This is a genomic window from Azospira sp. MPR-LB4 (genome assembly GCF_058809525.1).
The window spans coordinates 1,347,154-1,459,268 of record NZ_CM179521.1 but is presented as its reverse complement, the minus strand read 5'-3'; the positions used below and the strand labels follow the sequence as shown (position 1 = coordinate 1,459,268).

General features: G+C 66.7%; 98 protein-coding genes and 3 pseudogenes (2 of these 101 only partly in view). 50 read left to right on the top strand and 51 right to left on the bottom strand.

The window, feature by feature from the left end; translation table 11 throughout:
- The 5 genes from ilvB to pssA all read left to right on the top strand — a co-directional run.
- Window positions 1-1,504: the 3' portion of a biosynthetic-type acetolactate synthase large subunit gene (gene ilvB / locus AC3QLZ_RS06635; protein WP_014238537.1), read on the top strand. It extends 197 nt beyond the left edge of the window; only the last 1,504 of its 1,701 coding nucleotides appear in the window; its start codon lies beyond the left edge, outside the window; the stop codon is at window positions 1,502-1,504.
- Between the two features lie 17 nt (window positions 1,505-1,521).
- Complete coding sequence (gene ilvN, locus AC3QLZ_RS06630; protein ID WP_014238536.1) at window positions 1,522-2,013, top strand: acetolactate synthase small subunit; 492 nt, start codon at window positions 1,522-1,524, stop codon at window positions 2,011-2,013.
- 29 nt (window positions 2,014-2,042) lie between these two features.
- Entirely contained in the window at window positions 2,043-3,059 is a 1,017-nt protein-coding gene (ilvC, locus tag AC3QLZ_RS06625) for a ketol-acid reductoisomerase (protein WP_014238535.1), read from the top strand.
- Window positions 3,060-3,197: 138 nt separating this feature from the next.
- Complete coding sequence (locus tag AC3QLZ_RS06620) at window positions 3,198-3,842, top strand: phosphatidylserine decarboxylase (protein ID WP_014238534.1); 645 nt, start codon at window positions 3,198-3,200, stop codon at window positions 3,840-3,842.
- 12 nt (window positions 3,843-3,854) lie between these two features.
- On the top strand, window positions 3,855-4,619 hold the full coding sequence (gene pssA, locus AC3QLZ_RS06615; RefSeq protein ID WP_014238533.1) for a CDP-diacylglycerol--serine O-phosphatidyltransferase: 765 nt from the start codon (window positions 3,855-3,857) through the stop codon (window positions 4,617-4,619).
- Window position 4,620: 1 nt separating this feature from the next.
- On the opposite strand, the gene AC3QLZ_RS06610 is transcribed toward pssA, so the two are convergent.
- Window positions 4,621-6,009 (bottom strand): sensor histidine kinase, encoded by a 1,389-nt coding sequence (locus tag AC3QLZ_RS06610; RefSeq protein WP_014238532.1) that lies wholly within the window; start codon window positions 6,007-6,009, stop codon window positions 4,621-4,623.
- Window positions 5,993-6,703: a response regulator gene (locus AC3QLZ_RS06605; protein WP_014238531.1), complete on the bottom strand. Its 711-nt coding sequence runs from the start codon at window positions 6,701-6,703 to the stop codon at window positions 5,993-5,995. The genes AC3QLZ_RS06610 and AC3QLZ_RS06605 overlap by 17 nt, the downstream gene beginning before the upstream one ends.
- Window positions 6,704-6,780: 77 nt before the next feature.
- Between AC3QLZ_RS06605 and AC3QLZ_RS06600 the strand changes: the two genes are divergently transcribed.
- The 4 genes from AC3QLZ_RS06600 (at window position 6,781) to AC3QLZ_RS06585 (ending at window position 14,043) form a co-directional block, all read left to right on the top strand.
- Window positions 6,781-8,037: a TolC family protein gene (locus tag AC3QLZ_RS06600; protein WP_014238530.1), complete on the top strand. Its 1,257-nt coding sequence runs from the start codon at window positions 6,781-6,783 to the stop codon at window positions 8,035-8,037.
- 16 nt (window positions 8,038-8,053) lie between these two features.
- Window positions 8,054-9,223, top strand: coding sequence for an efflux RND transporter periplasmic adaptor subunit (locus AC3QLZ_RS06595; protein ID WP_492783545.1), 1,170 nt, complete (start codon window positions 8,054-8,056; stop codon window positions 9,221-9,223).
- Between the two features lie 4 nt (window positions 9,224-9,227).
- Window positions 9,228-12,335 (top strand): efflux RND transporter permease subunit, encoded by a 3,108-nt coding sequence (locus AC3QLZ_RS06590; protein ID WP_492783544.1) that lies wholly within the window; start codon window positions 9,228-9,230, stop codon window positions 12,333-12,335.
- 166 nt (window positions 12,336-12,501) lie between these two features.
- Window positions 12,502-14,043 carry a 2-isopropylmalate synthase gene (locus AC3QLZ_RS06585; protein ID WP_492783543.1) on the top strand — a complete coding sequence of 514 codons (1,542 nt, stop codon included), beginning with the start codon at window positions 12,502-12,504 and terminating at the stop codon, window positions 14,041-14,043.
- 63 nt (window positions 14,044-14,106) lie between these two features.
- On the opposite strand, the gene AC3QLZ_RS06580 is transcribed toward AC3QLZ_RS06585, so the two are convergent.
- Complete coding sequence (locus AC3QLZ_RS06580; protein ID WP_014238526.1) at window positions 14,107-14,469, bottom strand: DUF2069 domain-containing protein; 363 nt, start codon at window positions 14,467-14,469, stop codon at window positions 14,107-14,109.
- A 129-nt stretch (window positions 14,470-14,598) separates the two neighbouring features.
- On the opposite strand from AC3QLZ_RS06580, the gene AC3QLZ_RS06575 reads away from it, so the two are divergent.
- Window positions 14,599-15,384 (top strand): YihY family inner membrane protein, encoded by a 786-nt coding sequence (locus AC3QLZ_RS06575; RefSeq protein WP_157870673.1) that lies wholly within the window; start codon window positions 14,599-14,601, stop codon window positions 15,382-15,384.
- On the opposite strand, the gene AC3QLZ_RS06570 is transcribed toward AC3QLZ_RS06575, so the two are convergent.
- Window positions 15,381-16,907, bottom strand: a complete 1,527-nt coding sequence (locus AC3QLZ_RS06570; protein WP_287873944.1) for a cyclic-di-GMP receptor FimW-related protein — start codon at window positions 16,905-16,907, stop codon at window positions 15,381-15,383. The genes AC3QLZ_RS06575 and AC3QLZ_RS06570 overlap by 4 nt on opposite strands.
- A 269-nt stretch (window positions 16,908-17,176) precedes the next feature.
- On the opposite strand from AC3QLZ_RS06570, the gene rpsP reads away from it, so the two are divergent.
- Genes rpsP through rplS form a run of 4 tightly spaced genes read left to right on the top strand, consistent with a single transcriptional unit; the run spans window position 17,177 to window position 19,218 of the window.
- Window positions 17,177-17,428: a 30S ribosomal protein S16 gene (gene rpsP, locus AC3QLZ_RS06565; RefSeq protein ID WP_014238523.1), complete on the top strand. Its 252-nt coding sequence runs from the start codon at window positions 17,177-17,179 to the stop codon at window positions 17,426-17,428.
- Between the two features lie 6 nt (window positions 17,429-17,434).
- Window positions 17,435-17,983 carry a ribosome maturation factor RimM gene (rimM, locus tag AC3QLZ_RS06560; protein ID WP_014238522.1) on the top strand — a complete coding sequence of 183 codons (549 nt, stop codon included), beginning with the start codon at window positions 17,435-17,437 and terminating at the stop codon, window positions 17,981-17,983.
- 37 nt (window positions 17,984-18,020) lie between these two features.
- Window positions 18,021-18,830: a tRNA (guanosine(37)-N1)-methyltransferase TrmD gene (gene trmD, locus AC3QLZ_RS06555; protein WP_130459058.1), complete on the top strand. Its 810-nt coding sequence runs from the start codon at window positions 18,021-18,023 to the stop codon at window positions 18,828-18,830.
- A 16-nt stretch (window positions 18,831-18,846) separates the two neighbouring features.
- A complete protein-coding gene (rplS, locus tag AC3QLZ_RS06550; RefSeq protein ID WP_014238520.1) occupies window positions 18,847-19,218 on the top strand; it encodes a 50S ribosomal protein L19 in 372 nt (123 codons plus the stop codon).
- Between the two features lie 215 nt (window positions 19,219-19,433).
- On the opposite strand, the gene folE2 is transcribed toward rplS, so the two are convergent.
- From folE2 to AC3QLZ_RS06530, 4 genes are all read right to left on the bottom strand, one after another.
- Window positions 19,434-20,231: a GTP cyclohydrolase FolE2 gene (folE2, locus tag AC3QLZ_RS06545; protein ID WP_130459057.1), complete on the bottom strand. Its 798-nt coding sequence runs from the start codon at window positions 20,229-20,231 to the stop codon at window positions 19,434-19,436.
- A 93-nt stretch (window positions 20,232-20,324) separates the two neighbouring features.
- Window positions 20,325-22,178: a 1-deoxy-D-xylulose-5-phosphate synthase gene (gene dxs, locus AC3QLZ_RS06540; protein ID WP_043798429.1), complete on the bottom strand. Its 1,854-nt coding sequence runs from the start codon at window positions 22,176-22,178 to the stop codon at window positions 20,325-20,327.
- 43 nt (window positions 22,179-22,221) lie between these two features.
- On the bottom strand, window positions 22,222-23,130 hold the full coding sequence (locus AC3QLZ_RS06535) for a polyprenyl synthetase family protein (protein ID WP_492783542.1): 909 nt from the start codon (window positions 23,128-23,130) through the stop codon (window positions 22,222-22,224).
- A gap of 47 nt (window positions 23,131-23,177) precedes the next feature.
- Window positions 23,178-23,444, bottom strand: a complete 267-nt coding sequence (locus AC3QLZ_RS06530; protein WP_014238516.1) for an exodeoxyribonuclease VII small subunit — start codon at window positions 23,442-23,444, stop codon at window positions 23,178-23,180.
- Between the two features lie 146 nt (window positions 23,445-23,590).
- Here AC3QLZ_RS06530 and AC3QLZ_RS06525 point away from each other — a divergent pair, with 146 nt between their 5' ends.
- The 5 genes from AC3QLZ_RS06525 to AC3QLZ_RS06505 all read left to right on the top strand — a co-directional run bounded on the left by AC3QLZ_RS06525 (window position 23,591) and on the right by AC3QLZ_RS06505 (window position 27,404).
- Window positions 23,591-24,700: an aromatic ring-hydroxylating oxygenase subunit alpha gene (locus AC3QLZ_RS06525; protein WP_130459056.1), complete on the top strand. Its 1,110-nt coding sequence runs from the start codon at window positions 23,591-23,593 to the stop codon at window positions 24,698-24,700.
- 110 nt (window positions 24,701-24,810) lie between these two features.
- Window positions 24,811-25,668 carry a DMT family transporter gene (locus AC3QLZ_RS06520; protein WP_130459055.1) on the top strand — a complete coding sequence of 286 codons (858 nt, stop codon included), beginning with the start codon at window positions 24,811-24,813 and terminating at the stop codon, window positions 25,666-25,668.
- 93 nt (window positions 25,669-25,761) lie between these two features.
- A complete protein-coding gene (locus AC3QLZ_RS06515; protein WP_014238513.1) occupies window positions 25,762-26,118 on the top strand; it encodes a SpoIIAA family protein in 357 nt (118 codons plus the stop codon).
- Entirely contained in the window at window positions 26,118-26,966 is an 849-nt protein-coding gene (locus tag AC3QLZ_RS06510) for a sulfurtransferase (protein WP_492783541.1), read from the top strand. Before AC3QLZ_RS06515 ends, AC3QLZ_RS06510 begins: the two co-directional genes overlap by 1 nt.
- A gap of 12 nt (window positions 26,967-26,978) precedes the next feature.
- On the top strand, window positions 26,979-27,404 hold the full coding sequence (locus tag AC3QLZ_RS06505; protein ID WP_492783540.1) for a DnaJ family domain-containing protein: 426 nt from the start codon (window positions 26,979-26,981) through the stop codon (window positions 27,402-27,404).
- A 4-nt stretch (window positions 27,405-27,408) separates the two neighbouring features.
- Here AC3QLZ_RS06505 and queG read toward each other — a convergent pair whose 3' ends face one another.
- Entirely contained in the window at window positions 27,409-28,524 is a 1,116-nt protein-coding gene (gene queG, locus AC3QLZ_RS06500) for a tRNA epoxyqueuosine(34) reductase QueG (RefSeq protein WP_492783539.1), read from the bottom strand.
- 18 nt (window positions 28,525-28,542) lie between these two features.
- On the opposite strand from queG, the gene tsaE reads away from it, so the two are divergent.
- The 8 genes from tsaE to ispH all read left to right on the top strand — a co-directional run bounded on the left by tsaE (window position 28,543) and on the right by ispH (window position 36,879).
- On the top strand, window positions 28,543-29,070 hold the full coding sequence (gene tsaE / locus AC3QLZ_RS06495; protein ID WP_287874007.1) for a tRNA (adenosine(37)-N6)-threonylcarbamoyltransferase complex ATPase subunit type 1 TsaE: 528 nt from the start codon (window positions 28,543-28,545) through the stop codon (window positions 29,068-29,070).
- Complete coding sequence (locus tag AC3QLZ_RS06490) at window positions 29,019-30,386, top strand: N-acetylmuramoyl-L-alanine amidase (protein ID WP_152089701.1); 1,368 nt, start codon at window positions 29,019-29,021, stop codon at window positions 30,384-30,386. Before tsaE ends, AC3QLZ_RS06490 begins: the two co-directional genes overlap by 52 nt.
- Window positions 30,387-30,611: 225 nt before the next feature.
- Window positions 30,612-31,535 carry a bifunctional riboflavin kinase/FAD synthetase gene (locus tag AC3QLZ_RS06485; RefSeq protein WP_287873941.1) on the top strand — a complete coding sequence of 308 codons (924 nt, stop codon included), beginning with the start codon at window positions 30,612-30,614 and terminating at the stop codon, window positions 31,533-31,535.
- A 26-nt stretch (window positions 31,536-31,561) separates the two neighbouring features.
- Window positions 31,562-34,354, top strand: coding sequence for an isoleucine--tRNA ligase (gene ileS / locus AC3QLZ_RS06480; protein WP_287873940.1), 2,793 nt, complete (start codon window positions 31,562-31,564; stop codon window positions 34,352-34,354).
- Window positions 34,347-34,847 carry a signal peptidase II gene (gene lspA, locus AC3QLZ_RS06475; protein WP_014238505.1) on the top strand — a complete coding sequence of 167 codons (501 nt, stop codon included), beginning with the start codon at window positions 34,347-34,349 and terminating at the stop codon, window positions 34,845-34,847. Before ileS ends, lspA begins: the two co-directional genes overlap by 8 nt.
- Before the next feature lie 15 nt (window positions 34,848-34,862).
- Entirely contained in the window at window positions 34,863-35,423 is a 561-nt protein-coding gene (locus tag AC3QLZ_RS06470; protein ID WP_014238504.1) for a sulfite oxidase-like oxidoreductase, read from the top strand.
- Window positions 35,423-35,866, top strand: coding sequence for an FKBP-type peptidyl-prolyl cis-trans isomerase (locus tag AC3QLZ_RS06465; RefSeq protein ID WP_014238503.1), 444 nt, complete (start codon window positions 35,423-35,425; stop codon window positions 35,864-35,866). The genes AC3QLZ_RS06470 and AC3QLZ_RS06465 overlap by 1 nt, the downstream gene beginning before the upstream one ends.
- A gap of 83 nt (window positions 35,867-35,949) precedes the next feature.
- Complete coding sequence (gene ispH, locus AC3QLZ_RS06460) at window positions 35,950-36,879, top strand: 4-hydroxy-3-methylbut-2-enyl diphosphate reductase (RefSeq protein WP_014238502.1); 930 nt, start codon at window positions 35,950-35,952, stop codon at window positions 36,877-36,879.
- Window position 36,880: 1 nt separating this feature from the next.
- Here ispH and AC3QLZ_RS06455 read toward each other — a convergent pair whose 3' ends face one another.
- From AC3QLZ_RS06455 to aspA, 13 genes are all read right to left on the bottom strand, one after another.
- The gene (locus tag AC3QLZ_RS06455; RefSeq protein ID WP_492783538.1) at window positions 36,881-37,549 is read right to left on the bottom strand and encodes an energy transducer TonB; all 669 of its coding nucleotides are present in this window, start codon (window positions 37,547-37,549) and stop codon (window positions 36,881-36,883) included.
- 53 nt (window positions 37,550-37,602) lie between these two features.
- Entirely contained in the window at window positions 37,603-41,106 is a 3,504-nt protein-coding gene (locus AC3QLZ_RS06450) for a pilus assembly protein (RefSeq protein WP_492783537.1), read from the bottom strand.
- A gap of 35 nt (window positions 41,107-41,141) precedes the next feature.
- Window positions 41,142-41,774, bottom strand: coding sequence for a pilus assembly PilX family protein (locus tag AC3QLZ_RS06445; RefSeq protein WP_050804331.1), 633 nt, complete (start codon window positions 41,772-41,774; stop codon window positions 41,142-41,144).
- Between the two features lie 4 nt (window positions 41,775-41,778).
- Entirely contained in the window at window positions 41,779-42,900 is a 1,122-nt protein-coding gene (locus AC3QLZ_RS06440; RefSeq protein WP_130459304.1) for a PilW family protein, read from the bottom strand.
- Between the two features lie 18 nt (window positions 42,901-42,918).
- Window positions 42,919-43,296, bottom strand: a complete 378-nt coding sequence (locus AC3QLZ_RS06435) for a type IV pilus modification PilV family protein (RefSeq protein ID WP_014238497.1) — start codon at window positions 43,294-43,296, stop codon at window positions 42,919-42,921.
- A complete protein-coding gene (locus AC3QLZ_RS06430) occupies window positions 43,290-43,904 on the bottom strand; it encodes a GspH/FimT family pseudopilin (RefSeq protein ID WP_235832416.1) in 615 nt (204 codons plus the stop codon). Before AC3QLZ_RS06430 ends, AC3QLZ_RS06435 begins: the two co-directional genes overlap by 7 nt.
- Window positions 43,853-44,314, bottom strand: a complete 462-nt coding sequence (locus AC3QLZ_RS06425; RefSeq protein ID WP_014238495.1) for a type IV pilin protein — start codon at window positions 44,312-44,314, stop codon at window positions 43,853-43,855. Before AC3QLZ_RS06425 ends, AC3QLZ_RS06430 begins: the two co-directional genes overlap by 52 nt.
- 127 nt (window positions 44,315-44,441) lie before the next feature.
- Window positions 44,442-45,791 (bottom strand): sigma-54-dependent transcriptional regulator, encoded by a 1,350-nt coding sequence (locus AC3QLZ_RS06420; protein WP_492783536.1) that lies wholly within the window; start codon window positions 45,789-45,791, stop codon window positions 44,442-44,444.
- Entirely contained in the window at window positions 45,788-47,671 is a 1,884-nt protein-coding gene (locus tag AC3QLZ_RS06415) for a sensor histidine kinase (protein WP_492783535.1), read from the bottom strand. The genes AC3QLZ_RS06420 and AC3QLZ_RS06415 overlap by 4 nt, the downstream gene beginning before the upstream one ends.
- A 74-nt stretch (window positions 47,672-47,745) precedes the next feature.
- On the bottom strand, window positions 47,746-48,513 hold the full coding sequence (locus AC3QLZ_RS06410) for a sulfite exporter TauE/SafE family protein (RefSeq protein ID WP_014238492.1): 768 nt from the start codon (window positions 48,511-48,513) through the stop codon (window positions 47,746-47,748).
- 112 nt (window positions 48,514-48,625) lie between these two features.
- Window positions 48,626-48,976 (bottom strand): GlpM family protein, encoded by a 351-nt coding sequence (locus tag AC3QLZ_RS06405; RefSeq protein WP_492783534.1) that lies wholly within the window; start codon window positions 48,974-48,976, stop codon window positions 48,626-48,628.
- Between the two features lie 20 nt (window positions 48,977-48,996).
- Complete coding sequence (locus AC3QLZ_RS06400) at window positions 48,997-50,310, bottom strand: dicarboxylate/amino acid:cation symporter (protein ID WP_492783533.1); 1,314 nt, start codon at window positions 50,308-50,310, stop codon at window positions 48,997-48,999.
- Window positions 50,311-50,400: 90 nt separating this feature from the next.
- A complete protein-coding gene (aspA, locus tag AC3QLZ_RS06395; RefSeq protein ID WP_492783532.1) occupies window positions 50,401-51,819 on the bottom strand; it encodes an aspartate ammonia-lyase in 1,419 nt (472 codons plus the stop codon).
- Between the two features lie 336 nt (window positions 51,820-52,155).
- Between aspA and AC3QLZ_RS06390 the strand changes: the two genes are divergently transcribed.
- On the top strand, window positions 52,156-53,334 hold the full coding sequence (locus AC3QLZ_RS06390) for an MFS transporter (protein ID WP_492783635.1): 1,179 nt from the start codon (window positions 52,156-52,158) through the stop codon (window positions 53,332-53,334).
- Window positions 53,335-53,365: 31 nt separating this feature from the next.
- Window positions 53,366-53,860, top strand: a complete 495-nt coding sequence (ssb, locus tag AC3QLZ_RS06385; protein WP_014238487.1) for a single-stranded DNA-binding protein — start codon at window positions 53,366-53,368, stop codon at window positions 53,858-53,860.
- Between the two features lie 105 nt (window positions 53,861-53,965).
- Here the strand turns inward: ssb and AC3QLZ_RS06380 are convergent.
- From AC3QLZ_RS06380 to AC3QLZ_RS06295, 18 genes and pseudogenes are all read right to left on the bottom strand, one after another.
- Window positions 53,966-54,103 (bottom strand): annotated as a pseudogene (locus AC3QLZ_RS06380) (DUF8189 domain-containing protein); the annotation flags it as partial.
- A gap of 285 nt (window positions 54,104-54,388) precedes the next feature.
- Window positions 54,389-54,475, bottom strand: a pseudogene (locus tag AC3QLZ_RS06375) (hypothetical protein); the annotation flags it as partial.
- A 246-nt stretch (window positions 54,476-54,721) separates the two neighbouring features.
- Window positions 54,722-55,981, bottom strand: a complete 1,260-nt coding sequence (locus tag AC3QLZ_RS06370) for a two-component system sensor histidine kinase NtrB (RefSeq protein WP_492783531.1) — start codon at window positions 55,979-55,981, stop codon at window positions 54,722-54,724.
- A gap of 15 nt (window positions 55,982-55,996) precedes the next feature.
- Window positions 55,997-56,515: a chemotaxis protein CheW gene (locus AC3QLZ_RS06365; protein WP_152089687.1), complete on the bottom strand. Its 519-nt coding sequence runs from the start codon at window positions 56,513-56,515 to the stop codon at window positions 55,997-55,999.
- Window positions 56,516-56,526: 11 nt separating this feature from the next.
- Window positions 56,527-58,698: a HAMP domain-containing methyl-accepting chemotaxis protein gene (locus AC3QLZ_RS06360; RefSeq protein ID WP_492783530.1), complete on the bottom strand. Its 2,172-nt coding sequence runs from the start codon at window positions 58,696-58,698 to the stop codon at window positions 56,527-56,529.
- Window positions 58,699-58,756: 58 nt separating this feature from the next.
- Entirely contained in the window at window positions 58,757-60,976 is a 2,220-nt protein-coding gene (locus AC3QLZ_RS06355; RefSeq protein ID WP_492783529.1) for a chemotaxis protein CheA, read from the bottom strand.
- Window positions 60,973-61,287, bottom strand: a complete 315-nt coding sequence (locus tag AC3QLZ_RS06350) for an STAS domain-containing protein (RefSeq protein WP_014238481.1) — start codon at window positions 61,285-61,287, stop codon at window positions 60,973-60,975. Before AC3QLZ_RS06350 ends, AC3QLZ_RS06355 begins: the two co-directional genes overlap by 4 nt.
- A gap of 10 nt (window positions 61,288-61,297) precedes the next feature.
- Complete coding sequence (locus AC3QLZ_RS06345; RefSeq protein ID WP_014238480.1) at window positions 61,298-61,666, bottom strand: response regulator; 369 nt, start codon at window positions 61,664-61,666, stop codon at window positions 61,298-61,300.
- 295 nt (window positions 61,667-61,961) lie between these two features.
- Window positions 61,962-62,261 (bottom strand): annotated as a pseudogene (locus AC3QLZ_RS06340) (methyl-accepting chemotaxis protein); the annotation flags it as partial.
- Window positions 62,262-62,818: 557 nt separating this feature from the next.
- Entirely contained in the window at window positions 62,819-63,178 is a 360-nt protein-coding gene (locus AC3QLZ_RS06335) for a response regulator (RefSeq protein WP_130459035.1), read from the bottom strand.
- A gap of 239 nt (window positions 63,179-63,417) precedes the next feature.
- Entirely contained in the window at window positions 63,418-64,047 is a 630-nt protein-coding gene (locus tag AC3QLZ_RS06330; RefSeq protein WP_014238477.1) for a response regulator, read from the bottom strand.
- Complete coding sequence (locus AC3QLZ_RS06325) at window positions 64,044-65,213, bottom strand: ATP-binding response regulator (RefSeq protein WP_492783528.1); 1,170 nt, start codon at window positions 65,211-65,213, stop codon at window positions 64,044-64,046. Before AC3QLZ_RS06325 ends, AC3QLZ_RS06330 begins: the two co-directional genes overlap by 4 nt.
- Window positions 65,214-65,309: 96 nt before the next feature.
- Window positions 65,310-66,656 carry a sigma-54-dependent transcriptional regulator gene (locus tag AC3QLZ_RS06320; protein ID WP_492783527.1) on the bottom strand — a complete coding sequence of 449 codons (1,347 nt, stop codon included), beginning with the start codon at window positions 66,654-66,656 and terminating at the stop codon, window positions 65,310-65,312.
- Window positions 66,649-67,008 carry a 5-carboxymethyl-2-hydroxymuconate Delta-isomerase gene (locus AC3QLZ_RS06315; RefSeq protein WP_492783526.1) on the bottom strand — a complete coding sequence of 120 codons (360 nt, stop codon included), beginning with the start codon at window positions 67,006-67,008 and terminating at the stop codon, window positions 66,649-66,651. Before AC3QLZ_RS06315 ends, AC3QLZ_RS06320 begins: the two co-directional genes overlap by 8 nt.
- A 19-nt stretch (window positions 67,009-67,027) precedes the next feature.
- Window positions 67,028-68,860 (bottom strand): sensor histidine kinase, encoded by a 1,833-nt coding sequence (locus tag AC3QLZ_RS06310; RefSeq protein WP_492783525.1) that lies wholly within the window; start codon window positions 68,858-68,860, stop codon window positions 67,028-67,030.
- Between the two features lie 142 nt (window positions 68,861-69,002).
- Window positions 69,003-69,794, bottom strand: coding sequence for an ABC transporter ATP-binding protein (locus tag AC3QLZ_RS06305; RefSeq protein WP_205231443.1), 792 nt, complete (start codon window positions 69,792-69,794; stop codon window positions 69,003-69,005).
- Window positions 69,795-69,926: 132 nt separating this feature from the next.
- A complete protein-coding gene (locus AC3QLZ_RS06300; RefSeq protein WP_416243948.1) occupies window positions 69,927-70,745 on the bottom strand; it encodes an ABC transporter permease in 819 nt (272 codons plus the stop codon).
- Between the two features lie 4 nt (window positions 70,746-70,749).
- Complete coding sequence (locus AC3QLZ_RS06295; RefSeq protein ID WP_492783524.1) at window positions 70,750-71,736, bottom strand: ABC transporter substrate-binding protein; 987 nt, start codon at window positions 71,734-71,736, stop codon at window positions 70,750-70,752.
- A gap of 335 nt (window positions 71,737-72,071) precedes the next feature.
- Between AC3QLZ_RS06295 and AC3QLZ_RS06290 the strand changes: the two genes are divergently transcribed.
- Both AC3QLZ_RS06290 and AC3QLZ_RS06285 read left to right on the top strand, forming a co-directional pair.
- The gene (locus tag AC3QLZ_RS06290; protein WP_492783523.1) at window positions 72,072-73,622 is read left to right on the top strand and encodes a tetratricopeptide repeat protein; all 1,551 of its coding nucleotides are present in this window, start codon (window positions 72,072-72,074) and stop codon (window positions 73,620-73,622) included.
- 85 nt (window positions 73,623-73,707) lie between these two features.
- Window positions 73,708-74,565 carry a transporter gene (locus AC3QLZ_RS06285; protein ID WP_492783522.1) on the top strand — a complete coding sequence of 286 codons (858 nt, stop codon included), beginning with the start codon at window positions 73,708-73,710 and terminating at the stop codon, window positions 74,563-74,565.
- Window positions 74,566-74,659: 94 nt separating this feature from the next.
- On the opposite strand, the gene minE is transcribed toward AC3QLZ_RS06285, so the two are convergent.
- From minE to minC, 3 genes are read right to left on the bottom strand one after another with little or no spacing between them, the layout of a single operon-like run.
- Window positions 74,660-74,926 (bottom strand): cell division topological specificity factor MinE, encoded by a 267-nt coding sequence (gene minE / locus AC3QLZ_RS06280; protein WP_152089675.1) that lies wholly within the window; start codon window positions 74,924-74,926, stop codon window positions 74,660-74,662.
- Between the two features lies 1 nt (window position 74,927).
- A complete protein-coding gene (gene minD / locus AC3QLZ_RS06275; protein WP_014238467.1) occupies window positions 74,928-75,740 on the bottom strand; it encodes a septum site-determining protein MinD in 813 nt (270 codons plus the stop codon).
- 46 nt (window positions 75,741-75,786) lie between these two features.
- Window positions 75,787-76,623, bottom strand: a complete 837-nt coding sequence (minC, locus tag AC3QLZ_RS06270; RefSeq protein ID WP_014238466.1) for a septum site-determining protein MinC — start codon at window positions 76,621-76,623, stop codon at window positions 75,787-75,789.
- Window positions 76,624-76,931: 308 nt separating this feature from the next.
- Here minC and AC3QLZ_RS06265 point away from each other — a divergent pair, with 308 nt between their 5' ends.
- Complete coding sequence (locus AC3QLZ_RS06265) at window positions 76,932-78,815, top strand: potassium transporter Kup (protein WP_014238465.1); 1,884 nt, start codon at window positions 76,932-76,934, stop codon at window positions 78,813-78,815.
- 73 nt (window positions 78,816-78,888) lie between these two features.
- On the opposite strand, the gene AC3QLZ_RS06260 is transcribed toward AC3QLZ_RS06265, so the two are convergent.
- Window positions 78,889-79,266 (bottom strand): oxidoreductase, encoded by a 378-nt coding sequence (locus AC3QLZ_RS06260; RefSeq protein WP_014238464.1) that lies wholly within the window; start codon window positions 79,264-79,266, stop codon window positions 78,889-78,891.
- Window positions 79,267-79,454: 188 nt separating this feature from the next.
- On the opposite strand from AC3QLZ_RS06260, the gene AC3QLZ_RS06255 reads away from it, so the two are divergent.
- Both AC3QLZ_RS06255 and AC3QLZ_RS06250 read left to right on the top strand, forming a co-directional pair.
- On the top strand, window positions 79,455-82,430 hold the full coding sequence (locus tag AC3QLZ_RS06255; protein WP_492783521.1) for an HD domain-containing phosphohydrolase: 2,976 nt from the start codon (window positions 79,455-79,457) through the stop codon (window positions 82,428-82,430).
- 77 nt (window positions 82,431-82,507) lie between these two features.
- A complete protein-coding gene (locus tag AC3QLZ_RS06250; protein WP_492783520.1) occupies window positions 82,508-82,924 on the top strand; it encodes a hypothetical protein in 417 nt (138 codons plus the stop codon).
- Window positions 82,925-83,009: 85 nt separating this feature from the next.
- On the opposite strand, the gene AC3QLZ_RS06245 is transcribed toward AC3QLZ_RS06250, so the two are convergent.
- Together AC3QLZ_RS06245 and rfaE2 are read right to left on the bottom strand one after the other, a co-directional pair.
- Window positions 83,010-83,918 (bottom strand): cation diffusion facilitator family transporter, encoded by a 909-nt coding sequence (locus AC3QLZ_RS06245; RefSeq protein ID WP_492783519.1) that lies wholly within the window; start codon window positions 83,916-83,918, stop codon window positions 83,010-83,012.
- A gap of 9 nt (window positions 83,919-83,927) precedes the next feature.
- Window positions 83,928-84,419 (bottom strand): D-glycero-beta-D-manno-heptose 1-phosphate adenylyltransferase, encoded by a 492-nt coding sequence (gene rfaE2, locus AC3QLZ_RS06240; protein WP_492783518.1) that lies wholly within the window; start codon window positions 84,417-84,419, stop codon window positions 83,928-83,930.
- 172 nt (window positions 84,420-84,591) lie between these two features.
- Between rfaE2 and AC3QLZ_RS06235 the strand changes: the two genes are divergently transcribed.
- Window positions 84,592-85,875, top strand: a complete 1,284-nt coding sequence (locus AC3QLZ_RS06235) for an MFS transporter (protein ID WP_492783517.1) — start codon at window positions 84,592-84,594, stop codon at window positions 85,873-85,875.
- A 73-nt stretch (window positions 85,876-85,948) separates the two neighbouring features.
- Here the strand turns inward: AC3QLZ_RS06235 and AC3QLZ_RS06230 are convergent, their stop codons facing one another.
- Together AC3QLZ_RS06230 and AC3QLZ_RS06225 are read right to left on the bottom strand one after the other, a co-directional pair.
- A complete protein-coding gene (locus AC3QLZ_RS06230; RefSeq protein ID WP_492783516.1) occupies window positions 85,949-87,244 on the bottom strand; it encodes an acetyl-CoA hydrolase/transferase family protein in 1,296 nt (431 codons plus the stop codon).
- A 139-nt stretch (window positions 87,245-87,383) separates the two neighbouring features.
- On the bottom strand, window positions 87,384-89,507 hold the full coding sequence (locus AC3QLZ_RS06225) for a putative bifunctional diguanylate cyclase/phosphodiesterase (RefSeq protein ID WP_130459021.1): 2,124 nt from the start codon (window positions 89,505-89,507) through the stop codon (window positions 87,384-87,386).
- 86 nt (window positions 89,508-89,593) lie between these two features.
- Between AC3QLZ_RS06225 and AC3QLZ_RS06220 the strand changes: the two genes are divergently transcribed.
- Both AC3QLZ_RS06220 and AC3QLZ_RS06215 read left to right on the top strand, forming a co-directional pair.
- Window positions 89,594-90,292: a winged helix-turn-helix domain-containing protein gene (locus tag AC3QLZ_RS06220; protein WP_287873902.1), complete on the top strand. Its 699-nt coding sequence runs from the start codon at window positions 89,594-89,596 to the stop codon at window positions 90,290-90,292.
- Entirely contained in the window at window positions 90,292-91,662 is a 1,371-nt protein-coding gene (locus tag AC3QLZ_RS06215; RefSeq protein ID WP_492783515.1) for an ATP-binding protein, read from the top strand. Before AC3QLZ_RS06220 ends, AC3QLZ_RS06215 begins: the two co-directional genes overlap by 1 nt.
- A gap of 229 nt (window positions 91,663-91,891) precedes the next feature.
- On the opposite strand, the gene AC3QLZ_RS06210 is transcribed toward AC3QLZ_RS06215, so the two are convergent.
- From AC3QLZ_RS06210 to aroG, 3 genes are read right to left on the bottom strand one after another with little or no spacing between them, the layout of a single operon-like run.
- Window positions 91,892-92,800, bottom strand: coding sequence for a decaprenyl-phosphate phosphoribosyltransferase (locus AC3QLZ_RS06210; RefSeq protein ID WP_014238454.1), 909 nt, complete (start codon window positions 92,798-92,800; stop codon window positions 91,892-91,894).
- Entirely contained in the window at window positions 92,800-94,446 is a 1,647-nt protein-coding gene (locus AC3QLZ_RS06205; protein WP_492783514.1) for an ArnT family glycosyltransferase, read from the bottom strand. The genes AC3QLZ_RS06210 and AC3QLZ_RS06205 overlap by 1 nt, the downstream gene beginning before the upstream one ends.
- Window positions 94,447-94,457: 11 nt before the next feature.
- Window positions 94,458-95,555 (bottom strand): 3-deoxy-7-phosphoheptulonate synthase AroG, encoded by a 1,098-nt coding sequence (aroG, locus tag AC3QLZ_RS06200; RefSeq protein ID WP_014238452.1) that lies wholly within the window; start codon window positions 95,553-95,555, stop codon window positions 94,458-94,460.
- A gap of 328 nt (window positions 95,556-95,883) precedes the next feature.
- On the opposite strand from aroG, the gene AC3QLZ_RS06195 reads away from it, so the two are divergent.
- The 13 genes from AC3QLZ_RS06195 to AC3QLZ_RS06135 all read left to right on the top strand — a co-directional run.
- On the top strand, window positions 95,884-96,918 hold the full coding sequence (locus AC3QLZ_RS06195; protein ID WP_492783513.1) for an efflux RND transporter periplasmic adaptor subunit: 1,035 nt from the start codon (window positions 95,884-95,886) through the stop codon (window positions 96,916-96,918).
- A gap of 82 nt (window positions 96,919-97,000) precedes the next feature.
- The gene (locus AC3QLZ_RS06190) at window positions 97,001-98,275 is read left to right on the top strand and encodes an NAD(P)/FAD-dependent oxidoreductase (protein ID WP_130459016.1); all 1,275 of its coding nucleotides are present in this window, start codon (window positions 97,001-97,003) and stop codon (window positions 98,273-98,275) included.
- Between the two features lie 26 nt (window positions 98,276-98,301).
- Entirely contained in the window at window positions 98,302-101,553 is a 3,252-nt protein-coding gene (locus AC3QLZ_RS06185) for an efflux RND transporter permease subunit (RefSeq protein ID WP_492783512.1), read from the top strand.
- Complete coding sequence (locus AC3QLZ_RS06180; RefSeq protein ID WP_014238448.1) at window positions 101,550-101,759, top strand: YgaP family membrane protein; 210 nt, start codon at window positions 101,550-101,552, stop codon at window positions 101,757-101,759. Before AC3QLZ_RS06185 ends, AC3QLZ_RS06180 begins: the two co-directional genes overlap by 4 nt.
- Window positions 101,760-101,886: 127 nt before the next feature.
- Window positions 101,887-103,536, top strand: a complete 1,650-nt coding sequence (locus AC3QLZ_RS06175) for a methyl-accepting chemotaxis protein (protein ID WP_492783511.1) — start codon at window positions 101,887-101,889, stop codon at window positions 103,534-103,536.
- A 145-nt stretch (window positions 103,537-103,681) separates the two neighbouring features.
- The gene (locus AC3QLZ_RS06170) at window positions 103,682-104,581 is read left to right on the top strand and encodes an NAD(P)-dependent oxidoreductase (RefSeq protein ID WP_492783510.1); all 900 of its coding nucleotides are present in this window, start codon (window positions 103,682-103,684) and stop codon (window positions 104,579-104,581) included.
- A 13-nt stretch (window positions 104,582-104,594) separates the two neighbouring features.
- A complete protein-coding gene (locus tag AC3QLZ_RS06165) occupies window positions 104,595-107,627 on the top strand; it encodes a sensor domain-containing diguanylate cyclase (RefSeq protein ID WP_492783509.1) in 3,033 nt (1,010 codons plus the stop codon).
- Window positions 107,624-108,514 carry an NAD(P)-dependent oxidoreductase gene (locus AC3QLZ_RS06160; protein WP_492783508.1) on the top strand — a complete coding sequence of 297 codons (891 nt, stop codon included), beginning with the start codon at window positions 107,624-107,626 and terminating at the stop codon, window positions 108,512-108,514. The genes AC3QLZ_RS06165 and AC3QLZ_RS06160 overlap by 4 nt, the downstream gene beginning before the upstream one ends.
- A 650-nt stretch (window positions 108,515-109,164) precedes the next feature.
- The gene (locus AC3QLZ_RS06155) at window positions 109,165-109,863 is read left to right on the top strand and encodes a S1 family peptidase (protein ID WP_287873893.1); all 699 of its coding nucleotides are present in this window, start codon (window positions 109,165-109,167) and stop codon (window positions 109,861-109,863) included.
- A 110-nt stretch (window positions 109,864-109,973) separates the two neighbouring features.
- Window positions 109,974-110,249 carry a WG repeat-containing protein gene (locus AC3QLZ_RS06150; protein ID WP_287873892.1) on the top strand — a complete coding sequence of 92 codons (276 nt, stop codon included), beginning with the start codon at window positions 109,974-109,976 and terminating at the stop codon, window positions 110,247-110,249.
- Window positions 110,250-110,440: 191 nt separating this feature from the next.
- A complete protein-coding gene (locus AC3QLZ_RS06145) occupies window positions 110,441-110,974 on the top strand; it encodes a dihydrofolate reductase family protein (protein ID WP_492783507.1) in 534 nt (177 codons plus the stop codon).
- An 85-nt stretch (window positions 110,975-111,059) separates the two neighbouring features.
- Complete coding sequence (locus tag AC3QLZ_RS06140; protein WP_492783506.1) at window positions 111,060-111,443, top strand: nuclear transport factor 2 family protein; 384 nt, start codon at window positions 111,060-111,062, stop codon at window positions 111,441-111,443.
- A gap of 668 nt (window positions 111,444-112,111) precedes the next feature.
- Window positions 112,112-112,115, top strand: the beginning of a protein-coding gene (locus tag AC3QLZ_RS06135; protein ID WP_014238442.1) for a YjhX family toxin. It continues 254 nt past the right edge of the window; only the first 4 of its 258 coding nucleotides appear in the window; the start codon lies at window positions 112,112-112,114; its stop codon lies off the right edge, out of view.

Genomic DNA, 112,115 nt, shown 5'->3' with positions numbered 1-112,115 from the left:
GGTCGGCGTGGCCCTGGTGACCTCCGGTCCCGGCGTCACCAATGCCGTCACCGGCATTGCCACGGCCTATATGGACTCCATCCCGATGGTGGTGCTGTGCGGCCAGGTGCCGACCTACTACATCGGCCAGGATGCCTTCCAGGAATGCGACACCGTGGGCATCACCCGCCCCTGCGTCAAGCACAACTTCCTGGTGAAGGACGTCAAGGATCTGGCCTCCACCATGAAGAAGGCCTTCCACATCGCCAAGACCGGCCGTCCCGGCCCGGTGGTGGTGGATATCCCCAAGGACATCACCGCCAACAAGTGCGAGTTCGAATATCCGGCCTCCGTGCAGATGCGCTCCTACAACCCGGTGGTCAAGGGCCACCTGGGGCAGATCAAGAAGGCCGTGCAGATGCTGCTGGAAGCCAAGCAGCCCATCATCTACACCGGTGGCGGCGTGGTCCTCTCCGACGCCTCCGAGAAGCTGGTGAAGCTGGCCAAGCGTCTCAACTTCCCGGTCACCAACACCCTCATGGGCCTGGGCGGCTACCCGGCCACCGACAAGCAGTTCGTCGGCATGTTGGGCATGCACGGCACTTACGAAGCCAACATGACCATGCAGCACGCCGACGTGGTGCTGGCCATCGGTGCCCGCTTCGACGACCGGGTGATCGGCAATCCCGAGCATTTCGGCGGCGTGCCGCGCAAGATCATCCATGTGGACATCGATCCTTCCTCCATTTCCAAGCGGGTCAAGGTGGATGTGCCCATCGTCGGCAACGTGCCCGATGTGCTGGACGAGCTGCTCAAGCTGCTGGACGACGGCGCCAAGGCGGCTCCTGACGTCTCCGACTGGTGGCAGCAGATCGACGGCTGGCGCGCCAAGAACAGCCTGGGCTACAAGCAGGGCGACCTGATCGAGCCCCAGTACGTGGTGGAGAAGCTCTACGAGGTGACCCAGGGCGAAGCCTTCATCACCTCCGACGTGGGCCAGCACCAGATGTTCGCCGCCCAGTACTACAAGTTCGACAAGCCCCGCCGCTGGATCAACTCCGGCGGTCTGGGCACCATGGGTGTGGGCCTGCCCTACGCCATGGGCGTGCTTTTCGCCAATCCGGGCGCCCAGGTGGCCTGTATCACCGGCGAAGGCTCCATCCAGATGTGCATCCAGGAGCTGTCCACCTGCAAGCAGTTCGAACTGCCGGTGAAGATCATCAACCTCAACAACGGCATGCTGGGCATGGTGCGGCAGTGGCAGGAGATGTTCTACTCCAAGCGCTACTCCCAGTCCTACGTCACTTCCCTGCCCGATTTCGTCAAGCTGGCCGAATCCTACGGCCACGTCGGCATGCGCATCGAGAAGCCCGAGGACGTGGTGCCGGCCCTGAAGAAGGCCTTCACCGAATACAAGGACCGCCTGGTGTTCATGGACTTCATCATCGACCCCGAAGCCAACGTCTACCCCATGGTGGCGGCCGGCAAGGGCCTGTCCGAAATGATCCTGTCCGAAGACCTGTGAGCCCGGAGTAGAGAACCATGCGACACATCATTTCCATCCTGCTGGAAAACGAAGCCGGCGCCCTGTCCCGGGTGGCGGGCCTGTTCTCCGCCCGCGGCTACAACATCGAATCCCTCACCGTGGCTCCTACCGAGGATGCCTCCCTGTCCCGCATGACCATCGTTACCACGGGGTCAGAAGATGTGCTGGAACAGATCACCAAACAGCTCAACAAGCTGGTGGACGTGGTCAAGGTGGTGGATCTTTCCGAAGCCGCTCATTCCGAGCGGGAACTCATGCTCATCAAGGTCCGCGCCACCGGCAAGGACCGCGAAGAGATGAAGCGTATGGCCGATATCTTCCGCGGCCGTATCATTGACGTCACCGATTCGACCTACGTCATCGAGCTGACCGGCACCGGCGCCAAGCTGGACTCCTTCATTGCCGCCCTCGATGCCGGTCTGATTCTCGAAACCGTGCGTACCGGCGTCTGCGGCATCGGCCGCGGCGACCGCATTCTCAAAGTTTGAAGCAAGCCCTTGAACCCGAAAGGAAAAAAATGAAAGTTTATTACGACAAGGACGCCGACCTCTCCCTCATCAAGGGCAAGAAAGTCACCATCGTCGGCTACGGCTCCCAGGGCCACGCCCACGCCCAGAACCTGAAGGATTCCGGCTGCAAGGTCACCGTCGGCCTGCGCAAGGGCGGTGCCTCCTGGGCCAAGGCCGAAAAGGCCGGTCTGAAGGTGGAAGAGATCGCCAAGGCCGTCAAGGGCGCCGACGTGGTCATGATCCTGCTGCCCGACGAGAACATCCCCGCCGTGTACTACGCCGACGTGGAACCCAACCTGAAGAAGGGCGCCGCCCTGGCCTTCGCCCACGGTTTCAACGTGCATTACAACCAGGTGGTGCCCCGCGAAGACGTGGACGTCATCATGGTCGCCCCCAAGGGCCCCGGCCACACCGTGCGCTCCGAGTACCTGAAGGGCGGCGGCGTGCCTTCCCTGATCGCCGTGTACCAGGACAAGACCGGCAAGGCCAAGGACATCGCCCTGTCCTACGCCGCTGCCAACGGCGGCACCAAGGGTGGCGTCATCGAAACCAACTTCCGTGAAGAGACCGAAACCGACCTCTTCGGCGAACAGGCCGTGCTCTGTGGTGGCGCCGTGGAACTGGTGAAGATGGGCTTCGAGACCCTGGTGGAAGCCGGCTACGCTCCCGAAATGGCCTACTTCGAGTGCCTGCACGAACTGAAGCTGATCGTGGACCTGATGTACGAAGGCGGCATCGCCAACATGAACTACTCCATCTCCAACAACGCGGAGTATGGCGAGTACGTGACCGGCCCCGAAGTCATCAACGAAGAATCCCGCTACGCCATGCGCAACGCCCTGAAGCGCATCCAGACCGGCGAATACGCCAAGATGTTCATCCTGGAAGGCAAGACCGGCTACCCCAGCATGACCGCCCGCCGCCGCCTGACCGCCGATCATCCCATCGAGCAGGTCGGTTCCAAGCTGCGCGACATGATGCCCTGGATCAAGAAGAACAAGCTGGTGGACCAGTCCAAGAACTAAGACTGGCGCGGGGCGGAGCTAACCGGAGGCGCAGGCTGCACGCGCTTTCCGGGGCTCCGCCCCGGTTTCGTTGCAACTCCCGTCTTCACGCTGCGGCCCCGGCCGGAGCGTCCGCAAAACAGCCCTGAGAGCGCGTCCTTGAACAACTATCCCCATCCCATCATCGCCCGCGAAGGCTGGCCCTTCCTGACCATCGCCGTGGTGGCGGCCCTTGCCGGCAGCGCCTTTGCCCCGGTTTACGTGGCCGTGCCCCTGTGGATCATCGCCCTCTTCGTGCTGCAGTTTTTCCGCGACCCGGCGCGCAAGATCGCCGGCGGCGCCAAGACCATCGTGGCCCCCGCCGACGGCCGCATCGTTGCCGTGGAAAAGGCCCTGGACCCCTACCTCAACCGTGAGGCGGTAAAGGTCAGCGTCTTCATGAACGTCTTCAACGTGCACTCCAACCGCAGCCCGGTGGACGGCACCGTGCAACAGAAGTGGTACAACCCGGGCGCCTTCGTCAATGCCGCCCTGGACAAGGCCTCTGTCGAGAACGAGCGCTGCGCCCTGTGGATCAAGACCGCCGACGGCCAGGACGTGACCTCCGTGCAGGTGGCCGGCCTGGTGGCCCGGCGCATCCTCAACTACGTGGATGGCGGCGTGCAGCTGGCCCGGGGCCAGCGTTACGGCTTCATCCGCTTCGGCTCCCGCGTGGACGTGTACCTGCCCCTGGATGCCCGCATCAAGGCCAGCATCGGGGAGAAGGTGTATGCTTCCTCCACCGTTCTTGCCGAGTTGGCGTAATTCACAGAAAAAATGTCCGAACTGAAACCCCGCAAGGTCCTCTTCAACCCGGAATTGAAACGCCGGGGCATCTACGTCCTCCCCAACCTGTTCACCACCGCAGCCCTGTTCGCCGGCTTCTTCGCCATCGTCCAGGCCATGAACGGGTTCTATGAACAGTCCGCCGTGGCCATTTTCGTGGCCATGGTGCTGGACGGGCTGGACGGCCGGGTGGCGCGCCTGACCCACACCCAGAGCGCCTTCGGTGCCGAATACGATTCCCTGTCCGACATGGTTTCCTTCGGCGCCGCGCCCTCCCTGGTGATCTACGAGTGGGCCCTGCGCGGCATGGGCAAGCTGGGCTGGATCGCCGCCTTCATCTACTGCGCCGGCGCCGCCCTGCGCCTGGCCCGCTTCAACACCACCCTGGAAGTGATCGACAAGCGCTTCTTCCAGGGCCTGCCCAGCCCGGCTGCGGCCGCCCTGGTGGCGGGCTTCGTCTGGCTGATGCTGGACAACGACATCGTAGGCAGCGACGTGCGGGTCATCGCCTGCATCCTGACCATCTTTGCCGGCGTCTCCATGGTCACCAACTGCCGCTTCTACAGCTTCAAGGACATCAACCTGCGCAAGAGCGTGCCCTTCATCTTCGTCGGTGCCATCGTCCTCGCCTTCGCCCTGGTCTTCATGTATCCCCCGGGCGTGCTGTTCGGCCTGTTCGTGGTCTATGCCCTCTCCGGCTACGCCCTCTCCGGCCTGCGCCTGCTGCGGCGCAAGCCCGCTTCCACTCCCCTCTGATTCACCTTCCGGGTGGCGGCGGGAAGCTCACTTCCAGCCGCGCACCTCCCAGCACCGGGGCCTCGTCCAGCCAGACGTCGGCCCCGTGTTGTTTGGCGATCTCCCTGACGATGGCCAGGCCCAGGCCGCAGCCTTCCGGATTCTGCTCCCCGTTGATGCGGTGGAAGCGCTCGAACACCTTTTCCCGCTGCTCCGGCGCAATGCCCGGGCCGGTGTCGTCCACCTGCAGCACGGCCGCCCCGTCCCGGGCGAAGGTGCGCACCGTGACGCTGCCGCCGGCGGGCGTGTAATGGATGGCGTTGTCGATGAGGTTGCTCAGCAGCTCCTCCAGCAGCCGCGGGTGGCCGAGAAGGGGAGCCGGCGCCAGATCGAAACCCAGGTCGATGTTGCGTTCCAGGGCCCGGGGGTGCCAGGTCTCGGCGCACTGGTGCACCACTTCCACCAGGTCCAGGGGCTTCATCGCCTGTTCGCCGCCCGGCTCGGCCCGGGCCAGGGCCAGCAGCTGGTGGGCCAGGTGGGTGAGGCGCCGGGTGGCGGCCAGGATGCGTTCCAGCTCGGCCCGCAGTTCCCCGGTCTGGGCCGGGGCCGGGCCGTTGAGGCGGCGCAGGGCCAGTTCCGCCTGGGCCTGCAGGGCGGCCAGGGGCGTGCGCAGCTGGTGGGCCGCATCGGAGACGAAGTTGCGCTGGGCCGAGAGGGAGCCGTCGAGGCGGGACAGCAGATGATTCAGTTCTTCCACCAGGGGGCCGATTTCCCGGGGCACCCGGTCTGAGGAGACGGCGCTGAGGTCGTGGTGGGAGCGCTGGGAAAGCTGCTCCCGCAGGTCCTCTACCGGCTTCAGGCCGTGGCGGATGCCGAGCCAGCCCAGGCCCAGGGTGGCCGCCACCAGCAGCAGTTCCGGCAGCAGCATGGAGGTGAGGATTTCCCGCACCAGGTTGTCCCGCTTGGTCTGGGTCTCGGCCGCCAGGATCAGCAGGGGAATGCCTTCGCGCAGGACGAAGAGGGCGGCGACCCGCACCTCCCGGTCGTGGAACCAGCCGTCGTAGTAGATGCGGCCGTCTTCGGGCAGTTGCTGGGGCGGGCGCGGAATGCCCCGGTGGCCGGCGACGGATTCGCCCTGGGGGCCGATAACCTCGTAGAAGACGTTGTCGTAGCGGTCGGTGAGGAGGATTTCCTGGGCCTGGGACGGCAGGTTGAGCACCGGGTGGCCGCTGACGATGTGGATTTGGCCGGAGAGGGCCAGGGAGGTGTCGAGCAGGGCCCGGTCGTAGGCCCAGGTGGCGGAACGCAGGGCGATGCCGTAGGCCATCAGGCCGCCGGCCGCCACCAGGGCCAGCATGGCCGGCAGCAGCCAGATCAGCAGCAGGCGCCGCAGGCTAGGCTGGCGGATCATCGCTGGCCGCGTCCGCTCCGTCCTCGTCCTTCGGCTTTTCCAGGTAGTAGCCCAGGCCGCGCACGGTGCGGATGGAAATGCCCCCGGTCTCCAGCTTGACCCGCAGGCGGGAGATGAATTTCTCGATGGCGTTGGGGGTGATGTCCTCGTCCCAGCTGTAGAGGGACTGCATGATCTGTTCCTTGCTGACGATGCGGTTGGCCCGGCTGACCAGGAACTCCAGGGCCGCCCACTCCCGGGCGGTCAGGTCCAGGGGCTCCTCCCCCAGCCAGGCCCGCTTGCCCACCGTGTCCAGGCGCAGCTTGCCCAGGCGCAGCTCCGGGTCCGGCTGGGTGCGGCCGCGGCGGATCAGGGCCCGGGCCCTGGCTTCCAGTTCGGACAGGGCAACCGGCTTGACCAGATAGTCGTCGGCGCCCAGGTCCAGCAGGCGCACCCGCTCCTCCAGGGCCTCCCGGGCCGAGAGGATCAGCACCGGCGTCGCCAGCTTGCGTCCGCGCAGCCGTTGCAGCACCTCGCTGCCTTCCATTCCCGGCAGGCCCAGGTCCAGGATGGCCAGGTCATAGTTCTGGTCCGTCAGCCAGCTGTCGGCCTGCTTGCCGTCCCGGGTCCAGTCCGTGACGTAGCCCGATTGCCGCAAAGCCTTCACCAGCCCGTCGGCCAGCAACTCGTCGTCTTCCACCAGGAGAATGCGCATGAGGGCGTCAGTAGTTGGTCAGTAAGGGGCAATACGATACCAGCCTCCTAGGTATCGAGAAACTGCAGGCCGCTTCGATGTCACGTTCCCTCCTGATCTGTCTGGCGCTGCTCACGGCCGGTTCCGCATGCGTACATGCCGCCGAGCCGCTGCAGGAGCTTGGCCTGGCCCAGGCCGAGGCCCTGTGGCTGGCCCAAAACCGGGAAGTGCGGCTGGCCCGGGAGGGCGTGCAGGCGGCCCAGGCGGACAGCCTCACCGCGGCCCAGGCGCCCAATCCCCAGTTCAGCCTGTCCACCTCCTCCATCAACCCCCGCAGCGGCATTGGTGCCGGCAGCCTGGGGCAGAAGCGGGTGGATTCGGTGCTGCGACTGGATCAGGTGATCGAGCGGGGCGACAAGCGGGAGCTGCGCCAGCAGGTGGCCGGCGCCGCCCTCGAAGCCGCCGGCCAGGGCCTGGCGGAGGTGCAGCGGCAGAGCCGCTTCCAGCTGCGGGTCGCCTACTGGGACCTGCGTCTGGCCCAGGAGCGCCGCCAGGTGGCCGAAGAAAGCGGCGAACTCTACCGGCGCAGCGTCAAGGCGGCGGAGATGCGCCTCAAGGTCGGTGATGTGGCCGGCGCCGACGTTTCCCGCCTGCGCATCGAGGCCGGCCGCGCCGAGAACGAGGCCCGGGCTGCCCAGGCCGACCTGGAGCGGGCCCGCCAGAACCTGGCTTACCTGATCGGCAAGGAATCCGAGGCCGCCAGCCTGCGGGCGACGGAGCCCTGGCCCCGCAGCGAAGGCGAGGCGGTCACCGCCCGCCGTCCCGAGCTAGAGAGCCGGGCCGACGTTCTCGCCGCCCGGGCCCGGGTCAAGGCTGCCGAAGCCGCCCGGGAGCTGGCGCGGGCCGCCCGCAGCCGGGATGTGACGGTGGGCGTGCAGTTCGAACACTTTCCCCCGGGCGACGCATCGCCCAACAACACCTACGGGGTCAGCCTGAGCGTGCCCCTGTTCCTGCGCCATGCCTACGAGGGCGAGATCGCCCGGGCCGAGGCCGAACTGCTGGCCGCCCGCACCCAGGAGGAGCAGGTGCGGGCCCAGGCCCTGGGCGAGGTGGCCCAGGCCGAATCCCTGCTGGGCGCCGCCCGGGAGCGCCGTCAGCGGCTCGAGGACGGCCTGCTGGCCGAGGCCGAGCGGGTCGCCAGCGCCAGTGAATATGCCTACGGCCGCGGCGCCCTGGGCCTGCTCGACCTGCTCGACGCCCGCCGCACCCTGCGCGCCGTGCGCCTCGATGCCGCCATTCTCCGGGCCGAATACGCCAAAGCCCTGGCCGCCTGGCAGGCGGTCCTGGGCCAATAGAACAAAAGGAACGCCCATGAAGCCCCTGAAGCCCCTGAAGCCCCTGAAGCACTCCCCCCTGCTGCAGAAAAAAGTCCTGCTCCCCCTGGGCATCGCCGGGGCCCTGGCCGTGGCGGCCGTGCTGTTCCTGCGTCCGGCCGCGCCGCCGGCCGGACCGGCGCCCCTGGCCAAGCCGGCCCTCAATACCAACCACAGCATCAGCTTCCCGCCGGGGGCGCCCCAGCTGGCCTACCTGCGCATCGAAGCCGCGCCCGAGCTGCCGGTGCCCCTGCTGGAACCCCTGGCCGGACGGGTCAGTTACGACGAGAACCGTACCGCCCGCATTTTCGCCCCCACCAGCGGCCGGGTGCTGAAGGTGCTGGCCCAGGCCGGCGACACGGTCAAGGCCGGCGCCCCCCTGCTGACCCTGGACGTGCCGGACTACGCGGACCTGCGCAAGGCCGAGTCGGACCGGGAGACCAAGCGCTCCGCCCTGGAACGGAGCAAGGCCCTGTACGAACTGGAAGTGGTGGCACGCAAGGATCTGGAAGCCAGCCAGAACGATTACCGGGCGGCCGAAGCCGAAGTGGAGCGCAGCCGCGCCCGCCTGCGCAACCTCTCGCCCCTGGCGGGGGAGAGCGGCTTCGCCCTGCGCACGCCCCTGGCCGGCATCGTCACCGAGCGCCAGGCCAGCCCCGGCGTCGAGGTCCGCCCCGACGGCGCCGCGCCCCTGTTTGTGGTCAGCGATCCCCGTTCCCTGTGGGTCATGGCCGAACTGACGGAAAAGGACCTGGGCAAGCTGAAGGTGGGCCAGGCCGTCTCCATCGCCGTGGACGCCTATCCGGAACAGCGCTTCCCCGGCACGGTGGAGGCCATCGGCGACGTGCTCGATCCCCAGTCCCGCCGGGTGCCGGTGCGCTGTGCCGTGGCCAACCCGGAGCGCCGCCTGAAGCCGGAGATGTTCGCCCGCATCGTGCCGGAGAACCCGGACCGGCGCCTGCCCAAGGTGCCCAACACGGCCCTGGTGACCGAAGGCCTGCACACCTATCTCTTCGTCGAATCCGAGCCGGGGGTGGTGGCCCGGCGCGAAGTGGTGCTGGCCTTCCGTGGCCACGACAGCAGCTTCGTCGAAAGCGGGCTGAAGGCCGGGGAGCGGGTGGTCACCGCCGGCGCCCTGCTGCTCAACGCCGAACTGGCCGGGAACTGAGGCCATGCTGGAACGCCTGGTTACCTTCGCCCTGGCCCAGCGCCTGTTCGTCATCGTCGGCGTCCTGGTGCTGATCGCCGTGGGCGGCTACGCCGTGGTCAATCTGCCCATCGAGGCCTTCCCCGACGTGCAGGATGTGCAGGTCAATATCGTCACCCAGGCCCCGGGCCTGGCGCCGGAGGAAGTGGAACGGAGCATCTCCCTGCCCATCGAGCGGGAGATGAACGGGGTGCCGCGCATGACCCAGCTGCGCTCCGTCTCCATCACCGGCCTGTCCATCGTCACCCTGACCTTTGCCGACAATACGGACGACTATTTCGCCCGCCAGCAGGTGACGGAAAAGCTGCAGAACGTGGTCTTGCCGCCCGGTGCCCAGCCCGGGCTGGCGCCCCTGACCACGGCGGTGGGGGAAATCTACCGCTACGTCTTCGAGGCCCCGGCCGACATGCCCCTGCACGAGGTGCGGGCCCTGCAGGACTGGGTGGTGCGGCCGGCCCTGCGCCGGGTCACCGGGGTGGCCGACGTGGTCAGCTTCGGCGGCGCGGTGAAGGAATACCAGGTGCGCATCGACCCGGCCCGCCTGCGCAAGTTCGCGGTCAGCATCGACCAGGTCTCCCAGGCCCTGGCCAGCAACAACGCCAACGCCGGCGGCGGCATCATGCGCCGCGGCGACGAGGCCCTGGTGGTGCGTTCCATCGGCCTGCTGTCCAAGGTGGACGACATCGCCCGGGTCACCGTGGCGGTGCGGGACGGCAAGCCCATCCTGGTGGGCGACGTGGCCCGGGTCGAGATCGGCCCCCGCACCCGCTCCGGCATCGTCTCCTTCAACGAGCGGGACGACGTGGTGCAGGGCATCGTGCAGATGAGCAAGGGCCAGAATGCCATCAAGGTTTCCGCCGCCCTCAAGGAGGAAATGGCCCGGGTCGGCGAGCGCCTGCCCGCGGGCGTGCGCCTGGTGCCCATCTACGACCGTATCGAACTGGTCAAGCACACCGTGCACACCGTCAGCGAGAACCTGCTGGTGGGGGCGGTGCTGGTGGTGGGCATCCTGATCCTGTTCCTGCGCTCCTGGTTCGCCGCCGCCGTGGTGGCGGTGGTGATTCCCCTGTCCCTGCTCACCGCCTTCGTCATGATGCATACCAAGGGCGTGGCGGCCAATCTCATTTCCCTGGGGGCGGTGGACTTCGGCATCATCATCGACGGCGCCGTGGTGCTGGTGGAGGCCCTCATGGTGCGCCTGGCCATGGGCGAGCCGGAGAAGAACCCCCTGCACGGCACCCTGCAGTGGCGCATGCTGACCCTGAAGCACACCGCCATCGAGATGGGGCACCCGATCATCTTCTCCAAGGCCATCATCATCCTGGCCTTCCTGCCCATCTTCACCTTCGAGCGGGTGGAGGGGAAGATTTTCGCCCCCATGGCCTACACCCTCTCCTTCGCCATCATCGGCGCCATCCTGCTGACCCTGACCCTGACCCCGGCCCTGACCTCCTTCTACCTGAAGCAGCACAACCTGGCGGAAAAGCACCTGGACTGGATGCACCGCCTGCAGGGGCGCTACCGGGACCTGATGCAGTGGGCCGACGGCCGGCGGCGGCAGATCGTGGTCGGCTCCGGCCTCATCCTGGCCCTCTCCCTGGCCCTGGTGCCCCACCTGGGCAGCGAATTCCTGCCCAAGCTGGACGAGGGCAACATCTGGCTCACCGTGACCCTGCCGCCGGCCACCAACCTGGCCAAGACCAAGGAGGTGGAGCAGGAGGTGCGGCGCATCCTGCTGTCCTATCCGGAGGTGAGCAAGGTCATCGCCCACGTCGGCCGTCCCGACGACGGCACCGACCCCAAGGGGCCCAACAACATGGAAATCCTGGCGGACTTGAAGCCCCACAACGAGTGGCGCTTCCCCAGCAAGGAAGCCCTCATCGCCGACATGAGCGGGAAGATCCGGGCCATTCCCGGGGTGCCCACCAACTTCTCCCAAGTCATCGAGGACAACGTGCAGGAATCCATTTCCGGGGTGAAGGGGGAGATCGCGGTGAAAATCTTCGGCCCCGACCTGGACATCCTGGAGGACAAGGCGGAGCAGGTGGTGGGCGTGCTCGGTGCCATCCACGGCGCCGCCGACGTGGCCGCCATCAAGGTCAGCGGCCAGACCGAACTGGACATCACCCTGGACCGGGAGCGCATGGCCCGCTACGGCATCAGCGCCCAGGACGTCAATGCCACGGTGCAGACGGCCCTGGCCGGCAGCGCCGTGGCGGTCTTCTACGACGGCGACCGCCGCTTCGACATCGTGGTGCGCCTGGAGAAGGAGTACCGGGACGCGGTGGATGACGTGGCGGATCTGCCCATCGCCCTGCCCCACAGCGACCATCCCTCCCTGGCCGACCCCGGCACCATACCCCTGGCCGCCATCGCCAATGTGGAAGTGCGCCAGGGCCCGGCCCGCATCGCCCGGGAGGCCGGCGGCCGCTATGTGGCGGTGAAGGCCAACCTGCTGGGGCGGGACCAGGGCAGCTTCGTCGCCGAGGCCATGGCCAAGGTCAAGGAACGGGTGCATCTGCCCAGCGGCTACAGCATGACCTGGGGCGGCCAGTTCGAGAACCAGCAGCGGGCCACCAAGCGCCTGGCGGTGATCGTGCCCCTCTCGGTGCTGGGCATTTTCGTGCTGCTGTTCTGGGCCTTCCGCTCCATGCCCTTCGCCCTGCTGGTGCTGGGCATGGTGCCCTTCACCTGGGTCGGCGGCATTCTCGGCCTGGCCGCCGCCGGCCTGCACATGTCCGTCTCAGCCGCCGTCGGCTTCATCGCCGTGGCCGGCATCTCGGTGCAGAACGGGGTGATCATGGTGGAGCAGTTCCTCGAAGGCGTGCGCAACGGCCAGAGCGTCGCCGTTTCGGTGCGGGAAGGCGCCGTCGGCCGCCTGCGCCCGATCCTCATGACGGCCCTGATGGCCGGCCTGGGCCTGCTGCCGGCGGCCCTTTCCCACGGCATCGGCTCCGAAACCCAGCGGCCCTTCGCCGTGGTCATCGTCGGCGGCATCGTCTCCGCCACCATCTTCACCCTGATCCTGCTGCCCCTGCTGTTCCCGGCCCTGTGCCGGACCGAGGAAAACTGAGGCGGTACTCCCCCGGGAGGCAGGAGGGACGGCCATCTCCGGGCATCCATGCCCGACAGTGGCGTCCCTTCTGCCTTGCAGGGCATCCCGCTTTGGCGGCGCGGTGCGCTAGAATCCTTTCCCCTGCGCAAATAATTCCAGCGGCGGCAGATTCCGGAGAGAGACCATGAAACAGCAGCTGATCATTTTCGACACCACCCTGCGCGACGGCGAACAGAGCCCCGGCGCTTCCATGACCAAGGAAGAGAAGCTGCGGGTGGCCCGCCAGCTCGAGCGGATGCGGGTGGACGTGATCGAGGCCGGCTTCGCCGCAGCCTCTCCCGGCGACTTCGACGCCATCCACGCCATCGCCGAGGCGATCAAGGATTCCACCGTCTGTTCCCTGGCCCGGGCCAACGAGAACGACATCCGCCGCGCCGGCGAGGCCATCAAGCCCGCCGCCCGGGGCCGCATCCACACCTTCATCGCCACCAGCCCGATCCACATGGAGAAGAAGCTGCGCATGAGCCCGGACCAGGTGGTGGAGCAGGCGGTCAAGGCCATCGGCTGGGCCCGGGAATACACCAACGACGTGGAATTCTCCGCCGAGGATGCGGGCCGCTCCGAGATCGATTTCCTCTGCCGCATTTTCGAGGCCGTGATCAAGGCCGGCGCCACCACCATCAACGTGCCCGACACCGTGGGCTACAACCTGCCCAGCCAGTTCGCCGAGACCATCCGCCAGCTGATCGAGCGGGTGCCCGGTGCCGACAAGGTGGTGTGGTCCGTGCACTGCCACAACGACCTGGGCCTGGCCGTGGCCAATTCCCTGGCCGCCGTGCTGGCCGGCGCCCGCCAGGTGGAATGCACCATCAACGGCCTGGGCGAACGGGCCGGCAATGCCTCCCTGGAAGAGGTGGTGATGGCCACCCGCACCCGGGCCGACATCTTCCCGGTGGAAACCCGGGTCGATACCACCCAGATCGTGCCCGCCTCCAAGCTGGTGTCCCAGATCACCGGCTACCCGGTGCAGCCGAACAAGGCCATCGTCGGCGCCAATGCCTTCGCCCACGAATCCGGCATCCACCAGGACGGCGTGCTCAAGCACCGGGAAACCTACGAGATCATGCGGGCCGAAGACGTGGGCTGGTCCCAGAACAAGCTGGTGCTGGGCAAGCACTCCGGCCGCAACGCCTTCAAGACCCGCCTGGCCGAACTGGGCATCGACCTGCCCAGCGAAGAGGCCCTCAATGCCGCCTTCGCCCGTTTCAAGGAACTGGCCGACAAGAAACACGAGATTTTCGACGAGGATCTGCAGGCCCTGGTTTCCGACGAGACCGTGACCCCGGAGCAGGAGCACTACAAACTGGTCTATTCCCAGGTCTGTTCCGAGACCGGCGAGATTCCAGAATCCGCCGTCACCCTTGCCGTCGGCGGCGCCGAGCACAAGGCGGCCTCCACGGGCAGCGGTCCGGTGGATGCCACCTTCAAGGCCATCGAGAAAATTGCCGCCAGCGGCGCCGAGCAGCTGCTCTATTCGGTCAATGCCATCACCACCGGCACCGATGCCCAGGGCGAAGTGACCGTGCGCCTGGCCAAGGGCGGGCGCATCGTGAACGGCCAGGGGGCCGATACGGATATCGTCATCGCCTCGGCCAAGGCCTATCTCAACGCCCTGAACAAGCTCCACTCCTCCCTGGAAAAGCTCAATCCCCAGGGCGATATCTGAATGGGCTGAACTGGCCGCGTCGGCCAAGCGCAGCAGCGGCCGGGCAGCGCCCGGCCCGGGCCCTCACCCTGCGGTGGGGGCCTTTTGTTTGGATGGGCGGGTGAGGCGGGCGTAGGCCACGACGCAGGCGAAGAAGGCCAGGCTGAGCAGGGTTTCGATGCCCGCCAGCCACTGGGTCAGGCCCTGGTCGGAGGTGACCCGCACGGACCCTTCGGCCAGATAGAAGAGAATGAAGAGGGAGCTCCACTGGTAGGTGTAGCGGCGCCCCTTGAGGATGCCGAACAGGGGCGGCAGCAGGAACACCGCCTTCAGCGCCAGCCAGGAGCCACCCGGCTTGAGCGGCGCCAGCCATAGCTCCCAGGCCAGGCAGAGAAAGATCAGGGCGATCAGCAGGGTGCTGGCGATGAGGACGAGGCGTTTTTCCATGACGGGGCTTCCAGGCGGGGTCGGCTATTATAGCGGCGGTGTCGGGGCGGCCTGTCCCGGGTTTTTTTCTATTTGATGGTGGCGATGGCCAGACGACGTTACTCCCAGCGGGAAGGCATGCTGCCGGAAATGTTCAGACGTTTCCGGGAGGAGCGCTTCACCCAGACCGCCGCCAGCCTGGCGTACACCACCCTGCTGTCCCTGGTGCCCCTGGTGGGCCTGGTGGTGGCCGTGCTCTCGGACCTGCCCTTCTTCCCGGTGATCCTGGACCAGGTGAACACCTTCCTGGTGGCCAACCTGCTGCCGGACAAGGCCGGCGTGGTGATTGCCAAGTACACCCTGATTTTTTCCCAGAAGGTCAATCGCCTGACCTGGCTCGGCGTCATGGTGCTGGCCGGCACGGCCCTGGTGCTGATGCTGACCATCGAGCGGGCCCTCAACCACGTGTGGCAGGTCGGCGTCTCCCGTTCCCCGGGGCGGCGGCTGAAACTTTATCTGGTGATCGCCCTGCTCGGGCCCCTGGTGCTCGGCGCCGTCTTCGGCGTCACCTCCTACGTGGTGACGGCCTCCCTGGGCTTCTTCAACGAGGCTCTCTGGGTGCGCAACGCCCTGCTCAAGGCCCTTTCGGCGGTACTGCTGGGGGGCTTCTTCGCCTTCCTCTACTTCGCCGTGCCCAATGTGCCGGTGCGCCTGCGCCATGCCATCTGGGGCGGGGCCTTTGCCTCCCTGGCCATCACCCTGATGCAGCGCGGCTTCGAGTTCTACCTGGCCAAGGTGCCGTCCTATACCCTGATCTACGGCGCCTTCGCCGCCGTGCCCATCTTCCTGGTGTGGCTGTACCTGTCCTGGCTGGTGGTGCTGCTGGGCGCCCTGCTGGCCGCCACCCTGCACCGCCGCAATCCGCCGGGAGGCTAGTCCGGCTGTTCCTCGACGGCGATGGAGAAAATCTCCACCCGGGCCGTCTGTTCGTCCAGGCTGGTGGTGCGCACTTCCTTGATTTCCAGGTTGTCCCGTTCCACCAGCAGCACGAAGCGCCCCTGGTCCGCCGGCAGCAGCCCGGCCGGCGTCACCAGGGAGTCGTTGGGCCGCAGGCCCGGAACGGCGGGCAGGACCAGGACATGGGGGTGGGCGCTGGCATTCTCGCCGGGCAGGGCGATGGTGGCGGGCAGCGCCTTGGGGGCCAGGATCTGCAGGCCGATCTCCAGGTGCTCCGGATTTTCCGAGAGGGCCCAGCGCACGATGCAGGCCTGCCAGCCGCCGCGGCCCGGCGGATGGTTTTCCGGCTTGAGGGCCACCACGTCGCCCACTTCCAGCTTTTCCGAGGTGCCGGCAAGGTGCATCAGGGCGTAGCCGTCCGGGCTCTCGTTGGTGATCATCCAGGAGGAGCCTTCGCCTTCTTCCAGGGAAGGGCCGCGCAGCAGGCCGGCCAGGGGTTCCAGGCCGGCGTGCAGGGTCACCCGGTAGCTCTGGCGCCGGCGCGGGAAGCGCCGCCGGGCCGGGTTGCCCCAGAAGCGGATGAGGCGGCGCAGGACGCTGCGCCCGCTCAAGGTGGCGGCGAATTCGGGCAGTTCGCTGGCGCCTGTCCGCTGGCTGCCGGATTCCAGGGTGTGCAGCTGCCGCTCGAGGAAATGGGCCAGCTGGTCGCAGGAGAACCACAGCACCGGCGTTTCCGGCGGCGGCAGGCGGCGGGCCAGGGCCACGGCCGGGCTGTCCCGGTTGGGATCGATCCAGAACAGGCCCCGGTGGCGCTCGTCGGTGATGCTGAGGAATTCCAGCCGGTGTCCGTGCCGTTGGGCGATGTCGGCAATGAATTCCAGTTCCCGGGCGCTGAAGGAGGCCGGCTGGGCGCAGGCCAGGAGCAGGGTGCTGGCGTATTCGTTCTCGATGCTGGAGGCGGTGCCTTCGGGCAGTTGCCCCTGCAGGCCCCGTTCCCGGGCCAGGGCGTAGGTGCGGTGGGCGGCTTCCCAGATGCCGACGGCGGCGGGGGATGCTACCAGGGCGCTGATCAGCAGGTGCTGCTTGAGCAGGTGCTGGGCGCGCCAGAGAATCACGTCCTGGGGCTGGCGCAGGCCCTTCACCAGGTGTTCGTCCACCTGGTCCTGCAGGATGGCAAGGAAGTTGCGGGCCAGCAGTTCCAGCAGTTCCTGGGCGGACTTGACCAGGGCACGCAGCTTGCGCGGCAGGGGCAGGCCGGCTTCGTCCAGGCTGGGGGTCAGCCGGGCCACCGCGGCAACGCTGCGGGCGTGGATCAGGTCCAGGACCCGGTGGCGCTGCTGGGCGCTGGCCGCCGTGTCCTCCATGGCCAGCAGGTGGCCCTTGAGGGTCGTCAGCTCCTGCCCCAGGTCGCCGGACGGCGGCAGTCCCAGCCATTCGATGATGGCGGTGATGCCCAGGGGGGGCGGCGCGGTTTCCGGGGGAACGGAGGACGGTTCGCTCATGGCGTGGTCGGTCAGGGGCGGCGGCGCCGGCTCAAGGGCGCCCGCGGGAGTGTAAAGGTGCGTGGATTATAGCGTGCCGTGTCGCCATCTCCAGGGATTTGCCCGACAGGCGGGCGTTTCCGGGGAGTTCCCGGCCGCCAGGCGGCGGGGGCGGGGCGGATTTGCTTCCCGTTTCCGCTGGGGCAAAGTAGGGGCTTGTTTTATTGCTTGTTTTGCCGCGGTTTATTGTTATAATCTTGCCCTTTTTCTGATTTCGGAAGAGAACAACGATGGTTGTCATTCGCCTTGCCCGTGGCGGCGCCAAGAAGCGCCCCTTCTACAACATGGTGGTTACCGATTCCCGTAACCGTCGCGACGGCCGTTTCGTCGAGCGCGTGGGTTTCTACAACCCCGTGGCCTCCGGTAATGCCGAAGGCCTGGTGATCAAGATGGATCGCCTGACCTACTGGACCGACAACGGCGCCCAGCTGTCCCCGACCGTGGCCCGCCTGGTCAAGCAGTTCGCTGCCAAGGCTGCCTGATAAAGCGTGACGGCAACTGATACCAACCCGGTCATCGTCCTGGGGAAGATCACCGTCCCCTACGGTATCCAGGGCTGGGTCAGAATCCACCCCTTCGCCGACGATCCCCTCGCCTGGGCCAAAATGCCCGAGTGGTGGGTGGCAACGGAGAAGGGGGACGGGGCGGCCGAAGTGCCTTTGGCACAATGGCGCTCCTGCAAGTTGAAGCAATGCCGCTGGCACGGAGACGGGCTGGTTGCAAGGCTTGAAGGCGTTGACGACCGGAATGCCGCCGAGGCCCTGCAAGGGTTTCTGGTGGGCGCTCCCCGGGAAGCGATGCCGGCTACGTCGGAAAACGAGTTTTACTGGACCGATCTGATCGGTCTGGACGTGGTCAATACCCGCGACGAGAAGCTGGGCCAGGTGGTCGGGCTGATCGAAACCGGGGCCAACGACGTGTTGCGCGTCGCCGCCGAAGACGGGGAGGAGCGTCTGCTGCCCTTCGTTGCCGCGGTGGTGCTGGCGGTGGAGCAGGCTGACCACCGCATTCGCGTCGAGTGGGAAAAGGATTGGTGAAAGTCCGCCCGGCTTCGCCTCCGAGGATCGGTTGAGCGTGCGTTTCGACGTCGTCACCCTCTTTCCGGAGATGTTCGCCGCCCTGGCCAACTTCGGCATCAGCCGTCGGGCCCTGGAGGACGGGCGCTGGGTGTTGAATACCTGGAACCCGCGGGATTTCACCGACAACAATTACCGGACCGTGGACGATCGCCCCTATGGCGGCGGCCCGGGCATGGTGATGCTGCCTGAGCCTCTGGAAAAAGCCATTGCGGCGGCCAAGGAGTCCCAGCGGCAGAATGGGGTGGCCCAGCCCCGGGTGATCTATCTGTCACCCCAGGGGCGCCCCCTGACTCACGCCAGCGTCATGCGGCTGAAGGAAGAAGCGGGTCTGATCCTGCTTTGCGGCCGCTACGAGGGAGTGGACGAGCGTCTGATCGAACGCTGCGTTGACGAGGAAGTGTCGATCGGGGATTTCGTCCTCTCGGGCGGCGAGATTCCGGCCATGGCCCTGATGGATGCCGTGGTGCGGCAATTGCCGGGGGTGCTCAACGATGCCACCTCGGCCGAGCAGGACTCCTTCGTGGACGGACTGCTGGATTGCCCCCATTACACCCGCCCCGAGGTGTATGCAGAAATGCCGGTGCCGCCGGTGCTGTTGTCCGGCCACCACAAGGACATTCGCCGCTGGCGACTGAAACAGTCGCTGGCGCGGACCCGGGAGCGTCGCCCGGAGCTGTACGCCAAATGGCTGACGCAACAGACCGAGGGAGGCAAAAAGCTTTCCAAGGAAATTACGCAACTCCTCGGCGAACTCGAAAGAGAAGCGCAAGCGGAGCAATGCGGTGAGATGAAAAGCAGTTCTTAACTTAGGAAGTACTCACATGAACCTGATTGCACAACTGGAACAAGAAGAAATCGCCCGCCTGACCGCCGGCAAGACCATCCCCGAATTCGCCCCCGGCGACACCGTGGTGGTTGGCGTGAACGTGGTGGAAGGTACCCGCAAGCGGGTCCAGGCCTACGAAGGCGTGGTCATCGCCAAGCGCAACCGCGGCCTCAACTCCGCTTTCACCGTGCGCAAGATTTCCTCCGGCGAAGGCGTGGAACGGACTTTCCAGACCTACTCCCCCCTGATCGCTTCCATCGAAGTGAAGCGTCGCGGCGACGTGCGTCGTGCCAAGCTGTACTACCTGCGCGACCGTTCCGGCAAGTCCGCCCGCATCAAGGAAAAGCTGGTCCTCAAGCGCGGCTAAGCTGTTTGGCCGTTGCCATGAAAAGGGCGCCGCAAGGCGCCCTTTTTTTATGCCTGAATTCCTCCGGCACTACTTCTTCTTGCGCCAGGGACATTTCTTGCAACCCTTCTTGCAGCACTTGCCTGACATTGCGGCTCCTCGGCTTGGTGTCCCGCCCCGGGGACTCGCCGGGTTAGTCAGGCGTTATCAAGAATGGTTCGCAATGTTTTGCGCTATCAGGCGCGCTTGTCCTTCTCGATCAGGGCGTAGGCGGAGTGGTTGTGGATGGACTCGAAGTTTTCCGATTCCACCACGTAGTGGTCGATGCGGGGATCTTCGTTGAGGCGGGCGGCCACGTCCCGCACCATGTCCTCGACGAACTTGGGATTGTCGTAGGCCCGCTCGGTGACCCACTTCTCGTCCGGACGCTTGAGCAGGCCGAACAGTTCGCAGGAGGCCTGGGCTTCCACCATCTGCACCAGGTCCTCGATCCAGAGGAAGGCGTTGAGGCGGGCGGTGACGGTGACGTGGGAGCGCTGGTTGTGGGCGCCGTAGTTGGAGATTTCCTTGGAGCAGGGGCACAGGCTGGTCACCGGCACCACCACCCGCACCGTGGAGGTGATGCGGCCGTCGGCGATTTCGCCGATCAGGGTGACGTCGTAGTCGAGCAGGCTCTGCACGCCGGAGACCGGGGCGGTCTTGGCGATGAAGTAGGGGAAGCTCATCTCGATGTGGCCGCTGCGGGCCTCCAGGCGGGCGGCCATGGCCTGCAGCATGGTGGGGAAGGATTCCACCGAGATTTCCCTTTCGTGGCTGTTGAGAATCTCCACGAAGCGGGACATGTGGGTGCCCTTGAAGTTGTGCGGCAGGCCCACGTACATGTTGAAGCTGGCCACGGTGTGGCGCACGTCGCCGCCCTTGTCGCGGATTTTCACCGGATGGCGGATGGCCCGGATGCCCACCTTGTTGATGGCAATGCGGCGGGTGTCTTCGCTGTTCTGGACGTCGGGAATGGGAGTCTGGGAAGTAGTCATGGCGGGCTTATCTGCAGTGGGCCGGGCGGAGAGGCAATCGGGATGCGCCTTCCAGCCGGGCGGTGAGCCAATGGGGGCGCGCGTTCCCGGCCTTCAGGCGGCGAGCCGTTGCCGTACCTGGCGGACGATGCCGTCCACGTCCAGGCCTAGCTCGGCCAGCAGCAGGTTCTGGTCGCCGTGGTCGATGAAATGGTCGGGCAGGCCCAGGCGCAGCAGGGGCACGGTCAGGCCCATCTCTTCCAGGGCCCGGGCCACTTCGCTGCCGGCGCCGCCGATCAGGGCATTCTCTTCGACGCTGACCAGCAGCTCGTGGTTCCGCGCCAGCTCGGCCAGCAGCTCCCGATCCAGGGGTTTGACGAAGCGCATGTTGGCGACGCTGGCATCCAGGGCGTCGCCGGCCCCCAGGGCTGCCTGCACCATGCTGCCGAAGGCCAGCAGGGCCACGCCCTTGCCCTGGCGCCGGATCTCGCCCTTGCCCACGGGCAGGGCGGTGAGGGCCGTTTCCGGCGTCACGCCGCTGCCGCCGCCGCGGGGATAGCGCACGGCGCTGGGGCCGTCGATGCCCATGGCGGTGGTCAGCATCTTGCGGCATTCGTCTTCGTCCGCCGGGGCCATGATCACCAGGTTGGGGATGCAGGTCATGAAGGAAAGGTCGAAGGCGCCGTGGTGGGTGGCACCGTCGGCGCCCACCAGGCCGCCCCGGTCGATGGCGAAGACCACCGGCAGATTCTGCAGGGCCACGTCGTGCACCAGCTGGTCGTAGCCTCGCTGCAGGAAGGTGGAGTAGATCGCCACCACCGGCTTCAGGCCTTCGCAGGCCAGGCCGGCGGCGAAGGTGACGGCATGTTGCTCGGCGATGCCGACGTCGAAATAGCGTTCCGGGTACAGCTCGGCAAAGCGCACCAGGCCGGAGCCTTCGCCCATGGCCGGGGTGATGCCCACCAGGCGCGGCTCGGCCGCCGCCATGTCGCACAGCCAGTCGGAGAAGACCTGGGTGTAGGTCAGCTTGCCGCCGCCCTTGCCGCTCTGGATGCCCACTTCCGGCTGGAACTTGGAAACCCCGTGGTAGAGCACCGGGTTGGCCTCGGCCAGCTTGTAGCCCTGGCCTTTCTTGGTGATGACGTGGAGGAACTGGGGCCCCTTGAGACCCTTCAGATTCTGCAGGGTGGGCACCAGGGCGTCCAGGTCGTGGCCGTCGATGGGGCCGATGTAGTTGAAGCCCAGCTCCTCGAACAGGGTGCCCGGGGTGAGCATGCCCTTGACGTGCTCCTCGGCCCGCTTGGCCAGTTCCAGCAGGGGCGGGGCCACGCCCAGCACCTTTTCGCCGGCGCGGCGGGCGGCGGAGTAGAGACCGCCGGAGAGCAGGCGGGCCAGGTACTTGTTCAGCGCGCCCACCGGGGGCGAGATGGACATGTCGTTGTCGTTGAGGATGACGAGCATGTTGGCGTCGGCGACACCGGCGTTGTTGAGGGCCTCGAAGGCCATGCCGGCGGACATGGCGCCGTCGCCGATGATGGCCACCGCCTTGCGGTTTTCCCCCTTCTGCTTGGCCGCCAGGGCCATGCCCAGTGCGGCGGAGATGGAGGTGGAGGAGTGGCCGACGCCGAAGGTGTCGTAGGCCGATTCGCAGCGTTTGGGAAAGCCGGAGAGGCCGCCGTGCATGCGCAGCTTGGCCATGCCGGCGCGGCGGCCGGTGAGGATCTTGTGGGGGTAGGTCTGATGGCCCACGTCCCACACCAGTCGGTCTTCCGGGGTGTCGAAGACGTAGTGCAGGGCGATGGTCAGTTCCACCGTGCCCAGGTTGGAGGAGAGATGGCCGCCGGTGCGGGACACCGACTCGACGATGAAGGTGCGCAGTTCTTCGGCCAGCTGGGGCAGCTGGCGCTTGTCCAGGCGGCGCAGCTGGGCCGGGCTGTCGATGGTGTCTAGCAGGGGTGTGGCGGTCATCATGGTGCGGCGCTCGAATTCGGTGGATGCGCGAAGGCCCGCTCTAGAACTTGCGGGTCGTGATGTAGTGGGCCAGTTCGATCAGGCGCTGGGCCCGGGGGCCGAAGCCTTCCAGGGCGCCGAGGGCGTCGCGGCGCAGGTCGTCGGCCAGCTGGCGGGCCGTTTCCAGGCCCAGCAGGCGGACGTAGGTGGGCTTGTCGGCGGCCTCGTCCTTGCCGGCGGTCTTGCCCAGGGTGGCGGTGCTGGCGGTGCAATCCAGGATGTCATCCACCACCTGGAAGAGCAGGCCGGCGCGCTTGGCGAAGGCGTCCAGGCGCTCCAGTTCGGCGGCGGCCAGGGGCGTGCCGCAGTGGGCGCCCATGAGCACGGCGGCGCGGATCAGGGCGCCGGTCTTCAGGGCGTGCATCAGTTCCAGCTGGGGCTGGTCAAGGCTCTTGCCGACGGAGGCCAGGTCGATGGCCTGGCCCCCGGCCATGCCGCAGGAGCCGCTGCCGTGGGCCAGCAGGCGCACCAGTTCCAGGCCCTGGGCCGGGCTCGGCCAGGGCTGGGCGGCCAGGATCTCGAAGGCCCGGGACTGCAGCGCGTCCCCCACCAGCAGGGCGGTGGGCTCGTCGTACTGCACGTGGCAGGTGGGGCGGCCCCGGCGCAGCACGTCGTCGTCCATGCAGGGCAGGTCGTCGTGCACCAGGGAATAAACGTGGATCATCTCCACCGCGCAGGCGACGCAGTCCAGGGCTTCCGCCGTGGCGCCGCACAGTTCGCCGGCGGCGAAGGCCAGCAGGGGGCGGACCCGCTTGCCGCCGCCCAGGGCGCTGTAGCGCATGGCGTCGTGCAGGCCTTGGGGGATGGTCTCGGCGGCGGGCAGGAAGCGGCCCAGGGCGGCCTCGGTGCGGGCCTGGGTCTGGGCCATCCAGTCGGGGAAGGGCAGGGCGGAAGCGTCGGAAGATGCCATGGGAAAACCTGGAGAAGAGGTGCGAAGGCGCAGGTGGGGCCGTGCCTTCAGGCCTCGGGGCTGTTCAAGTCCTTCAGTGTACCGCTTTCCAGGACCTGCACCCGCTGTTCCGCATCGGCCAGCTGGCCCTGGCACAGTTTCAGCAGTTCGACGCCGCGCTTGTAGGCGGACAGGGATTCTTCCAGGGACAGGTTGCCGCCTTCCATGGCCTGGGCGATGCGCTCCAGATCGGCGAGGGCTTCTTCGAAGGAGGGGGAGGAGGGAGAGCCGGGAGGGGTTCCGGTCTGGCCGCCGGCGCTGGTGGAAGCGGGCATGGGCGATTGATCCATATCAATAACCGGTGGAAATGCAAAAAATACCGTATCACGGGGCTTTTGGTCAAATTTGCGCCGGGGTAGAATCCCGCCTTCGTTGATTTTGCTTCATTTTTCACCCATTGCCTTTTTCCGGAGGTGTGGACATGTCCGACATCGCATCCAGCACCAAACTGGCTCCTGCCGTTAGCCAATTCCCCGTCGAATGGTATTTCGACGAAAAAATGTTCGAATTGGAGATGAAACTCTTCTTCGAGCAGGGCCCGGGGTACGTCGGCCACGAGCTGATGGTGCCCAATGTGCACGACTACCGCACCATGGAGTGGCGCGACCACGGCCGCATGCTGGTGCGCCAGCCGGACGGGGTTTATGACATGTCCAACATCTGCCGCCACCGCCAGGCCATCATGCTGCAGGGCAGCGGCAATGCGGAACACATCGTTTGCCCGATCCACCGCTGGACCTACGACAGCGAAGGCAGCCTCAAGGGCGCGCCCCACTTCCCCGCCAATCCCTGCCTGAACCTCAACAAGCGCAAGCTGGATTCCTGGAACGGCCTGCTCTTCAAGGGGCCGCGCAACGCCCAGGCCGACCTGGCCGGGATGAACGTGGCCGGCGAGTTCGACTTCGCCGGCTACAAGCTGGACCGGGTCGAGATGCACGAGTGCAACTACAACTGGAAGACCTTCATCGAGGTGTACCTGGAGGACTACCACGTGGTGCCCTTCCACCCCGGTCTGGGCAACTTCGTTACCTGCGACGACCTGACCTGGCAGTTCGGCGAGTGGTATTCCGTGCAGAAGGTGGGCATCACCAACCTGGACAAGGTCGGCTCCGCCCCCTATGGCCGCTGGCAGAAGGCGGTCAAGGACTTCTATGGCGCCCGGGGCGAGCAGCCCAAGCAGGGCGCCGTGTGGCTGACCTACTACCCGAATGTGATGGTGGAGTGGTATCCCCACGTGCTGGTGGTATCCACCCTCATCCCCCAGTCGGTGAACAAGACCATGAATGTGGTGGAGTTCTACTACCCCGAGGAAATCGTCGAGTTCGAGCGGGAATTCATCGAGGCCGAGCAGGCCGCCTACATGGAAACCGCCATCGAGGACGACGACATCGGCGAGCGCATGGACCGGGGCCGCTGGCAGCTGCTCAAGGAAGGGCGCAACGAAGTGGGCCCCTACCAGTCCCCCACCGAGGACGGCATGCAGCACTTCCACGAGTTCTACCGCCGCATCGTCGAGCCCCACCTGAAGTAGAATTCTCCCAGCCCAAGCATCGGGGCGCCTGCGGGCGCCCCTTTTGTTTCCCCCGCGCCGTTTTCTGCGGCGCCGTTTTTCCGGCTTCATCGCCGAAGGATCTCCTGCCCATGCAATCCCTGTGGATGGTCGCCGCCGCATTCCTGTTCGCCTGCATGGGCGTGTGCGTCAAGCTGGCGGCCGAGGCGGGCTATTCCCCGGCGGAAATCGTCTTCTACCGCAACGCCATCGCCCTGGCCCTGATGAGCGCCTCCATGCTCTGGGGACGCCTCGATCCGCGCACTCCCCACTGGAAATTCCAGATCTACCGGGGCGTCTCCGGCTTCATCTCCCTCATGCTGTACTTCTACGCCATCGCCTGGCTGCCCCTGGCGACGGCGGTGACCCTCAACTACACCTCGCCCCTGTTCCTGGCCCTGTTCCTCGCCGGCCTCTCCGGTGCCCGCCTGCCAGCCAGCCTGGTGGGTGCCCTGGTGGCCGGCTTTGCCGGGGTGGTGTTGCTGCTGCAGCCCACCTTCCATGCGGACCAGCTGGCCGGCGGTCTGATGGGCCTGGCTTCCGGCGTCCTCGCCGGCCTGGCCTATTACAACGTGCGTGAGTTGGGGCAGAAGGGGGAGCCGGAGTGGCGCACGGTGTTCTACTTCTCCCTGCTGTCCACCCTCGGCGCCGGCTTGTGGATGCTCTTCTTCCGCTTCCATCCCCTGACCCTGCGCGGCGCCGGCCTGCTGCTGGGGGTCGGCATCTTCGCCACCCTGGCCCAGCTGGCCATGACCCGGGCCTACAGCCGGGGCCGCACCCTGGTGGCGGCCAGCCTGGCCTACACGGCGGTGGTCTTCGCCAGCCTGTTCGGCATGCTCTTCTGGGGCGAGGTGCTTTCCCTCGCCGCCTGGCTGGCCATCGCCATCATCGTCCTCTCCGGCATGGCCGCCACCCGCTTCTCCCGGGCCAATCCGGCGGAGCAGGACTAGGCCGGCACCCGGCGCCGCCGGGCCCGCCCATGGCTGCGCCGGCCGCCCCATTCCAAGTTAAACTCATATCCACATAACAACACGGAGCAAGCCATGATCGTTACCGACCACCAGGACAACCTGGTTTCCGTCGCCGTTTTCGGTGAATTCACCCTGGCCGATTACAAGGAGTTCGAGGAGCTGGTGAATTTCAAGGTGAAGTTCGAAGGCCCGGTGAATCTCTTTTTCGATCTGCGCCAGATGGCCGACGTGACCCTGGACACGGCCCTGGAGGAAATCCGCTTCTCCAAGGCCCACGCCAACGATTTCGAGCGCATCGCCGTCATCACCGAGAGCCAGTGGGTGACCTGGAGCGCCTGGCTCTCCCGTGCCTTCGTCGATGCCAGCATCCGCGTCTTCTCCGACGAAGCCGAAGCCAAGGCCTGGCTGGCCGAACAGGACGTCATCTGATGCCTGCGGCCATCCACACCACCCTGGTGGATGGGGCCACCCTGGCCGCCCGCCTGGGCGATCCGGCCTGGGTGGTGGTGGATTGCCGCCATGATCTGGCCGACCCGGCCGCCGGGGAGACCGCCTACGCCCGGGGGCACATTCCCGGAGCCGTCTTCCTGCATCTGGACCGGGATCTTTCCTCTGCGAAAAACGGCCGCAACGGCCGCCATCCCCTGCCCCATATCGCCACCCTGGCCGCCGCCCTGGGCCGGGCCGGCATCGGCCCCGGGGTCCAGGTGGTGGCCTACGACGACTGCGGCGGCATGATGGCCGGGCGCCTGTGGTGGCTGCTGCGCTGGCTCGGCCACGAGGCCGTGGCCCTGCTGGACGGCGGCCTGTCCGCGTGGACCGCTGCCGGTGGCGCCCTGAGCGCCGAGATGCCCGAGCCTGCCGCCCGCACCTTCACTCCCGCGCCCCGGGACTGGGTGTTGGACGCCGACCAGGTGCTGGCCGGCCTGGGCCGGCCGGACCGGGTCATCGTCGATGCCCGGGCGCCGGACCGTTTCCGCGGCGAAAACGAAAGCATCGACCCGGTGGGCGGCCATATCCCCGGCGCCCGTAACCGCTTCTTCCGCGACAACCTGGGGCCCGACGGCCGCTTCAAGCCGGCCGACCAGCTGCGCCAGGAGTGGACAGAGGTCCTGGCCGGCTTCGCTCCTGAACAGGTGGTGCACCAGTGCGGTTCCGGCGTTTCCGCCTGCCACAACCTGCTGGCCATGGAAATCGCCGGCCTGCCCGGTGCCCGGCTCTACGCCGGCTCCTGGAGCGAGTGGTGCGCCGATCCGGCACGGCCGGTGGAGCGCTGAAAGGGCAGGGCGGTGCTGGCCTTCGAACTGCTGGCGGAGCAGCGCATCAACGAGGCCCTGGCCAAGGGCGAGCTGTCGAACCTGCCCGGCAGCGGCCACCCCCTGGAGCTGGGCGACGATCTGCTGGTGCCGGAAGACCAGCGCCTGGCCCAGCGCATCCTCAAAAATGCCGGCTACACCCCGCCGGAAGTGGGGCTGCGGCGGGAGATCGCCCAACTGCGTGCCGAACTGGAACTGCTCGACGAGGTGGAGCGCGGTCCCGCCTGGCAGCGCCTCTGCCTGCTGATGAGCCAGCTGAGCCTGGCCCGTGGCGCCGCCGTCAATCTGTCCCTGGAGGGTCGCTATTGGGAGCGCCTCAAGGCGCGCTTCGCCGGTAGCGCGGAGGATGGGGCGGAGGAGGGCGCAGGGGACGGCGGAGGCCGCGGACCCGCCGCCTGAGGCTTCAGACGCCGCCTGTGGGCGGCGTTTTCTTTTCCAGTTGCCGTTCGGCCCAGGCCACGTGCTCCCGCACCACGGCGGAATCGTCCTCCCGGCGGGCGGCCAGGGCCGCCCTGGCTTCCTCCGTCGCCGGGCCGTTGCCCAGGGCCACGGCGATGTTGCGCCGCCAGCGTTCAATGCCGATGCGGCGGATGGGGCTGCCGGCCATGCGTTCGAGGAAATCCGCCTCGCTCCAGGCCATCAGGGCCGAGAGCCGCGCCGCATCCAGGCCCTGGCGGGGGGTGAATTCCGGGTCCCCCACTTGACCGAAGCGGTTCCAGGGGCAGCACAGCTGGCAGTCGTCGCAGCCGTAGATACGGTTGCCCAGCAGGGGCCGCAGTTCCTCCGGCATGGCGCCGTCCAGCTCGATGGTCAGGTAGGAGATGCAGCGGCGGGCGTCCACCTGGTACGGAGCGACGATGGCCCGGGTCGGGCAGACGTCGATGCAGCGGGTACAGGCGCCGCAGTGATCGCTCACCTCGGCATCCGCCGGCAGGGGCAGGTCGGTGTAGATTTCGCCGAGGAAATGCCAGGAGCCCTCCCGGGTCAGCAGCAGGGTGTGCTTGCCGCGCCAGCCCAGGCCGGACTTGCGCGCAAATTCCACCTCCATCACCGGGGCCGAGTCGGAAAAGACCCGGTAGCCGAAGTCGCCGATTTCGGCCTGCAACCGGTCCGCCAGCTTCTGCAGGCGGTTGCGGATGACCTTGTGGTAGTCCCGTCCCAGGGCATAGCGGGAAACATAGCCCAGGGCCGGATCGGCCAGCACCTGCTCGGGCTCGGCGCCCCGGGGCAGGTAGGGCAGGCGCACCGAAATGACGGTCTGCACGCCGGGCACCAGCTGGCCCGGATCGAGCCGCAGGGGGGCGTGTTTGGCCATATAATCCATGCTCCCGTGGCGCCCCTGGTCGAGCCAGGCCAGCAACCGCTGCCCGGCCTCGCCGATCTCGGCCCGGCCGATGGCCACCTCGGCAAAGCCCAGTTCCCGGCCCCAGGCCTTGAGGCGGGCGGCCAGTCCGGGCCAGTCCGGGGCCGCTTCTCCCGCCGCCGGGCGGGCGGGTGTGCCGGCTCCCGTTTGCTGCATTTCTTCCGTTGGTTCCATATGCCCGATCATAGCGAATCTGCTGCCCAATCCCTTAATCCAGGCCAAAGTCTGCTGCTGGCGAACGAAGCAGCGACCCAGGCCCTGGGTGCCGCCCTGGCCCAGGCCGCCGGGCCGGGCCTGGTGATCTACCTGGAAGGGGACCTGGGGGCGGGCAAGACCACCCTGGTGCGGGCCCTGCTGCGGGCCCTGGGCCACACCGGTCCGGTGAAGAGCCCGACCTACGCCTTGGTTGAAGTTTACAAACTTTCGAGCTTATACTTGTATCACTTTGATTTTTATCGTTTCGAGTCGCCGGAAGAGTTTGTCGATGCTGGGTTGGATGATTATTTCCGCCAAGGGGCCCTGTGCCTCGTGGAATGGCCGGACAAAGCCGCGGGCTTTGTGCCGCCGCCCGATCTCGTCCTGGCTTTCCGCTTCCGCGACGATGACGGCCGTGATCTCCTGCTGCAACCCCATTCTCCGGGAGGTGAGCAATGCGTAAACGCTCTCATGTCCCGCCTGTCGAGCGCCGCCGGGCCCTGCTGAAGGCCGGCGGGGCCGCCCTGGTCCTGCTCGTCACGCCCCTGGCCCGGGCCGCCGCCGGCAAGTCGCCCTCCATCCTCTCGGTGCGGGTGTGGCCCGCCGCCGATTACACCCGGGTCACCCTGGAGCATGACGCCCCGGGTGGCGCTCCCCTGAAGTTCACCCAGTTCTCGGTGAAGAATCCCGAGCGTCTGGTGGTGGATATCGAGGGCATCGAATTCAACAGCGTCCTCGACGGCCTCTCCAACAAGGTGGCGCCGGACGATCCCTACATCAAGCTGCTGCGGGCCGGCCGCTTCAAGCCCGGCGTGGTGCGCCTGGTCATGGAGCTGAAGACCGAGGTGCAGCCCCAGGTCTTTTCCCTGAAGCCGGTGGGCGAGTACGGCAGCCGGCTGGTGCTGGACGTCTATCCGGCCAATCCGCCCGATCCCCTGCTGTCCCTGCTGGACAAGAAGGACGGCGACGGGTTGGATGCCATCGCCGAGGCCGGCCGGCGCGAACCGGTGGCCGAGGCGCCGTCCCAGACCCAGCAGGCCCCGGGCCGCGCCCAGGAAGCCCGGCCGGCGGAACCGGCCAAGCGCAACACCAAGCCGGTGGTGGATCGTCTCGTTACCATCACCCTGGACCCGGGCCACGGCGGCGAAGATCCGGGGGCCGTGGGCAAGGGCGGCAGCCACGAGAAGGATGTGGTGCTGTCCATCGCCAAGCGCCTGAAGGCCAAGATCGACGCCGAGCCCAATATGCGGGCCGTGCTGACCCGGGATTCGGACTTCTTCGTGCCCCTGCACATGCGGGTGCAGAAGGCCCGCCGGGTCCAGGCCGACCTCTTCGTCTCCATCCATGCCGACGCCTGGATCAAGCCCGATGCCCGGGGTTCCTCCGTGTTCGTGCTGTCCGAGCGGGGCGCCTCCAGTTCCCAGGCCCGCTGGCTGGCCCAGAAGGAAAACGAGGCTGACCTCATCGGCGGCGTGAACATCGGCGTCAAGGACCCCTTCCTCGCCCGCACCCTGCTGGACCTTTCCCAGACCGCCACCATCAACGACAGCCTCAAGCTGGGCAAGGCCGTGCTGGGGGAGCTGGGCGGCATCAACGCCCTGCACAAGGCCAGCGTGGAGCAGGCCGGCTTTGCCGTGCTGAAGGCGCCGGACATTCCCTCGATCCTGGTGGAGACGGCCTTCATCAGCAATCCGGAAGAGGAAAAGCGCCTCAACGACGACGCCTACCAGGATCGCATGGCCGAGGCCATGCTCAAGGGCATCCGCCAGTACTTCGCCAAGAATCCGCCCCTGGCCAAATCCAGGCTGGCCCGGCTCGACTGAGCCCAAGTCCCCACCGTCTCTGATGCCTGCCCGGAGAGGCAGGCGGGACGGCCTTTGCAGGCAGGCCATGCCGTCCAGGACCGTCCCTTCTGCTCTGGCGGGCAGCCCCCTGTGGCGGTTCTCTCCCGGAGCGGGCGGCGGTGCCGCAGGACGGGGGTAAAACCGTTATAATTCAGCCTTTTTTCGCGCCCCGCCCGGGGCATAAGAAGGATTCCGGCTTCCACCATGCTCGTCCTGCGCGGCGTTAAAACCTCGGCCCCCAGTGCCACGGTGCTGACCATCGGCAATTTCGATGGCGTGCATCTTGGCCACCAGGCCCTGCTTGCCCGCGTCGGCCAGGCCGCCCGGGCCTGCGGCCTGCCGGCGGCGGTGCTGACCTTCGAGCCCCATCCCCGTGAGTTCTTCGACCCGGCCTCGGCCCCGGCCCGGCTCACCACCCTGCGCGAGAAGCTGGAACTGCTGCAGAACTACGGCGCCGACCTCACCTGCGTCAGCCCCTTCAACACCGTCTTCGCGGCCCTGACGGCGGACGAGTTCATCGAGCAGGTGCTGGTGCGCTGTCTCAGGGTGCGCCACCTCATCATCGGCGACGACTTCCGCTTCGGCGCCCGCCGGGCCGGCGATTTCGCCCTGCTGCAGGCCGCCGGTGCCTCCTTCGGTTTCCAGGTGGAGGCCATGGAGAGCGTGGTGCAGGGCGGCGAGCGGGCTTCCAGCTCCGGCGTGCGCGAGGCCCTGGCGGCCGGCGACATGGCCCGGGCCGCCCGTCTCCTGGGCCGTCCCTACAGCATCGACGGCCGGGTGGTGCACGGCCAGAAACTGGGGCGCCAGCTGGGCTTTGCCACCGCCAACATCCGCATCAAGCACAATCCCTTGCCCCTCACCGGCGTCTTCGCCGTGAGCGTCACCGGCGCTGCCGGCCGGCCCCTCAACGGGGTGGCCAACCTGGGGGTGCGTCCCACCGTGGGCGGCCAGCTGCAGCCCCTGCTGGAAGTGCACCTCTTTGATTTCGACGGCGACATCTACGGCGCCCACCTTTCCGTTTCCTTCCTGCACAAGCTGCGGGACGAGATGAAATTCCCCGACTTCAACGCGCTCGTGGCCCAGATCGGCCAGGACGCGGAAGCCGCCCGCGCATTTTTCCAGCGTTAAGAAAACCTTAGGCATTTGAGGCTGTTATGGCTGACTACAAGAACTCCCTGAATCTTCCCGACACTCCCTTTCCCATGCGCGGTGACCTGCCCAAGCGGGAGCCCCAGTGGGTGCAGCAATGGCAGGAAAAGAAGCTGTACCAGAAGATTCGCGAGATCTGCGCCGGCCGGCCCAAGTTCATCCTGCACGATGGCCCTCCCTACGCCAACGGCAACCTGCACCTGGGTCACGCCCTGAACAAGATCCTCAAGGACATCATCGTCCGCTCCAAGACCCTGGCCGGCTTTGATGCACCCTACGTGCCGGGCTGGGACTGTCACGGCCTGCCCATCGAGCACAAGATCGAAGTCACCCACGGCAAGAACCTGCCCGCCGACAAGGTGCGAGAACTGTGCCGCAGCTACGCCGCCGAGCAGGTGGAAGTGCAGAAGAAGGAATTCATCCGCCTCGGCGTGCTGGGCGACTGGGACAACCCCTACCTGACCATGAACTTCGCCAACGAGGCCGGCGAGATCCGCGCCCTGGCCGAGATGGTCAAGCAGGGCTATGTCTTCAAGGGCCTGAAGCCCGTCAATTGGTGCTTCGACTGCGGCTCCGCCCTGGCCGAGGCCGAGGTGGAATACGCCGACAAGAAGTCCCCCACCATCGACGTGGCCTTCCCCGTCAGCGAAGCCGATGCCCCCAAGCTGGCCGCCGCCTTCGGCCTCAACGCCCTGCCCAAGCCGGCCTATGCCGTGATCTGGACCACCACCCCGTGGACCATTCCCGCCAACCAGGCCCTCAATATCCACCCCGAACATGAATACGCCCTGGTGGATGCGGGTGACCGCCTGCTGGTGCTGGCCAAGGAGCTGGTGGCCGACTGCCTCAAGCGCTACGGCTGCGAAGGCACGGTGCTGGCGACCGTCAAGGGCAAGGCCCTGGAGCGCCTGGAATTCCGCCATCCTTTCTACGACCGGGTTTCCGTCGTCTACCTGGCCGACTACGTGGGCCTGGATGCGGGCACCGGCATCGTCCATTGCGCCCCCGCCCACGGCGTGGACGACTTCAACGCCTGGCGCCATTACGGCCGCGGCAATGACGAGATCATTTCCATCGTCAAGGGCGACGGCGTCTATGTGGACGAGCTGCCCTTCTTCGGCGGCCTCTCCATCTGGAAGGCCAACCAGGCCATCTGCGACAAGCTGTCCGAAGTGGGCTGCCTGCTTTCCCACGGCAATGTCAGCCACAGCTACATGCACTGCTGGCGCCACAAGACCCCGGTGATCTACCGGGCCACCGCCCAGTGGTTCGTCGGCATGGACCGCCTGCCCACCGACGGCAAGTCCCTGCGCGAAAAGGCCCTGGCCGGGGTCGAGGCCACCGCCTTCTATCCGGCCTGGGGCAAGCCCCGCCTGCAATCCATGATCGCCAACCGGCCCGACTGGTGCATCTCCCGCCAGCGCAACTGGGGCGTGCCCATTCCCTTCTTCCTGCACAAGGAAACGGGCGAACTGCATCCGCGCACCGTGGAGCTGATGGAGGAAGTGGCCCAGCGCGTGGAGAAGGAAGGCATCGAAGCATGGTTCAAGCTGGATGCGGCCGAACTGCTGGGGGCCGAAGCCGCCCAGTACGAAAAGATCAGCGACACCCTGGACGTCTGGTTCGACTCCGGCACCACCCACTGGCATGTGCTGCGGGGCTCCCATAACGACGGCCACGCCACCGGTCCCCGGGCCGACCTCTACCTGGAAGGCTCGGACCAGCACCGGGGCTGGTTCCATTCCTCCCTGCTCACCGGCGCCGCCATCGACGGCCATCCGCCCTACAAGGCCCTGCTCACCCACGGCTTCACGGTGGACCAGCAGGGGCGCAAGATGAGCAAGTCCCTGGGCAACACCATCCTGCCCCAGGAAGTCTCGGACAAGATGGGCGCCGACATCCTGCGCCTGTGGGTGGCCGCCACGGACTACTCCGGCGAGCTGGCCATGTCCAAGGAAATCCTGGCCCGGGTGGTGGAAGCCTACCGCCGCATCCGCAACACCCTGCGTTTCCTGCTGGCCAACATCGCCGACTTCGATGCGGCCAAGGATATGCTGCCGGTGGCCGAGTGGTTCGAGATCGACCGCTACGCCCTGGCTCTGACCCGCCAGCTGCAGACCCAGGCCCAGGCCGATTACGACCGCTACGAGTTCCACCGCGTGGTGCAGGCCCTGCAGACCTTCTGCTCCGAGGACCTGGGCGGCTTCTGGCTGGATATCCTGAAGGACCGCCTGTACACCACGGCACCGGCCTCCAAGGCCCGCCGCTCGGCCCAGAGCGCCCTGTGGCACGTGACCCAGAGCTTCATCCGCCTGATGGCGCCGATCCTCTCCTTCACCGCCGAGGAAGTGTGGCAGATCCTCTCCGGCGATGCGGACCAGTCCATCATGTTCCACACTTGGCACGACCTGCCGGCCCAGGCCGACGAAGGCGAGCTGCTGGCCAAGTGGACCCTGATCCGGGAGGCGCGCGGCGAAGTGACCAAGGCCCTGGAGGCCCTGCGCGAGGAAGGCAAGATCGGCTCCTCCCTCCAGGCCGAAGTGCGGATCAGCGCCGAGGGCGACAAGTACGCGGCCCTGGCCAGCCTGGGCGACGATCTGCGCTTCGTCCTCATCTGCTCCAAGGTGAGCGTGGCCCAGGGCGCCGATGCCATCGCCGCCGAGGCCTCCACCCAGAAGAAGTGCGAGCGCTGCTGGCACTACCGGGAGGACGTGGGCAGCAACCCGGAACACCCCGAACTGTGCGGCCGTTGCGACAGCAACCTGCACGGCGAGGGCGAGGTGCGCGAGCGTGCCTAAGTCCTCCCTGGGCCGCTGGTACGGGCTGGCGGCCCTGGTCATCGTTCTCGACCAGCTCTCCAAATGGGCGGTGCTGGCGAGCCTGAACTACGGCGACACGGTCACCGTGACGCCCTTTTTCGACTGGGTCTTCGTCTTCAACCGGGGCGCCGCCTTCAGCTTCCTCGCCGACCAGCCCGGCTGGCAGCGCTGGTTCTTCACCCTGCTGGCCCTGGGAGTGTCCGGCTGGATCGCCTGGATGCTGCGCCAGCACCTGGCCGAGCGCCTGCTGTGCTTCTCCCTGACCCTGATCATGGGCGGCGCCCTGGGCAACGTCATCGACCGGGTGCGTTTCGGCGCCGTGGTGGATTTCCTGCAGTTCCACGTGGCCGGCTGGTACTACCCGGCCTTCAACGTGGCCGACTGCGCCATCACCGTGGGGGCAATTTTGCTGGCCTGGGAGCAAATCCGGCGTAAACCTGTCCAAGGGAATCCGGATTCTTCCGCTTCCTAACGTCAGGGCCCGTTCATGAGCGACCACCGCATCCCTCCCGGCCAGCGCCACGTCACCGATTTTCCGGTGCTGGACCTGGGCATCCATCCCGACATCCACCATGAAAACTGGCAGTTGCGCCTGTTCGGCCTGGTGGCCCAGGAAGTGGTGCTGGACTGGGAACAGTTGCTGGCCATGCCCCAGGTGCAGCGGACCAGTGATTTCCACTGCGTCACCACCTGGACCCGGCTGGACGTACCCTGGGAGGGCGTGCTGGCCCGGGACGTGGTGAATCTGGCCGGCCCCCTGGCGGAAGCCCGCCACGTCACCCTGCACAGCTACGACGGCTATACCACCAACGTGCCCCTGGCGGCGCTGCTGGACGACGACGTGCTGGTGGCCCACACGGTGGACGACGCCCCCCTGTCCGTCGAACACGGCGGCCCGGTGCGCCTGGTGCTGCCCAAACGCTACGCCTGGAAGAGCGCCAAATGGCTCTCCGGCATCGAATTCCACGCCGAAGACCGTCCCGGTTACTGGGAAGTGCGCGGCTACCACAACGAAGCAGATCCCTGGAAAGAAGAGCGGTATTCCTGATGAGCCAAGTCGATCAAGTAACGGTCCAGCCGGACAGCTTTCTCACCCTGCACTACCGCGTCACCACCGGCGACGGCAGCGAGATTCTCAACACCTTCGACATGAAGCCCGCCACCCTGCAGATGGGCAGCGGGCAACTGGCGGAGAACCTGGAGAAGTGCCTGCTCGGTCAGGTGGCCGGCCAGCGCCACGTCTTCCTGCTGGAACCGGCCCAGGCCTTCGGCGAACACAACCCCCGGCTGGTGGAGCGCATCGCCCGGGAAGCCCTGCCGCCGGGCATGGAACTGAAGGAAAACTCCGTGGTGGAGTTCAACGACGGCGAGGGTGCCGAGTTCGCCGGCTTCCTGCGGGAACTGACGGAAAGCCACGCCCTCTTCGATTTCAACCACCCCCTGGCCGGCAAGTCCGTGCGCTTCGAGGTGGAGATCATCGGCATCCTCTAAAGGCTTGCCCCGGGGCCTTGGCCCCGCCGCGTCCAACCCCCGGTGCCGGGAGCTGTGGCTCCCGACCCAACTGAGAGTCATCCATGGAAGTCATCCTCGCCAATCCCCGCGGTTTCTGTGCCGGCGTCGAACGGGCCATCGCCATCGTCGAACGGGCCCTGGAGCGTTTCGGCGCCCCCATCTATGTGCGTCATGAAGTGGTGCACAACAAGTTCGTGGTGGACGGCCTGCGCGCCAAGGGCGCCGTCTTCGTCGAGGAACTGGACGAAGTGCCCGCCGGTGCCACGGTCATCTTCAGCGCCCACGGCGTCGCCAAGGCCGTGCGCGAGGAAGCCGACCGGCGGGGGCTAAAGGTGTTCGACGCCACCTGTCCCCTGGTCACCAAGGTGCATAACGAGGTGGCCAAGATGCGGGAACAGGGGCGGGAAGTCATCATGATCGGCCACAAGGGCCATCCCGAAGTCGAGGGCACCATGGGGCAGAGCGTCAATGGCGGCATGCACCTGGTGGAAACCCGGGAGGATGTGGACCAGCTGATGGTGCGGTTCCCCGAGCAGCTGGGCTTCGTCACCCAGACCACCTTGTCGGTGGACGACGCCGCCAACGTCATCCAGGCCATTCGCGGGCGTTTCCCCGATGCCGCAGGACCGCGCAAGGACGACATCTGCTATGCAACCCAGAACCGCCAGGATGCGGTGAAGCATCTGGCCGAATCCTGCGACCTGGTGATCGTGGTGGGCTCCCGCAACAGCTCCAATTCCAACCGCCTGCTCGAAGTGGCCAAGCTGCGCGGTGTGCGGGGCTATCTGGTGGATGGGGCCGAGCAGATTGAGGCCGAATGGCTGCAGGGGGTAAGCACCATTGGCGTCACCGCCGGCGCCTCCGCACCGGAGACCCTGGTACAGGGGGTCATCTCCCGCCTGCAGGCGCTGGGAGCCGGCAATGTGCGCCAGTTGGGGGATGGGGAGCCGGAGGTGAACTTCCCTCTGCCCAAGGAACTGCTGGGCAACTGATTCAGGGGGCCGCCGTGGTTTGAGGCGGCCTGGGGCGAATCGTCACTTCAATGCGCAGCCGGCTCTTCACCGGCTGTCCATCCTTTTCTGCCGGCAGGAATCGGGCCGATCCGAACTGCTGGGCGACCAAGGCATTCAGTCGCTCACTGAGATGGGTGGCTTCCGTTTCCACCTTGTCCACTTTGCCCTGCTCGTTAATGTAGAGCACCAGAATGGCTTTGCCAGACCCCTCTTCGTCATCCACCATGCTGGTATCGATCGGGCTGGCAACGTGCGGACGTTGGGTCACTTCCGCCGGGGGGTAGTAGTACGGTACCGGAATGCCGATGTCCGGTTTCCCACCCTCGGATGAACTGGCGCCGTCGGAACTGTCCCTCTGTGCATTTTTCTCAACGACTTCTGGGTCGGTTGTCAGTTGTGGCGCCGCGGCTGGCGGCGCCTGCAAGCGTAGTTTGTCCTCGAATGCCCGTATGGGTTGGAGCGGGGCAGTCAATCCCAGCCGGACTTGCAGTGGTGTGTATGCATTGCCAAGTTTGGCTTCCAATCCAAGCGCAAGGCGAGGACTGCCACCGAGTGTTCCCGGCGGGAGGCTCAGCAGCAAGGCGTGCAGGCAGCAGGAAAGAAGTAGGGCCGAAGCCAGCGGTTGTCGATGCATCAGGGGAATAAGCATTACGCCCCTTGCGGGGCGTAATGTGGTTGGTTCCGGAGAATTGCTGCGGAAGGTCAGTTGGCCAACTCCCGCCACATCATGCGATTGCCACTGAGATTGCCGCCGCCGTTGCCGGTGCTGATGGGAAGGGTCATTGCCCCGCCCTTGAGATTGCCGTCGGCAGTGATGGTGAATACTTTGGGTGTTCCCCCCGGCAGTTTGATCACAGTCAGGCCGACGATGGGCGAGGTGAAGGTGTAGATGGCTCGGCCGCCGTCTACGCCGCCGCCGCTCTTGTAGTCCAGGAAATAAAGCTGGCTGGAGCCCCCCGGTTGGCAGGCACTGGCTTCGGGAACGATGCTGGAGAACATGACGGTACCGAAGAAGAGCTGGGCATTGAGATAGACCCGTTCTTTGCCCATCGGCAAATCCAGGTACCAGCCGCCATGGATGTTCCAATTGACCTCCGGTCCGCCAACCTCAGTGCCGTTGGCTACCTTGGCAACCATGGAGCCCCGGCTGATGGTGCTTGTGCCATCGTCTTTTACTGCATAAAAGGACTGGGAGGCCGGGTTGTCCAGGTCATCCTGCCCCAGATAGCGGCCGGTACCGAAGAAAAGAACCGTTTTGCCGTCAATTTCACCAATCTCGGGTGCGGCGGTGATGGCTTGGGACGAGCCGAGCGTCATGATCGGGGAGACTGTGCCTGCTGACAGGTCGAAGCGCCACATGTTGCCGAAGAGGTCGCCGCCATAGGCCGCCACCGCGGTGTTGTCCTTGGCAAAATCGTCGGCCTTGACGTTGATGCGACCGAGGCCGCTGGGATTGCCGGAGCTACCCGTGTTGGTCGAGAGGGTCTTGATCAGGGCACCGGTGCCAGCATCCAGCATGAAGATATAGCCCTTGCCATCAGCGGTCGGATAATTGGAACCTTCGGGAATGTTGTTATAGCCGGAGGGCAACAAGGCCACCCAGCGCCCATCTACCTTGGATACCAAGGGGGAGCCGTAGCTGTAGCCCATATTGGGGTTGTCATCTGCCGAGAAGGTCCACAGTACTTTGGGTGCGCTCGGAGTGGTGATATCGAGCGCGTAGTAGCCGCGCCCACCCTTGCCCAGGCCGCCAATCAGTATGGTTTTCCAACTGCCGGTGACGAATGCATCGGTAACGATGATGGGACCATCGACAAAATAACGATGGTTGGTGGCGTAGTCCTTGTCCGCCAGGCGCCACAGGTCCTTGATGATCATGGGCGGTACATAGGCCCAGCTCTCGGCACCGGTGGCAGCGTCGAACGCATGCAGCATGCCGTCGTTGGCGCCGACATAGACCATGCCGGTCCGGCCTGCCTGGGCGGCCTTGAACTCGGCATAGCCCGCATCCAGGAACTCCAGGGAAGGAGCCTGTACGTAAACCGGCTGGCCGTGAACGATATCGCCGAGGACGGTGGAGCGATCCCGGTAGAGGCGGTTGTAGCTGCCAAAAGCCACGTCCCGTTCCTGGTCCTCGTAGCGGTTGTGCCCGCGGACATAATTCAGCATCAGTTCGCCGGTCGCCGTGCTTTTGTCGGCAGCACTCCAGTCCAGGTATTGGCTGAGCTTGGTGTTATCAAAATATGCTTTTTGCGCCGCAGTCAGATTGGCCCATTCCAGCGCTTTGAGGGTGCTGCCACTGGAGGTATAAATAGCCCGGGTGTCGGTGTTGCCGACGGCGGGAATTTTGCTGTTGAGCTGAGGGGATGCCTTCCAGGTGGCATTGGCGGATATGTTGCCGGTGCTGAGGTCAATGGTGTAGGCAGATAACTCGCCTTCCCAGGCAACGGTGCGGTAATTGGCAACATAGATGTAATTGTCCCCAGCCGTCGGTTCCAGGGCTGACGTTGCTGCTGCGGCGCCGGAGCCGCTGCTGGCCTCCATGGCCCCTAGCGCGCTGGCCAGGCCGTTGACCAGAGCTTCCGGGTTGCGGGCGCTGAAGTAGGTGCCGCGGCCATTGACGGCTGCATGCCAGAGATCGTCAATACGGTCTTCATCCGAGGCATCCAATGGGTCCGGCCAGTTCTTGGTGCCTTGTTTGATGTCGTAGTAGGCGCCGGAGGTGGCCGTCTTGTAGCCATCCTGATAGGTCAGGTTGCCATCCACACCGAGACCGATGGTGAAGGTGGTCATGTGCTGATGCGTGGCAACATCATCCTCCTCCAGTTTGGTACCAGCCGGCGGAACATTGTTCGGCATGTCGGAACGCAGGTCGGTGTGATAGTAGTAGTAGGCTACGTCGGCAAGGGTGCTGCTTTTCTTCAGCGCGTCGAAGGAAGGCCGTGTCGCAGTAGCGACTCCATCCTGATCGCCGACCACTGTTTTTCCGTCTTCCTTGGTTGGCCCATAGGTAGACGTTTCATCGTTGGTATTCCAGTAGCCGTCGGTCGACAGAATCGTGAAGTTACGTTGGCAGGAATACTGGATGGGGTCCGCTCCCAGCTTGCCAGCATAAATTCGACCTGCTTTGGCCAGGGCACCCCGGAGCGGCGTACTGACGGTAGGGTCTCCCTTGTACAAACGGGTAAACCAGGTGTTTTTCTGGGTGGTGTCAAAATTATTGATAGCCAGGAAAGTATTGCTGTCGGTGGCCCCCTTGTCGCTGATGGTGGAAAAGCCGACCCGTGCGTGGAAATAATTCTTGTCGAGGGGGTCGCTGGCATTGGGGGTGCCGCGGATATCGGCAAATGCCTGGCCAACGGCAGTCTTGGTCATCTGCATCCGGGTCCGGTACCAGGCATGCCAGTTGGCAAAATTGGTCATCTCCTGGGCGTAGGTGCGTGTCGTTCCGTTGGGGCCGGGATAGCTGGTGGTGCTGGGAACGATACTCACCCGTTTCCAGTTGCTGTAACGGACATATCGGTAGGTCGAGGATTTCTGAGCTTGGCAGGTGCCGGCCTTGCCGAATCTCGGGCCGCTGCTTTCCTGGGCAGAACACCATTCGACGGTGGCCGTGTAGTAGAACGGGCCGCCGTAGCGGGTCTTGATGTTGCTATAGGTGCCGTTGGGATAGCTATAGGCATTGGCGCCATCGATCTGGGATACGCAGTTGCTGCCGTTGACGTCATCCCATCCATTTTTACAGGCGACCCGTTCCGGATAGTTGGTAACCAGGTTGATTGAACTGCCGCTCTGGATACCGTAACCGTCATAAGGAACATTGGTCCAGGTGGTGTAATTGGTCTTGTCGCTATTGTCGGCGTTCTTAGGCGGAGTGTAGTTCACCATCGGGTTGTAATAGACCCGATTGAACGCGCTCAGGTAATAAGGAGCATCGCCGTTAGTACAACTGGTCAGACTGGTTCCCGTACTGCGGCAATAGCTGCCATTGACGTAATCGGGCATGTAATCCCAGTCCATACTGCCCGAGTTATCCAGGATGAAATAGATATTCGGCAGAATGTTCTCGGTAGTGGCATTGGCCAGGGGAATATCGGCCAATGGCGTTTCTGCAGCACCGATGCCGGTGGGAGTGGCGATCAGGGTGTAGCCCAGGGCGAGTGCAAGCAGACGGACCGAGGGGGATAAAACGGGAGATTTTTTCATGTTCGACTCCTTGGAGTGCGTCGACCGAATGCCACTCAAATGACGATGAAGGCCTGTAGGTAGCTGATATTGTTCCGCGCCCCGGAAACCCGGATGGTGACGCGGTATACGCCCATTGAGGCAATTTCCGGGTCCCAGGAGGGGGGTTGGTAGTTCGAAAGGCCTCCGACCACCCCCTTGCTACTATCTGTGCGAATGTACTGCCGCGTGGAACAGGTGGATGAGTCCAACGGACCAGTGGTGTCGCACAGGCGGTGGATGACATAACAGACAGTGTTGCCAACGCTGTCCTTGGCTTGGCAAGTGGGAGTGGTGGGGCCTCCCTGGCCGTCCCAATTGACGTTGTCACTGGTGTCGCCGGGAGTCACGTTGCCGGTCAGGTCCAGCATGTCCTGGCTGGTGGCGTAATAGCCATTGCCAGGTCGGTCCCCAGTGAGGGAGCTGGAGTTGTTCAATAGCCACGTGCGGGCCGTTTCAATGCCTTGGTCGCCGCTCAGGGTGGCGCTCTGCTGAAATGCCAGATTGCGGGCAATCAACGTGCCTGTATCCACCGAACGGATCAGGGCAACGCCGGCGATCGACATGGCAACCAGCACAATGAGGGCGACAAACAGGGCCAGGCCTTCCTGGCTTCGTGGTGAAGGCGGAATATGGTTGGGCATGGTCATGTCCTCACACGTTGCCCCAAATGACGTTACGTAGCGGCACCACCGTTTCGAACACCTTGTAACGGTAGCACTGCCAATCAGCCGGGAATGTGGTGATGTCAAATTTGGCCCAGGAAGACCAGGCAGCCACAGCTTCTTCTGTCGTTGTTTTGCAGGTTCCGTCGGAACCCGGCTTCTCATACTCTGCGCTGCGCGCCACGACGGCGACGCGCAACGCCTTGATCCGCTTTGAGTTGGCATTGCTCAGGGGGGCCGCCCAGGCTCCTCCTGCATCTACCCAGTCGGTGATTTTCTGGGGGCACGGAGTGCCGGCACAGACGTCCGTGATGCCGTACTGGGCTTGAAGGCTGAGAATATCAGGGGCGATCTGGAAGGTCTGGAGAACCCCGTTTGCGTCCGGTTCCTGCAATTCGAGTTGCCCATTGGTAATGCGGTAGGTCTTCTGGCTGAGTTGCGGGAAACATTGCAAGTCCGCGCCCTTGTCGTATGCCGGCCAAGCATTGGCAAGCTTATAGGCTCCCGGTGGATTGTAGGAAGGAGCGCCCAGGCCGCTTTCCGTCCAGATGGTCAGCGTAGGCTTTTCTACCTTGGTGATTTGCACCAAGGTGCAGGTGCCGCTCTGCTGAATGAGGGCTAGCGGTTTTGGTACCGCAACTGTCGGTGTGCAGCCGTACAGACTGCGGACTCGCATGGATTCCGAGCCTGCCGCTGGCTTGGCGGTCAGCGCAGTCAGTGCAAACTTGTAGTTCGCATTGGCGGGGTTGTCGAAGTAACGGATGCTTATCTGATCCGGCCCCGTTCCACCTTCAGAAATGACGGCCGGCGTGAGCAAATTCGGGACTGCCCCGGGCGCGGATACCCCGTCATCGATATAACTGAAGACGCGGTCGCAGTCTGAGAACGTGTGTGCGTCGAGGCCCCAACCAGCCGCTTTGACGTCACTTTCCACCATACTCAAGGAAAGGGCGCCGTTGGTTTGGGCGTCGGCTGCACCTGTGGTTCCCCGCTTCTGGCGCTCGGCGGAGGCAAATACCTGGAACACCACGATGGAGGCAATCATGCTGATGACCATGCCCACCATGATCTCAACTAGGCCGAAACCCCTGCTTTTGTTATGCCGACTCATGTGACTCTCCTACGCCGCTCAAATCGGTGGATTGCCAACGATTTGGGCAACGGTGGAATACGTGTTTGACGATGCATCGCCCGGCATCTTCCATTCCACGGTTACCGTAACGGTCGTGCCGTTGATTTCTGTGGTGCGCTTTCCGTTAGGCAGGGCATCGATCTCTTTTTTGCTTTCGGCATACGCACCCAAATTGTCCCGGTCTCCCCACAACTCACCAATGCGTTGATTGGCAACGAATGCTGCGTCGACCCGGCTCTTTGCCTGGGTGACAGCTTTCGTTGAGGCTGCTTGCAGGCCGACGATCGCCAGGATGCCAAAAGAGAAAATCAGTACCGCAATCAGTCCTTCCAGTAGAACCGAGCCGCGTTGTTGGTGGGGAGTGAGGGTCAGCATGATCTGGGATCTCCCGTAGCACTGATGTGGGGGTCGCAGAGGCGGATTTGTCCTCCGGTGCTGATGGTGATGCGCATGTCGTTGGATTTGTCTGCTGCCAGTACCGATTCCGGTACGTCGACATTTATTCTGGTGATGATCGAAGATCCATCAAGGTTCAACATCGCAACCGGCAGGCGGCCAAGGCTGTTGAAGGTGATTGTCGTGGCGTCTCCTGGCGTTGGCGTCAGGATGGCATTGCGCGATCCTTCTCCCGCTGTGGTCTGCTGGATGATGGTGCCGCTGGCGGCTTCTCTTACTGTCCAGCCTGTTCCGCCCTGTGCCCCGGGATTGCCCAAGACGAATTCAACCGCTGTATTGCGCTTGACTGCTTCATTCCTGGCCAATTGAATGCCGGTCATCACCGTTTCGCTTGCTGTTCTGATCTGGGCGTTCTGAATCCATTCGGAAAAGCTTGGCATGCCGAACGTCAGCAAGATCGCCAAGATGACCAGTGCAACAGCCAACTCAATCAGTGTCGCACCTGCCTCAAAAGGCAGATGGCGGGGGGCTCTGCCTAACACGATCCGTCCTTCTTGGTGACCCAGCAGTTGTTGTTCGCTGACCACCCGGAGCCTGCGCTAGGAGTGGAGCGGTTGTTGTCCTGATCAATCCGCAAAGTAAAGCCGGACATGGTGCTCTTCCCAGTCGCTTCAAGGCGATAGGTGTTAGCTGCCACATTGGCACAGGAGAAGGTGAAACTCTTGCTGCTGGTGGCATCGTCGGCACAACCGGGAGCGTTAACGTAGGTCCGGTTGTTGTCATAGAACTGCTCGACTTGGACCCGCTTGGCAGCGAGAAGGGAGGTCGCCTCGGTCAAGCGGCTGCGGACGATGTAGTCCTGATAACCCGGGATGGCAATGGCTGCCAGAATGGCAATGATGGCCACCACGACCATGAGTTCGATAAGAGAAAATCCTGCTTGCCGGGAACTTCCAGTATTGGTGGGCGGCAGGTAGGAAAGCGGGGCATTGGGCATGGGAAGCTCCTACGGGTCGTTTAGCATTAATTTGGAATATGGCGGGGATTAATACAATTCCTGCCGACTATCGGCAAGTTTACCTTGATGAGTGGTTTCCCCTGCCAGTCCCGGCCCCGGTCACCCGTTAGCCCGATGGCTGGTTGGCCAGGCCGTATTTCCGGATTTTGTCGTGTAGCGTGGTCTTGGCGATTCTCAGATCTTCCGCGGTCCGCGCCAAACTGCCCTGGTTTCTTTCAAGGGCGTCGGTGATGAGGGCCCGTTCGAAACTGTCCACGGTTTCGGCCAGGGAGCGCTTTTGAGCGGGCGACTCCGCGGTGAACGGTGCCACCCCCGCCTCGATCCCCAGCACGCAACGATCCGCCACGTTCCTCAGTTCCCGCACATTCCCCGGCCAGTCATAGGCCAGCAGGGGTCCCATGCGCGCTGGATCGGCGGCGGGCACCGGCCGTTCGTGACGGGCGGCGGCTTGCAGCAGAAAGTGTTCGAACAGCAGGGGAATGTCCTCCCGCCGCTCCCGCAAGGGCGGCAGAGGCAAGGTGGCGACGTTCAGCCGGTAGTAGAGGTCGGCGCGGAAGCGGCCCTGGTCCGAGAGTTCCTTGAGATCCGCCTTGGTGGCGGCAATCACCCGGCAATCCACGGGAATGGGCGTGTTGGAGCCCAGGCGTTCCAGGCTGCGTTCCTGCAACACCCGCAGCAGCTTGATCTGCATGGCCATGGGCATGGACTCGATTTCGTCCAGGAACAGGGTGCCGCCGCTGGCGTGCTCGATCTTGCCGATGCGCTTCTTGGCGGCGCCGGTGTAGGCGCCGGCTTCGTGGCCGAATATTTCGCTTTCGAAGAGGGTTTCGGGCAGGCCGCCGCAGTTGATGGCGACGAAGTTGCCGTTCCGCCGCGGGCCGGCTTCGTGCAGGCAGCGGGCCGCCAGTTCCTTGCCGGTGCCGGTCTCGCCAAAAATGAGGATGTCGGCGGCGCTGTTGCCCAGGTCCGCCACCAGCTGGCGCACCTTGACCATGGCCGGGGAGCGGCCGATGAGGCGGGCTTCCAGGGTGTCCCGGCTTTCCAGACGGGCCCTGAGTTGCCGTACTTCCAGGGTCAGGCGGCGTTTGTCCAGGGCGCGGCGTACCACTTCCACCAGGTAGTCGGGGGAAAAGGGCTTTTCGATGAAGTCGTGGGCGCCGCCCTTCATGGCCTGCACCGCCAGGGAAACGTCGCCGTGGCCGGTGATGAGCACCACCGGCAGCTCCGGGTCGATGGCCTGCAGCTCCGTGAGCAGGGCCATGCCGTCCATACCCGGCAGGCGGATGTCGCTGACGACGATGCCGGGAAAGTCCCGGGTCAGACGGCGGCGGGCCTTCTCGGCGCTATCGACGCTGCTCACCGGAATATCTTCCAGTTGCAGGGCCTGTTCGCAGCCCAGACGCACGTCCGGATCGTCTTCCACCAGCAGTACTTGCAGGGAGTCTTGTAGGCTCATGAGGGGGCTCCAGGGGCGGCAGCGGGAGCGGCCGGCAGGTCCAGGGTGAACACGGCGCCGCCATCGGGGTGGTTGTCCCCCGTCAGGTTGCCGCCGAAATCGGCGACGATACCGGCGGAAATGGCCAGGCCCAGGCCCAGGCCGCTGCCGGCTTCCTTGGTGGTGAAGAAGGGCTCGAACAGGTGGCTGCGGGCCTCCTCGTCCAGGCCCGGGCCCTGGTCCCGTACCTTCACCTCGATGCGCTCGCCCTGGCGCCGGGCGCTGATGTCCAGGGCCTGCTGGGGGCGGCCGGCCATGGCGTCGAGGGAATTGGCGGCCAGGTTGACCAGCACCTGTTCCAGCCGGTTGGGGTCGCACCAGGCCAGCAGCTCTTCCTCGGGCAGGTCGATGCAGGCCACCACGCCGGCCCGTTGCAGGCGCTGTTCCAGCAGGAACAGGGCGTTCTCCACCGCCCGCCGGATGGGCACGGCCTGGGGCTTGCCGGTGGATTTGCGGGCGAAGGACTTCAACTGGCCGGTGAGGCGGCCCATGCGGTCCACCAGTTCGCCGATACGCTCCAGGTTGCTGCCCGCGGTTTCCTGGTCGCCCCGGGCGAGGAATTTTCGGGCGTTGCCGGAAAGGGTGCGCAGGGCCGCCAGGGGCTGGTTCAGCTCGTGGGCGACGCCGGCGGAGAGCTGGCCGAGCACCGCCAGCTTGCCGGCCTGCACCAGTTCATCCTGGGCGGCGCGCAGGGTGCGTTCGGCCCGGGTGCGCTCCGCCACTTCTTCCTGCAGGCGGGTGTTGGCGGCGGAGAGGTCGGCCGTGCGTTCCTCCACCTTGCGTTCCAGCTCGTCGTGGGCCTTCTGCAGGGCTTCCCGGGCGGCCAGCCGGTCCCGCACATGGCGGCGGCGTTCGTTGAACATGAGGGCCAGGATGCACAGGAAGGCGGCACCGATGCCGGCCAGGGCGGCCCGGTTGGCGGCAATTTCGCGCACCTGCTCCTGATGGGAGAAAACGGTGATGGTCCAGGGGGTGCCCGGCAGGGGCTGGGTCTGGGCCAGGAACTTGCCGGCCACCGGGAACATGGAGACCATCTCCGGCCCGGCCTTGGGCAGGCGTACCAGACGGGCGCCGTGGTCCAGTTCCGCCAGCTCCACCACCCCCAGGGGGTTGAGGGCGCGGCGATTGTACTGCTGGGTCTGGTCGAAGGCACGGCGGGTGGCATCGTCCAGGGGCTTCAGGGTGGTGAATTTCCAGTCCGGCACCGAGGCCAGGATGACCACGCCGTTCTCGTCCGCCACCAGGGCCGGAGCCTCCACGGTGGACCAGGTCTTTTCCAGCTGTTGCAGGCCCACCTTGAGTACCGCTACACCCACTGTGCCCTGGGCGTTGGTCAGGGCCGAGGTCAGGTAGTAGCCCGGCTCGCCCCGGGTGGTGCCAATGCCGAAGAAACGGCCGCTGCCCGTATCCATGGCCTGGCGGAAATAGGGGCGGAAGGAGAGGTCTTCTCCCAGGTAGCTATCCGGCCGGCGCCAGTTGCTGGTAGCCATGACCCGGCCATTGGCGTTGAGGACGTAGATGGAAAGGGTGCCGGCCCGCTCGTTGAGCTGCTCGAGGTATAGATTGAGCTGTTCGATCTGGGTCGGCGTGGGCTTGGGGGTGGTGAGCAGGTGCAGCACGTCCTTTTCCAGCCCCAGGGTGGTGGGGAAGTAGGCGTACTTGTCGATTTCCCGCTCCAGGCTGGTGGCGTAGAGGTCCAGCCGGTGCCGGCCCGTGGCCTGCAGTTCGGCCAGGCCCATGGCCAGGCTGAAGCGGAAGGCCAGCAGGCTGGTGCCGCCCACCAGAGCGGCGAAGCCCAGGAGCAGGATGGCGAGGCGGAAGAGGCGCTGGCTGGGTGGCATGGAGCGTGGCGGTGGTGGTGGGAAGCCCCGTTCGGATTTCCGGATTATGCCGCTCCCGGTCCCTTTGCGGGGGCTCAGGCGGCCGGGGCGAGCATGTCCCAGGCCAGCTTGACGATGAGCACGGCCACCACGACGAGGAAGGCCTGGCGCACGAAGCCGGCGCCCCGCTTGAGGGCCAGCAGGGTGCCGACCTGGGCCCCGGCCAGGTTGCAGGCGGCCATGATCAGGCCCACGGTCCACAGGATGGGGCCGTGGCTGGCGAAGAAGGCGATGGCGGAAAGGTTGGTGGCGGCGTTGATGACCTTAGCGCTGGCCGAGGCCTTGAGGAAGTCCATGCCGAACAGGCGGACGAAACCGAAGATGAGGAAACTGCCGGTGCCGGGGCCGAAAAAGCCGTCGTAGAAGCCGATGGTCAGGCCCAGGAGGGCGCCGCGCCAGCGGTCGGCGGGCACCAGCTCGCGGCTGGCGCTATGGCCGAAGTCCTTGCGGCGGAAGGTGTAGATGGCCACCGCCAGCATCAGCACCAGCACCAGGGGGCGCATGGCCTCCCGGGGCAGCCAGGCGACCACGGCGGCGCCGAGCCAGGCGCCCACCAGGGCGGCCAGGGTGGCCGGCAGGACCACGGCCCAGGGAATGGGGACGGCCCGGGCGTAGCGCCAGAGGGAGGCGCCGGTGCCGGCGATGGACGACACCTTGTTGGTGCCGAAGAGGGTGGGGATGGCCGTCTGGGAAAACTGGGAAAGCAGTACGGGAATCTGGATCAGTCCGCCGCCGCCCACCACGGCATCGACCATGCCGGCGAAAAAGGCTGCGGGAGCGAGGAGGAACCAGTTGATATCCATGGCGATAAAGGAAAAAAGTGCCCGGCATTGTATGCCGGGCCTAAAGCGGAGGGATAAAACAACGTTTGGCGGGCGGCCCCCGGTTAGTTCCGGGCGCCTCCCGCGACATGCTTCAGTTCCCTTGCGGGAACAGGCGGCTCCAGGCCAGGAGCAGCAGGCCGGCGCTACCCAGCCAGGCCGCGGTGGCGCTGGCGAGGGTCAGGCCCAGGCTGCAGCGCAGGCTGAGCCAGGCCACCACCAGCAGATAGACCGCGTAGGGCAGCAGGGACCACAGGCCGAAGATGGCCGTGGTGCGCAGGTCCGCCCCGCCCCGCTCACTGCCGACGATGGCGTGGGCAATGAGGGCGAAGGTGGGGAACAGGGGCACCAGGCCGGCGATGAAAAAGCTCTTGCTGCGGGACAGCAGGGCAATGAGCAGGACGGCCAGGGCCCCCAGCAGGCTCTTCAGGAACAGGGCGAACATGGGGGCTCCGGCCGGACGGATCAGGCAGCGGCCTTGGCGGTGGCTAGGGAATCGTCTTCCGGCACCGGCAGGGATTCCTCGGCCTCGGCCAGCTCCTCGCTCACCGGGTCGATGGCCCCTTCCCACTTGGCCACCACGGCGGTGGCGATGGAATTGCCCAGCACGTTGGTGACGGTGCGGCCCATGTCGAGGAAGTGGTCGATGCCCAGCACCAGCAGCAGGCCGGCTTCCGGCAGGTTGAACATGGGCAGCACGGCGGCCACCACCACCAGGGAAGCCCGCGGCACACCGGCGATACCCTTGGAGGAGACCATCAGCACCAGCAGCATGGTGATCTGGGCGGTCAGGCTCATGGGGATGTCGTAGGCCTGGGCGATGAACAGGGCCAGGAAGGTGGTGTACATCATTGAGCCATCCAGGTTGAAGGAATAACCCAGGGGCAGGACGAAACCGGTGACGCGGGTCTTGATGCCGAACTTCTCCAGCTGTTCCATCAGCTTGGGATAGACGGACTCGCTGGAGGCGGTGGAGAAGCCCACCAGCAGCGGGCCGCGCACCAGCTTGATGAGACGGAACACGTCCTTGCCCAGGACGATGAAGCCGGCCAGGATCAGCAGGCCCCACAGGGCGGCCAGGGCGACGTAGAAGCTGAGCATGAACTTGCCGAACACCAGCAGCATGCCCAGGCCGTTGGTGGTGATGGCACCGGCCACGGCGCCGAAGACGCCGAAGGGAGCGAAGCGCATGACGTAGTCGGTGACCTTCAGCATCACGTGGACCACTTCGTCCATGGTGTTCACCAGGGAGCGGGCGGCCTGGTTGTGCAGGTGGCCCAGGGCCAGGCCGAAGAACACGGCGAAGACCAGGATCTGCAGCACTTCATTGCCGGCCATGGCTTCCATGATGCTCTTGGGGAAGACGTGGGTGATGAAGTCCTTCAGGTTGAGGGCCGAGGTCTTCAGGTTGAGGCCGGCGGCGGACTCGGGCAGGGGCACGCTCAAGGCATGGCCCGGCTGCAGCACGTTGGCGAAGAGCAGGCCGATGAAGAGGGAACAGAAGGAGGCGCAGATGAACCAGCCCAGGGCGCGGCCGCCGACGCGGCCGACAGCCTTGGCGTCGCCCATGTTGGCCAGGCCTGCCACCAGGGTGGCGAAGATGAGGGGGGCGATGATCATCTTGATCAGGCGCAGGAAAATGTCGGTGAGGATGCTGAAATAGCCGGCAATTTCCTTGGCGCTGGCGGCGTCGGGGGCCATGGTGTTGCAGGCATAGCCGACGCCGACCCCGGCCAGCATGGCCAGGACGATCCGGGTGGTGAGCTTGTTCATTTTCATCGAAGGGCTCCGTTGCCGCGGGGGCGGCGGTCAAGATCAGTAAAAATCAGAAAAAAAGGGGCCGGCAGCGGGCTGCCGGCGCAAACGGTTTCAGCCCTGGCGGTGGGGCAGGGCGCGGGGTTGGGTCAGCACTTCGGGGCGCAGCACATCGTCCAGCTCGACCCGGCTCATGAGGCCCCGGGCCAGCACGATCTCGGCCACGCCCTTGCCCGATTCCAGGGCTTCGGCAGCCACCGAGGAGGCGGCGGCGTAGCCGATGTAGGGGTTCAGCGCGGTGACGATGCCGATGGAGTTCTCCACCCGGGCCCGCAGGGCATCCCGGTTGGCGGTGATGCCGTCCACGCAGCGGTCGGCCAGGGTCAGGCAGCCCTGACGCAGGTGATTGACGCTCTTGAACAGGCTGTGGGCGATGATGGGCTCGAAGGCGTTGAGCTGGAGCTGGCCCGCCTCGGCGGCGAAGGTGACGGTCTGGTCGTTGCCGATGACCTCGAAGGCGATCTGGTTCACCACTTCCGGGATCACCGGATTGACCTTACCCGGCATGATGGAGGAGCCGGCCTGGCGCGGCGGCAGGTTGATCTCGCCGAAGCCGGCGCGGGGGCCGGAGGAGAGCAGGCGCAGGTCGTTGCAGGTCTTGGACAGCTTCACCGCCACCCGCTTCAGGACGCCGGAGAGCTGCACGAAGGAACCGCAGTCCTGGGTCGCTTCCACCAGGTTGGGGGCGGTGATGACCGGCACGCCGCTGGTTTCGGCCAGCAGGCGGCAGACCAGGGGAGCGTAGTCCGGGTGGGCATTGATGCCGGTGCCGATGGCGGTGGCCCCCAAGTTGATTTCCCGGATCAGGAGGGCGGCTTCCTTCAGCCGCTCCTCGTCTTCGCCCAGCATCACGGCGTAGGTGGAGAATTCCTGGCCCAGGGTCATGGGCACCGCGTCCTGCAGCTGGGTGCGGCCCATCTTCAGCACGTCCTTGAACTCCTCGGCCTTGCGCTCGAAGGTGCGGCGCAGGTAGGCCAGGGCGTCCACCAGACGGAAGATGCCGACGTAGGTGGCCAGCTTCAGCGCCGACGGGTACACGTCGTTGGTGGACTGGCTCATGTTCACGTGCTGGTTGGGGTGCAGGTGCTGGTACTCGCCCTTGGCGTGGCCCATGATTTCCAGGGCCCGGTTGGCGATGACCTCGTTGGCGTTCATGTTGGTGGAGGTGCCGGCGCCGCCCTGGATGACGTCCACCACGAACTGTTCGTGCAGCTTGCCGCCGATCACCTCCTGGCAGGCGGCGACGATGGCCTGGGCCAGGGGGGCTTCCAGCAGGCCCAGTTGCTCGTTGGCCTTGGCGGCGGCGAGCTTGATCTGGGCCAGGGCCCGGATCAGGTCCGGGTAGATGGAGATGGGGGTGCCGGTGATGGGGAAGTTCTCCACCGCCCGCAGGGTATGGACGCCGTAATAGGCCTCGGCCGGGACCTTGCGGTCGCCCAGCAGGTCGTGTTCGACGCGGTGTGGCTGGTTCATGGTGTCTCCTCTGTTCTGATGTGCCCGCTCGGCGGCGGTCCCTGTTCTTCAGCACGGGCCGTGCCATCGGGAGGGGGTTGGGTCGGGTTTTTAGTGGCTTGTTTTTTATGGGGTTTTGACCGTCGTTTTGGGGGTGTCGTTCGGCTTTCCGGACAAAGGCTGTGCATGGCGTTCGGAAATCCGAATGGATAGGCCGGCGGTGGCTCCGTGGGGCTGCGGTGCTTTTCGTGGCGCCGGGCAAACCTGCTAAGATTCGCCCCTGCTTCTTCCCCCCATCCCTACCTGCTCCCTGTGTCCGCCAAGCCCCTGACCGCTGCCGCTCCCGCCGGCGATGCCATGACCCCCGAGGAACGCCGCGCCGGCGCCAGCCTGGCCTCCATCTTTGCCCTGCGCATGCTGGGCCTGTTCCTCATCCTGCCGGTCTTCGCCGTCTACGCCCACACCCTGCCCAGCGGCGACAACGGCCTGCTGGTGGGCCTGGCCATCGGCATCTACGGGGCCACCCAGGCCCTGTTCCAGATTCCCTACGGCATCGCCTCGGACCGTTTCGGGCGCAAGCCGGTGATCGTCTTCGGCCTGCTGCTGTTCGCCCTGGGCAGCTTCATCGCGGCCGCCGCCGACGACCTGCCCATGATCATCGCCGGCCGGGTGCTGCAGGGGGCCGGCGCCATTTCCGCCGCCGTCACCGCCCTGGCCGCCGACCTAACCCGGGAGCAGCACCGCACCAAGGTGATGGCCATGATCGGCTCCTCCATCGGCCTTGTCTTCGCCCTCTCCCTGGTGGTGGCCCCCCTGCTCTACGCCGCCATCGGCATGGCCGGCATCTTCGCTCTCACCGGGGGGCTGGCCCTGCTGGCCATCGTCGCCCTGTACAAGGTGGTGCCGCCGGCGCCCAAGGTGCTGGTGGATGGCGGCCGCACCCGCTTTGCCGACGTGCTGTTCCATCCCCAGCTGCTGCGTCTCAACTTCGGCGTTTTCGTCCTGCACCTGACCCAGACCGCCATGTGGGTGCTGATCCCCGCCGCCCTGGTCAAGACCGGCGACCTGCCCCTGGCCGAGCACTGGAAGGTGTATCTGCCTGCCGTGCTGGTGTCCTTCGCCTTCATGGTGCCGGCAGTGATCGCGGCGGAGAAGTACGGCCGCATGAAAATGGTCTTTAACGGCGCCGTGGTCCTGTTGCTCCTGGTGCAGGCCGGTTTCGGCCTCTTCGGCCAGGGCCTGTGGCCCCTGGCCCTGCTGTTGACCGCCTTTTTCGTCGCCTTCAATATCCTGGAAGCGACCCAGCCTTCCCTGATTTCCCGTATCGCACCGGCGGAAGCCAAGGGAGCGGCACTTGGCATTTATAATACGACCCAGTCTCTCGGGTTGTTCCTTGGCGGCGCCGTCGGCGGTATGCTGGCGCAACGTCTGGGGGGCGATGCGGTGTGGTGGTGTACCGGAATCCTGAGTCTCGTCTGGCTGGCCCTGGGGCTAACCATGAAACCGCCGGTCCGCGCCCAGCAGCGCCCGGCCTGAATTCAACATTTTTACTATTGGGGAAACATCGATGGCTGCAGTCAATAAAGTGATTCTTTTGGGCAATCTGGGGGCCGATCCGGAAACCCGTTACATGCCCAACGGTGACGCTGTGGCCACTGTCCGCCTGGCTACCACCGAAACCTGGAAGGACCGCAATTCCGGCGAGAAGCGTGAAGCCACCGAATGGCACCGGGTGGTGTTCTTCCGCAAGCTGGCCGAGATCGTCGGCCAGTACCTGAAGAAGGGTTCTTCCGTCTATATCGAAGGCCGCATCCGCACCCGCAAGTGGCAGGACAAGGACGGCCAGGAACGCTACACCACCGAAATCGAAGCCACCGAAATGCAGATGCTCGGCGGCCGTGGCGGCCAGGGCGGCCAAGGTGGCGGCAGCGGTGCCTCCTACGGCGGCGGCGACGACTTCGGTGGCGGCGATTTCAGCCCCCGTTCCTCCGCTCCCGCTGCCTCTGCGCCGAAGAAGAAGGCCCCGTCTTTCGACGACATGGACGACGACATTCCGTTCTAAAAGCCGTCCAGTCTCTTGCACTGAAGAAAAGCCCGGAATCCGCAACGGATTCCGGGCTTTTTCATTGCAACCGGCACGCCGGTGTGGGAACGGTGCCCGTCCAGGTCAGGGCACGCCGAGGGATTCCCAGTTGCTCCAGTTGTCCTTCTGGCCGCCACCCTGCCAGATGTGCCACAGGGCCCTGTCCGAACCCAGGGCGAAGGCTTCCAGGGGACCGCTGGTGCCGGCGTTCTCGGCCACCAGCAGTTGGCCGATGGCAATGCCGCCCGGCGGTTGTCCCAGGGACGACCAGCCATTCCACCCGCCCGGGCCGTTGGGGGATTCCCAGTTGCTCCAGTTGTCCTTCTGGCCTCCGCCCTGCCAGATATGCCAGAGGGCCCCGTCGGAGCCTGCGGCGAAGGCTTCCAGGGGGCCGCTGTCCCTGGCGTTGCCGATCACCTCCAGCTGGCTGATGAAGATGCCGGCTGGGCGGCCCAGGCTGGACCAGCCGCTCCAGCCGCTGGGGCCGGTGGGCGACTGCCACGAATGCCAGAGTTCGGCATTGGGGCCGATGGTGAATGCTTCCAGCGGGCCGTTGTTGGGATTGTTCCTGATGATGTAGTTGGTCTTGCTCATGTTTGCCTCCTTGGTGATCTTGCACAGGCCGGAGGCTGGGGGGGCCATGATGAAGGCAATCCAGGGAAGTCCGGCGACCCGCCGTCTGAGCGGTTGAGAAGCGGGCAGACGGCAGTTGGAAAACAATAGTCTGTCGCCGGATTATTGCAATATGACTTTGGTATGTTTTGGCGTTGGCTTGCTCTCATCCCCACTGATTACGAGGCGATTGGCTTGCATTCAAGTTGCACCAACGGCCTGGGTTGATCATTCGGCTGCCTTTGCCTGAGGAATGTTGTTTTGAAGTGGCAGGCATAGGGTGAAGCGGCTGCCCAGGCCCGGGCTGCTTTCCACCTCGATGTTGCCGCCGTGGAGACGGGCGACGGTGTCGGCGACGGAGAGTCCCATGCCTTCGCCGGAACCTACCGGCCGGGTGGTGAAGAAGGGATTGAAGATGCTTTCCAGATGCTGCGGCGCGATGCCGCAGCCGTTGTCCTCCACCGTCAGGCAGATCTGACGGCCGTCGGGGCAGCTGCCGTGCAGGCGCACCATGCCTTCGGCCGGGATGGCCAGCAGGGCATTGTCGATGAGGTTTTCCAGGGCCTGCTGCAGCCGTTCCGGCAGGCAGTGCAGCGGCGGCAGGGCGTCGTAGCGCTGTTCCAGGCGGAAGTTGTGGCGTTTCTGGCAGGCCCGTTCCGCCGCCGTGCGGCAGATGGCTTCCAGGTCGGCCTGGCGCCATTCGCCGCTGGCGCAGGTGCTGGAGAACTCCAGGAGATGGCGTACCACCGTGCTCACCCGGGAAATGCCCTGGCGGGTTTCGGCCAGCACCTGGGGGGCGTCCTGGCGCAGGAAGTCCAGGTCGATGCGCTCCCGGCCGGGCGGTTGCTGGCCGGCGGCGGCGTTCTCGTAGGCGTCCACCAGGGTCAGCAGGTCCTCCAGGTGCCGGGCCATGGCGCCCAGGTTGCTCTGGATGTAGCCGAGGGGCGTGTTGATCTCGTGGGCCACGCCGGCGGCCAGCTGGCCGATGGCGGCCAGCTTTTCGGCATGGAGCAGCTGGTCGTGGGTCTGGGTCAGGCGGCGATTGGTCTGTTCCAGGGAGGTCAGGGTGTCCTGCAGGGCCCGTTCGGCCCGTTCCCGCTCGCTGATGTCGTTGAACATGAGGACGGCGCCGACCGTCTGGTCCTCCTCCAGGATCAGGGCCTGGTTGCACTCGACGACGATGGGGGAACCGTCCCGCTGCAGGAACACCTGGCGGCGGTGCTGGAACTCCGCCTCCCCCGCCAGGGGATTGGGCTTGTCGCCATAGAGCACGGCGGCCACCGGCCGGGTCAGCATGTCCTCCACCGGCCAGCCCAGCAGACGCGAGGCAGCCGGGTTGGCGAAGGTGATGCAGCCGTTGGTATCCAGGCTGAAGATGCCTTCACTGGCCGAGTGCAGGATCAGTTCGTAGGTGCGGCTCCAGCGGGCGAAGGCGGCCAGCACCTGTTGCTGCTGCGAATCCTCGGCGGGGTTGTGGTCCGGTTCCATGGAGTTCCTCCCTGCTCAGGCCGCGGCGCATTCGCTGTCCTGGACCAGCGCGTGAAAATCGTCCTCGGCCAGCACGTGGTTGAGATCCAGGACCAGGATGAAACCCTTGTCCATTTTGGCCATGCCCCGGATGAAGTCGGTGCGCAGGTGGGTGCCGAAGGCCGGCGGCGGTTCGATCTGGGTGTCCGGGATGTCCAGGACCTCGTTCACCGCATCCACCATGATGCCCACCACCTGGGTTTCCTCGGCGGTGGGGGTCTCGACGATGACGATGCAGGTGCGCCGCCCGACCACGGTCGGTGCGTGGCCGAAGCGGCGGCGCAGGTCGATCACCGGAACCACGGCGCCGCGGAGGTTGATCACGCCGCGGACCGAGTCGGGCATCATCGGCACCACCGTCAGGTGGCCGTACTCGATGATTTCCCGGACGTTGAGGATGCCCACGGCGAACAGCTCATTGCCCAGCTGGAAGGTGAGGCACTGGGTGCGGGCCTCCGACTCCCTCTCGGGAGCGGCGGTGACTGGTGCGTTCATGGCCATTCTCCTTAGAACTGGACGAAGTCGCCGCCAGCTTCCACTTCGGCAGAAGCGCTTTCCCAGCTTTCCTGTCGGGATGCCTGGCGCGGTGCCTGGCCGGACTTCTTGGTGCCACGTACCTGCACGTTGCGCTGGGTGGTGCCGTGGCCGGTGTTGAAGAAGCTCATCAGCTGTTGCAACTGCTCGGCCTGGCCGGTCATTTCCTCGGCCGTCGCCGCCAGTTCCTCGGAGGAAGCCGCATTCTGCTGGGTGGTCTGGGTCAGCTGGGACATGGCGCTGTTGATCTGGCCGACGCCCAGGGCCTGCTCCTTGGAGGCCGCGGTGATTTCCTGCACCAGGTCGGAGGTTTTCTTGATGGAGGGGACGATCTCGTCCAGCAGCTTGCCGGCGTGTTCCGCCAGGGAGACGCTGTTGCCCGCCACCTGGCCGATTTCCTGGGCCGCCACCTGGCTGCGTTCGGCCAGCTTGCGCACTTCGGCGGCGACCACGGCGAAGCCCTTGCCGTGGTCCCCGGCCCGGGCCGCCTCGATGGCGGCGTTGAGGGCCAGCAGGTTGGTCTGGTAGGCGATGTCGTCGATGATGCCGATCTTGGCGGCGATGGACTTCATGGCGGCCACGGTGTCGGTGACGGCCTTGCCGCCGTCCACCGCCTGGGTGGAGGCCTTGCTGGCGATGCCGTCGGTGACGCTGGCGTTCTCCGTGTTCTGGTTGATGGAGCTGCTCATCTGCTCCATGGAGGCGCTGGTCTCCTCGACGCTGGAAGACTGCTGCGAAGCGGCGGAAGAGAGGGCCTGGGAGGTGCCGGAGATCTGCTCGCTGGCGTTGCTGAGGGCGTCGGCAGCGGTGCGCACTTCGGCGACCACGGTGCTGAGGCGGCCCACCATGCTATTGACGCAGTCCTTCAGGTCCTGCAGCTTGCCGTGGTAGTTGCCATTGATGCTCTGGGTCAGGTCGCCCTGCTCCACCGACTGCAGTACCCGCATGGCTTCGTTGAGCGGGGTGACGATGGCATCCAGGGTGTCGTTGATACCGAGCACGATGCGGCGGAAGTCGCCGGTGTGGCGTTCAGCATTGGCGCGGGTTTCCAGGCGGCCCTGGAGGGCGGCGGTAGCCAGGGTGGAGGTGTCCTCGATGAGGGCCTTGAGGTTGGCACGGACCTGCTCGATGACGTGGTTGATGAAGACTTTCTTGCCCGGGAGCTGTTCCATGGGGGCCTCGAAGTTGCCCTTGCCGAACTCGGCGACGCAGGCCATGGCCTTCTTCTTCACGGCGATGTGCCCGCCCACCATGTTGTTCACCCCTTCCGCCACGGTGCGGAAGCCGCCCTGGTACTTCTCCACGGGCACGATGACGTCGATGTCGCCCAGGTCGTGTTCCCGGCTCATGTGGTTCATGTCGTCGATGAGGCTGCGCACGGCGGTCTGCATGCGCACCACGTTGGCCAGCAGCGCATCCTTGTCCACTCCTTCCAGGGGGATGTCCTGGGACAGGTCGCCCTGGGCCACCCGATCGACGCAGGCGGCCACCATGGCGGGGTCGGCACCGAGCTGGCGGGAGACGGAGCGCATGATGAGGATGCCCAGACCCACCACCAGCACCAGGGTGATGCCGCTGAGGACGGCGGACTGCCATTCGGCAGCGCTACTCAGGCTTTCCGCCTCCTTGGCGGACTGGGTGCCCAGGTCCAGGTTGTACTGCAGGTGGGCGAGGAAAGCGTCGTTGATGCGGTTGAAGGCGGCCTGGTTGGCCAGCAGGTAGTCCCGGGCCTGGGCCATGCGGTTCTCCCGGGAGAGGGCCATGGTCTGGTCCCGCACCTGGCGGTAGGCTTCCAGGGCGTCCCGGTCGTCGCGCAGCAGCTGCCGGTCCTTCTCGTCCGAGACCAGGCTTTCATAGCGTTTCAGTGAGTCTTCCAGTTTGGCCATGTTGGTGTTGATACGGCCTTCGATCTCGGCCATGCGTCCCTTGTCCTCCAGGGTGATGTGCTGCCACACCTGGGCCCGAATGCTGGCCAGGGGCACGTAGGCTTCCTGCAGCACCCGCACCGAGGGCAGGGAATTGACGTTGGAATAGTTGGTGATGGTGAACACCCGCTCGATCTGGTAGGCCGAGAGTCCGGCGAGGACGATCAGGCCGAGGGCGGCGCTGCTGATCAGCAGGATGAGGCGTTGTTTGAGGGTCATTGCATGCTCCTTCGGGCGAAGAAATCGGTCTGTGGATGTGGCGTCGTGGGGGCTGAATCTAGGCAGGCTGTTCGCTGCCGATGGCTTGGCCGGCGTTGCTTTCGCCCAACAAGCGGGCTTCCCGGCCGCTGGCGTCGTGCACCAGGGTGGGTACGTCGAGAATGAGGGCCACCTCGCCGGTGCCGAGGATGGTGGAACCGGAGAAGCCGCGCAGGTGGCGGAAGATCTGGCCGAGGGGCTTGATCACGGTCTGGAACTCGCCCAGCAGGCGGTCCACCACCAGGCCGGCCCGGCGGTTGCCGTACTGCACGATGACCACGTTCTCCCGCTGGCTGCTTTCCCCTTCCAGGTTGAGCAGGTTGCGCAGGCGCAGGCAGGGCAGGGCCTCGCCGCGCAGGTCCAGGTAGTGGCTGCTCTGTCCCCGGCTCTGCAGGCGCTCCCCGTCGGGCAGTTCCATGCATTCCTGCACCAGGTCCAGGGGCAGGACGAAGGCGCTGTCCGCCACCTGGATGAGGAAGCCGTCGATGATGGCCAGGGTCAGGGGCAGGCGGATGCGCATGGTGGTGCCCACGCCCTCCTGGCTCTCGATGTCGATGCTGCCGCGCAGGGCGCTGATGTTGCGGCGGACCACGTCCATGCCGACGCCGCGGCCGGAGAGGTTGGTGACCTGCTCGGCGGTGGAAAAGCCGGGCTCGAAAATGAGGTTGAAGACGTCCCGGTCGGTGAGGCTCTGGCCCGGCGCCACCAGGCCCCGGTCCATGGCCTTGGCCAGGATCTTGTCCCGCTTCAGGCCGCCGCCGTCGTCGGCCACCTCGATGACGATGCTGCCGGACTCGTGGTAGGCGTGGAGGCTGAGGCGGCCCTGGGCCGGCTTGCCCCGGGCCAGGCGCTCTTCGATGGATTCGATGCCGTGGTCCATGGAGTTGCGCACCAGATGCATGAGGGGGTCGCCGATCTTTTCCACCACGGTCTTGTCCAGCTCGGTCTCGGCGCCGGTGATGACCAGCTCGATGTCCTTGCCCAGTTCCCGGGAAACGTCCCGCACCACCCGGGGGAAGCGGTTGAAGGATTCGCCGATCTCCACCATGCGCAGGGACAGGGCCCGGTCCCGGATCTCCTCCACGTGGCGTCCCACCTGGGCCATGGCCTCGATCAGGGCGGTGTCGCCGCTACGCTGGGAGAGCAGGGTGGCGGAAGCGCCGGCAATGACCAGTTCCCCCACCTGGTTGATCAGGTCCTCCAGCTTTTCCGCATCGACGCGGATGAAGCGGGTGGCGGCGGAGCGGTTCTCCCGCCCTTTCGCCTGCTTTTCCAGGGCGGCCTGGACCACGGGGGCGGGAATGCCGTCTTCCTGGATCAGCATCTCCCCCAGGGCCGGCGGGGCGGCCTGGCGCTGCCTCTCCAGGGCCCGCTCCAGCTCGGCCTGGCTGAGGGCGCCGCTGGCCACCAGGATCTCGCCCAGGCGCTCCAGCCCTTCCGGCGCCTCGGCGATGAGCTTGAGGTAGTCGTCGATGGAACTGCGGGGCGGCAGGAGGGTGATGCGGCAATCGTCCCGGACGAAGTCGAAGGTGCTGTCGATGGCTTCCCGGCTGGCCTCGCTGCGGAAATCCAGCTCGAAGCCCAGGTAGCAGCTTTCCGCGTCCATGGCTTCCGGCGCCGGCATCTGCTGCCACAGGGTGGTGATGTGAGCGATTTCCCCCAGGGTGCCGAGATAGCGCAGGAAGGAGGCCGGGTCCATGCCGTTCTTCAGGACTTCGGGGCCGAAGCGCAGGGAGATGTGCCAGGCATCGTTATGCACCGGGTCCGCCACCTCGCCGGCGGCCGGCACTGCGCTCGGCGGGGCCTGCCGGGGGCTCTCGGCCTGGGAGGCAGAAGGGGCGCCGCTGCTGGCGATGCATGCCTGGAGACGGGCCAGCAGGGCGGGCCTGCGGGCTTCCTGGGCGGCGGTGTCGGCCACCTCCTCGCCGGCGATCTGGTTGATGAGGAAGCCCAGGTAGTCGCTGCACTCCAGGAGCAGGGCGATGAGGTCCCCGTCCACCGCGACGCGGCCGTCCCGCACCAGGTCGAGCAGGGTTTCCGCTACGTGGGCGAAGGCCACCAGCTGGTCCAGGCTGAACAGCCCGGCCGAGCCCTTGATGGTGTGGATGGCGCGGAAGGTGGCGGAGATGGCCTCCCCGTCCCGCGGGTCCCGTTCCAGGGCCAGCAGGGAATCCTCCATGCCCAGCAGCAGTTCCCGGGCTTCGGCGACGAAGGTCTGCAGGACGTCATCGGTACTCACGACGGCAGCTCCCCGTTGTTGTCGAGACCGAAGGTCTGGTGCAGGTCGTACAGCTCGAACATGGTGTTGACGGCCGGATGCAGGGCCACCAGGCGCAGGCTGCGCTGCTGCATCTGGGCCTGGCGCAGGACCAGCAGCAGGAGCTGGACGCCGACGCTGTCGATCTCATTGACCTGGCTCAGGTCGATCTCCACCCGGGGGCCGGCACACAGGGCCAGCAGCTCGTCCTTGATGCCGGCGTCGTAGATGGTGAATTCGCCCTGCAGGGCAAGGTGCATGACGCCGTCGGCGGAATGGGTCTTCATCTCCATGGCGCGCTCCTCAGGGCATGACCAGCTTGGTCACGGCGGTGAGCATCTGGGCCGGCTGGAAGGGTTTCACCACCCAGGCCTTGGCCCCCGCCGCCTGACCCCGTTGTTTCATGCTGTCGCCGGCTTCGGTGGTGAGCATGATGACCGGGGTGAAGCGGTGTTCCGGCAGCTTCTTCAGCTCGGTGACGAAGGTGATGCCGTCCATCACCGGCATGTTCACGTCGCTGATGATGAGGTGCACCTTCTGGCCCTTGAGCTTGTTCAGGCCGTCCTGGCCGTCGCAGGCTTCCAGGGTTTCGTAGCCGGCGCCCTTGAGGGCAATGCTGACGACCTGGCGCAGGGAGGCGGAGTCGTCGACGATGAGAATTGTCTTTGCCATGGGGGCGGTCCTAAAAGAAGGTGATGTCGGAGTCGGCCGGTGCCTGGCTGCTCTTGCCGCCATGCACGGCGTGCTGCTCGGCCGTGGTGTAGGTGCTGGCCAGGTTGTCCAGCCAATCCTGGGCGTCCAGGTGGTCCGGCCCGGTGGCCAGGTGCCGCTCCAGCCTTTCCATGTCCTGGCGGACGTGGCCCAGCATCTGGCCGATGCGGTCCTGGAACTGGAGGGAGACCAGGGATTCGGCCACTTCCTGCTGGATGCCCTGGTGCTGCCGGCGCAGGGTGTTGGCGGTGTCCGCCAGGTCGCCGGTGACGCGCTGGAAGCCTTCGAGGATTCCCGCCACCGAGTGCTGGGCCTGGCCCAGGGCCTGCTCGTCGGCCAGGGCGCCCTGGTCCGCCGCCTGCAGGGCGCCGTGGATGGCCTCGTTGACCAGCTGCACCTTGTCGGCGATGCGCCGGCCGGTGCCGGCCGATTCGTTGGAAAGCTCCCGTACCGCGTCGGCGACCACGGCGAAGCCGCGCCCCGCATCGCCGGCCCGGGCCGCCTCGATGGCGGCGTTGAGGGCCAGCAGGTTGGTCTGGCCGGCGATGCGGCCGACCCCCTGGGCCATGGCATCCAGTTCGTCGGTGAAGGCGGCGAGGCGGCCGATCTCTTCCAGCATGCGGCGCTTGTTGGCCAGCAGCCCGGCCAGGGTGGCGAGCAGGGCGTCCAGTTCCCGGCGGCTGTGCTCCAGGGTCTGCAGCAGGTTGCCGCCCACCGAGGCGTCGGAGGCCCGGGCGCTGGCCTCCAGGCCGTCCACGATGCCGGCGAAGCGGGAGGAGAGGGCGGCGATGGCCGTTTCCGTCTGCTCGCCGACCAGGGTCAGCTGCTTGCGCCAGATGGGCAGGATGTGGCCCTCGATGCTATGTACCTGGGCGGTCAGTCCCGCCTGGCGCTGGCGCTCCTCCGCCTCGCCCCGGGCACCGGCCGCCAGGGCTGCGGCCAGCCGTTCCTGCAGCAGGCGGCTGTGCTGCCGGACGTACCAGGCGCCGGCTGCCCCGGCGAGCGCCAGCAGCAGGGCGCCGCCGATGCCGCCGGCCGTGCTGCCGCCCTGGCCCAGGGACCAGGCGGCGCCGGCCAGTCCCAGGCCGAGCGGGGTCCAGGTGGTGGCGGCGCTCATTGGCGGGCCTCCGCCAGGTGGCGCACCGTACTGGCCAGGGGTTCGAAGTCGGAGGACTTGTCGAAGAAGAAATCGGCGCCGGCCGCGGCGCAGCGGCGGCGGAAGCCGGGGTGGTTGGTGAAGATGGCGACGATGGTGGCCGGCGCTTCCAGCTTCACCTTGCCCAGCAGGGACATGCCGCTGCCGTCGGCCACCTCGATGTCCAGGATCAGCAGTTCGGGGCGGAACAGGCGGAAATGGCGCAGGCCGATGTCGATGCGATCGGTGACCACCGTTTCCACCCGGGGCAGGTCGGCGAATGCCAGGCGCAGCCGTTCGCTGACCAGCTTCGAGTCTTCGACGATGAGGATTTTCATGGCGCTTGTCCGTGGCGTGCTGCGATGGGTGTATTTCACGCCAGACGCCAAAGCGCCGCCGTCGGCAACGGCGGAATGTGACTTAGGGCAAGTCTGATTCGGGGGTCAGGTAAACCCTACAAGGGGAGTGCCCGCGGCTGCGGGCCGGGCCGGCCATGCCGGGGGTGGGAGGGGAAGCGGGAAGGAAGCGGGGAGGAAGGCGTGAAACGGGCAGCGCAACGACAGGGCGGAGGCGGGGCCTAGGGCCGGCCCAGGCCGTGGCGCAGGGCGTAGCGCACCAGTTCGGCATTGTTGTCGATGCCGAGTTTCTGCATGAGCCGGGTCTTGTGGGTGCTGACGGTCTTGGCGCTGACGTGCAGCCGTTCGCCCACGGCGGCCAGGGCCAGGCCCTGGCTGAGCAGCTGCAGCACCTCGAATTCCCGGTCGGAGAGGGCCTCGTGGGGCGGCGCCTCTTCCGGGGCGCCGAAGACCATGGCGTCCACCAGGGCCGGGTCGATGAAGCGGCCGCCCCTGGCCACCTTGCGGATGGCCGCCAGGAGAATGGCCGGGTCGCTGTCCTTGGTCACGTAGCCGCTGGCGCCGGCGCGCAGGGCCCGGGACACCAGCTGGCTCTCGTTGTGCATGCTGAGGACGACGACGGGGACCTCCGGCGCTTCCGTATGGGCGCGGCGGATCAGGTCCAGGCCGCTGATGCCGGGCATGGACATGTCCATCAGCAGCAGGTCGATGCCGCCCTGGCGCAGCCGGGTCAGGACCTCGCTGCCCTGGCTGGCCTCGCCGGCCACCTCCAGGTCGGCTTCCGTGGCCAGGAGCTGCTTGAGGCCGCTGCGTACGATGCTGTGGTCGTCGGCCAGCAGGATGCGGATCATGGCAACTCCTCCGCCAGGGGAATGGTGATGTGCAGGCGGGTGCCCCGGCCCGGGGCACTGTCGATGCGCAGCTTGCCGCCCAGGGCTTCCAGGCGCTCGCCCATGCCCAGCAGGCCGAAGGAGTTGCCGCCCACCTGGCTGGGGTCGAAGCCCTTGCCGTTGTCGGCGATCTCCAGGCGGATGTGCTCCGCCTCCAGGCTCAGGCCGATGTCCACCTGGCTGGCCTCGGCATGGCGGGTGACGTTGGTGAGGGATTCCTGGACGATGCGGAAGAGGGTGGTGGCCCGGCTGTCGTCCAGGGGAATGTCGTCCCCGGCCAGCAGGTGGCAGGCGATGCCGGTGCGCTGGCGGAATTCCTCGGTGAGCCATTCCAGGGCCGGCAGGATGCCCAGGTTGAGCACCGCCGGACGCAGCTGGGAGGCCACCTGGCGCATCACCCGCACCGCCTCCTCCACCAGGTGCTGCATGGTGTCCAGGCGCTGGCCGATGGCCGGCGGGGCGTCGCCCAGTTCCCGTCGCAGCAGGGTCAGGTCCATTTTCAGGGCGGTCAGCAGGGAGCCCTGCTCGTCGTGGATTTCCCGGGCGATGCGCTTGCGCTCCTGCTCCATGGCGGCTTCGCCGTGGGCGGCCAGGTCCCGCAGCTGCTGCCGGGATTCGAGCAGTTCCTGGGCCATGCGGCGGCGTTCGGTGATCTCCTCGCTGAGGTGCCGGTTGGCCACTTCCAGTTCCGCCGTGCGCTCCTGCACCCGCAGTTCCAGGGTGCGGCGCAGGGCCCGCAGGGTCAGGTGGGTGGTGACCCGGGCCTGCACTTCCTCGCTCTTGATGGGCTTGCCGATGTAGTCCACGCCGCCGCTGGAAAAGGCCTGGATGCGGTCCTCCACGGCGCTGGCGGCACTGATGAAAATCACCGGAATGTCCCGGGTGGCCGGGTCGGCCTTGAGCTTGGCGCACAGCTCCAGCCCGCTCATGTCGGGCATGCGGATGTCCAGCAGCACCAGGTCCGGCTGCAGGCTGTCGAGGGCGGCCAGGGCCTGGGCCCCGTCGGCCACGGCGTGCACCGTGTGGCCGTAGCGCTGCAGCAGCTGGGTGAACAGATGGCGGTCCAGGGCGGAATCGTCCGCCAGCAGGATGGTGCCGGTGATGCCGTTGTCGAATCGCGCAGGCACGGGAGCCTCCCGGTTTGCGGCCCTGGGGGGGCGCTTCTTGTGCCACCCATTTTGACGGCATCGGACCGGGCCCGGCAAGGGCCCCGGCCGGCGGCTTCAGCGGCGGAAGGTGTCGGCGGCGATCTGCAGGCGGGCCAGCTTGTCGTAGAGGGTCTTCTTCGGCAGCTGCAGGCGCTCGGCCGCCAGGGCCACATTGCCGTGGCAGGCCGCCAGGGCGGCCTCGATGAAGCCCTGTTCCGCCAGCTCCAGGCGCCGGGCCAGGGGCAGCTCGGCCCCCGGGGCGCTGCCCGCCGGGGATGCCGCCTGGGGCTGGTCCAGGCCCAGGCAGAAGCGCTCCGCCGCGTTCTTCAGCTCCCGCACGTTGCCCGGCCAGGGCTGGGCCTGCCAGCGGGCCAGTTCGGCCGGGCCCCAGGCCGGCACTTCCCGGCCGAAGCGCTGGGCCGCCTGCTGCAGGAAATGGCCCATGAGCAGGGGAATGTCCTCCTGGCGCCGGCGCAGGGGCGGCAGGTCGATGCTGACCACGTTGAGCCGGTAGTAGAGGTCGGCGCGGAACTGGCCGGCCTCGGAGAGGGCCTTGAGGTCGGCCTTGGAGGCGGCCACCACCCGGCAATCCACGGCCACCGGGGCGTTGCCGCCGAGGCGCTCGATGCTGCGCTCCTGCAGGGCCCGCAGCAGCTTGACCTGGAGGTTGAGGGGCATGGACTCGATTTCGTCGAGGAACAGGGTGCCGCCGTGGGCGTATTCGATCTTGCCGATGCGCCGCTTGCCGGCGCCGGTGAAGGCTCCCGCCTCGTGGCCGAACATCTCGCTCTCGAAGACGCTCTCGGGCAGGGCGGCGCAGTTGATGGCGACGAAGGGGCCGCGCCGGCCGGAGGCGCTGTGGATGGCCCGGGCCACCACTTCCTTGCCGCTGCCGGTCTCGCCGTTGATGAGGATGTCCACGTCGGTGGGGGCCAGGGCCGCCACCAGGCGGCGCACCTCCTGCATGGCCGGGGTCTGGCCGATCACCGGCAGGCCGTCCTGGGTCGGCAGGGCTTCCTTGAGGCGCCGGTTTTCCAGCAGCAGGGCCCGCTTCTCCAGGGCCTGGCGGGTGACCCGCACCAGATGTTCGGAAGTGAAGGGCTTTTCGATGAAGTCGTGGGCGCCGTCGCGCATGGCCTGCACCGCCATGGCCACGTCGCCGTGGCCGGTGACCAGGATCACCGGCAGCTCCCGGTCCAGCTGGCGCAGCTCCCCCAGCAGGGCGATGCCGTCCCTGCCCGGCAGGCGCACGTCGCTGACCACGGCCCCGGGCAGTTCGGCGGCCAGGGCCGCCAGGGCCCCTTCGGCATCGGCGAAGCTGCGCACCTCCAGGCCGGCCAGGGTCAGGGCCTGGGCGCTGCCCATGCGCACCGCCGGATCGTCCTCGACGAGAAAGACCGGCAGGGCGGCGGCCTCAGACACGGCGGCTCTCCTTGGCGTAGCTGGCCCGGTCGATCTCGAACAGCTCCACGCACAGCTGCAGTTCGGTGCCCGGGGCCGCCTGCACCAGGGGCGAGAGGGCGGCCAGCAGGCTGTCCGCCAGCTGCTTCCTGGTGTCGATGCTGCGCCCCGGCATGAGGCTCAGCTTGGCATGGGCGAAGGCCCGGGGCGTGGCGGCGGTGCCGACGCAGAATATCTCCAGGGCCAGGGCCCGGCTCTTGATGTCGGCTTCCTCGAAGAGGCCGGAGTCGGCCAGGCAGCAGTTGAGGGCGGCGAGGCTGGCGGCCGGGTCCAGGGACAGGTTGGCGCTGTATTCCAGGGTCAGGTGGGGCATGGCGTGGTTCCGGGGCGGGTCAGGCGGGGGTGGGGTTTGGCTGGGTGCCGCTGGCGGCTTCCAGGATGATAGCGAATTCGGCGCCGCCTTCCGGCCGGTTGCTGCCCTCCAGGCGGCCGCCGAAGCCTTCGACGATGGCCAGGGAAATGGCCAGGCCCAGGCCCAGGCCTTCGCCCACGGGCTTGGTGGTGTAGAAGGGTTCGAACAGGTGGGCCAGGACCTCCGGCGGCAGGCCCGGGCCCTCGTCGCGGATGGCGATGCGCACCTGGGAGCCCCGCCGTTCGGCCTGCAGGTGCAGGCGCGGCGCCGGCCGCTCCTGCATGGCGTCGAGGCCGTTGCGCAGCAGGTTCACCAGCACCTGCTCCAGGCGGGTGGTGTCGGCCAGCACCGCCAGTTCCGGGGCGATGGGAGCCACCTGGATGGCGGCCTGCAGTTCCCGGCGCCGCGGTTCCAGGATCAGCAGGGCGTTGTCCACGGCCCGGGCCACGGGGACCGGGCTCTTTTCCGCCGGGCCCTTGCGCGAGAAGGACTTGAGCTGGGTGACGATGCGCCCCAGGCGGGCGGTGAGCTGGCGGATCATGGCCAGGTTCTCCCGCACTTCCTCCAGGCGGCCCAGGTCCATGAGGGCCACGGCGTTGTCGGAGAAGGTCTGCAGGGCGGCCAGGGGCTGGTTCAGTTCGTGGCTCATGCCGGCGGACATCTGGCCCAGCACCGCCAGCTTGCCGGCCTGCACCGCCGTGTCCCGGGTCTGGTGCAGGATCGCCTCGGCCTGCTTGAGGGCTTCCACCTTGCGGGTCAGGTCGGCGGTGCGTTCGGCGATGGCCGCCTCCAGGGCGGCATGGGCCTGGTGCAGTTCGGCCCGGCGCTTGCGGAGCAGGTTCTGGTGGGCCGCCAGGGCCAGCACGAAGGCCAGGGCGAAGGCGGCGGTGAAACCGGCGCCGAGGGCGCTGCGGCGGGCTTCCGCCGGGTCGGTGAGGAGCACCACGCGCCAGCCCTGGTGGCCCACCGCCTGGCTTTCCATGAGCAGGTCCCGGGGGCGCCGGTCGGTCACCGCCAGGCGCACGCTGCCGTCTTCCAGGGCCCGGTCGCTGATGAGGGGTTCCAGGGGGCTGTCGCCGTACTTGCGGCTGGCCGCCAGCCGTTCCCGGGCCAGGGGGGAGAGGGGGGCCAGGGTGCGGTAGCGCCACTCGGCCTTGGGGGCGAGGAAAATGACGCCCTCGTCGTCGGCCAGCAGCACGGTGTCGCCGCTCCTGGCCAGGGCGGATTCGAAGGGGGCCAGGTTCACCTTGATGGTGACCACGCCCTCGATGGGGCCGTGGCTGCCGTCCCGCACCGGGGCGGCGAGGAAGTAGCCCGGCTCGCCGGTGGTGGCGCCGACGCCGTAGAAACGGCCCAGGCTGCCCTTGATGGCTTCCCGGAAATAGGGGCGGAAGGCGTAGTTGTGGCCGACGAAGCTGCCCGCCTTGTCCCAGTTGCTGGCGGCCAGGGTGTGGCCGCGGCGGTCGATGAGGTAGGCGGCGCTGATCTCGGCGCCGCTCTGGGCGGTCTTCAGATAGGCGTTGGCGGCCTTGGCCTGGGCGCTGCCGGCGGGCTGGGCCAGCAGTTCGTGCAGCTTGTGCTCCAGGGCCAGCAGGCCGGGCAGGGCCTCGTAGCGGGCCAGGGTGGCTTCCAGGGAAAGGGCGTAGAACTCCAGACGGCGGGCGGCGTTCTGCCGTTCGCCATCGAGGAAAATGGTCAGGGCCACCCGGTAGGCGAGCCAGCCGAAGACCAGGCAGGCGGCGAGCAGGGCGGTGCCCAGCAGCAGCCGGCGGCGGCTGGAGGTGGCGGGGGCGGGCAGGGGCGGCAGGGACACGGTGGATGGGGGCGCGGTCAGGGTTGGGAGGCAGCCGCCTATGCTAATGCCCGGACCCGGCGGCGGCCAGACGCAAAGGAAGGGAGACGGAAAATCTGGGGAAAAAAACGGGGGACGGTAGCGCCGCCCCCCGCGGCGGTGCCTAGTCCACCGCCGCCAGCTTCAGCTCGTCGGCAGCGTGGCGCTGCTGCTCCTCCATCACCAGGCGGCCCAGCTCCCGCTTCAGCTCGTTGAACTCGTGGCTGGAGGGGTCCCGGGGCCGGGGCATGGTGACGTACTGGTCCCGCTTGATGGTGCCGGGGCGGTAGGTCATGACCACGATGCGGTCCGCCAGGTAGATGGACTCCTCGATGGAGTGGGTGACGAAGAGGATGGTCTTGTTCAGCTTTTCCCAGATGCGCAGCAGCTCGTCCTGCAGGTTGCGCCGGGTGAGGGCGTCGAGGGCGCCGAAGGGCTCGTCCATGAGCATGATGGGCGAATCCAGGGCCAACACCCGGGCGATGGCCACCCGCTGGCGCATGCCGCCGGAGAGGTCCTTGGGGAAGCGGTCGCGGAAGTCCTTCAGGTGCAGCAGGTCCAACAGCTGGTTCACCGTCAGGTCGATCTCGGCCTTCTCCTTCTTCTGGATCTGCAGGCCGAAGGCGATGTTCTGGGCCACGGTCATCCAGGGGAAGAGGGCGTATTCCTGGAACACCATGCCCCGGTCCGGGCCCGGGGTGAGGATCTTCTTGCCCTCGATGACGATCTCGCCGGCCGAGGGCGGCTGGAAGCCGGCCACGGCATTGAGCAGGGTGGATTTGCCGCAGCCGGAGGGGCCCAGCAGACAGACGAATTCGCCCTGCTTGACGGTGAGGTTGATGTCCTTGAGGGCGGTGACGTCGCCGCCGGGGGTCTTGAAGACCTTCTGCACGTTGTTGATGAGGATGTCGCTCATGCTGCCTCCGCAGGGCCGCCCCAAGGAGGCAGCCGTCGTTGATCTGGATGTCCGGCGCCCGGGCGGGCGGCGGGCTGAACTGCCGTCACCCCCTGCCGTGGGCAGGGGGGCGGGGGGATGGTCCTGGCCAACTTAGTGCTCCAGGCCGCGGTGCCAGCGCAGCAGGTGGTTGTTGAGGCGGCTGACGGCGGTGTCGATGGCCAGGCCCAGCAGGCCGATGGTGATCATGCCGGCGATGATCTTGTCCGACCACATGAACTCCCGGGCTTCCAGGATGCGGAAGCCGAGGCCGTCGTTCACCGCGATCATCTCGGAGACGATCACCACGATGAAGGCGGTGCCGATGCCGATGCGCACCCCGGCCAGGATGTAGGGGGTGGAGGCGGGCAGGATCACCCGGGTGAACATGGTCCAGTAATTGACCCCCAGGTTGCGGGCGGCCCGCAGGTAGATGCCGTCCACGTGGCGCACCCCGGCGATGGTGTTCATCAGCACCGGGAAGAAGGCGCCGATGGCGATGAGGAAGAAGGACGGCGGGTTGCCCAGGCCGAACCACAGGATCGCCAGCGGGATGTAGGCGATGGGGGGGATCGGCCGCAGGATCTGCACCAGGGGGTTGAACAGGTCGTAGATGCGGTGGTTGGCACCCATCACCAGGCCCAGGGGCAGGGCCAGGCCGGCGCCGATGATGAAGCCGACGATGACCCGGTAGAGGCTGGAATAGGCGTCGTGCAGCAGCTCGCCGGAAATGAGCCAGGTGAAGTAGCTGCCGCTGCCCGGGACGTAGTCCTGGGTCGGCAGCAGGTAGGCCCACCATTTCACCGCCACGGCGCTGGGGGAGGGCAGCAGCACCTCGGAGAAGAGGCCGGCCCGGGAGCCTGCCTCCCACAGGATCAGCACCAGCACCGGCACCAGGGCGCCGTGGGCGAAGGCTTGCAGTTTCTTCAGCATGGCCTTACTTCACCTTCAGTTCGGTCTTGGCCTTCTGCAGCAGGTCCAGCTTGACCCACTCGGCGGCCTTGGGCGGCTTGGCCATGCGGCCGACGCCGTATTTCTGCATGAAGGAGGTGGTGATGTCGATGTGCTCGGGGGAAACGTCGTAGGTGTAGTCGGCGTTGTCCATGGCGTCCTTGAAGTCCTGGGAACTGATCTGGCCCTTGAACATCTGCTCGCGCACGTACTTCTCGGCCAGGGCCATGTCCTTGTTGAACAGGGCGGTGGCTTCGACGAAGCACTTCATGACCCGCTGGGCCACGTCCTTCTTCTCGTTGTAGAGCTTCTCGGTCATCACCAGGAGGCGCACCGGCTCGCCCATGGCGGTGTTGTAGGGCTTCATGATCTCCACCCCGAACTTCTTGTTGAGGGCCTGGGAGGACTGGGGCTCGGACTGGCACATGGCGTCGATCTGCTTGGCGGCCAGGGCCTGGTTGAGGTCGGCGAAGGCGAGGAAGACGATCTGCACGTCCTTGCCCGGCTTGTCGGACCAGGTCAGGCCGGCCTTTTCCAGCTCGGCGTAGAGCAGCAGCTCGTGGGCGCCGCCCCGGGTGACGCCCACCTTCTTGCCCTTGAGGCCCTGGATGTCCCTGATGCCGGTATCGGCGCCGGCCACCAGGCGGGCGCCGCCCTTGGCGAAGCCGGCCACGGTATAGATGGGCACGCCGTTGGCGCGGCCGGAGATGGCGCCGTCGGAGGCCAGGGCGGCGATGTCCACCTCACCGGCGACGATGGCCGGCATGATGTCCGGGCCCTTGGGGAACATGCGTTCCTCTACCTTCAGGTCGTACTTGGCGCACAGCTCCTTCATGTAGGACACGGCGCCGTAGTGGGCGAACTTCAGGTTGCCCAGGCGCACCACGTCCTCCGCCCGGGCCGGCGCGGCGGCCAGCAGGGCGGAAGCACAGAGGGCGGTGACGGCCGCAGCCAGAACTTTGCGTTGTTGCATGGAAGTCTCCTCACAGGGTGGATGTCCCCGGCGGCAGTGCCGGGTTGTGAGACTCCTGTTTGCAGGGACCGTGCCATCTGCCGGAAAAGTTTGCAGGCGATTGTTTTTGCAGAGATTTGGCCTGGCATTGGGGTGCTGCGCCTCCCCGAGCTTTCCGGAAAATCGCACGCCCGGGGGCGGTCGTTCTGGGATTCCGCACGGGGCTGGCCGTTGTCTTAACCCGGATTTGCCCGGGGCTTAACCCGTATTTACATCCCCCGGGCCAAGAATGCCCCGGTGGCGTCCCGGCGCAGCCGGCGGCGCCGGTCATGGCAAGCACGGGGAGCCGGCAACGCATGTCGCACATCGACGGACTGGAACAGATCATCGCCCTGGTGGGGCGCAGCGCCAGCCTGCGCCAGGAAGGCCGCACCGAGGCCGCCCTGGGCTGCCTGCAGCAGGCCCTGGCGGTCAATCCCCGGCTCTACCCCCTGCACCTCAACTGTGCCCGCCTGATGGCCGAGCTGGGCTGCTACGAGGAAGCCATCGCCGCCTACGGCCGCTACCTGCGCGACGCCCCGGACGACGGCGAGGCGGCGGCCCAGTGTCGCCAGCTGCAACAGGAGGCGGAGGAGCACTATGGCACCCTGCTGGAGATCGACCGGGACAACGTGGATTTCCATGTGCTGCGGGGCAACATCCGCCTCGGCGCCGGCCGGGCGGCTGCCGCCCTGGCCGACTTCGACCAGGCCCGCCGGCTCGATCCCCGCTGCTGGGGTCTGGAGGCCCGCCGGGGTGCGGCCCTGGTCGCCCTGTATCGGCACGAGGAAGCCCTGGCGGCCCTGGACCGGGCCCTGGAGCGGGAACCGGGCAATCTCCAGGTGCGCCTGCAGCGGGGCCGGGTGCTGCAGGCCCTGGGCCGCTGGGAGGCCGCCTTCGCCAGCTACGAGCAGTTGCTGTGCTTCCATCTCGACCACCCGGAGGCCCTGGTGGAGCAGGCCCACTGCTGCTTCGCCCTGGGGCGCTGGCGCGAAGGCTGGCAGCGTTACGAATGGCGCTGGGAAACCCGGCAGATGGCCGACGCCTGGCTGCCCAGCAATGCTCCCCTGTGGCTGGGCCGCCATTCCCCCGAGGGGCGGACCGTGCTGCTGTGGGCCGAGCAGGGCCTGGGCGACACCCTCCAGTTCCTGCGCTACGTGCCCCGGGTGGCGGCCCTCGGCGCTCGGGTGCTGTTGCTGCTGCCGCCGTCCCTGGCCGCACTGGCTGCCAGCCTGGGGCCGGGAATCGAGGTGCTGCCGGCGCCGGCCGAGCTGCCGCCCCACGACCTGCACTGTCCCCTGCTCAGCCTGCCCCTGGCCCTGGGCCTGTGCCGTCCCGAAGAAGGGCCTGGGACGCCCTATTTGCGGGCATCCCCGGAGCGTGCCGCCAGGATGCCCGTCCTGCCTGCCTTCCAGGGCATGCGCATCGGCCTGGTGTGGTCGGCCAAGGCCGACGGCGATGCCGGCCGCAACCTTGCCCTGGCGCAATTGCAGCCCCTGCTGGGGCCGGGGCGCCGCTTCTATTGCCTGCAGCAGATGATCCCCGCCGCCGACCAGGAAACCCTGGCCGCCCTGCCCCAGCTGCAGCGGGTGGATGAATGGCTGGAGGACTGGGCCGACACCGCCGTCCTGGTGCAGCAGCTGGATCTGGTCATCAGCGTGGACACGGCGGTGGCCCATCTGGCCGGCGCCATCGGCCGCCCCTGCTGGCTGCTGCTGCAGCACGGCGGTGAATGGCGCTGGGGCCGGCAGGGGGCGGCGACTCCCTGGTACGCCAGCCTGCGCCTCTTCCGCCAGCCGGCCTGGGGCGACTGGGACGGCGCCGTGGCCCAAGCGGCGGCCGCCCTGGCGGACTGGCGCGGGGGCTGAGCGCGGCTGCCGGCTTCGGGCTAGTCCTGCCCTGGGGAAGGCCCTAGCTTGCCTATCCGGGGGCCTTTCGCCACACTTGCGCGCCATGCGCAAACTCACCTACCTCGCCCTGCTGCTGCCCAGCGCCGCCGCCTGGGCCATCGACCTCCAGCCGGGGGACCTGCAGGTGCCGCCCTCCGGCACCAGGATGATCCAGCTGGCCTACCAGGACAGCGACCGGGGCGACATGTACGTCCGCGGCCGCAAGATGCCCGGCGAGCCCAAGGTGACCCTGTCCCAGACCCAGCTGCGCCTGGGCGCCACCTTCGACCTGGGCGGCATGCCCGCCTTCTCCTATCTGCAGCAGTCCGTCGGCAGCCTGCATCCGGGCGGCACCCTGGCCAGCCTGCCGGGGGCTTCGGGCTTCGGCGACACCACCATGCTGCTGGCAGTGTGGCCCTATGCCAACCATGCCAGCCAGACCTATTTCGCCGTGGGCGGCTACCTGACCCTGCCCACTGGGGATTACCAGGCCGGGCGCGTCCTCAACATGGGCAGCAACCGGGTCAGCACGGCCCTGCAGGTCGGCCTGCAGACCGCCGTGCTGCGCAATCTGCACTGGATGGGCGCGGTGGACGGCGTGCGCTCCGGCACCAACAAGGAATTCGGCCCCCTGCGCCGGGAGCAGGACCAGGAGGTGCTGTACACCGCCCAGACCGGCCTGCGCTACGACATCAATGCCACCTTTGCCCTGGCCGCCACCTATTTCTACACCTGGGGCGGCGAGACCCGGGTGGCGGGCGTGGCCCAGAACGACCGCACCCAGCTGGAGCGCTACCAGCTCACGGCGATTGCCAACTCGCCCGTCGGCAAGCTGTCCCTGCAATACGGCGGTGATTTCCGCACGGAAAACGGCCTCCTGGAAGACCGGCGCTGGGTGGTCCGCCTGACCCGCTTCTTCTGAGGCGGGGCCGGCTCTGCCGTCAAGGGAGGGGGCAAACGCAGGACAAAGAAAAAGCCGGGGCATGCCCCGGCTTTCTGCTTGGCGGCGGACCGGCTCAGCGGGTCTGGCCCACTTCCGGCAGGACGATGTTCACTTCCAGCACTTCGAAGTTGTTCTTCTTCTCCAGGGAGACCTTGATGTCGTCCTGGTTCACCTTGACGTACTTGGAGATGACGGCGATCAGCTCCTGCTGCAATTGGGGCAGGAAATCCGGTGAGCTCTGCTCGCCGCTGCGTTCCCGGGCGATGATGAGCTGCAGGCGCTCCTTGGCGACCGAAGCGGTCTTTTGTTTCTGGCCAAAAAGAAGGTCGAGCAGGGACATGTCACTTGCCTCCGAACAGGCGCTTCAGGATGCCCGGCTTTTCGTAGTCCACGAAGCGCAGGGGCACTTCCTCGCCGAGGAAACGGGCCACCATGTCCTGGTAGGCGTCGGCCACGTCGCTGCCGTTCATGTGGATGGCGGGCGTGCCCTGGTTGGAGGCCTGCAGCACAACTTCGGATTCGGGAATGACGCCGAGCAGGGGAATGCGCAGCAGTTCGTGCACGTCCTTGTAGGAGAGCATTTCGCCGTCCTCGACGCGCTTGGGCGAATAGCGGGTCACCAGCAGGTGTTCCTTGACCGCCTCGTTGCCTTCCTTGGCGCGGCGGGACTTGGACTGGACGATGCCCAGGATGCGGTCCGAGTCGCGCACGGAGGAGACTTCCGGATTGGAGACGACGATGGCCTCGTCGGCGAAGGTGAGGGCCATGACGGCGCCCCGCTCGATGCCGGCGGGGGAGTCGCAGACCACGTAGTCGAAGCCCATGTGCTCCAGTTCCTTGAGCACCTTTTCCACGCCTTCTTCGGTCAGGGCGTCCTTGTCCCGGGTCTGGGAGGCGGGCAGCACGAAGAGGTTCTCGGCGTGCTTGTCCTTGATCAGGGCCTGGGTCAGGTTGGCTTCGCCGTTGATGACGTTCACCAGGTCGTAGACCACCCGGCGTTCGCAGCCCATGATCAGGTCCAGGTTGCGCAGGCCGACGTCGAAGTCGATGACCGCGGTCTTGAAGCCGCGCAGGGCCAGGCCGGAGGCGAAGGCTGCGCTGGTGGTGGTCTTGCCCACACCACCCTTGCCGGAAGTGACGACGATGATTCTCATGGGACCTCTGGATTGGTAAGAGTAAGAGTTGTCGGAAATTTTGGGTTCAGCTGGTCTTGAGGGCTTCGAGCACGAGCTTTTCGCCTTCCAGACGGATTTGTACGGGCTTGCCGGTGAGGCTCTTTTCCGAGCCCGGTTCGAAGGTGCGGTACACCCCGGCGACGGAGGTCAGCTCGGCTTCGAAACAGGTGGTGAAGATGCGGGCATTGGCGTCGCCCCGGGCGCCGGCCAGGGCGCGGCCGCGCAGGGGGGCATAGATGTGGATGTTGCCGTCGGCGATGACCTCGGCGCCCGGGCTGACCATGGCCAGCACCACCAGGTCGCCGCCCCGGGCATAGACCTGCTGGCCGCTGCGCAGGGGCTTGTCCAGCACCAGGGTGCCGCTGGGGGCCGCTTCTGCTGCCGGGGCGGCAGCGGGCGCTTCATTGGCAGGGGCGTTGGCGGGGGCGATGTCCAGCTCGGCCTGGGCCGGCGCAGCGGCGGCTGCCGTCGGGGCGGCGGGGGCGGCCGGAGTCTCGGCTTCGGCCCGGCGCGGGCTGTGGCGCACCTGGGTTTCCGCCTCTTCGACCACGATCAGGCCGACGTTGCGGGCCGCTTCGGCCTGAGCCGGGGAGGCGTTGCGCACGCCGATGGGGGCCACCTGGTAGCGGCGCAGCAGGGGCAGCAGGCCGGCCCAGTCCAGCTCGATGTCGGCGGGCAGTTCGCCCAGGTCGATGACGGTGGGCTCGAAACTGAAGAAATCCGAACTGGGGCCGTACTGGTCGGTCAGGCTGTCGGCCAGGGAGGGCAGGTCCGCCGAGCGGAGGGCGGCCTGCAGCACCGTCATGGCCAGGGTGGTGCCTTTGATTTCGAGCAGGGGGACGGACTTGGGGGCTGACTTCATGGGGGCCCGGGGGCATGGACGTGAGAAAACGCGAGTTTACCAGACAGTTGGGGCCTTTCCGCCACCATCGGCGGCAACATTCAGGACGCAGTCATTTGCCGCCCTGCCGGGGCCGTACGGAGGGGAATGTTGCGTCGCAATAAATGGGTGTAGACTGGCGCACCCCGGTTGCCTCCATGCTGTAGCGGAAGGTCGGCCGGATGTCGGTATGCCCCTGGGCAAGGGGCGCCGGCCCGTCTTCCAAACCGCGGCAAAAGCGGGGAAGACCCAGCGCTGTCATTACTTTCGACACCCCTGCGGGAGTTCGCATGCACGATTCCGTTCAGACCACCAAGGCGCGGCTGGCAGCTCTGGCCCTGGCCGCCCTCGGCGTGGTCTATGGCGACATCGGGACCAGTCCCCTGTACGCCATGAAAGAAGTTTTCGCCGGCAACCATCCTATCCCCCTGACCGAGACCAACGTCCTGGGCAGCCTGTCCCTGTTCTTCTGGGCGCTGATCATCGTCGTTTCCCTGAAGTACGTGGTCTTCATCATGCGGGCCGACAACCGGGGCGAAGGCGGCATCATGGCCCTCATCGCCCTGGCCCTGCACGAGGCCCAGGACCGCAAGCGGCGCCAGCAGATCATCATGATCATCGGCATCCTCGGTGCCGCCATGTTCTACGGCGACGGCATGGTGACCCCGGCCATTTCCGTGCTCTCCGCGGTGGAGGGCCTGGAGATCGTCACCCCGGCCTTCAAGCCCTTCGTCATCCCCATCACCCTGGTGGTGCTGTTCGGCCTCTTCTTCATCCAGCGCCGGGGCACCGCCACGGTGGGCGTCATGTTCGGGCCGGTGATGATGCTGTGGTTCTCCACCCTGGCCCTGCTGGGCCTGTGGAACATCATGGCCAACCCCCACGTGCTGCTGGCCGCCAACCCGGTCTACGGCTTCGAATTCCTCCTGGCCAACAAGGCCATGGCCCTGGTGGCCATGGGCAACGTGGTGCTGGCGGTGACCGGGGCCGAGGCCCTCTACGCCGACATGGGCCACTTCGGCCGCAAGCCGATCCAGCTGGCCTGGTTCAGCTTCGTGCTGCCGGCCCTGATGCTCAACTATTTCGGCCAGGGCGCCCTGATCCTGGCCGACCCCGCCGCCGCCACCAATCCCTTCTTCAACCTGGCTCCCGAATGGGCGGTCATGCCCCTGGTCTGCCTGGCCACCCTGGCCACGGTGATCGCCTGTCAGGCGGTCATTTCCGGCGCCTTCTCGGTGACCCGCCAGGCCATGCAGCTGGGCTTCGTGCCGCGCATGGAAGTGCAGCACACCTCGGAGAAGGAGCAGGGCCAGATTTACCTGCCGGGCGTGAACTGGGGCCTCTTCGGCGCTGTGGCGGTGCTGGTGCTGGGCTTCAAGTCCTCCAACAACCTGGCGGCGGCCTACGGCATCGCTGTCACCGGCGACATGGTCATCACCTCCCTGCTCGCCACCGTGGTGGCGGCCAAGGTCTGGCGCTGGGGCTGGAGCCGGGCGGTGCTGCTGTTCACCGGCTTCCTGGTGGTGGAACTGACCTTCCTCACCGCCAACATCCTGAAGATTCCCGACGGCGGCTGGTTCCCCCTGGTGGTCGGCGTCTTCGTCTTCGTCCTCATGACCACCTGGAAGCGGGGCCGCCAGCTCCTGGCCGACCGCCTCAAGGGCGAGGCCCTGCAGCTGCTGCCCTTCATCGACAGCATCGCCGTCTCGCCGCCGACCCGGGTGCCCGGCACCGCCGTCTTCCTCAATGCGGACCCCAACGGCGTGCCCCATTCCCTGCTGCACAACCTGATGCACAACAAGGTGCTGCACGAGCGGGTGATCATGGTCTCGGTACAGATCTTCGACGTGCCCTACGTGCCGGAGATCGATCGGGTGGAGGTGCACAAGCTGAAGGAAAACTTCTTCCGCGTCATCGTCCAGTACGGCTTCAAGGACGATCCGGACATTCCCCAGGCCCTTTCCCTCTGCGCCGACTACGGCCTCTCCTTCGAGATGCTGGAGACCTCCTTCTTCCTCGGCCGGGAGACCCTGATCCCCCGCCTCGGCTCGGAAATGGCCTTCTGGCGTGAGAAGCTGTTCATCGCCCTGTTCCGCAACGCCGGCAGCGCCACCAGCTTCTTCAAGATTCCCTCCAACCGGGTGGTGGAGCTGGGCACCCAGGTGGTGCTGTAAGCCCTTTGCCCCGGCCTTCCGGCCAAAGAAAAAGCCGCCCGCGGGCGGCTTTTTCATGGTCCGGGACCTGGCCTCAGACGTATTCCTGGTCGCCGTGCTTGCCGCTCACCAGCTTGCCGGCGGAGAGGGACATCATCAGCAGGGCGATGGACTCGTGCATGATCAGGGTGTGGGTGTTGCCGCTGTCCACCATGTGCTTGCGCAGGGCTTCGCGCACCTTGGGGGCGCCGGTGACGTCGATGATGATGTCGACTTCGTTGCCCAGGGCGGCCAGCTCCATGAAGTTGTTGGTGACCTTGACGCCGTGCTCCTTGGCCAGGGCGATGCCGGGCATGGACAGGTCCAGGTCGGCGACGCCGAGGACGGTGACGAAGGGGGCGGTCAGCAGCTGCTTGAGCAGGGGGGTGCCGGTTTCGCCGGCGCCGACGACGGCAATGCGGAATCCTTGCATGGTGGAAATACTCCGGGATCGGGAAAAGCGCCAGTCTGCCGCCAGAATCGATCGCCAGGCTTGACCTAAATCAACGCCGGCGCCCCCGTCTCCGGCCACTTCGTGACGGATGTGGCGTTCCCCCCCGGCGTCCCGGTGTTAGCCTGTGACCATGTCGCGGCCCCGACGGGCCTCAGCGGAGAATGGTCATGGCACTTCAGGCAGCAGTCTTTCCCAGGGGCCAGCGGGGCCGCCTCTATCCCCTGCACATCCACATCGCCTACCTGTTCACCCTGCTCATTTTCGTTGCCTGCTCCGTGATCGGCTGGTTCAATTTCCACCAGTCACGCCGCATCGTCCTGACCGCCGCCAGCGACGTCTTCGAGCGCACCGCCCGCCAGACCGGGGACGACCTGCAGCGCCTCTACGGCCCCCTGGAAACCCTGGTCGAACTGCTGGTGCACCATCCCCTGGCCGCGGCTCCCAGCCTGGATTCCCGGCTGCAGGCCCTGCCCATGCTGCGGGAGGCCCTGGAAAAGAACGCCCATCTCTCCGCCGTCTATGTGGGCTACGGCAACGGGGACTTTTTCCTCATCCGTTCCCTGGCCAGCCGGGCCGTGGCCCTGGCGGTGCAGGCGCCGGCCGGGGCCCGTTTCCTGGTGCAGAGCATGGAGCGCCAGGGCAGGTCGGCGCGCCCCACCTTCATCTTTTTCGACGAGTGGCTGCAGGAACTGGAGCGGCGCCATCCGGCCGCCTACGATTTCGATCCCCGGGGCCGTCCCTGGTTCATCCGGGCCCAGACCGCCACCGCCCTGGTGCGCACCGAGCCCTATGTCTTCTTCACCACCCGGGAGGTGGGCAAGACCTTCGCCCGCCTCGCCGGCAGCGGCGCCGTGGTGGCGGCGGACCTGACCCTGGAAGAGATTTCCACCTCCCTCGCCGGTGCCGGCATCACCCCCGGCTCCCAGCTGGCCCTGGTGGATGCCCGGGGCCGGGTTCTGGCGGAGCGGGACCGGGAACGGCTGCACCGGGCCAATGCCCGGGCCGGCGGCCAGCTGCCGACCCTGGACCAGCTGGGAGTGCCGGTGCTGGGGGCCCTGGCCGCGGCTGGCGCCGGGAATTCCCGGGTGATCGAGGCTGCCGGCCAGGTCTGGCACGGGCGGGCGGTGGCGGTCCCCGAGGCCGGGGACGAGCCCAACTACCTGCTGGTGGCGGCGCCGGAAAACGAATTGCTGGCCGAGGCGGTGCGCATCCGCACCTGGACCCTGTGGGTCACCCTGGCCCTCATCGCCCTGGCCATTCCCGGCACCTGGTGGCTGGCCCGGCGCATCTCCGGCGAGCTGAAGGATCTGATCCGGGAGTCGGCGGAAATCCGCCGCTTCCGCTTCGACGGCACCCCGGCCAAGGGCTCCCCCATCTGGGAGATCGACGAGCTGTCCCGCTCCATGAACCAGATGAAGGGCACCATCCGCAAATTCCTCGACATCAGCGCCACCCTTACCGCCGAGCGCAATTTCGACCGGCTGCTGGAACGGGTGCTGCAGGAGACCCTGGCCAGCGCCGAGGCCAGCGGCGGCATCGTCTACCTGATGGCGGAGAACGGCCGCGGCCTGCTGCCGGCGGCCCTGCGCTGGGAGGTGGGGACCGCCGCGGAAGAACAAGGGGCGCCGGCCAGCGGCGAGGTGGCGGGGCTGCCGGGTCTGGTCTTCCTGCCGACGGCCCGGGAGACCCATCCCCTGCTGCTGGCAGTCCTGGAGGCCCGCACCCAGGTGCTGGATGTGCCGCCCCAGCGTCCCCCCGGCATGGAATTCCTCGATGCCCCGGGCAGCCCCCTGGTGGGCCTGCCGGTGCTGCTGGTGGCCCTGCCCCTGAAAAACCGGGCCCAGGAGGTGGTGGGGGTGCTGGCCCTGTTCCTGCCGGGCAGCGCCGAGGCGCCGTCGCCGGAGCGCATTTCCTTCATCGAGGCCCTCTCCGGGGCTTCCGCCGTGGCCATCGACAACCAGCGCCTGATCCAGGCCCAGAAGGCCCTGCTGGAAAGCCTGATCCAGCTGGTGGCCGGCGCCATCGACGCCAAGAGCCCCTACACGGGCGACCACTGCCAGCGGGTGCCGGAGCTGACCAAGATGCTGGCCCGGGCTGCCTGCGACGCCACCGCCGGCCCCTACGCCGACTTCTCCCTCAGCGACGAGGAATGGGAGGCCCTGCACATCGCCGGCTGGCTGCACGACTGCGGCAAGGTGACCACCCCCGAGTACGTGGTGGACAAGGCGACCAAGCTGGAAACCCTGTACGACCGCATCCACGAGGTGCGCATGCGCTTCGAGGTGCTCAAGCGGGACGCGGAGATCGAGTTCTGGCGGCAGGTGGCCGCCGGCGGCGACGGGGCGGCCCTGCGCCAGGCCCTGGAAGCCCAGTGGCAGGTGCTGGACGAGGAGTTCGCCTTCGTTGCCAGCTGCAACCAGGGCGGCGAATTCATGGCGCCGGAGAAGCTGGAGCGCCTGCAGCGCATCGCCGGCCGCACCTGGCGGCGCACCCTGGACGACCGTCTGGGTCTGTCCTGGGAAGAGGGGCGGCGCAAGGCCCAGCTGCCGCCGGTGCCCCTGCCGGCTACCGAGCCCCTGCTGGCGGACAAGCCGGAGCATCTCCTGGAGCGGGGCCCGCGGGACCTGATGCCGGCTGACAATCCCTGGGGCTTCAAGCTGCAGGTGCCGGCCTGGAAGTTCAACCGGGGCGAACTGCACAACCTGGCCGTGGCCCGGGGCACCCTGTCCGAGGAGGACCGCTACATCATCAACGACCACATCGTGCAGACCATCATCATGCTCACCGCCCTGCCGTTCCCGCGGCATCTGCAGAACGTGCCGGAGTTGGCCGGCGGCCACCACGAGAAAATGGACGGCAGCGGCTACCCGAGGCGCCTGCGGCGGGAGGAAATGAGCGCGCCGGCCCGCATGATGGCCATCGCCGACATCTTCGAGGCCCTCACCGCCGTGGACCGGCCCTACAAGAAGGGCAAGACCCTCTCCGAAGCCGTCCGCATCATGGTGGCCATGAAGCGGGAAGGGCACATCGATCCGGAACTGTTCGACCTGTTCCTCACCTCGGGCGTGTACCGGGAATACGGCGAACGCTACCTGCGTCCGGAGCAGATCGATTCGGTGGATGTGGGGAGTTGTATCGGCTGAGGCTTTTGTCACGTCGCCGAAACTGCCGGCGTCATAAACTGGCGCCGCTGTTTCTTCTTTCCTCTTTGGAGCCTTGCATGCCGTCCCTGCGCACCCTTCTCGCCGTCTCCGCCTTGCTCGTCAGCCCCCTGGCCCTGGCCCAGTCGTCCCTCAGTGTGAACTGGGAGTGGCTGAAAAAGCACCGCTGCGACAACACCTCCCCTGCCCTGGAGATTTCCGGCATTCCCGAAGGGACTGCCTCCCTGGCGGTGGTGATGAACGACCTGGATTTCCAGAACAAGGACCATGGCGGTGGCACGGTGCCCCATGCCGGCGGCACCACTGCCAGCCTGCCCGAGGGCGCCCTGGGGCGTTATCTGGGCCCCTGTCCCAACAACTTCGGCACCTTCGGCCACGATTACAGCATCACGGTGCGGGCTCTGGCCGCCGACGGGCAGACGGAACTGGGCCGGGGCAGCGCGACCAGGAACTTTTCCGCCAGCAAGGCCAAGTAGGAACGCTATCCCGGGAGAGCATCCGGCTTTCCCGGCGTGAAAAAGGCCCCGCCAGCGGGGCCTTTCGCTTTGCTGCGAGCGGTTTTCAGGCCAGGCGGTGCAGCGGTTCGATGGGGTCCGTCTCGGGCTGCAGGGTGACGTGGCGGATGTGCCAGCGCTGCTGCAGCACCTGGCGCAGCCCGGCCAGGGTCTGGGGCCAGGCGGCCAGGTCGGCCACCTGCAGATGGGCCGAGAGCATCACCTCGCCGTCGCCCACCGTCCACACATGCAGGTCGTAGACCCCGAGCACGCCCTCCACCTGTTCCATGGCGGCGCCGACCTCGGCCGCGGAGATGTGGGGCGGCGTGCCTTCCATCAGGGCGTGCAGTGCCTCCCGCAGCAGGCGCAGGCTGGAGACGGAGATGAGCAGGGCGATGCCGGCGGCCAGCAGGGGGTCGGCCTGTTTCCAGCCGGTGAAATAGACGATGGCGCCGGAGGCGATGGCGGCCACGGAGCCGAGCATGTCGCCCAGCACGTGCAGCAGGGCGGCCCGGGTGTTGAGGGAGCTTTCACCGCGGCTGAGCATCCAGGCCACCAGGGCGTTCATCAGCAGCCCCACCACGGCCACCGCCATCACCGCCGGGCCGGCCACCGGGGCGGGGTCCTGGAAGCGTTGCACCGCCTCCACCAGGATCGCCACCACCAGGGCCAGCATGGCCAGGCCGTTGAGCAGGGCGGCCAGCACTTCGGCCCGGCCCCAGCCGTAGGTGTGGCGATGGCTGGGCGGGCGCCGGGCAACCCAGGCGGCGGCGGCGGCCAGGGCCAGGGCAACGCCGTCGTTCACCATGTGGCCCGCATCGCCGATGAGGGCCAGGGAACCGCTCCAGGCGCCGGCCACGGCCTCCACCCCAGCAAAGCCCAGGGTCAGCAGGGTGGCCAACAGCAGGCCCTTGCCGCCGTGGTGGTTGCTGTGGGCGTGCCCGTGGCCGCAGTCGTGGTGGTGGGCGTGAGCCATGGCGTGCCTTTAGAGGGCGCGGATCTTGGTCAGCAGGGCGGTGGTGGATTTTTCGTGGAGGAAGGGGATGGAGTGGACGCTGCCGCCCCAGCCCAGGACCTCGCTGGCACCGACGATGCGTTCCGGCGCCCAGTCGCCGCCCTTCACCAGGACTTCGGGGCGGGCCTCGAGGACGCGCTGCAGGGGCGTGTCCTCGTCGAACCAGGTGACCAGGTCCACGCAGCCGAGGGCGGCCATCACCGCCAGCCGGTCTTCCAGCCGGTTTACCGGCCGGTCGTCGCCCTTGCCCAGGCGCTTGACCGAGGCGTCGGTGTTGAGGGCCACCACCATGGCGGCGCCCAGGGCCCGGGCCTGGGCCAGATAGGTGACGTGGCCCCGGTGCAGGATGTCGAAACAGCCGTTGGTGAATACCAGGGGGCGGGCCAGGCGGGCGGCGCGCTCGGCCAGTTGCTCGGGGGGGCAGATCTTGGCTTCGAAATCGGGCAGGGCGTAGGTGGTCATGGCGGCGGCAATGGGATTGGGTGCGGCAGGGCGCTCAGGGGGCCAAGGATAGCACGGCAGGGGCCGCCCTTTCTGGGTCCCGGACCGACCGCGGGCATTCCCCAATGGCGTGACATACGGTTGCGTATGCTACGATGCCGTTCCCCCAAAGGAGACAAGAGGAGAGGCATAAATGCCCCCACATCAAAGCGGCGGTTCTTCCGCCCGCACGGCCCGTGCCGTGACCCTGGCGGTGGTCATCGCCGCCTACATGCTGTCCTTCTTCCACCGCTTCGCCCCGGCGGGCATCGCCCACGACCTGACCCTGGCCTTCCAGACCACGGCGGCGTCCCTCGGCGCCCTGGCGGCCACCTATTTCTACGTCTACACCATCATGCAGGTGCCCACCGGCATTCTGGTGGATACCCTGGGGCCGCGGCGCATCCTCTTCCTCGGCGGCCTGGTGGCGGCGGCGGGCAGCGTCCTCTTCGGCCTCGCCGACACCCTCAACGAGGCCCTGGTGGGGCGCACCCTGGTGGGTCTGGGGGTGTCGGTGACCTTCATTGCCATGCTCAAGATCATCGCCGTCAACTTCGACGAGCGGCGCTTCGCCACCCTGGTGGGGGCTTCCATGCTGGTGGGCAACCTGGGCTCGGTGCTGGCCGGCGCGCCCCTTTCCCTGCTGGCCCAGAGCATTTCCTGGCGCGGCATCTTCGTCGGTGCCGGCGCCCTCTCGGCCCTCCTGGGCGTGGCCTGCTGGTTCTTCGTCAAGGACGGCGGCGGCGAGCGGCCCCGCTTCGACCGCACGGTGATCTTCGGCGGTCTGGCTTCGGTGCTGAAGAACCGCTCCACCTGGCCGGCGGTGTTGGTCAATTTCGGCCTGGCCGGCAGCTTTTTCTCCTTCGCCGGTCTGTGGGCCACGCCCTACCTGATGCGGGTGCATGAGCTGACCCGGGCCCAGGCCTCCTCCCATCTTTCCCTCTATTTCGCCGGCTTCGCCCTGGGCTGCTTTTTCATCGGCACCCTCTCGGACCGGCTCGGCAAGCGCAAACCTGTGGTCATCGCCGGGGCCTTCCTCTACTGCCTGCTGTGGCTGTTCTGGCTGACCAACATCCGCCTGCCCCTGGCGGCCACCTACTGCCTGTTCGGCCTCATGGGCCTGACCACGGCCAGCTTCGCCCTCACCTGGGCCTGCGCCAAGGAGGTCAATCCGCCCATGCTGTCCGGCATGTCCACCAGCGTCACCAACATGGGCGGCTTCCTCGCCGGCGCCCTGCTGCAGCCCCTGGCCGGCTGGGCCATGGACCAGGTGTGGGACGGCACCCTGGCCAACGGCGTGCGCGTCTATGGGCCGGACACCTTCCGCGTCGGTATGGCCTGCATGGCGGCCGCCGCCTGTATCGGCTTCGTCGCCAGCTTCTGGGTCAAGGAGACGGGCTGCCGCAACATCTGGCAGGCGCCCCGGCCGGGGCCATGAAAAAGGGCGCGGTGGTGACCGCGCCCTGTCGCTCCAGCGAGCCCCGCCAGCCTGCGCTGCCGGGGCTTTCGTTTTAGAGCAGATTCATCTTCTTCGCCGCTTCCCGCAGTTCATTGCGGAAGTTGGGGTGGGCGATGCCGATCAGGGCTTCCACCCGCTGCTTGGCGCTCTTGCCGCGCAGTTGGGCGACGCCGTACTCGGTGACCACGTAGTTGATGTCGTTCTTGCTGGTGGTGACGTGGGTGCCCGGGGTCAGGGTGGGGACGATGCGGGAGATGGTGTCGTCCTTGGCGGTGGAGGGCACCACGATGAAGGCCTTGCCGTCCTTGGAGCGGTTGGCGGCGCGCACGAAGTCGGCCTGGCCGCCGGTGCCGGAGTAGGGGGAGAAGCCCAGGCTCTCGGAGCCGCACTGGCCCAGCAGGTCCACCTGCATGGTGGCGTTGATGGCGATCAGCTTGTCGTTGCGGGCGGCGATGTAGGGATCGTTGGTGAATTCCACCGGATGCATTTCCAGGGCCGGATTGCGGTGCATGAACTTGTACAGCTTGTTCGATCCCAGGGCGAAGGTGGCCACGGACTTGCCGGGCATGAAGGTCTTCTTCTTGTTGGTGACGGCGCCGGAGTCGATCAGGGAAAGGATGCCGTCGCCAATCATCTCGGTGTGGATGCCCAGGTCGTGCTTGTGCTGGAGCTGCATCACCACGGCGTCGGGAATGCCGCCGTAGCCGATCTGCAGGGTGGAGCCGTCCTCGATCAGGTCGGCCACGTATTTGCCGATGGCTTCCTGCACCGGGCCGATGGTGGGCAGGCCCACTTCCAGCACCGGGTCGCTGCTTTCCACCAGGGCGGTGACCTTGGAGATGTGCACGTAACAGTCGCCGTAGGCGAAGGGCACGTTGGGGTTCACTTCGAGGACGATGGCCCGGGCCTTCTTCACGGCGGCCATGGTGTAGTCGGCGGCCAGGGAGAGGGCGAAGTAGCCGTGCTCGTCCATGGGCGAGGCCATGGTGAAGACCACGTCGGCGGGCGACAGGCCGCGCTCGATCAGCTGGGGCAGCTCGGCGAAATAGTTGGGGATGAAATCGACCCAGCCGGCCTGGCCACCGGGGCGGGTGGCGCCGCCGAAGAAGTAGGCGGTGTGGCGCACGTGGTCCCGGGTTTCCGGGTCGATGTAGCCGTACTTGCGCAGGGCCAGGATCTGGGAGACGGTGACGTCCTGGTAATTGCGCCGGGCATCGGAGAGAGCGGTGAGCAGGGCGGGCGGTTCGCCGACCCCGGTGGGAACGACGATGGTGTCGCCATTCCTGACGCAGGCGATGGCGTCGGCGGGAGTTACGAGTTTTTCCTGGTACAGGGCCTGCAGGTCCATGCTGTCTCCTTTTTTAGATCTCGGGGAATCTTTGTCGCGCAACATTATACGTACACTCCATACGATTGCGTATGGAGTCTTGTCGACGCGCGAAAATCCGCCGGACGGCCGTACGGGATCTACCGGGAGGGAGCGGGGTTCAGGCCGGGGACGAGGTGCTGGCGGCGGCCGGGGCGTGGCCCAGCATGGCCGCCACTTCCACGGCGCCGATGGCCTTGGAGAAGAAGTGGCCCTGGATTTCGGCGCAGGCCCGGGCCTTGAAGAAGCCGGCCTGGTCGGCCGTTTCCACGCCCTCGGCCACCACCTTGAGGTTCATGGACTGGGCCATGGAAATGATGGCGTCCACGATCACCGCGTCGTCCTCGTTGCGGGTCACGTCGGTGACCAGGGAGCGGTCGATTTTCAGGGTATCCACCGGCAGGCGGCGCAGGACGTTGAGGTTGGAATAGCCGACGCCGAAGTCGTCCAGGGTTATGCCGACCCCCAGACGCTTCAGGGCCGAGAGCACCCGCAGGTTGCGCTCGGTGTCGTGCATGAGGGCGCCTTCGGTGAATTCCAGCTCGATCCAGCGCCCTTCCACCCCTTCCTCGCTCAGGATGCGGCCCAGGGCCTCGGCGAAATCGGGCTGGCGCAGCTGGGCTTCGCACAGGTTGATGGCCACCGGCACCAGGGTCAGGTTCTGCCGCCGCCAGTCGGCCAGCTGCCGCGCCACCCGGCGCAGCACCCAGAGGGAAATGGGCAGCACCAGGCCGCTTTCCTCGGCCAGGGGGATGAACTGGCTGGGCAGGAGCAGGCCACGCTCCGGATGCTGCCAGCGGATCAGGGCCTCCAGGCTGAGCAGGCGGCCCGAGGGGTTGTCCACCTGGGGCAGGTAATGCAGTTCGAACTCGTCCCGGTCCAGGGCCCGGCGCATGGCGTTTTCCAGGGTCAGGCGGGTGAGGGCGCCCTGTTCCAGCTCGGGGCTGAAGAACTGGTAGTTGTTGCGGCCCACGCTCTTGGCCCGGTACATGGCCAGGTCGGCGTTCTTCATCAGGGTGTCCGGGTCGGCGCCGTCGCTGGGGTAGCAGGCGATGCCGATGGAGCAGGTGACGCTCAGTTCGTGGCCCTCGAAGTACATGGGCTCGGCCAGGGCCTCGAGGATCTTGTCGGAGACCACGGCGGCGTCGGCGGACATGTCCAGGTTGGCCAGCAGCACCACGAACTCGTCGCCGCCCTGGCGCGACACCGTGTCCTCCTCGCGCACGCAGCGGCGCAGGCGCTCGGCCACCTGCTTCAGCAGCTCGTCGCCGACCCGGTGGCCCAGGGTGTCGTTGACCACCTTGAAGCGGTCCAGGTCCACGAACATCAGGGCTACGCTCTGGTCGTAGCGGCGGGCGTGGATCAGGGCCTGGGTGAAGCGGTCGTTGAACAGCACCCGGTTGGGCAGGTCGGTGAGGGCGTCGTAGTGGGCCAGGTAGTGGATGCGGGCCTCCGCCTCCTTGCGCTCGGAGATGTCCGACCACATGGCGACGTAGTTGAGCACGGCACCTTCGGGGGAAAGCACCCGGTCCACCGCCAGCCATTCCGGATACAGCTCGCCGTTGCGCCGCCGGTTCCAGATTTCGCCCCGCCAGTGGCCGTACTGGTTGATGGCCGCCCACATCTCCCGGTAGAAGTGCTCGCTCTGGATGCCGGACTGGAGGATGCGGGGATTGCGGCCCAGCACCTCGCCCCGGGAGAAGCCGGTGATGCGGGTGAAGGCGGGATTGACGTCCACGATGCGGTTTTCCGCATCGGTGATCATGATGGCTTCGCTGGAGGCGTGGAAGACGGTGGTGGCCAGGCGGTGTTCCGACTCCAGGCGGGCGGCCCGGGCGCAGGTGGCCATGGCTTCGAGCAGGGCGCTGGCCTTGAGGGGCTTGAGCACGTAGCGGTCGATGCCGATCTCGATGGCGTCGAGCAGGGCGCCGCTGTCGCTGTGGGAGGTGATGATGACGATCGGCGTCGCCGGGCTCTGGGCCTTGATCTCCCGGGCCAGGGAGAGACCGTCCCGGTGGGGCATGACGATGTCGGAAATGACCAGGTCCGGCTGGTGCCGGCGGAACAGCTGCAGGCCCTCGTCGCCGTCGGCCGCTTCCCACAGGGTGCCCACGTGGCGGCTGAGGATGCCGGCGGCGGCGCAGCGCGCCACCGGGTCGTCCTCCACCAGCAGCACCCGCAGGCCGCGCAAAAGCTCGCGTTCTGGATCGTCCTGCCGGGCAGCGTTGTCCATCCTGGGGGTCATGACGGCATCGGGGGGGCCATGAAAAGCGGTTATTCTAGCGCCTAATTCTCCGTAGTCATTTCGTTTTTTTCAAATAGCATAAAGCCATGCGAATCCTCATCGTCGAGGACGATTCCCTGCTGGGAGACGGGCTCCAGGTCGGTCTGGGCCAGGCCGGCTTCACCGTGGACTGGCTGCGCGACGGCCAGGAGGCCGCCACCGTCCTCGCCAGCCCCGAGGCCCACTGCTTTGCCGCCGTGGTGCTGGACCTCAACCTGCCCCAGCTGTCGGGCCAGGAGGTGCTGGCCCGCTGCCGTGCTGCCGGCAACCCGGTGCCGGTGCTGGTGCTGACCGCCCGGGACGGGGTGCCCGACAAGCTCTCGGCCCTGGACGGCGGCGCCGACGACTACCTGGTCAAGCCTTTCGACCTGGACGAGGTGGCGGCCCGCCTGCGCGCCCTGATCCGCCGCAGCGCCGGCCGGGCGGCGCCGCTGCTGGTGCACGGGGCCATCCGCCTGGACCCGGCGGCCCGCCGGGTGGAGCTGGCGGGGCAGCCGGTGGAGCTGTCGCCCCGGGAGTTCGCCCTGCTCGAGGCCCTGCTCGCCGCCGCCGGCCGGGTGCTGACCCGGCACCAGCTGGAGGAGGCCGCCTACGGCTGGAACGAGACGGTGGACAGCAATGCGGTGGAGGTGCACATCCACCACCTGCGGCGCAAGTTCGGCAGCGACCTGATCCGCACCGTGCGCGGCGTCGGCTACACCGTGGCCCGGGAGGCGTCCGCCGCGCCCGCGGCGCCGGAGTCCTGATGGCTGCCGTGCAACGCCCGACGCCGGCCTATTCCCTGCGCCGCCGCCTGCTCCTGCTGCTGCTGGCCGTGTCGGCCCTGATCTGGCTGGCCACCATCGCCGCCGCCTTTCTGCGGGCCCACGACCTGGCCGACGACATTTTCGACGCCCACCTGCAGCAGACCGCCCGCCTGCTGCTGGCCACCGAGCCCACCAGCGGCCACGTGGAAGTGCGGCCCACTCCCGGCGCCGCCGGCGGCGAAGTGCTGTTCCAGATCTGGCGTCGCACCCCCCAGGGGCCGATGCTGGCCCTCCATTCCGCCGGGGCCGGGCAGACGCCCCTGACGGCGGTGGAGGGCTTTGTCGAAACCCGCTGGAACGGCGGCGAATGGCGCTTCTACAGCGAATGGAGCCGGGACGGGCTGCGCCAGGTGCAGGTGGGCCAGAGCCACGACATCCGCTATGCCCTGGCCCAGGAGGCCGCCATGCGCCTGCTGGCGCCCCTGATCCTGGGCCTGCCCCTGCTGGCGGCAGCCCTGTGGGTGGCCGTCGGCCGCGGCCTGGTGCCCCTGGCCCGCATCGCCGAACAGCTGGACCGGCGTCCCCCCGATTCGCCCCAGCCCCTGGGCAGCGGTCCGGTGCCGGCGGAAGTGGCGCCCCTGGTGCAGGCCCTGGACGGCCTCTTCGCTCGCATCGCCCGTCTGCTGGATAACGAGCGCCAGTTCACCGCCAACGCCGCCCACGAACTGCGCACGCCCCTGGCTGCCCTCAAGACCCAGGCCCAGGTGGCCCTGCGGGCCGGGGAGGGGGAGGTGCGGCAGCGGGCCCTGCTCAATGTGCTGGAAGGTACCGAACGCCTGGCCCGGCTGGTGGAACAGCTGCTCACCCTGGCCCGCCTGGACCCGGGCGCCAACGCCAGCCTGCAGCCCCTGGACCCCCGGCCCCTGGCGCGGGAGGTGTGCGCCGTGCTGGCCCCGGCGGCCCAGTCCCGGCAGGTGGACCTGGCCCTGGACCTGGCCGGCAGCGACGGCGACGGCAGCCTGACCCTGGCCGGCAATGGGGACCTGCTGCGCATCCTGCTGCGCAACCTGGTGGACAACGCCATCCGCTACACCCGGGAGGGCGGCCATGTGTGGGTGTCCCTGGCCCGGGACGGAGAGCGGGTGGTGCTGGCGGTGGCCGACGACGGTCCGGGCATCCCGGCCGAGGCCCGGGAGCGGGCCCTGGGGCGCTTCACCCGGCTGGCGCCGGCCCGGGCGGAAGGTTCCGGCCTGGGGCTGTCCATCGTGCAGCGGGTGGCGGAGCTGCACGGCGCCGCCCTCAGCCTGGGCGTGGGGCCGGAAGGCAACGGCCTGCGGGTGCTGGTGGTGTTTCCGCCCCTGGCGGCATAGGCGGCTTGTGATGCCTCCCCTGGGAGGCAACAGGGACGGTGCTTTTGGGGGTGCCGTGGCTGACAGGGCCGCCCCTATTGGCTCCTGGCGATGGTGCCGACGAGATTCCGCGTCATGCCGCCAGCGGCGGTGTCGGCGAGGGGCGGAGCAGGTCCCTCGGTAAGGTCCTTCAGCCGGCCGGTTGCGTAGGCCGGTTTCCGCTGACCTGGGTCGGCGGAAACCGGCTGGCTCAGATCACCAGCAGGACGGTGGCGAACCAGCCGACGAAGGCGGCGATGAGATGGGGGTCGGCCAGCAGGTCCGCCGCCGGGTCGCCGCCGCCGCCGCGCCGGTGCAGGCGGAAGAGGTAGCGGCAGATGCCGTAGACGACGAAGGGCACGGTGGCGATGAGCCACTGGCTGCCGTGCATGGCCACCGTCTCCGGGGCCACGGTGTACAGGCTGTAGGTGACCACGGTGCCGGCGGCGCAGAGGGTGATGAACTGGTCCAGCAGCACCGGATCGTAGTCGTCCAGCACCTTGCGGTGGCTGCCCGCATCCTCCTCCAGGGCCTTCAGTTCGGCACGGCGCTTGGCGAAACCGAGGAACAGGGTCAGCAGCAGGCCGCACACCAGCAGCCAGTGGGAGGGGGCGATGCCCACCCCCAGGGTGCCGGCCAGGATGCGCAGCATGAAGCCGGCGGCGATGATGAAGACGTCGAGCACGGCCACGTGCTTGAGGCCCATGGAGTAGGCCACGTTGAGGCCGGCGTAGAGGGCCACCACCAGCAGCACGGTGAGGGAGACGCTGTAGGCCAGCATGAGGGCGCCGAACAGGCAGGCTCCGGCCAGCAGCAGGGCGGCGGTGACATTGACGGTGCCGGCGGCCAGGGGGCGGTGCCGCTTGACCGGATGCAGGCGGTCCTTTTCCCGGTCCGCCAGGTCGTTCACCACATAGATGCTGGATGCGGCCAGGGAAAAGGCCAGGGCCGCCAGGACCACGGACTGCAGCAGGGCCAGGTCGGCGAAGGCCTCGCCGAAAATGAGGCCGACGAAAACGAAGCCGTTCTTCACCCACTGGTGCGGGCGCAGCAGTTTGACGTAGGGCCAGAGGCCGCCGCGGGGCGTGCTGTCGCCGGCCTTTTGGGGACGGCGGGCCATCAGCGGCATTCCTCGTCAGGGAAATAGCGTTCGCAGAAGTAGCAGCCGTTCATGGGCAGAAAGCCGGGGATGCGGTAGTAGCGCTGTTTCACGTCCCGCAGCACCCGTTCCCGGTAGGTGTGGAAGTCGAAGCCGTGGCCCAGCACCTGGTAGAAGGTGACGCCCTCCACCTGGAAGGCCAGCTGCTGCACGTCCCGGAAATAGGGCGCGTATTCCCCCGGGTTGGGCTCGCTCTTCCGCAGGATGAGGATGTTCTTGCCGTCCAGCTCGCGGAAGTCGGTGAGGATGTCGTCGTGGCGGGCATGGGAAGAGGCCAGGCCGAAGACCATGAAATAGCGCCGGGCGTTGTAGCCCAGGGTGACGGCGTTGGAATATCCGTCGGAGGCGAAGGCGTAGTCGTTGGCGTAGGGCTCCAGCCGCTGCAGCAGCTCCTGGCTGCGGAAGGTGAGCACCAGGCCCCGGTGGAAGTCCGCCTTCTCCCAGGTGGACAGGGGCAACTGGCTGACCACCAGCAACAGCACCACGTGCAGGGCGGCGAAGCCGCCGAGCCAGGCCGCCAGGCGGCGCAGGGCGGTCATGGGCAGGCTGGTGGCGGCCAGGATGCAGAGCAGGGTGATGAAGGAGAGCAGCCAGTGCAGGCCGATCTTCTTGGCCAGGGCCAGGGCGGCGAACAGGCCCAGGGGCACGGCGGCCAGCCAGAAGGCGGTGCGGGCCAGGCCCGGCTGGGCGATGGCGGCCTTGACCTCGCCGCGGAACTTCCACAGGGCAGCGAGCAGGAAGGGGGTGGCGACGTAGCCCAGGGTCAGCACATAGAGGAAGGGATTGGCCCAGGACTTGCCCCAACCGGAACTCTCGTGCCGGTTGTAGAGGTTGAACATGATGTTGGCCCAGCAGTGGCTGCAGTTCCACCAGATGTTGAGGGCCGGCCCCAGCAGGGCCACGGCGACGAACAGGGCGAACTCGGCGAAGCGCCTCCAGCCCTCCTCGCGGCGGGCGATGATGACATGCACCAGGAAGGCGACGCCCAGCAGCACCGAGAAATACTTGGAGAGGAAGGCCAGGCCCAGCATCAGGCCGGCCAGGGCGTGCAGGGCCCAGCGCTGCCAGCCCTGGCGCTCCAGGGCCACGACGTAGGCGGCCACCGAGAGCAGGGAGAAGAAGACCAGGGGCGTGTCGGTGGTGATGAAGACGTTCCACACCGAGGTGGGCAGCAGCAGCACCAGCAGGGCCGTCAGCCAGCCCCGCTCCTCGGCGAAGGCAATGCCGGAGCGGCGCACCAGCCAGCCGGAGAGTCCGGCCAGGACGAAGGACAGCAGCAGGGCCGGCAGGCGCACCACCCATTCGTCCCAGGAGAGGGCCATGAGGGGCGCCAGCCACCAGCCCACCATGGGCGGGTGGTCGTAGAAGCCCCAGTCCGGCTGCCAGCCCCAGAAGGCGAAATAGGCTTCGTCGCCGGTGATGGGGGTGACCGCCGCCAGCCAGATGCGGAACAGCAGCAGCACTGCCGCCACTCCCAGCACCAGGCGGTGCATGGGCAGGCGGGCGAGGAAGTGGCCGGGGCCGAGCAGGGCGCGGGTGGAAGTGTCCGTGCCGGTCTCGGTCGGCGCCGGCGTCTCGGTCGGGGCAGGGGAGTCGTGTTCCGCCAAAGCGGGGGCCCTTATTCCGTGGCTTCCACCAGGCGGCGCTCGCGCACCGCCCGGGCCAGGATGTCCAGCACCCGCACCGAGTCTTCCCAGCCGATGCAGGCGTCGGTGACGCTCTTGCCGTATTCCAGGGGCTTGTCCGGGGTGATGTCCTGGCGGCCTTCCACCAGGTGGGATTCGACCATGACGCCGATGATGCGCTCGTCGCCGGCGGCAAGCTGGGTGGCCACGTCCTTGGCCACGTCCACCTGGCGCTCGAACTTCTTGCTGCTGTTGGCGTGGGAGAAATCCACCATCAGGCGGGCTGCCAGGCCGGCCGCGGCGATGTCCTTGCAGGCCGCATCCACGCTGGCCGCATCGTAGTTGGGGCCCTTGCCGCCGCGCAGGATGACATGGCAGTCCTCGTTACCGGCAGTGGAGACGATGGCCGAGTGGCCGCCCTTGGTCACCGAGAGGAAATGGTGGGGGGCGGAGGCGGAGCGGATGGCGTCTACGGCGATGCGCACATTGCCGTCGGTGCCGTTCTTGAAGCCCACGGGGCAGGAGAGGCCGGAGGCCAGCTCCCGGTGCACCTGGGATTCGGTGGTGCGGGCGCCGATGGCGCCCCAGGCGATCAGGTCCGCCGTGTACTGGGGGCTGATGGTGTCGAGGAACTCAGTGGCGCAGGAGAGGCCCAGCTCGTTGATGTCGAGCAGGATCTTGCGCGCCAGGCGCAGGCCTTCGTTGATGCGGAAGGAGCCGTCCATGCGCGGGTCGTTGATGAGGCCCTTCCAGCCCACGGTGGTGCGGGGCTTTTCGAAATAGACGCGCATCACCACCAGCAGGTCGTCCTTGAGGCGCTCGGCTTCCTTCTGCAGGCGCTGGGCGTACTCCATGGCGGCTTCGTAGTCGTGGATGGAGCAGGGGCCGATCACCACCAGCAGCCGGTCGTCGGCGCCGTGCAGGATGCGGTGGATGCCCTGGCGGGCGCCGTAGGTGGTCTGGGCCGCCCGGTTGCTCACCGGATATTCGCGGAAGACGTGGGCCGGCGGCACCAGTTCCTTGATCTCGCGAATGCGCACATCGTCGGTGACGGGTTTGGTGGCGTGGGAGGCGGCTTTCAGGGACGTCATGGTACAGACCTCGGAACAGCAGCGCCCACAAGGGCGCCAGGCAATGGGAAAGCGCCCGATTCTACGCCAAAGCCCGCCTGGGGCGAAGGGCGGGGCTGTTTTGGCGGGGGCGACGAGGGCCCGCCGCCTACCTTTTGCGCTGTCGCTTTTTCCCGGCCAGCCGGAAACGGCCATGACCGGTACTGCTGCCTGGCGATGCGCCATTCGTCGTCACGTGCCATGAGTGTCCCCGCGGCGGAACCGGCATGGCGGGCGGGACGTTCCCCCGAATGAGCCGAAAGCAATGCCCCGCTTGTCGATTCTCGAACATAAGTATACTCTTATATACATGAATACCTCATCCCTCTTCCTCCGTCGCTGCCTGAGCCTGGCCCTGTCGCTGGCGGTCGGGTCCGTCGTGGCTGCCGAAACGTCCCCGAGCGAGTTGCCGACCCGGGTGGTGCAGCCCCGGGAAGTGGCCCTGACGCTGCCGGCGGAAGGGGTGGTGGAAGCCCTTTCCCAGGCCGTGGTGGCGGCCCAGGTGGCCGGCCGGGTGACCGAGATGCGGGTCGATGCGGGGCAGGCGGTGAAGAAGGGCGAAGTCATGCTGCGCCTGGACGTGCGCGAGGCGGCCGAGACTGCCGCCGGGGCCCAGGCGGCCCTGGTCAATGCCCGGGCCCAGTACGAGCGCAGCCGCAGCCTGCGACAGCAGAATTTCATTAGCCAGTCGGCCCTGGACAAGGCCAAGGCCGACCTGGACCTGGCCATGGCCAATGCCGGAGCCTCCGGCGCCAGCCAGAGCCACGGCACCATCACGGCGCCCATCAGCGGCCTGGTAGCGCGGCGCCACATCGAGCTGGGGGAAATGGCGGCCCAGGGCCGTTCCCTGGTGACCCTCTACGACCCGGCGGGCTTGCGCGTGACGGTGGAAATTCCCCAGTACCGGCTGAAGGAACTGAAGGGTGGCAAGGATCTGCAGGGCCGCATCGAATTCCCGGAACTGCAGCGCCAGGTGGCGGCGGCCAAGGTGACCGTGCTGCCGGCGGCGGATGCCGCCACCCATACGGTCCAGGTGCGCCTCAACCTGCCCAGCGATGCCGCTTCCCTGCAGGATGTGCTGCCGGGCATGGCGGCCCGGGTCCATTTCGTTCTAGGCCGGGCGGTCAAGCTGACGGTGCCGGCCAGCGCCGTGGTGCGTCGCGGCGAGGTGGCCGGTCTCTATGTGCGCGACGGCCAGGGCCGTCTGTCCCTGCGCCAGCTGCGTCTGGGCCAGGCCGTCGGCGACGGCGAGGTGGAAGTGCTGGCGGGACTTTCCGCCGGCGAGACCATCGTCCTCGATCCGGTCCGGGGCGGCATCGCCCTGAAGCAGGGCGCAGCCCGCTAGGCATCGGCAGCACGCGACTCCAGTTTCCCCAGAAGCGGCAGAAGACCGCTCATCCACGCACCACGCCAACGGAGGAGACACCATGGCGCACATCATCATCATCGGCGCGGGCCTGGGCGGCATGCCCATGGCCTACGAAATGCGCGAACTGCTGCGCAACGGCGACAGGCTCACCGTCGTCTCCAACCAGTCCCGCTTCCATTTCGTGCCGTCCAACCCCTGGGTGGCGGTGGACTGGCGCCAGCGCCAGGACATCGAGCTGGAACTGGCGCCCCTGCTGAGCCGCAAGGGCATCGCCCTGGTCCAGTGCGGCGCCCGCCGGGTGCATCCTGAGCGTAACCAGGTGGAGCTGGAGGACGGCAGCAGCCTGGACTACGACTTCCTCATCATCGCCACCGGCCCCCGTCTGGCCTTTGACGAGATCGAGGGCCTGGGGCCCCAGGGCCATACCCAGTCCATCTGCCACGTGGATCACGCCCAGCAGGCGGCCGAGAGCTGGAAAAGCTTCGTCGCCGCGCCCGGCCCGGTGGTGGTGGGGGCGGTGCAGGGCGCCTCCTGTTTCGGCCCGGCCTACGAATACGCCTTCATCATGGAAACGGACCTGCGCAAGCGCAAGATCCGGGACCGGGTGCCCATGACCTTCGTCACCTCCGAGCCCTACATCGGCCACCTGGGCCTGGGCGGCGTCGGCGACTCCAAGGGCATGATCGAGTCCATGTTCCGCCAGCGCCACATCAAGTGGATCTGCAACGCCAAGGTGAGCAGGGTGGAAGCCGGCAAGATGTTTGTGACCGAGCACGACGAGGAGGGCCAGCCGAAGAAGGAGCACGAGCTGCCCTTCAGCTACTCCATGATGCTGCCGGCCTTCAAGGGCGTGGAGGCGGTGTTCGGCATCGAGGGCCTGACCAATCCCCGGGGCTTCGTCCTCATCGACGAGCACCAGCGCAACCCGCGCTACCCCAACATCTTCTCCGTCGGCGTCTGCGTCGCCATCCCCCCGGTGGAGGCGACGCCGGTGCCCACGGGCACGCCCAAGACCGGCTACATGATCGAGTCCATGGTCACTGCCACGGCCAAGAACATCCGTGCCGTGCTGGACGGGCGCGAGCCCACCGAGAAGGCCACCTGGAATGCGGTCTGCCTGGCCGATTTCGGCGACTCCGGCGCCGCCTTCGTGGCCCTGCCCCAGATTCCGCCGCGCAACGTCAGCTGGTTCTCCGAGGGCAAGTGGGTGCATCTGGCCAAGGTGGCCTTCGAGAAGTATTTCCTGCGCAAGATGAAAACGGGGGCCACCGAGCCGGTCTATGAAAAGATCGTCATGGAGGCCCTGGGCATCATGAAACTGAAAGGCAAATAGCCCGGTTCATCCGGGCCGACACAGACATGGGAATTTCCGGCCGTATCGCCCACACCTTCCAGGCGTCCCCCATGACGCCCCTGCTGGCCCTGGTGCTGCTGCTCCTCGGGTTGTTCGCCGTCATGGTGACGCCCCGGGAGGAGGAGCCCCAGATCGACGTCACCATGGCCAACGTGGTGGTGCCCTTCCCCGGGGCCTCGAGCAAGGATGTGGAAAACCTGGTGGCCACCCCGGGGGAGCAGGTGCTCTCGCGCATGACCGGGGTGGACCACGTCTTTTCCGTCTCCCGCCCTGGCATGGCGGTGATCACGGTGCAGTTCGAGGTGGGGGTGAAGAACCAGGATGCCCTGGTGCGCCTCTACGACACCGTCCATTCCAACCGGGACTGGCTGCCGGCCAACCTGGGCGTCGGCGAACCCATCGTCAAGCCCAAGGGCATCGACGACGTGCCAATCGTTTCCCTCACCTTCTGGACCCGGGACAGCCGCCGCTCCGCCTTCGAACTGCAGCAGATCGCCCGCTCCGCCGAGGTGGAATTCAAGCACCTGGCCGGCACCCGGGACGTCACCACCCTGGGCGGGCCGGACCACGTCATCCGGGTCGCCATGGACGCCGAGCGCATGAGTGCCTACGGTGTCACCGCCCAGGACCTGCGCGACGCCCTGCAGATCGCCAACAACGAGCAGCCTTCCGGCCGCCTGGTGGAGGGCGGGCGGGAAATGCTGGTGCACACCGGCACCCTGATCGAATCGGCCCAGGACGTGAAGAACCTGGTGGTGGCCGTGCGCAGCGAAGGCAGCATCCGCAAGCCGGTGTTTCTGGCCGATGTGGCCACGGTGGAAGACGGTCCGGACCAGCCCAAGCGCTACGTCTGGTTCGGCGCCGGCCCGGCGGCAGCCCAGCGGGGCATCGCCACGGGGGGCGAGGATGCTTCCCCCGACGGCACCTATCCGGCCGTCACCCTGGCCATCTCCAAGAAGCCCGGCGTGAATGCGGCGGATGTGGCCGACGCCGTCATCGCCCGGGCCGAGAGCCTCAAGGGCAGCCTCATCCCCGAGGGGGTGGAAGTCACCGTCACCCGCAACTACGGCGCCACCGCCACGGAGAAGGCCCAGAAGCTGATCGGCAAGCTGGTCTTCGCCACCGCCTTCGTCGTGCTGCTGGTGTTCTTCGCCCTGGGGCGGCGGGAGGCCCTCATCGTCGGCATCGCCGTCTCCCTGACCCTGGCCGCCACCCTGTTCGCCTCCTGGGCCTGGGGCTTCACCCTGAACCGGGTCAGCCTGTTCGCTCTCATCTTCTCCATCGGCATCCTGGTGGACGACGCCATCGTGGTGGTGGAGAACATCCACCGCTGGAAGCTGCTGCATCCCGAGAAGACCCTGCTGGAGCTGATCCCCGGGGCGGTGGACGAGGTCGGCGGACCCACCATCCTGGCCACCCTGACGGTGATCGCGGCCCTCCTGCCCATGGCCTTCGTCACCGGCCTGATGGGGCCCTACATGAGCCCCATCCCCATCAATTCCTCCCTCGGCATGGCCATCTCTCTGGCCGTGGCCTTCATCGTCACCCCCTGGCTGGCGGCCAAGCTGCTGGCCCACGGCGGCGGCCACGGGGCCGACGACGGCAAGGTGGCGGGCAAGCTGGACCGGCTCTTCCACAAGGTGCTGCCGCCCTTCCTTGACGAGCGTAGCGGCGCCGCCGCCCGCAAGAAGCTCTTTCTCGGGGTGCTGGCGGCCATCTTTCTCTCCGTCTCCCTGGCGGTGGTGAAGCTGGTGGTGCTGAAGATGCTGCCCTTCGATAACAAGAGCGAATTCCAGGTGGTGCTGGACATGCCCGTGGGCACGCCCCTGGAAGAGACCGCCCGGGTGCTGAAGGACATCGGCGCCGTGCTGCAGCAGGTGCCGGAGGTGACCGACTACCAGGCCTACGCCGGCACCGCCAGCCCCATCAATTTCAACGGCCTGGTGCGCCAGTACTACCTGCGCAGCGAGCCGGAGATGGGCGACATCCAGGTCAATCTGGTGGACAAGCATCACCGTTCCCGCCAGTCCCACGAGATCGCCGTGGCGGTGCGGGCCGAGATCGAGGCGGTGGCCCGCCGCGCCGGCGGCAACGCCAAGGTGGTGGAAGTGCCGCCGGGGCCGCCGGTGATGAGCCCCATCGTGGCCGAGATCTACGGGCCGGAAGAGGCCGGGCGCATCGCCGTGGCCAAGCAGGTGCGCGGCGTCTTCGAGAAAGCTGCGGATTTCACCAGCGTGGACGACTCGGTCCAGGCCGATGCGGAAAAGACCGTGCTGCGGGTGAACCAGACCAAGGCGGCCCAGCTCGGCGTGGCCCAGAAGGACATCGTCGAGGTGGTCCGCATGGGCCTGGCCGGCGAGGACGTGACCCCGGCCCACAACCAGGATTCCAAGTACGAGATTCCGGTGCGCATCACCCTCCCGGCCGAGGTGCAGAGCAGTCTGGACGCCCTGCTGCGGCTCAAGGTGCGGGCCCGTTCCGGTGCCCTGGTGCCGGTCTCCGAGGTGGTGGAAGTGCGCCGCCTGGCCCGGGAAAAGGCCATCTACCACAAGGACCTGCTGCCCGTGGTGTACGTCTATGGCGACATGGGCGGCGACCTGGATTCGCCCCTCTACGGCATGTTCGCCGCCCGGGGCGACATCGTCGGCATGAACCTGGACGGCCTCAAGGGTGCCGGCGGCACCCTGGCCGACACCTTCATCCGCCAGCCGGCGGACCCCTATGCCGGCTTCTCCCTCAAGTGGGACGGGGAATGGCAGATCACCTACGAGACCTTCCGCGACATGGGCGCCGCCTACGGGGTCGGCCTGATCCTCATCTACCTGCTGGTGGTGGCCCACTTCAAGAGCTATGTGACGCCGCTGATCATCATGGCGCCGATTCCCCTCACCATCATCGGCGTCATGCCCGGCCACGCCCTGCTGCGCTCCCAGTTCACCGCCACCTCCATGATCGGCATGATCGCCCTGGCCGGCATCATCGTGCGCAACTCCATCCTGCTGGTGGATTTCATCAAGGAGGAAACGGCCAAGGGCATGCCCTTCAAGGAGGCCATCGTCACCGCCGCCGCCGTGCGCGCCAAGCCGATCGCCCTGACCGCCCTGGCGGCCATGCTGGGTGCCCTGTTCATCCTCGACGACCCCATTTTCAACGGGCTGGCCATCAGCCTCATCTTCGGCATCCTGGTTTCCACCCTGCTGACCCTGGTGGTGATCCCGGTGCTCTACTACGCCACTTTCAAGGAGCAACAACCATGACCTCGGAACGTCTCATCCGCATCTTCGCCGGCAGCTTCGTGCTGCTGTCCCTGGCCCTGGGGGTGGAAGCCAGCCCCCTGTTCGTCAATGCCAATTTCCTCTGGTTCACCGCCTTCGTCGGCGCCAACCTGCTGCAGAGCGGTTTCACCCGTTTCTGCCCCCTGGAAATGATGCTGCTGAAGGCCGGTGTGAAGCGTGGTGGCTGACCTAGGGAAACTCCCAGGTTGCTGATTAATATCCTGTTTTTCTATATTTTCCGGAACCTCCCGGCCGTATGATGGTCCTTCGCTCAGGCCGGATCATTCGGTCCTGACAACGATTCGGGGGGATTCCATGAAAAATGCCAGCATCCGCTGGAAGCTTCTGCTTCTGGCCGCCGTTGCCGTACTCACCCTGGTGGTCATGGGCGGATTTTCCGCCCTGCAGAGCAGCCACCTCAACCGCCAGATGGTCGGGGCCCTCGACCGCCAGCAGACCTACCTGGAGGCGGTCAATACCGCCCGGGGCGTCCAGGTTGCCTTCAAGATCCAGGTGCAGGAATGGAAGAACATCCTGCTGCGGGGCAAGGACGTCCAGGCCTTCGACAAGCACCTGGCCGGCTTCGACAAGGAGGAGGCCCAGGTCATCGCCGGCCTGGAGAAGCTGGACGGCCTGGCCCGTCGCCTGGGCATCGCCGACCGGCTCAAGGTGGCCGAGGCGGGCAGCACCTTCGCCAAGCTGGGGCCGGCCTACCGGGCGGCGCTGAAATCCTACGAGCGTACCGCTGGCGATCCGGCGGCGACGGTGGACAAGCTGGTGCGGGGCATCGACCGGGAGCCGACCCAGATGATCGACGGGCTGGTGGCCCAGATCCAGTCGGCGGCCGCCGAGAACGGCGCCGCCGAGCAGGCCGCCGCCGCTGCCACCTACCGCACCATGCTGCTCTGGCTGGGGGCCTTCCTGGCCCTGGCGCTGGCGCTGCTGGCCGCTCTTTCCTTCTACCTGATCCGGGCCATCACCGGGCCGGTGCAACTGCTGGAAGGCACCATCACCCGCATTGCCGCCACCGGCGACCTGACCCAGCGGGTGGGCATCGACCAGCGCGACGAAATCGGCCGCATGGCGGCGGCCTTCAACGACATGATGGGCAAGATGCACTCCCTGGTGGGGCAGGTGGCGGCCTCGGTCCAGACCGTGGACCACACCGCCGGCGAACTGGCCCACACTTCCGGGCTGCTCAACGACGCCTCCCATGCCCAGTCCGAGTCCGTGGCCAGCAACGCCGCCGCCATCGAGGAATTGACGGTGGCCATCGCCACCGTGGCCGAAGTGGCCGGCGACGTCCATGGCCAGTCCCAGGAAAGCGTCAGCTCCACCAACGCCGGCAGCCAGCAGGTGAGCGAGCTGGTGGCCGAGATTCACCGCATCCGCGACACGGTGGATGACGTGGCCCGGGTGGTGGAGGACTTCGTGCACAGCACCAGCGCCATCACCCACATGACCCAGGAAGTGCGGGAGATCGCCGACCAGACCAACCTGCTGGCCCTGAATGCCGCCATCGAGGCGGCCCGGGCCGGCGAGGCGGGCCGGGGCTTCGCCGTGGTGGCCGACGAGGTGCGCAAGCTGGCGGAAAAATCCGGCGGCTCCGCCTCCGAGATCGCCCGCCTGGCCAGCGCCATCGTCAGTCAGACCGACCAGGTGCGGGCGGCGGTGGGGGCCGGGCTGCAATCCATCGAAGCCAGCGCCGGCCTGGCCGGCGGCGTCGAGGGCACCCTGGAGCAGGCCCGGGGCAAGGTGGAGCAGGCCAGCCGCGGGGTCGATGAAATTGTCCTTTCGGTGCGGGAGCAGCAGGTGGCCAGCACGGAAATCGCCCAGAACATGGAGCGCATTTCCTCCTCGGCGGAAGAGGCCAGCGAAGTGGCCGGGCAGATGAGCCAGTCCGCCGTGCAACTGCGTTCCGCCGCCGGCGGTTTGAGTACGGCCATCGCCGGCTTCCGCGTCTAACCCCCGTCGCGCAGGAAATATGCAAAAGCGCCCGCCCGGGCGCTTTTTTTCATGCCGCGAGGGGGTTAAACTAACTATGACTTTAGTATGAAGAGGCCGCCCGGCAGAGGCGGCCGGAACGACATCAATCACCAGAGGAAACAGTATGGAAATCGGCTTCATCGGTCTTGGCATCATGGGCCGCCCCATGGCTCTCAACCTGCTCAAGGGCGGCCACGGCGTCCATGTCTGGGCACGCCGGCCCGAATCCATGGCGCCCCTGCTGGAGGCTGGCGCCGTCGGCTGCAGCAGCCCGGCGGCCGTAGCCGGCCAGGTCGAGGTGGTCATTTCCATGGTGGCCGATGCCCCCGACGTGGCGCAGGTGATGCTGGGCCCCGACGGCGTTGCCGCCGGCGCCGAGGGGGCCGGCAAGCACGGTCTGGTGGCGGTGGACATGAGCACCATCGCTCCCGCCGCGGCCCGCGACCTGGCCGCCAGGCTGCAGGCCCGGGGCGTGGACTTCGTCGATGCCCCGGTCTCCGGCGGCGAGGTGGGGGCCATTGCCGGCAGCCTTTCCATCATGGCCGGCGGTTCCGCCGAAGCCTTTGCCAAGGCCCTGCCGGCCTTCCTCTGCCTGGGCCAGAACGTGGTCCACGTGGGTGCCGCCGGCGCCGGCCAGGTGGCCAAGGCCTGCAACCAGATCGTCACCGGCATGGGCGTGCTGGCGGTGGCCGAAGCCTTCAACTTCGCCCGCCAGGCCGGGGTGGACCCGGCCAAGGTGCGCGAGGCCCTGCTCGGCGGCTTCGCCTGCAGCCGCATCCTGGAGAACCACGGCCAGCGCATGCTGGAGCGCAACTTCAAGCCCGGCTTCAAATCCTGGATGCACCAGAAGGACCTCAACATCGTCATGCAGAGCGCCCATGAACTGGGCCTGTGCCTGCCCGGCGCCGCTGCCACGGCCCAGATGTTCAACGCCATGGTCGGTTCCGGCCTGGGGGAGGAGGATTCGGTGGCGGTGCTGAAACTGCTGGAGCGCCTTTCCGGCCGGACCGACGGGGCCGACTGAGAACCCGCCGGCCATGCCCAAACCCTTGTTCCCGGGGCGCCGCTGGCCCGTCGCGCTGCTGCTCATGGTGGCGGCGGCCCTGGCCCTGATCTGGACCTTCCTGCTGCGGGAAAACCGCCTCTTCGCCGAGGAGCGGCAGCAGCGCTTCGAGGCGGAGCGTCGGGTGGTGGCCGACCTGGTGGCGGAAAACCTGCTGCGCCAGTTGCAGCGCCTGGACGACGTGCTCCTGCTCCTGCGCAGCGAATACGTGGCCGAGCGCAAGTCAGTCGACACCACCATCGCCCTGCTGCGCCAGGGCTCCCTGCAGGAGCTGGGGGCCCGGGTCACCGTCATCGACCGGGACGGCTACGTCGCCACCTCCGATGCCCCCCGCCGTCCCGGCGAGCGGGTCTATCTGGGGGACCGGGACAACTACATCCATTTCTCCAGCGGCGGCCGCGACAGCCTCTACATCAGCGGGCCGGTCCAGGGGCGCATGACCGGGGCGCCGGGGGTGCAGCTGTCCCGCCCCATCTTCGATGCCCGGGGCCAGTTTGCCGGGGTCGTCGCCTTCTTCATGGAGCCGCGCCAGCTCACCGCCTTCGTCCAGCACCAGGACCTGGGGCCGGACGGGGTGTTGACCCTGTATTCCGCTGCCGGCAAGGTCCTGGGCCGCTCCCGGGAAATGGAAAAGCACCTGGGCAAGCAGCTCAGCGACGAGTTGTTCGGCCCCTTCAAGAAAAGCTCCCACGGCCTGGTCACCCGGGTTTCGGCCCTGGACGGCATCACCCGCACCGTCGCCTACCGCTGGCTGGACCGCTATCCCCTGCTGGTGATGGTGGCCGTGTCGCCCCGGGGCCTGGAGGAGGAACTGCTGGCCCAGCGCAACGCCAACCTGCGCAAGGGCATGCTGCTGTCCCTGCTGGTGCTGCTGTGCGGCGGCGCCGTCGCCTTCTACCAGCTGCGCCGGGACCGGCTCGAAACCATGCTGGCCCGGGAGCGGGGCCATTTCATCGAAGCCCAGCGGGTGGCCAACCTGGGCAGTTGGGAGCGGGATATTCCGGGCAACCAGGTGTGGTGGTCCGACGAGACCTACCGCATCCTGGGCTATCTGCCGGAGAGCCAGAATCCCTCCCTGCAGGCCTTCCTGGCCCGGGTCAATCCCCGGGACCGCAAGCGCATCGAGGTCAACTTCGCTCAGGTGCGGGAGCAGGGCGGTTCCCTCGACATCGCCTGCCGCCTGCTGTTGCCGGGCAATGTGGAGCGCTACGTGCACCTGGGTGGTCGCGCCGAACGGGACGAAAACGGGCGCCCCAGCCGCCTCACCGGCACCTTGCAGGACGTCACCGACTACATGAACATGCAGCAGGCCCTGGCCGATGCGGAGGAGCGCTGGAAGTTCGCCCTGGACGGGGCCGACGCCGGGGTCTGGGACTGGTTCGTGGCGGACAACCGGGCCTATTTCTCGCCGCGCTGGAAGGCCATCCTGGGCTACCGGGACGAGGAACTGCCGAGCCGCCACGAGGAGTGGCTGGAGCGCCTGCATCCGGACGACCGGGAACGGGCCATGGCCGCCGTCACCGACCATTTCGCCGGGCGCACGCCGGTGTACGAGATGGAATTCCGCCTGCGCCACAAGGACGGCAACTACCGCTGGGTGCTGAGCCGGGGCAAGGTCTGCGCCCGGGACCCGGAGGGCCGGCCCCTGCGCATGCTCGGCATCATCTCCGACATCTCGGCGCGCAAGCAGGCCGAACTGGACCTGGCCCGCAGCGAAGCCATGCAGCGTTCCCTGGTCTCGGCCATGGCCGAGGGCGTGGTGGTGCAGGACCAGGCAGGCAAGATCATTTCCGCCAACGCCTCGGCCCGGCGCATTCTGCGCATCGGCGAGAACCTGGTGGGCCTGGATTCCACCGACCCGGAATGGCAGGCGGTGCGGGAGGACGGCAGCCCCTTCCCCGGTCGCGACCATCCGGCCATGGTCACCCTGCGCACCGGCGTCTCCTGCGACAACATCATCATGGGCCTGCACCGGCCCGACGCCGGCCTCATCTGGCTCAGCGTGAACAGCCGGCCCCTCAACTTCGCCGACGAGCGGCAGCCCTTCGCCGTCGTCACCTCCTTCGCCGACATCACCGAGATCAAGGCGGCGGAACTCTCCAGCCGCATCTACCGGGACGTGCTGGAACGGGCCGGCCGGGCCATCCTCATCACCGACGGCGACGGCACCATCAACAGCGTGAACTCCGCCTTCGTCAGCCTCCTCGGTTACGGCCGGGAGGAGTGCCTGGGCCGGCGCACCGGCTTCTTCCGCTCCAACCGCCACAGCCCGGAATTCTTCTCCCGCATGTGGCAGGCCCTGAAGACCCGGGGCGAGTGGCGCGGCGAAATCTGGAACCGGCGCAAGACCGGCGAAGCCATCCTGGTGGAGCTGGACATCCGCTCCGTCACCGACGCCCAGGGCGGGGTGCGCCAGTTCGTCGCCGTGTACCAGGACGTCACCGAGCTGCGCCGCAGCCAGGAGGAAATGTGGCGCCTGGCCCACCATGACCCCCTCACCGGCCTGCCCAACCGCTCCCTCTTCCTCGAGCGCCTGGATCAGGCCCTGGCCCACGCCCGGCGCCAGGGCGAGCGGCTGGGTCTGCTCTACATGGACCTGGACGGCTTCAAGAGCGTCAATGACACCTACGGCCACCAGGCCGGCGACACGGTGCTGCAGGAGGTGGGGCGCCGCCTGCAGAACGCCGTGCGCACCAGCGACACGGTGGCCCGCCTGGCCGGCGACGAATTCGCCGTACTCCTCGCCCACCTCTCCGTCGAGGACGATCTGGAGCGGGTGATGGGCGAGATCGAAAACGCCGTCGCCCGCCCGGTGATGTGGCAGGGCCAGGAACTGCGGGTCGGCGTTTCCATCGGCAGCGCCGTCTTCCCCGACCAGGCCGACGTGGCCGAATCCCTCATCGGCGCCGCCGACCAGGCCATGTACCTGGCCAAGCAGCAGCACCGCCAGGCCGCCGGCCCCGGCGGCGCCCCATCCCCTTCCTCTCAATCACTGCATTCCACATGACCGCCAGCTCCTCCGCCAAACCCGCCGTCGGCTTCATTGGCCTCGGCGTCATGGGCCGCCCCATGGCCGGCCACCTGCTCGACGCCGGCTATCCCCTCACCGTGTGGGGCCGCCGTCCCGCCAGTACTGAGCCCCTGGCCGAGATGGGCGCCGCCGTCGCCGCTACCCCGGCCGAGGTCGGGCGCCGGGCCGAGATCGTGTTCACCGTGGTCACCAGCGGCAGCGACGTCAAAAGCGTGGTCCTCGGCGAAGCCGGCCTCATAGAAGGCCTGGCCCCCGGCAGCGTGGTGGTGGACATGAGCACCATCGCCCCCGGCGATGCCCGGGAGATTGCCGCCGCCCTGGCCGCCCGGGGCATCCACTTCCTCGACGCCCCCGTTTCCGGCGGCGAGCAGGGCGCCATCCACGCCACCCTGGCCATCATGGCCGGCGGCGACGCCGCCGTGCTGGAGCGGGTGAGGCCCCTGCTGCTGCGCCTGGGCAAAACCGTGGTGCACATCGGCGACAACGGCGCCGGCCAGGTGGCCAAGGCCTGCAACCAGATGATCATGGTGGCCGCCATCCAGGCATGCGCCGAAGCCATGCACCTGGCCGCCGCCAGCGGCGTGGACACCTCCCGCCTGCGCGAAGCCCTGCTCGGCGGCTCCGCCAGCAGCCGGGTGCTGGAGGTGATGGGCGAGCGCATGGCGGAGCGGGACTTCGCCGCCGGCATCGAGGCCCGGCTGCACCACAAGGATTTCGGCATCCTCCTGGCCGAGGCCCACGCCCTGGGTGCGCCCCTGCCGGTGGCGGCCCAGGTGGGCCAGCAACTCAACGCCCTGATGGGGCAGGGCATGGGCAAGGACGACACCTCCTCCCTGCTGCGGGTGCTGGAGGGGAAGGGGTAGTTTCGACGGTGTTGATCTGATCCGGGCATTGGCCCGGGAGGCAATGAGGACGGGCGTTTCCACCGGGGTATGGTGGGGATGGCCGTCTTTTTTGTTTGGTGGCGGGGTGGGGGGGGGCTTTGTTACTGGGGGATTGGTTGGGCGTGGGTTGTTGATTTTGCGGCTGGGTTCCGCTCCGCCGCGCGTGTTCCTTTTCTTGCTTCCCCAAGAAAAGGAACCAAAAGAAGGGGAACCCTCACCCCCGGCCCTGCGGGCTTCCCTGCGCTGCTCAGTCGGTCGGGGCGGCTGCGGAACTCGGTCCCTGCGGGACCTCAAACAGTCCTCGCCGAAAGCCCCCCGCCCGCCTTGCGCTGCTCGGCGGGGGTGGAAGGGGATGGAAAGCCGGTGGCGTAGCGAAGGTGTTCTCACCGGTTTGGGGTGGGTGATTTAGGTTATTGGGATATGCGATTTGCAACTTTTGGTTGCGGTGTGGGTGTGCCGACGGTAACTTTGAGGCTGTCCGGTTTCACGGATTTTTAGTGGGGCCAGTAAACGGAAGGTTTGCTGAATCCGTTGCGGGACAATCGATTTGGCTGTCCGGTGTTCCAGGATATTGGACAGTCCCATTTTTATTGGACGTTTTTGTCGTCTACTACTAGTTAGAGCCACCTATGTTTAAGCAATCGGATGCCATTCGAGACTACGTATTTCCAATCGCGTCTGCCGAGATGCAGGGTGATAGCGTAGCTGTAAAGCGCGTTCTTGGAACCGCGTTCCTTATTGGAAGCCAAGGCTTTGCACTGACGGCAAAACATGTAATCGCCGGTTCCGAAGCTGAAAGACTGGTTGCAATATTTGCGCTTCAGTCTGGTGGCTGGTTCGGATATGAAATAACCGCCCGAGAAGTACATTCCACTGAAGATGTTGCGCTAGTTAAGCTTGATGGCTCTCCATGGAAATCGTTCTTTCGCCTAAGCAACTCGGTGGAGCATGCCTCTTGCAAGTATCGGCTTTTTGGTTACCCCGATGACGCCACTTTCGAGTTGGTAGCAGGCAATCAAGCTGTAGTGCGTCCCGATCTTGTGTATAACGAAGGCTACGTTCGCAGGCGCTATACCGGCGAATTGCCTGCAATACAAGGAACTTCATTTTTTGAGCTTAGCGAGATTGCAGGCACCGGCGCTTCTGGTGCTCCGGTATGCAAAATTACTGCGCCTACTTGGGACGTAATCGGAATCTATGTTGGTGAAAAAATTAACGACAGGGCAACTTCTGTTTCCTACGCTGTCCGCGAAGAATCATTCCGTAGCTGGGTTCCTGGAATATTGGGCAAGTCGGTACTTGAAGAGTCACAGAATGTTACCGTCTAGCTCTAACATGGCGCTCAACCCCGCTCCTTTCAGTTGCTGGACGCTGCGCGATAAAGCCGCGCAGCGTCGGTTAGCTCTACGTTGGGCCTTACTTCAATCAAGGAGATCACATGCTTAAGAAGTTTGCAGTTGCTGCACTTTCCATTTCACTCCTCACGCTCGGCGGGTGCAAATCAACCGGCCCGAAATACCAGAACGTTCGTTCCTATAGCGAAGGTTTAGCTCCGGTGCAGGTAAGCAATGGGAAGTGGGGCTTCATCAATGAGAAACAGCAATGGGTCATCCAGCCGAAATTTGAAGATGCAAAAGAATTTCAAAACGGGAAAGCCGCTGCCAAGCTGAACGGCAAATGGGGCTTCATCAATAAGCGCGGTGAGTGGCTGTAGCGTGCTCTATCATTCAAGCGTGCGCCGTCTCACCAGCGCCGACTTTTTGGTATTTCTGTTCGCACTTGCTATTGCATCAGTCTTTGCCTAACCCTCCGCTTCAGAGGGACGCTTCGCCGCAAAGCGGCTCGCGCCCGTGAGCTAGCACGTTATGTGTCCCTGAGAAACTTGCAATGGTAGCCAAGTGTTCAGTGTTTATCGCCACAAGTCTTGACGGTTATATCGCCCGTAGCGATGGGAGCATTGATTGGCTGAACGAGGCAAACAAGTCCGTAACACCCGGAGAAGATTGCGGCTACGGTAAGTTCATGGCCGATGTCGATGCTTTGGTTATGGGGCGAAACACCTTCGAACAGGTGCTCACCTTTGAGTCCTGGCCGTATGGTTCGACTCCCGTAGTCGTCTTGAGCCACCGAGAAATTTCTTTGTCGCCCAATCTTCCGAAAAGTGTCTCCGTATCAAATAAAACGCCGACTGAATTGGTGGCGTCGCTGACTGAACGGGGGGCTAGGAAGATTTATGTTGATGGTGGTCTCACGATCCAGAGCTTCTTTGCAGCTGGTCTGATCGACGACATCACCATTACTGTCATCCCTGTCTTGCTTGGCACGGGGAAGCCGCTATTTGGGCCACTTCAAACTGATTTACACCTTGTGCACGAAGGCACCACAGCTTTCGAGTTTGGCTTTGTGCAGAGCCGATATCGCGTCTTCCGCAACGCATAGTCTTTCAGTCGAGGGGACGCTGCCCGATGAAGCAGCGCCACCCTCATCACTTCACCGGTATGCAGCCTTTCACGGAGATCGCCAATTGAGTCCCACTGAGATTCGCGCCCTCGTCGACCACTACATCGACGCCTACAACCGCCAGGATGTGGACGACATGCTCAATGGCCTTCACCCGCGGGTGGAATTCAAGAACATTTCTGCCGGTGTAGTGAACGCCAGTACAAATGGAATCGCAGAACTTAAGGCCCTTGCGCTGCAATCGCTATCGCTGTTCTCGGAAAGGCATCAGAGAATCGAGTCCTTCGAGATTGAAGGTGGTGTCGCGGTTGCCACCATCGCTTTTCGCGCCGTCGTTGCCGCCGATCTGCCGAGCGGTCTAAAGAAGGGGCAGGTTCTGAACCTTTCTGGCCGCTCGGAGTTTGAGTTCCGGGACGGCGTAATCTCCAAAATCACTGACGTCAGTTGAATGCTCCATGCGGCTAACCCGGGCTCAACCGGACCTGCGGGAATGGCTGCGCAGGCCATTCCCGACCTGTGCGGCGCCGAGCAACGGAGCTTTTGGCGGGGAAAGGGCGAGCACTGTCTGAGGCCGTAGGCCGAGTTGCGCAGCCCCCGCCGGAGGCGAGTAGTGCAGGGACCCCCGCAGGGGCGCCAAACCGGGCTCGCCTTTTCTTTGGTTACTCTTCTTTTGGCGAAGCAAAAGAAAGTAACCCGCGCGTCAGGCGCGGAACGCAGCGGTCACTAAACTCACTACGCCCGAAGACTCAGACCGGCAACAACTCGCCCGCAGTCCCGGAAACAACAGTGCCACCACCCAATAACGACGCCACCTTCCGCCATGCCATGGCTGGAAGGGCCGTCCCTCCGGCCTTGCAGGCCGGGTGCCAGGCGTCCGGCGGCGCCCTGCCCGACACCGCCCCGATTGCCCCGCCCCGAGGGGAGCGCTATCATTCGCGCCTGCCCGGCAAACGGGCAAGCCCATTCCATTTGAGTTAGGTCTGTATGTTGGAGATTGCCGCAATCCGATAACTCCGTCTGGCCCCGCCGGCCGCGAGTTATCGATATGCCCATAGCGTCGATGGCGCCTCTCGGAGGCTGCCGTCGTGTGTGCATTTGATTGCGGAACAATCCAACATGA

What these genes read in the sequence shown, in the direction of transcription:
- AC3QLZ_RS06315 (WP_492783526.1), bottom strand. Translation starts at nt 67,008, where the DNA reads ATGCCCCACCTGACCCTGGAATACAGCGCCAACCTGTCCCTGGACCCG.
- AC3QLZ_RS06180 (WP_014238448.1), top strand. Translation starts at nt 101,550, where the DNA reads ATGACCTCGGAACGTCTCATCCGCATCTTCGCCGGCAGCTTCGTGCTG.
- AC3QLZ_RS06220 (WP_287873902.1), top strand. Translation starts at nt 89,594, where the DNA reads ATGCGAATCCTCATCGTCGAGGACGATTCCCTGCTGGGAGACGGGCTC.
- AC3QLZ_RS06335 (WP_130459035.1), bottom strand. Translation starts at nt 63,178, where the DNA reads ATGAAAATCCTCATCGTCGAAGACTCGAAGCTGGTCAGCGAACGGCTG.
- rplS (WP_014238520.1), top strand. Translation starts at nt 18,847, where the DNA reads ATGAACCTGATTGCACAACTGGAACAAGAAGAAATCGCCCGCCTGACC.
- AC3QLZ_RS06370 (WP_492783531.1), bottom strand. Translation starts at nt 55,981, where the DNA reads ATGGAACCGGACCACAACCCCGCCGAGGATTCGCAGCAGCAACAGGTG.
- AC3QLZ_RS06345 (WP_014238480.1), bottom strand. Translation starts at nt 61,666, where the DNA reads ATGGCAAAGACAATTCTCATCGTCGACGACTCCGCCTCCCTGCGCCAG.
- AC3QLZ_RS06595 (WP_492783545.1), top strand. Translation starts at nt 8,054, where the DNA reads ATGAAGCCCCTGAAGCCCCTGAAGCCCCTGAAGCACTCCCCCCTGCTG.
- dxs (WP_043798429.1), bottom strand. Translation starts at nt 22,178, where the DNA reads ATGACCGCCACACCCCTGCTAGACACCATCGACAGCCCGGCCCAGCTG.
- tsaE (WP_287874007.1), top strand. Translation starts at nt 28,543, where the DNA reads ATGCCCGATCATAGCGAATCTGCTGCCCAATCCCTTAATCCAGGCCAA.
- AC3QLZ_RS06160 (WP_492783508.1), top strand. Translation starts at nt 107,624, where the DNA reads ATGACCGCCAGCTCCTCCGCCAAACCCGCCGTCGGCTTCATTGGCCTC.
- AC3QLZ_RS06420 (WP_492783536.1), bottom strand. Translation starts at nt 45,791, where the DNA reads ATGAGCCTACAAGACTCCCTGCAAGTACTGCTGGTGGAAGACGATCCG.
- AC3QLZ_RS06450 (WP_492783537.1), bottom strand. Translation starts at nt 41,106, where the DNA reads ATGAAAAAATCTCCCGTTTTATCCCCCTCGGTCCGTCTGCTTGCACTC.
- AC3QLZ_RS06400 (WP_492783533.1), bottom strand. Translation starts at nt 50,310, where the DNA reads ATGAAAATGAACAAGCTCACCACCCGGATCGTCCTGGCCATGCTGGCC.
- AC3QLZ_RS06465 (WP_014238503.1), top strand. Translation starts at nt 35,423, where the DNA reads ATGAGCCAAGTCGATCAAGTAACGGTCCAGCCGGACAGCTTTCTCACC.
- AC3QLZ_RS06185 (WP_492783512.1), top strand. Translation starts at nt 98,302, where the DNA reads ATGGGAATTTCCGGCCGTATCGCCCACACCTTCCAGGCGTCCCCCATG.
- ilvC (WP_014238535.1), top strand. Translation starts at nt 2,043, where the DNA reads ATGAAAGTTTATTACGACAAGGACGCCGACCTCTCCCTCATCAAGGGC.
- AC3QLZ_RS06535 (WP_492783542.1), bottom strand. Translation starts at nt 23,130, where the DNA reads ATGGCATCTTCCGACGCTTCCGCCCTGCCCTTCCCCGACTGGATGGCC.
- AC3QLZ_RS06455 (WP_492783538.1), bottom strand. Translation starts at nt 37,549, where the DNA reads ATGCTTATTCCCCTGATGCATCGACAACCGCTGGCTTCGGCCCTACTT.
- AC3QLZ_RS06525 (WP_130459056.1), top strand. Translation starts at nt 23,591, where the DNA reads ATGTCCGACATCGCATCCAGCACCAAACTGGCTCCTGCCGTTAGCCAA.
- AC3QLZ_RS06515 (WP_014238513.1), top strand. Translation starts at nt 25,762, where the DNA reads ATGATCGTTACCGACCACCAGGACAACCTGGTTTCCGTCGCCGTTTTC.
- aroG (WP_014238452.1), bottom strand. Translation starts at nt 95,555, where the DNA reads ATGACGTCCCTGAAAGCCGCCTCCCACGCCACCAAACCCGTCACCGAC.
- AC3QLZ_RS06305 (WP_205231443.1), bottom strand. Translation starts at nt 69,794, where the DNA reads ATGAGCGACATCCTCATCAACAACGTGCAGAAGGTCTTCAAGACCCCC.
- AC3QLZ_RS06175 (WP_492783511.1), top strand. Translation starts at nt 101,887, where the DNA reads ATGAAAAATGCCAGCATCCGCTGGAAGCTTCTGCTTCTGGCCGCCGTT.
- rfaE2 (WP_492783518.1), bottom strand. Translation starts at nt 84,419, where the DNA reads ATGACCACCTACGCCCTGCCCGATTTCGAAGCCAAGATCTGCCCCCCC.
- AC3QLZ_RS06360 (WP_492783530.1), bottom strand. Translation starts at nt 58,698, where the DNA reads ATGACCCTCAAACAACGCCTCATCCTGCTGATCAGCAGCGCCGCCCTC.
- AC3QLZ_RS06610 (WP_014238532.1), bottom strand. Translation starts at nt 6,009, where the DNA reads ATGATCCGCCAGCCTAGCCTGCGGCGCCTGCTGCTGATCTGGCTGCTG.
- AC3QLZ_RS06520 (WP_130459055.1), top strand. Translation starts at nt 24,811, where the DNA reads ATGCAATCCCTGTGGATGGTCGCCGCCGCATTCCTGTTCGCCTGCATG.
- AC3QLZ_RS06300 (WP_416243948.1), bottom strand. Translation starts at nt 70,745, where the DNA reads ATGCTGAAGAAACTGCAAGCCTTCGCCCACGGCGCCCTGGTGCCGGTG.
- AC3QLZ_RS06485 (WP_287873941.1), top strand. Translation starts at nt 30,612, where the DNA reads ATGCTCGTCCTGCGCGGCGTTAAAACCTCGGCCCCCAGTGCCACGGTG.
- AC3QLZ_RS06590 (WP_492783544.1), top strand. Translation starts at nt 9,228, where the DNA reads ATGCTGGAACGCCTGGTTACCTTCGCCCTGGCCCAGCGCCTGTTCGTC.
- pssA (WP_014238533.1), top strand. Translation starts at nt 3,855, where the DNA reads ATGTCCGAACTGAAACCCCGCAAGGTCCTCTTCAACCCGGAATTGAAA.
- AC3QLZ_RS06605 (WP_014238531.1), bottom strand. Translation starts at nt 6,703, where the DNA reads ATGCGCATTCTCCTGGTGGAAGACGACGAGTTGCTGGCCGACGGGCTG.
- AC3QLZ_RS06210 (WP_014238454.1), bottom strand. Translation starts at nt 92,800, where the DNA reads ATGGCCCGCCGTCCCCAAAAGGCCGGCGACAGCACGCCCCGCGGCGGC.
- minD (WP_014238467.1), bottom strand. Translation starts at nt 75,740, where the DNA reads ATGAGAATCATCGTCGTCACTTCCGGCAAGGGTGGTGTGGGCAAGACC.
- AC3QLZ_RS06570 (WP_287873944.1), bottom strand. Translation starts at nt 16,907, where the DNA reads ATGAGCGAACCGTCCTCCGTTCCCCCGGAAACCGCGCCGCCCCCCCTG.
- AC3QLZ_RS06295 (WP_492783524.1), bottom strand. Translation starts at nt 71,736, where the DNA reads ATGCAACAACGCAAAGTTCTGGCTGCGGCCGTCACCGCCCTCTGTGCT.
- AC3QLZ_RS06585 (WP_492783543.1), top strand. Translation starts at nt 12,502, where the DNA reads ATGAAACAGCAGCTGATCATTTTCGACACCACCCTGCGCGACGGCGAA.
- queG (WP_492783539.1), bottom strand. Translation starts at nt 28,524, where the DNA reads ATGCAGCAAACGGGAGCCGGCACACCCGCCCGCCCGGCGGCGGGAGAA.
- AC3QLZ_RS06415 (WP_492783535.1), bottom strand. Translation starts at nt 47,671, where the DNA reads ATGCCACCCAGCCAGCGCCTCTTCCGCCTCGCCATCCTGCTCCTGGGC.
- AC3QLZ_RS06365 (WP_152089687.1), bottom strand. Translation starts at nt 56,515, where the DNA reads ATGAACGCACCAGTCACCGCCGCTCCCGAGAGGGAGTCGGAGGCCCGC.
- AC3QLZ_RS06350 (WP_014238481.1), bottom strand. Translation starts at nt 61,287, where the DNA reads ATGGAGATGAAGACCCATTCCGCCGACGGCGTCATGCACCTTGCCCTG.
- AC3QLZ_RS06215 (WP_492783515.1), top strand. Translation starts at nt 90,292, where the DNA reads ATGGCTGCCGTGCAACGCCCGACGCCGGCCTATTCCCTGCGCCGCCGC.
- AC3QLZ_RS06490 (WP_152089701.1), top strand. Translation starts at nt 29,019, where the DNA reads ATGCGTAAACGCTCTCATGTCCCGCCTGTCGAGCGCCGCCGGGCCCTG.
- ileS (WP_287873940.1), top strand. Translation starts at nt 31,562, where the DNA reads ATGGCTGACTACAAGAACTCCCTGAATCTTCCCGACACTCCCTTTCCC.
- AC3QLZ_RS06510 (WP_492783541.1), top strand. Translation starts at nt 26,118, where the DNA reads ATGCCTGCGGCCATCCACACCACCCTGGTGGATGGGGCCACCCTGGCC.
- AC3QLZ_RS06170 (WP_492783510.1), top strand. Translation starts at nt 103,682, where the DNA reads ATGGAAATCGGCTTCATCGGTCTTGGCATCATGGGCCGCCCCATGGCT.
- AC3QLZ_RS06580 (WP_014238526.1), bottom strand. Translation starts at nt 14,469, where the DNA reads ATGGAAAAACGCCTCGTCCTCATCGCCAGCACCCTGCTGATCGCCCTG.
- AC3QLZ_RS06265 (WP_014238465.1), top strand. Translation starts at nt 76,932, where the DNA reads ATGCACGATTCCGTTCAGACCACCAAGGCGCGGCTGGCAGCTCTGGCC.
- AC3QLZ_RS06575 (WP_157870673.1), top strand. Translation starts at nt 14,599, where the DNA reads ATGTTCAGACGTTTCCGGGAGGAGCGCTTCACCCAGACCGCCGCCAGC.
- AC3QLZ_RS06165 (WP_492783509.1), top strand. Translation starts at nt 104,595, where the DNA reads ATGCCCAAACCCTTGTTCCCGGGGCGCCGCTGGCCCGTCGCGCTGCTG.
- AC3QLZ_RS06190 (WP_130459016.1), top strand. Translation starts at nt 97,001, where the DNA reads ATGGCGCACATCATCATCATCGGCGCGGGCCTGGGCGGCATGCCCATG.
- AC3QLZ_RS06290 (WP_492783523.1), top strand. Translation starts at nt 72,072, where the DNA reads ATGTCGCACATCGACGGACTGGAACAGATCATCGCCCTGGTGGGGCGC.
- AC3QLZ_RS06255 (WP_492783521.1), top strand. Translation starts at nt 79,455, where the DNA reads ATGGCACTTCAGGCAGCAGTCTTTCCCAGGGGCCAGCGGGGCCGCCTC.
- AC3QLZ_RS06195 (WP_492783513.1), top strand. Translation starts at nt 95,884, where the DNA reads ATGAATACCTCATCCCTCTTCCTCCGTCGCTGCCTGAGCCTGGCCCTG.
- AC3QLZ_RS06250 (WP_492783520.1), top strand. Translation starts at nt 82,508, where the DNA reads ATGCCGTCCCTGCGCACCCTTCTCGCCGTCTCCGCCTTGCTCGTCAGC.
- ispH (WP_014238502.1), top strand. Translation starts at nt 35,950, where the DNA reads ATGGAAGTCATCCTCGCCAATCCCCGCGGTTTCTGTGCCGGCGTCGAA.
- AC3QLZ_RS06155 (WP_287873893.1), top strand. Translation starts at nt 109,165, where the DNA reads ATGTTTAAGCAATCGGATGCCATTCGAGACTACGTATTTCCAATCGCG.
- AC3QLZ_RS06405 (WP_492783534.1), bottom strand. Translation starts at nt 48,976, where the DNA reads ATGTTCGCCCTGTTCCTGAAGAGCCTGCTGGGGGCCCTGGCCGTCCTG.
- minC (WP_014238466.1), bottom strand. Translation starts at nt 76,623, where the DNA reads ATGAAGTCAGCCCCCAAGTCCGTCCCCCTGCTCGAAATCAAAGGCACC.
- AC3QLZ_RS06530 (WP_014238516.1), bottom strand. Translation starts at nt 23,444, where the DNA reads ATGCCCGCTTCCACCAGCGCCGGCGGCCAGACCGGAACCCCTCCCGGC.
- AC3QLZ_RS06440 (WP_130459304.1), bottom strand. Translation starts at nt 42,900, where the DNA reads ATGAGTCGGCATAACAAAAGCAGGGGTTTCGGCCTAGTTGAGATCATG.
- AC3QLZ_RS06435 (WP_014238497.1), bottom strand. Translation starts at nt 43,296, where the DNA reads ATGCTGACCCTCACTCCCCACCAACAACGCGGCTCGGTTCTACTGGAA.
- AC3QLZ_RS06235 (WP_492783517.1), top strand. Translation starts at nt 84,592, where the DNA reads ATGCCCCCACATCAAAGCGGCGGTTCTTCCGCCCGCACGGCCCGTGCC.
- AC3QLZ_RS06410 (WP_014238492.1), bottom strand. Translation starts at nt 48,513, where the DNA reads ATGGATATCAACTGGTTCCTCCTCGCTCCCGCAGCCTTTTTCGCCGGC.
- ssb (WP_014238487.1), top strand. Translation starts at nt 53,366, where the DNA reads ATGGCTGCAGTCAATAAAGTGATTCTTTTGGGCAATCTGGGGGCCGAT.
- AC3QLZ_RS06225 (WP_130459021.1), bottom strand. Translation starts at nt 89,507, where the DNA reads ATGACCCCCAGGATGGACAACGCTGCCCGGCAGGACGATCCAGAACGC.
- AC3QLZ_RS06445 (WP_050804331.1), bottom strand. Translation starts at nt 41,774, where the DNA reads ATGACCATGCCCAACCATATTCCGCCTTCACCACGAAGCCAGGAAGGC.
- AC3QLZ_RS06330 (WP_014238477.1), bottom strand. Translation starts at nt 64,047, where the DNA reads ATGATCCGCATCCTGCTGGCCGACGACCACAGCATCGTACGCAGCGGC.
- folE2 (WP_130459057.1), bottom strand. Translation starts at nt 20,231, where the DNA reads ATGACTACTTCCCAGACTCCCATTCCCGACGTCCAGAACAGCGAAGAC.
- AC3QLZ_RS06470 (WP_014238504.1), top strand. Translation starts at nt 34,863, where the DNA reads ATGAGCGACCACCGCATCCCTCCCGGCCAGCGCCACGTCACCGATTTT.
- rpsP (WP_014238523.1), top strand. Translation starts at nt 17,177, where the DNA reads ATGGTTGTCATTCGCCTTGCCCGTGGCGGCGCCAAGAAGCGCCCCTTC.
- AC3QLZ_RS06230 (WP_492783516.1), bottom strand. Translation starts at nt 87,244, where the DNA reads ATGGACCTGCAGGCCCTGTACCAGGAAAAACTCGTAACTCCCGCCGAC.
- AC3QLZ_RS06600 (WP_014238530.1), top strand. Translation starts at nt 6,781, where the DNA reads ATGTCACGTTCCCTCCTGATCTGTCTGGCGCTGCTCACGGCCGGTTCC.
- AC3QLZ_RS06425 (WP_014238495.1), bottom strand. Translation starts at nt 44,314, where the DNA reads ATGCCCAATGCCCCGCTTTCCTACCTGCCGCCCACCAATACTGGAAGT.
- minE (WP_152089675.1), bottom strand. Translation starts at nt 74,926, where the DNA reads ATGTCCCTGCTCGACCTTCTTTTTGGCCAGAAACAAAAGACCGCTTCG.
- AC3QLZ_RS06260 (WP_014238464.1), bottom strand. Translation starts at nt 79,266, where the DNA reads ATGCAAGGATTCCGCATTGCCGTCGTCGGCGCCGGCGAAACCGGCACC.
- AC3QLZ_RS06245 (WP_492783519.1), bottom strand. Translation starts at nt 83,918, where the DNA reads ATGGCTCACGCCCACCACCACGACTGCGGCCACGGGCACGCCCACAGC.
- aspA (WP_492783532.1), bottom strand. Translation starts at nt 51,819, where the DNA reads ATGAACCAGCCACACCGCGTCGAACACGACCTGCTGGGCGACCGCAAG.
- AC3QLZ_RS06390 (WP_492783635.1), top strand. Translation starts at nt 52,156, where the DNA reads ATGACCCCCGAGGAACGCCGCGCCGGCGCCAGCCTGGCCTCCATCTTT.
- ilvN (WP_014238536.1), top strand. Translation starts at nt 1,522, where the DNA reads ATGCGACACATCATTTCCATCCTGCTGGAAAACGAAGCCGGCGCCCTG.
- AC3QLZ_RS06285 (WP_492783522.1), top strand. Translation starts at nt 73,708, where the DNA reads ATGCGCAAACTCACCTACCTCGCCCTGCTGCTGCCCAGCGCCGCCGCC.
- AC3QLZ_RS06150 (WP_287873892.1), top strand. Translation starts at nt 109,974, where the DNA reads ATGCTTAAGAAGTTTGCAGTTGCTGCACTTTCCATTTCACTCCTCACG.